Genomic DNA, 115,343 nt, shown 5'->3' with positions numbered 1-115,343 from the left:
CCTCGCCGCGCTTGCCCGCTTCCGCAACCATATGCGCCAGACGCGCAGGAAGGGCCAACGAACGCATGGCCTCGCCATCTGCAGTCAGACGCCCTGCTTCATCCAGGGCCCCAAGCCGCATGAGCAGCGCTTTGGCTTCTTTCAAGGCTGGTGCCGGCGGTTTGTCGAGCAGAGATAATGTTGCCGGATCGGTCACACCCCACACAGCCGCATCCAGCACAAGGCCCGACAAATCGGCTTCGAGAATTTCCGGTGGTGAAAAAGCGGGGAGCGACGCCGTCTGCCCCTGATGCCAGAGGCGAATGGCGATGCCCGGCTCGGTACGACCCGCACGTCCCGCACGTTGATCGGCGCTCGCACGCGAAGTCCGCACGGTTTCAAGACGCGTCAGGCCTGTTGCCGGTTCATATTTTGGTAGCCGCGCAAGACCTGAATCAATCACCACGCGCACGCCATCAATCGTGATAGAGGTTTCCGCAATCGAGGTCGCCAAAACGACCTTGCGGTGGCCTGCCGGTGCAGGCTTGATCGCCGCATCCTGATCGCGGCCTTCCATTGCACCGTAAAGCGGTGCCAAAATGATATTGGCAGGCAGAAACTTTTCCAGAATGCCTGACGTGCGCTCAATCTCGCCCTGCCCCGGCAGGAAGGCGAGGATGCTGCCGGTTTCATCTGCCAGCGAATCACGGATCGTACGCACCATCGCGTCCTCGACCCGTTCATCCGCCTTGCGATCGCGATGGCGAATATCGACGGGATAAGCGCGCCCCTCACTTTCGATCACCGGCGCATCGCCCAGAAGCGAAGCAACACGGGCACCATCAAGCGTTGCCGACATGACGAGTATCTTGAGGTCATCGCGCAGTGCCGCCTGCACATCCAGCGCCAGCGCCAGTCCAAAATCCGCATCGAGGCTGCGTTCGTGGAACTCATCAAACAGGACTGCGGCGACACCCTTGAGGTCTGGATCGTCCAGGATCATGCGCGCAAAGACGCCCTCGGTGACGACAAGGATCTTGGTTTTCCCTGATACCTTGCTTTCAAGGCGCATCCGGTAGCCGACCGTTTCGCCCGGTTCCTCGCCCAGGAGCTGCGCCATGCGGTGAGCGGCTGCCCGTGCCGCCAGACGACGCGGTTCAAGCAGCACGATCATGCCATCCTTGCGCCAATCCGCATTCAGCATATGAATAGGCACCAGTGTCGTCTTGCCCGCGCCCGGCGGCGCGACAAGGACTGCGCTCGCATGATGCGCCAATGCCTCATCCAGCTGAGGCAGAACTCGTGTCACAGGAAGATCAGGCAGGCTCGTCAAAACGTCTCCATCATTTCAGTTGAACGCTCTGGCGGTTTGCATGAGTGCAACCATCTTGTCCAGCCACAGTACCAATTGACATACTCCCCTATAGTATATAGTTTTTATGAAAATTGGGAGATTCCATGCCGCACTCACCGGAAGACAAAAAGCGCGCCTTGACGCGCCTGCGCCGTATTCGCGGACAGGCCGAAGCGCTGGAGCGTGCGGTGGAAGCTGGCACGGAATGCTCGGCATTGTTGCAGCAGATTGCGGCCTTGCGGGGTGCAGCCAATGGATTGATGGCGGAAGTGCTGGAAAGCCATTTTCGCGAGACATTCGGGCAGGCTCGTGAGACGATAGCGCGCAAAGCTGCGGCTGATCCCGATGCAGAGATCGATGAAATCATGCGGATTTTGCGTACCTATCTGAAATAGGGCGCACGGAAAGAGGATTGCAAAAATGAAGTCACGCGCAGCCGTTGCCTGGGAAGCGAAAAAGCCGCTCACTATCGAAACAGTCGAGATTGGCGGTCCACGCGCTGGCGAGGTATTGGTCGAAATCATGGCGACAGGCGTTTGCCATACAGATGCCTACACGCTTTCCGGTCTTGATTCAGAAGGCAAGTTCCCGGCCATTCTCGGCCATGAAGGTGCGGGCATTGTGCGCGAAGTGGGCGCGGGCGTGACGTCGGTCAAGCCGGGCGATCATGTGATCCCGCTTTACACGCCGGAATGCCGCCAGTGCAAAACATGCCTGTCGCAGCGCTCGAACCTCTGTACCTCTATCCGCGCCACGCAAGGTCAGGGCCTGATGCCGGACCGCACCACCCGCTTTTCCTGCGATGGCGGCGAAGTGTTCCATTATATGGGCTGCTCGACCTTCTCGAATTTCACCGTTCTGCCAGAAATCGCAGTCGCCAAGGTCCGCGAAGACGCACCTTTCGACAAGATCTGCTATATCGGCTGCGGCGTGACCACCGGCATTGGCGCAGTTATTTACACGGCTAAGGTTCGTCCGGGTTCCAATGTCGTTGTGTTCGGTCTTGGCGGCATTGGCCTCAATGTCATTCAGGGTGCGCGCATGGTTGGTGCGGATAAGATTATCGGCGTCGACATCAATCCATCCAAGGTAGAAATGGCGAAGAAATTCGGCATGACCGACTTCGTCAACCCGCGCGAAATCGGCAATGACAAGGTTGTGCAAGCCATTCAGGACCTGACCGACGGCGGCGCGGACTATTCCTTCGACGCAACCGGCAACACCGATGTCATGCGTCAGGCGCTGGAATGCTGCCATCGCGGCTGGGGTGAATCAATCATCATCGGGGTTGCGGAAGCAGGCAAGGAAATTGCCACACGTCCATTCCAGCTCGTCACCGGCCGCGTCTGGAAAGGCACCGCCTTCGGCGGCGCGCGCGGTCGCACCGACGTGCCAAAAATCGTTGACTGGTACATGGAAGGCAAGATCGACATCGATAGTCTGATCACGCACACGATGCCGCTTGATGAAATCAATACGGCTTTCGATCTGATGCATGAAGGCAAGTCCATCCGTTCGGTGATTGTTTACTGATGACTGAAAAGCTTTTCGTTTCCCATTGGGATGAAGTCGACAATCTAACTTCGCGCGCGCTTTATGCGATGCTGAAGCTGCGCGTGGATGTTTTCGTGGTGGAGCAGAAATGTCCCTATCCGGAAATCGACGGCAAGGATTTCGAGGCATTTCACTTGCGCATTCTCGACGGCGAGGAACTTGCAGCATCGCTGCGAGTTCTGCCACCTGAACAGGCTGGCAAGCCGGTGAAAATCGGGCGAGTCGTCGTGGCGCCGGATTATCGCGGTTACAAGCTCGGCCAGCGCCTCATGAAAGAGGCTGTGGAATTTGCACATGAACGATTCCCGAACATCGCGATCGAACTTGGCGGACAAAGCCATTTGCAGAAATTCTACGGGTCGTTCGGCTTTGTCGCGATTTCGGAAGAGTATCTCGAAGATGGTATACCGCATGTCGATATGCGGTTAGATCCAAAGGAAGTAGCAGCCTGATGTTTCTGCTCCGCCGCCATATGTCCTTTTATCTTGCAGCCATTGGCGGCGCGATGGCCTTCATTATCGCGTGGGCTCTCAAAACTCCGCTTGCCCCGGTCATCGGGGCAAATTGTTTCTTCATACTCTATCTGGCTCTCGTACTTTGCGCCTTGCCCAGACTGACGGCGCCCTATCTCAAAAAGCATGCGGCCACGGCAGATGAGCCGATGTGGATCATCTTCCTGGTGACATTTGCCACTGTTGTGGTTGCGGTGATATCTCTGTTCATCCTGATCAACCAGCACCCCAAAGCCGATCTATTTTCGCTGATTATAACACTGACTTCGGTGCCGCTTGGATGGTGCACGATTCACATGCTGACCGCGATCCACTACGCGCATATGTATTGGCAGCCACGCGAACCGGCGGGTGATGATACGGCTCACGCCAGCAGAAATCGGGGTGGCTTCAACTTCCCCGAGACATTGCAGCCCTCTGGCTGGGATTTCACCTATTACGCCTTCACCATTGGTATGACAGCACAAACTTCGGACACCAGTGTCACGACCACAGCGATGCGAAAAATGACGCTTCTGCACGGCATCGTATCATTCTTCTTCAATACTGTCCTTGTGGCTGCAACCGTCAATGTGGCTGTAGCACTTGGGAGTTAGGATTTCTTTATGGAAACGATCTCCACCGCAAAGAGTTTTGCCGGCACGCAGGGCGTCTATCGCCACAAGAGCAAGACCAATCAATGCGATATGACCTTTGCCGTCTTCCTGCCGCCGCAAGCTAAAGACGGTCCGGTGCCTGTACTCTGGTATCTTTCCGGCCTCACCTGCACCCATCAGAATGTGATGGACAAGGGCGAATATCGGCAAATGGCTGCAGAATTGGGAATTGCCGTTATTTGCCCGGATACGAGCCCGCGCGGTGATGACGTACCGGATGAGCCGGATAACTGGCAGTTCGGCAAAGGTGCAGGTTTCTACGTCGATGCCACGCAAGAGCCGTTTGCCAAAAACTATCAGATGTATAGCTATATCACGAAGGAATTGACCGATCTGGTGGCGGCAGAATTTCCGCTCGACATGTCGCAACAGGCGATCACCGGCCATTCGATGGGCGGCCATGGAGCGCTGACGATTGCGCTCAAGAACCCCGATCGTTTCAAGTCAGTATCCGCCTTTGCGCCTATAGTCCAGCCTTCGACGGCGGGATGGTCGAAGCCTGCATTGGAAAAATACCTGGGTGCCGAGGAACGTGCATGGCGTGCCTATGATGCGACGCTGCTCATTGAGGACGGCTATCGATTTCCAGAGTTTTTGGTTGATCAGGGCACTGCAGACGGCTTTCTCGACGAAGGCTTGCGTCCATGGCTTTTGGAAGAGACATGCAAGAAGGCTGGCATTCCTCTCACACTCAACATGCGTGAGGGCTATGACCATTCCTATTTCTTCATCTCGACCTTCATGGATGACCATCTCAAATGGCACGCTGAACGCCTTAAGAGCTAATCAGCGCTTCATCACTCTCATCGGCAGGCCACCCTGCGGCTGGGTGGTCAGCTTCTGTACCGGCCACGGCTTTGTCGTTTCAAGTACGTCGAAGCGGTGTTCGCGTAGCAAGATGGCAAGTGCAATCACCGCTTCCTGAAGCGCAAAACTTGCACCGATGCAGACGCGCGGACCTGCGCCAAAAGGCAGATATTGGAAACGGTCGATCAGGTCACGATTTTCAGGCCAGAAGCGTGACGGCTTGAAAGCATCCGGTTCCTGCCAGTAAAGCCTGTGGCGATGGATCACCCACGGCATCACCAGAACAGCAGTCCCCTTGGCAATTTTCAGATCGCCATAAGTGTCATCGACTGCTGCCTCGCGATTGATCGAAGGCGCAGGCGGATAAAGCCGCATCGCTTCCTCGAAGGTCGCACGCGTGAAAGGCAATTTCGCCAGCCACTCCTGCGGCGGCTGATCATCACCACCATTTGCAAAGAAAGCATCGATTTCCGCTTCCACCCGATCACGTTCCTGCGGGGCTTTGGCGAGCAGATAGAGCGTCCAGCCAAGCGCACGAGCAGTCGTTTCGTGGCCTGCGCCAATGAAGGTGATAATGTTATCTTCAATCTCTGAGCGCGTCAGGCCGTCCGGCCCTTCAGCGCGCAAAAGCAGCGTCAGGAAATCATTCGGGACATCCTCGCCCTTCTCCATACGCGCTTTGCGCATCTCAATCGTGCCGGAAACCAGCTCACGGAAAAAGCCAAGTGATTGCTGGCCACGTAAACGCGTGAAACGTGGCAGCCAGTCCGGCAGGCCCAGCAGATCAAAGGGATCGACGCGCCCCATGGTTTCAAACAGCTTGTCGATCTGTCGGGCGAAATCATTGGGGTCGCCAGCAATTTCACCGGAAAACAGCGTTTCGGCCAGAATATCGTAGGTGAGAAGCGTCATGTCATGGGCGACATCGGTGATGATGCCGCTCGTCTTGTATCGCTCCGCGAAATGACGTGAGCGCTCCCGCATGGTCTCAGCGAAACCGCCAATATGGCGCGGGGTAAAGACCGGCGCCATCGCCTTGCGTGAACGCTTCCAGACCTGCCCTTCGGCGGTCAGCAATCCATCGCACAGGATGGGACGCAACACGCGCTGGCGAATGGCGGCCATGGGGTAATTTGCAGCATTATCGACCAGCACATGGCGGATCAGGCCCGGATCATTGGCGATGATGGTTTTCATGCCGAACCAGCTGACTGAAATCCACGGCTCATTATAGGAAGGCTCGCCCCACAATTCGAGCGGATTTTTATAAACCACCCGCATCATCTCGAACCGCCCAACCGGCTTTTCACGCGGTCGCGGTGCGGGCGGAACGAAGGGATTTGCAGTGTCGGTCATCTTTGTTGCAACTTCCATCAAGCGTTCCTTGTTTATAAAATCGGGTTTATAAAATCAGGTCAAGAACGCCCCCGTTCAGAGAATATAAGCGCCAATTGTGGCGGTTCCTGACACCCCGCGCCAACCCAATTCTGTATAGGCTGCCAAATGAACGGAATCCCCGGTAAATTTGGCCCCAAAATTTGGAAAAGCAGCCATTAACGCCTATATTAAAGCCATGTTTGTCGAGTGATTCGACAGGGTATTTGATGCTGCAATTGCAGCAGTCTTTAGGGCCGCGTTCGCGGCGCATTTTCGAAAGATTTTCATGAGCGAGACTCCAGAGATGAATTCCGAAGCCCCCGCCGAATATGGCGCGGATTCCATTCGTGTGCTGAAAGGTCTGGACGCTGTTCGTAAGCGCCCTGGCATGTATATCGGTGACACGGATGACGGCTCCGGCCTGCATCACATGGTCTACGAAGTCGTGGACAACGCAATCGATGAAGCGCTTGCAGGCCACGCTACGCTTGTAACCGTGACGCTTAACGCCGACGGCTCCTGCACCGTGACCGATAACGGTCGCGGCATCCCGACCGATATCCATAAGGAAGAAGGTGTTTCGGCTGCCGAAGTCATCATGACCCAGCTTCATGCCGGCGGTAAGTTCGACCAGAATTCCTATAAGGTTTCCGGTGGTCTGCATGGCGTGGGCGTTTCGGTTGTGAACGCGCTGTCGATCTGGCTCAAGCTGAAGATCCGCCGCGCTGGCAAAATCCACGAAATGGCCTTCACCCATGGCGTAGCCGATGCTCCGCTTATCGTGACAGGCGATGCAGGCAGCGACACCGGCACCGAAGTCAGCTTCCTGCCGTCGCCCGATACGTTCACCATGATCGAGTTCGATTACGATACGCTGGAACGACGTCTGCGCGAACTGGCGTTTCTGAATTCAGGCGTTCGCATCAAGCTTGCCGATCGCCGTCATGCCGATATTCGCGAACAGGAACTCCACTATGACGGTGGCGTCATCGAGTTCGTAAAATATATCGACAAGGGTAAGAAGGCGCTTCTGGAAACACCGATTTATATCAAGAGCGAAAAAGACGGCATGACCGTTGAAGTCGCCATGTGGTGGAATGATTCCTATCATGAAAAGGTGCTGTGCTTCACCAACAACATTCCGCAGCGTGATGGCGGCACGCATCTGGCCGGTTTCCGTGGCGCCCTCACCCGTCAGGTAACGGGCTATGCGGATGCTTCCGGCATGACCAAGAAGGAAAAGGTGCAGCTCACCGGCGATGATTGCCGCGAAGGCCTGACCGCTGTGCTTTCCGTCAAGGTTCCCGATCCCAAGTTCTCGTCGCAGACCAAGGACAAGCTGGTCTCCTCGGAAGTTCGTCCGGTCGTGGAAAGCCTCGTCAATGAAGCGCTTTCAACATGGCTTGAAGAACATCCGGCTGGCGGCAAGACCATTGTCGAAAAGGTCATTCAGGCAGCTGCAGCCCGCGAAGCCGCCCGCAAGGCACGTGATATCACCCGCAAGAGCAATCTGAGTGTGACATCGCTTCCCGGCAAACTTGCCGATTGTCAGGAACGCGATCCTGCAAAATCAGAAATCTTCATCGTCGAGGGTGACTCTGCAGGTGGCTCCGCCAAGAGCGGTCGTTCACGCCAGAACCAGGCTATACTGCCGCTGCGTGGTAAGATCCTCAACGTGGAACGTGTCCGCTTTGACCGCATGATCTCTTCCGATCAGGTCGGCACGCTGATCACAGCGCTTGGCACTTCGATCGGTAAGGATGAGTCTCACGGCTTCAATCCTGACAAGCTGCGCTACCACAAGATCATCATCATGACGGATGCTGACGTCGACGGTGCACATATTCGTACGCTGCTGTTGACCTTCTTCTTCCGTCAGATGCCGGAACTGATCGAGCGTGGCCATATCTATATCGCGCAGCCGCCGCTCTATAAGGTGTCTCGCGGCAAATCCTCGCAATACATCAAAAACGAAGCTGCTTTCGAAGATTTCCTTATCGAGACCGGCCTTGAAGAAGCCGCCCTTGAAATGGCGAGCGGTGAAGTTCGCGCCGGACCGGACCTTCGTTCTGTGGTTGACGATGCACGCACGCTGCGTCAGCTTCTTTTAGGTCTTCATACACGCTATGATCGTCGCGTGGTTGAACAGGCCGCCATCGCCGGCCTGTTGCATCCGGATGCATCAAGAGACAATGCAACTGCGCAGCGTTCTGCCGATATTGTTGCAAAGCGTCTCGACATGATCTCGGAGGAAACCGAGCGTGGCTGGACCGCGCATGTAACGGAAGACGGCGGCTATCGCTTCGAGCGCATAGTGCGTGGCGTGAAGGATATTGCCATTCTTGACATGGCACTGCTCGGCTCTGCCGATGCTCGCCAAATCGACCGCGTAGCCGGACGCCTGTCGGAAGTTTTTGCAGAACCGCCTTTGCTTCGTCGCAAGGACAAGATTGAGACACTTTCCGGCCCGATGGCACTGCTTGATGCGATCTTTGCAACAGGTCGCAAGGGCTTGACGCTGCAGCGCTACAAAGGACTGGGCGAAATGAACGCCGAACAGCTTTGGGAAACCACGCTTGATCCAAATGTGCGTTCGCTGTTGCAGGTCAAGATCAATGACGCGACCGACGCAGATTCGCTGTTCTCACGCCTGATGGGTGATGAAGTTGAACCACGCCGCGAATTCATTCAGGAAAACGCTCTGAGTGTCGCCAATCTTGACGTTTAGAGTGCATCCCGAAAAGTGTGAAACGGTTTTCGGACAAAGATGCGCGTTAAAACAAATATTTAGAGCGCCGATCTGATCCAATCAGATCGGCGCTCTAAACCAGATTGACTTCAGAGATAACAAAGCCCCGGAAGATCAAATTCTTCTGGGGCTTTTTTTGTTTTTTGGAGTTTTGAAAAAAGAAAAAGCCCCCATGCGGGGGCTCTAACTTCTTAATTTAACGCGCATCTTTGTCCGAAAACCGTTTCACACTTTTCGAGATGCGCTCTAATTCATCAGCTTATTCGCCGCGACGCTTTTTGCTAGAACCACCGTCGCCGAATTTCTTGCCGTCCTTCTTGAAACCATCTTTCTTGAAGTCACCTTTAGGCTTCGACCAGCCACCTTTGCCGCCATCACGGAAGTCGCTGTTAAACTTGTCGCCGCGTGGCTTGAAGTTGCCCTTGCCTTCGCGTGGGGCTGCGTCGCCACCGGCGCCTGCAACGGCGGTGCGGATCACGAGACCCTTTTCGCCAGTGCCGCGTTCTTCAACAGAACGGCGGAAGTCTTCGGCCTTGGCTGCGGTGATTTCAAAGCGGGTTTCATTGTCGAAAATCTTGATCGAACCGACATCGCGCTTGGATACATCGCCTGCCTTGCAGATCAGCGGCAGCAGCCACTTTGGATCGGCGCGGTGCTTGCGACCGGCAGAAACCGAGAACCATACGCCGTCAAAACGTGCATTGCGGTCGAAACGTTCGCCCGGCTCACCACGATCAAAACGCTCGCCACGTTCCGGACGTTCGCCTTTTTCAAAGCGGTCTCTGGGCTTCTTACCGCCAACCGGATGCACCGGCGCATCGGAAACTTCTTCCGCTGCCGGATAAGAAGCGACTTCGCGGTTCAAAAATGCAGCTGCAATCTGTTCCGGCGTATAACGCTCGGTCAAAGCTTTCAGCAGATCCTGATATTCTTCTTCAACCGACTGGTTGAAAACATCTGCATTCAGAATGCGTTCGTTGGTTTTGGCCTGAACAGCAGCAATGCCCGGTGCCGGAACAGTCTGCGCATCAAGCTTTGCCATGTGCAGAAGACGCTCTGCAATACGGCGACGCGAGAACGGAACCACCAGAACGCATGTGCCCTTGCGGCCTGCGCGGCCCGTACGGCCCGAACGGTGCAGCATGGTTTCAGCATTGTTTGGCAGATCGGCATGGATAACCAGATCAAGGTTTGGCAGATCGATACCGCGTGCGGCAACGTCGGTTGCCACACAAACGCGGGCACGACCATCGCGCATGGCCTGAAGCGCATTGTTACGCTCGGCCTGGCTCAGTTCACCCGACAGCGCCACAACCGCAAAGCCACGATTGGAAAGACGGCTCGCCATGTGCTTAACTGCTTCACGGGTCGAACAGAAAATGATCGAGTTCTGTGAATCGTAATAAAGCAGCGTATTGATGATTGCGTGGTCACGCTCATGCGGCGGAACCGGCATGGCGAAATAATCAATATCGGCATGCTGACCAGCTTCGCCAGCCGCAGAAATGCGCAGCGCGTCTTTCTGGAAGCGCTTGGCAAGCTGGGCGATCGGCTTTGGTACGGTTGCCGAGAACATCAATGTGCGGCGGTCTTCCGGTGCTTCACCAAGAATGAATTCAAGGTCTTCGCGGAAGCCCAAATCGAGCATTTCATCGGCTTCATCGAGCACGACAACGCGCAGCTGCGACATATCAAGGGCATTACGCGTAATATGATCGCGCAGACGGCCCGGCGTGCCGACAACAATATGCGCTCCACGTTCAAGCACACGGCGCTCGGAACGAATATCCATACCGCCAACACAGGATGCAATGGTCGCACCCGTATCAGCATAGAGCCATTCCAGCTCGCGGCGAACCTGCAAGGCAAGTTCACGCGTCGGGGCAATGATCATGGCAAATGGTGTTTCCGGGCGGCCAAAACGCAGCTCATCACCAAGAATGGTCGAAGCCATGGCAAGGCCGAAAGCAACCGTCTTGCCGGAGCCTGTCTGTGCGGAAACGAGCAGATCGGCATCCAATGTTTCAGGAGCCAGAACGGCATTCTGAACAGCGGTGAGTGTATTGTAACCACGAGCGGCTAATGCTCCGGAAAGTGCCGGAGCGATTGTTTCAGGTAGGGACATGAATGACTTTCAAAAAAGCTTCACAAGCCGCAAACCCATTGGTCACAAACCCACTGGCGACTACCGAAGCAACAGAATTGCCGCCTACCTATAGCGTCAAACCGCTCAGGTCAACCGGTTGAGACCCTAATGGGCCTCATCCCAGTTATGCGCTGCACGCGCATCGACTTGTAACGGCACAGAAAGCGACACGGCCGGCATGGCTGCATTTTCCATCACATGACGCACGATAGGAATCGTCTTTTCTACTTCATTTTCAGGCACTTCGAAGATCAACTCGTCATGCACCTGCAACAACATACGGGCTGCAAGCTTTTCATCGGCCAGTGCAGTTTCCATGCGGATCATGGCACGACGGATAATATCTGCCGCCGCCCCCTGAATAGGGGCATTGATGGCCGCTCGTTCATTAAATGCACGCACCTGTGGGTTGGAAGCGCGAATGTCCGGATAATGCGCGCGGCGACCGAAAATGGTTTCGACATAGCCATGCTCACGCGCGAAAGCCTTGGTCGCCTCCATATAATCCTTGATGCCGGGGAAACGCTCGAAATAAGTGCGTATGTATTGTCCCGCTTCTTCGCGCGGAATAGACAGCTGATTGGCAAGACCAAAAGCCGAAATACCGTAGATGATACCGAAATTGATCGCCTTGGCGCGACGACGGACTTCGGAAGGCATGTCCTGGACGGGTACGCCAAACATTTCCGACGCGGTCATGGCATGAATGTCAATGCCGTCCGCAAAAGCCTGTTTCAATTGTGGAATATCGGCGACATGCGCCAGCACACGCAATTCAATCTGGCTGTAATCGGCAGACACCAGCTTGTTGCCGTGTTCTGCGATGAAGGCCGTGCGGATTTTGCGGCCTTCAGCGGTGCGCACCGGAATGTTCTGTAAGTTCGGATCAGACGAGGACAGACGGCCCGTTGAGGTGGACGCCATCGCATAAGACGTATGCACGCGCTTGGTCTGCGGATGAATATAACCCGGCAAAGCATCGGTATAGGTCGATTTGAGCTTGGTCAGCTGGCGCCAGTCGACAATCTTACGCGGCAAAGGCAGGCCTTCGGCAGCCAGATCTTCCAGCACCTGCGCAGAAGTGGACCATTGACCGGTCTTGGTCTTGGACGCACCCGGCAGGCCCATTTTCCCGAACAATATATCGCCAAGCTGTTTTGGCGAGCCGATATTGAATTTCTCTCCGGCCAGTTCGTAGATTTCATCCTCAAAACGGGCAGCAGACTGGGCAAGATCACCCGACAAACGCGAGAGAACCTGACGATCAACAGAAATGCCGCGTTCTTCCATGCGGGCAAGCACATCAACCAATGGGCGTTCAAGACGCTCATAAACCGATGCCAGGCCTTCTGCCGCCAGACGTGGTTTCAGCACCTGCCAGAGACGAAGCGTCACATCGGCATCTTCGGCGGCATAGGCTGTCGCGCGATCAATATCGACCATATCGAAGGTTACGGCGCTTTTGCCGCTGCCCGCCACGTCCTTATAGGCGATTGGCGTATGACCCAGCCAGCGTTCGGACAGCGGGTCCATGCCATGACCGCCCGTACCCGCGTCCAGCACATAGGAAATCAGCATCGTATCATCGAAGGACACAGTGTTGATGCCGTGACGACGCATGACCAGCCAGTCATATTTCATATTCTGCGCGATCTTGAGAACGGATTTGTCCTCAAGAACGCTCTTCAACGCAGCCAGCGCTTTATCGAGCGGTATCTGCCCTTCGACCATGCCGCCACCGAGCAGATCACCTGCGCCGGACTTATGCTGGAGCGGGATATAGGCTGCCTCGCCCGGCGCAAGCGCCAGCGAGAAGCCGATTAGCTCTGCCTGCATAGGGTCAAGCGAATTGGTTTCCGTATCGAAGGCAACGAGACCCGTCTCAACAGCTTTCGCGAGCCATTTGTTCAGCGTTTCAATGTCGCGAATGCAGATATAAGCACTCGTATCGATCTTTTGCGCCAAAGCATCGGATGCGCGCTTTTCTGCCAGCGCCTTCGGCGTATAGCCATCCGTTGGCTGCACCGTTTCGACAGAAGATTTCGTGGCCGTTTCTGACGATGTAGTGTCATCTGACTTTACTGGCACATCGACGTCAGGGCCATGGGCATCTGCACCCCATTCGGTCTCGATGTGGCAAGGTTCGACGGCGGATGCATCTGTATCGGTTGCTTCCGCCACACGACGCGTAAGCGACGTAAATTCCATGGCTTTCAGGAAGCTGATGAGTTTCGGGCCATTTTGCGGCTCAAGCACAAGACCTTCGAGATCAACATCCAGCGGCACATCGGTTTTAAGCGTCACCAGTTCTCGCGCGATTTTAGTCTGATCGGCAAAGGCGATGATGTTTTCGCGGCGCTTGTTTTGCTTGATCTCGGACGCACGGGCGAGCAGCGTATCGAGATCACCAAATTCTTCCAGCAATTGCGCAGCCGTTTTTGGCCCGATGCCGGGAATACCCGGAACATTATCGGTGCTGTCGCCGGTCAGCGATTGCAGATCGATCATCTTTTCCGGCGGCACACCCCATTTTTCGATCACTTCCGGGATCGAAATCTGCTTATCCTTCATGCCGTCATACATCGACACCTGTGGTGTCACGAGCTGCATGAGGTCCTTGTCAGACGATACAATGGTGACATCGGCACCGGCTTCCGCAGCAATCCGGGCATAGGTCGCGATCAGATCGTCCGCCTCAAAGCCTTCTTTTTCAATGCAAGGCAGATTGAACGCACGGGTTGCCTGACGGATCAGGCCAAATTGCGGGATCAGATCTTCCGGCGGAGCTGTGCGGTTGGCCTTATATTCAGGATAAATCTCTTTGCGGAAAGTCTGCGACGAATAGTCGAAAATGACCGCAAAATGCGTTGGCACCACGCCGACATCTGTATTCCGTGCATCTTTCAACAGCTTCCACAGCATGTTGCAGAAACCGGACACGGCTCCCACCGGCAAGCCATCCGTCTTGCGGGTTAGCGGTGGCAGGGCATGATAGGCACGGAAAATATAGCCCGAGCCGTCAATGAGGAAGAGATGATCGCCTTTTTTCATGCCATAGAATTAGAGGAAACCACGCACAAAGAAAACCGGCCTTGTGTCAGGAGAAACATGTGTCCACCGTTGGATCATCCACAGGCCAGCTTCAACACGTGGAGCTACTCCAGGTCTTCCTGTATGAACGCGCCGGAGACATGAATATCAATCATCTCGAGAAGACCCGGGCCGACATTGACATATTTGTGTGGAATGTTGGCTGCTCCAAACACAACGCTGCCTTCTTCGGCTTCAAATTGTTCCTCGCCAACCGTGAATAAGGCCCGGCCTTTACGCACAATGAAAATCTCATCATAAGGATGGCGATGCAGTCGTGGTCCTCGTCCAGCTTCTTCGGTTGCATAGAACATGACGGACGCACCCGCTCCGAACACATTTCCTTCAAACTCACCGTGCCACTTGCCTGACGTCTTCTCCCAGTCCTTTTTGCTGAGCATCGTGACTGTATCCATAAGTGCCTCTCCCCTCACAAGTTTTCAGGTTATCACAGATAACGGATTCCACCCGGTAAGGTAACGTTTATGTTACGAATTTGTAATCTTAAATGCCCTTGAATAGCCACAGTTGGAGGGCCAGATTACACCCATCGACAGTACGTCGGTCGCCGGTTTTCTGACCCGTCCCCCGTTGGATACCGGTTGCTGCGACAGCCTCATTCCCCTCTCCGGGCTGTCGTTTTTGAGTGTAGTGATATGGCCGTTGTGGTAACCCCCTCACCGCAACGGCCAATTCATTTTCTGCTCTCAGTTTTGCGTTCATATTGGGTTTCTTCTTCGGGTTGCTGGTTGTAGTGTGCCAGCAGTTTTACGACTCGTCAGGAAGTATCCATGTCCGCGCAATCACTCGATAAAGTCCTCAATTATCTCGACACCAATCTCGACAAAAGCATCGATCATCTGTTCGATCTTTTGCGGATCAAATCGATTTCGACCGATCCGGCTTACAAAGCCGATTGCCGCAAGGCTGCCGAATGGCTGGTTGAAGACCTGAAGTCGATTGGCTTCGATGCAAGTGTGCGCGACACACCGGGGCATCCAATGGTCGTCGCCCATCACGATGGCGCTACAACTGATGCACCGCATGTCCTGTTTTATGGTCATTATGATGTGCAGCCGGTTGATCCGCTCAATCTTTGGGAAAACGATCCGTTTGATCCTGCAATCAAAGACGTCGGCAATGGCCGCAAAATTCTGACTGGTCGCGGAACATCCGACGACAAGGGCCAGCTCATGACCTTTGTGGAAGCCTGTCGCGCTTACAAAGCCATTAACGGCAATCTGCCCGTGAAGGTGACATTGCTGTTTGAAGGCGAGGAAGAATCCGGCTCACCATCGCTGAAGCCGTTCCTCGATGCAAACAAGGAAGAGCTGAAGGCTGATGTAGCGCTTGTTTGCGACACCGCCATGTGGGATGCCGAAACGCCAGCGATCAGCGTTGGTCTGCGCGGACTTGTTGGCGAACAAATCGTCATTAAGGCTGCTGATCGCGATCTGCACTCCGGCTTCTTTGGTGGCGCTGCTGCAAACCCGATTCATATTCTCAGCAAAATCCTTGCCGACCTTCATGATGATACCGGCCGTGTTACAGTTCCCGGTTTCTATGAAGGTGTGGAAGAAACGCCGTCGCAGATTTTGCAATCATGGGAAAGCCTTGGCCGCACGGCCGAAAACTTCCTCGGCCCGATTGGTCTCTCAATCCCGTCGGGTGAAAAAGACCGCAGCGTTCTGGAACTGACCTGGGCACGCCCAACGGCTGAAGTAAACGGGATTATCGGCGGCTATACCGGCGAAGGTTTCAAGACCGTGATTGCTGCAGAAGCATCCGCCAAGGTTTCATTCCGCCTCGTGCACAAGCAGGATCCGGTTAAAATCCGTGAAGCTTTCCGCGCTTTTGTGCAGGAACGTCTGCCAGCCGATTGCTCGGTCGAGTTTCATCCACATGGCGGATCGCCCGCGATCCAGCTGCCATATGATTCCCCACTCGTTTCCAAAGCGAAGGACGCGCTTTCCGACGAATGGCCGAAACCAGCCGTATTGATCGCCATGGGCGGATCGATTCCGATTGTCGGCGACTTCGACAAATTCCTCGGTATGGAATCTTTGCTCGTCGGTTTTGGTCTTGAAGATGATCGCATTCATTCGCCCAACGAAAAATACGAGCTGAACTCCTTCCATAAGGGTCAGCGCTCATGGGCGCGCATTATGGCCGCTATCGCGGCCAAGTAGGGCGCGCATTATGGCCGCTACGGCGGCCAACTAAGGAAAACTATATGACGATCCGTTTTCACAAACACGATTTGCCCAATCTGGATAACTACCAGGTTGACGCAGTCGCTATCGACACCGAAACGCTGGGTCTGAACCCGCATCGCGACAGGCTTTGCGTCGTTCAGATCTCGCCCGGCGACGGCACAGCCGATGTGATCCAGATCGAAGCCGGACAGAAGAAAGCCCCCAACCTGGTCAAGCTTTTGAAAGATCGTTCGATCACCAAGATCTTTCACTATGGACGCTTCGATCTTGCGGTGCTGGCACATGCTTTTGGCACTATGCCACAGCCGGTCTTCTGCACGAAGATCGCATCGAAGCTCACCCGTACCTATACGGATCGCCACGGCTTGAAGGAAATCTGCAACGAGCTTCTCGATGTTTCGATTTCCAAACAGCAGCAATCATCTGATTGGGCCGCGGAAGTGCTTTCGCAAGCCCAACTCGATTACGCCGCTTCAGACGTGCTTTATCTGCATCGTCTGAAAGCAGTGTTCGAGAAGCGCCTGGAGCGTGATGGCCGCGCGAAACAGGCCGAAGCCTGCTTCAAATTCCTGCCAACCCGCTCGGAACTTGATCTGATGGGTTGGCCGGAGACGGATATTTTCGCTCATTCATAAAGCATCAGGCGGCGGCATGAGAGATAGCTCTCTCATGCCATTTTCTTTAACGCGCATCCTGCCCGAAAACCGTTTCACACTTTTCGGGATGCGCTTGAGCCGCCGTTTTCTTTTGCGGAGCGCGATCAATATAAGCCCATGCCGGACGACGGAACAGGAACTGTCCAAAACCAGTCCATTGAATAAGTCCGTAGAGAACGACCGGACCGATAACACCGCTTGCGGTCGTCAGCAGTGAAACCGTTCCGACATCCAGAAAGCCAACTTTCAAAAGAATTGTCCGGGCAATCGCCATCGGCAGGAAGAATGCCAGATAGACGACGATTGAATGCGCGCCGAGCCAGCCTAGCCCGCGATGCAGCCAGTTTTTACCCGAAAGCAAGCTCAGCAGCGATGATATTGAAATAATCGCCAATGCGCCAATCAACCCAAGCAAAAGCGACATGATCGGAAGATCGCTCACTGCTCCTCGTCCGTTCAAAAAATCACCAGCAGGCGCGATGAGAGAAGCGAGACTTTCTGGCACTGGCGTGAAGACCAGCTTATATTCGATGAGCCCCCAGACAAGCAGCCCAATCATTCCCACGACTGGACGCCGACGCAGCCAGTCGGCAATGCGGAATATCGAGGGTGCGAAGGCATAGCCTGCGAAAAAATAAACAAAACGCGAGCAAAACTCGTCGATCATCGTCCAGCCGGTATGGATCGGCAGAATTTCCAGAATGGCCAGCAAAGCAAAGGTCAGCCCGACCGGCACCCGCTTCAACAGGCGGGTCGCAATGAAAAAGACTGGCAGAATGTAGATGAACCAGAGCGTTCCGAAAGGCTCGATAAAGGCCATGAGATAGGCTTCGACAACACCGGCAAGGCCTGCTTCACTTCCAATTGCGGGTGCTTTGAACGCAAACTGGATCGTCAGCCATAAGATATAGAAATACAGAAAGTGCACGACCTTACGGTCGAGATAGCGCCGCCATGGCCTGTCAATGACGAGGCTGAGAAACAGACCGGAGATCAGGAAGAAGTCGGGCATACGGAAGGGCTTGGCGAAGGCCACCACATGATGCATCCACCCTTCAGAGCCTGCCGCCTTCTCCACCCCCAGCGTGGAATGCATCATGACAACAAAGATAATGCAGATACCCTTGGCAATATCGACCCAGTCGACCCGCTGTACAGCCCCAGTTGCCCCGCCCATTTTATTTCCTCCAAGCCCGATATCCGCACCCTATATCTCAATATCGATTGCAAAAACATCCTCGCAGAATGCAACCGTGGATTTTAAACATTTGGTAACCAATAACATCAGCTATCCAGACTAATCACGATTCCGTGTGCAACTTTTGCGACAATTACGCGACTGTGGCCGTCTTGCTACAGACTCTTTTCGCCAATCGCTTATATTAGGTGCAACAGATTTGGCATTCCCCGTTCTCCAAAGGAGATTTATTATGAAGCTCAAGTCTCTTCTTCTCGCATCCACTGTTGCTCTTCTTGCTGCCACAGGCGCAAAGGCCGCTGACGCTGTTGTTTACGAAGAACCAGCTCCGGTCATCGTCGCTCCGTCCTTCACCTGGAATGGCGCTTACCTCGGTGGCCAGATCGGTTACGGCTGGGGCAAGTCGCGCTTTGACGGCGGCCTCGACGTGAAGCCAGATGGCTTCCTCGGTGGCCTCTATGCAGGTTACAACTTCGACCTCGGTAACAGCGTTGTTCTGGGTATCGACGGTGACGTGACCTACAACAACCTCAAGGATAGCGCAGCGATCTATAACGATGCTGGTGTGGATACCGGCGTGGATATTGAAAGCAAGCTGCGTTGGTCGGGTGCGGTTCGTGCCCGTGCAGGTTACGCAGTTGACCGCTTCCTGCCTTACATTGCTGGTGGTGTTGCATTCGGTAGTGTCAAGAACACACTTGATGATGGTGTAGACAGCATTTCGCAGAGTAAGACCCTTACCGGCTGGACCGCTGGCGCAGGTGTTGACTACGCAGCAACTGACAACGTCATCGTTCGCCTTGAATACCGTTACACCGATTACGGTCATAAGGATTTCGATTTCGATACGTCAACTAGCACTCGCGACAAGTTCAAGACCAACGAAGTTCGTCTCGGCGTCGCATACAAGTTCTAATCTGATCCGATCAGATGAATTTTTGGGAAAGGCCCTGCTCTGCGGGGCCTTTTCTTTTGCACACCAACACCGTTATTTTTTGTGAATGCGGAGTTTACCCCCCTTTAAACTGCCGCATTTACCCTTCAGGCGATAAACGCCCTCGATATATGCGGGTTGATGAATTAAGCGGTTACAAAACCAGTAACCGATAAGCAGGCGGGCGGATCTAAAACAACATGGCATCGCGAGACGGCAGAAACGGACGTATCGAGCCTTCCTTCGGCAAGCAGCAGGAGCAGGAGCAGGAAGAGGACGTGTTTCGCGTCGATGAGGAGGAGCGCATGGCCCGTCCCCAACGTAAAAGCAAACCGACAAAAGATCGCGAACCGCGCAGTTCGCGTCGCGCGCCCAAAAAACGCGGCGGCTTTTTCGGGTTTGTTCGCCGTGCATTTTACTGGTGTCTCGTGCTCGGCCTTTGGGGCGGCATCGCTTTCGCGGGCATGCTCGTGTACTTCGCAGCCAAAATGCCGCCGACAACGGATTGGACCATTCCCGACCGTCCGCCAAATGTTCGTATCGTTGATGTGCAGGGCGGTCTCATCGCCAATCGCGGTACAACAGGCGGGGAAGCTGTCGGCTTGCACGAAATGTCGCCCTTCATTCCGCAAGCTGTCATGGCGATCGAAGACCGCCGTTTCATGTCGCATTTCGGTATTGATCCGATTGGTCTCGCCCGTGCAATTGTTACCAATGTGACCTCTGGCCGCGCCGTACAGGGTGGCTCGACACTCACACAGCAGCTTGCCAAAAACCTCTTCCTTTCGCCTGATCGCACGCTTGAGCGCAAGGTGCAGGAAGTGATGCTCGCCCTGTGGCTTGAGCATAAATATACCAAAGAGCAGATATTGGAGATGTATCTGAACCGTGTCTATCTCGGTTCCGGTGCCTATGGTGTCGATGCGGCTTCGCGACGCTATTTCGGAAAGTCTGCCAAGGACGTGAACCTCATGGAAGCGGCAACGCTTGCCGGCCTTCTGAAAGCCCCTTCGCGTCTTTCGCCTGCGCGCGATCCAGAGGCCGCAAGTGCCCGCGCCAAGCTGGTGCTGGGCGCTATGCGCGAAGAAGGCATGATCGATGACCGGCAGGTCGCCATCGCAGAAAGCGAGCCGCCAACACGCGCTGCGGCTTACTGGCAGGGTTCTGAAAACTATTTTGCCGACCGGGTGGTTGCCGAGATTCCCGCGCTTATTGGCGAAACGAAAACCGACATCACGGTTGAAACCACTGTCGATCTCAATCTGCAGCGTGCTGGCGAAGAAGCAATCAAGGACCAGATTTCGGCAAATGGCAAAAAGATGAATGTGAGTCAGGGTGCGCTCGTATCAATCGACGGTACGGGTGCTGTGCGCGCATTGGTGGGCGGCTATGATTATGCTGCCAGCCAGTTCGACCGCGTCACCGACGCCCGCCGTCAGCCCGCCTCATCCTTCAAGCCTTTTGTCTATCTGACAGCACTCGAACAAGGCCGTACGCCCGATTCTGTTCGCAACGATGCGCCTGTGCGGATCGGTAAATGGACGCCGAGCAATGACAACGGCAAGTATATGGGCGAAGTGACGCTGGCGACCGCCTTGTCTCACTCGCTTAATTCCGTTTCAGCGCAGCTGGTCATGGAAGTTGGTCCACAGACCGTGATTGACACCGCGCACCGCCTTGGCGTTCAGTCGAAGTTGGAACCCAACGCCTCGCTGGCACTCGGCACATCCGAAGTCTCATTGCTGGAATTGACCGACGCCTATGTGCCTTTTGCCAACGGTGGTTATCGTGCGCCGGTGTATTTCATTACCAGGATCACGGATTCTGACGGCAAGGTTCTGTACCAGAGAGAAGATGGCGTCGGCCCCCGCGTGATCGATGAACGCAATGTCGGCATGATAAATGCGATGCTTCGTCGTACGGTGGAAGATGGCACCGCAAAACGTGCGGCCTTTGGCTGGCCTGCAGCGGGCAAAACCGGCACCAGCCAGAATTTCCGCGATGCGTGGTTTATCGGCTATACGGCAAATCTCACAACCGGCGTCTGGTTCGGCAATGATGACGGCAAGGGTATGAAGCGTGTCTTCGGCTCCACGCTTCCAGTCGCCGCTTGGAAAACCTTCATGAAGGAAGCCCATAAGGGCGTACCAGTCGCCGAACTTCCCGGTCATTACGATATTCAGAATGTTGTCCCCGGCGGCAGCGACGGTATCGATCCAAACAATCCATATGAACCCGGCATAATTCCGCAAGGCGGCTATGGCGATCAGCCAATGGCGGGCAATGGTGATGATGGCTATTGGCCACCGGCTCCTGATTCCCCCGCCCGCAATACCGTTCAACAGGGTCAGCAATCCAGCGTGCCAGCCAACTATCCGGTGAATGACAATGGCGCACCAGTGCCACCCGGTAACGTTGGCGGTCCACCACCGCAGAACCGCGATTCCACGACCTTGCTCGATATCATCATGGGCAATACGCAGTAAGAGAGCGCATCCCAAAAGGTGCGTGTCAGATCAAACCTCTCGAAAAGCCGGTCTGATCGCTGATCGGTCCGGCCTCGCGATCAAGTGAAGCACCCCGCATTGCCCGCTGCTAATTCCCCTCGAAATCCTGAGCGGCTTAGTCTATTCAAGGATTGAGAGTGAGGTTTTCATGTCTACAGTTTCCCACACTGATACGTCCCGGTCTGATGCTCCCAAGGCAGATGCGGAACGTAAGACCCTTGTGCTGACAGGGGCAAGTCGCGGCATTGGCCATGCCACGGTCAAGCGTTTCTCGCGCGCCGGTTGGCGTGTCATTACCTGTTCCCGTCAGGATTTCGCCGAAAATTGTCCTTGGCCAGCGGGCCCGGAAGATCACATAAAGGTTGATCTGGCCGATCAGGAAGATATCGGCAAGGCGATTGCTGAAATTCGTCGCAGACTGGAAGCCGATGGCAGCAAGCTGCATGCACTCGTCAATAATGCGGGCATCTCGCCTAAAGCAGAAGGCGGTCGTCGCCTGAATTCAATTGAAACTCCAATGGCTGTGTGGCGCGATGTGTTTCAAGTGAACTTCATGGCGCCGATCATGCTGGCGCGCGGACTGTTCAAGGAACTGGAAGCAGCACAGGGTTCAGTGGTCAACGTGACATCCATCGCAGGCAGTCGCGTTCACCCCTTTGCAGGCACCGCTTATGCGACGTCAAAGGCTGCGCTGGCAGCCCTTACACGCGAAATGGCTTCTGATTTTGGCCCACATGGCATCCGAGTGAATGCCATTGCACCGGGCGAAATCGACACCGCAATCCTGTCGCCCGGTACAGACAAGCTGGTGGAACAATTGCCCATGCGGCGCCTCGGTAAAACCTCCGAAGTGGCCGAGACCATCTATTATCTCTGCTCCGAAGCTTCATCCTATGTGACCGGCTCGGAAATCCATATCAATGGTGGCCAGCACGTTTAGCCAATTTTCAAAAGCGCTGTGTTGAACAACACCGCGCTTTTGTGTTTATGTTCGTTATTTTCTAACCTTCAATCGATTTAGATTGGTTCCAATTAAGACAGAATCACCGGAACTTCTCTAACAGTTTGTTTTTACGCATTGTCCTGCGCAAAGCCGCTTCGCACTTTTGCTGGACATGCTCTAACGGCCGAGTTGACCCTATGATCCTATGCTGCGGTGAAGCCCTGATTGATATGTTGCCACGCGAAACGGCAGAAGGCGAAACAGCCTTTGTGCCCTTTGCTGGCGGCTCCGTGTTCAACACGGCCATCGCACTTGGCAGGTTGAGTGTTCCGACCGGATTTTTCTCAGGCCTGTCATCAGATTTCTTCGGTGAAGTGCTGCGCGACGCCTTGGCCCGTTCAAATGTCGATTATTCCTATTCGGCAATCTCCGATCGGCCAACGACGCTGGCATTTGTGCGGCTTGTGGACGGACAGGCCCGCTACGCTTTTTACGATGAAAACACGGCATTGCGGATGCTTTCGGAAAGCGACATACCGCTAATTGACGACGCAATAGATGCGCTGCTTTTTGGCTGCATCAGCCTGATTTCGGAACCATGCGGCAGCGTCTACGAAGCACTGATGACGCATGAAGCTTCAAAGCGCGTCATGTTTCTCGACCCGAACATTCGCGCCAGTTTCATCACCGACCGGGAAAAACACCTCGCCCGGATGAAGCGTATGATCGCACTCGCGGACATCGTGAAACTTTCAGATGAGGATCTCGACTGGTTCGGCGAAAAAGGCAACCACGACGAAATTGCAGCCGAATGGCTCAAGCTTGGACCCAAGCTGATCGTCATTACCAAAGGCGCCCATGGTGCCGATGCTTATACTGCAAAGGCAACTGTTCGCGTGCCCGGCGTGAAGGTGGATGTGGTGGATACCGTGGGGGCTGGTGATACGGTCAATGCCGGTATTCTCGCGAGCCTGCATGGTCAAGGATTACTGACCAAGGATGCAGTCGCCAATCTCGACGAAGACCAGATTCATGCAGCCGTGGCATTGGGCGTTCGCGCTGCAGCCATCACTGTTTCCCGTGCTGGTGCCAATCCGCCATGGGCGCATGAGATGAAGGATTGACGCACGACAAAGTCGTGACATGATGCGCGCATACGCATTTCCAGCAAAAGTGTAAAACGGTTTTGTGTCCGGAAATGTGCAGGCGAAAAGCATTTCCAGCAAAAGTGCGCAGCGGTTTTGCCGGAAATGTGCAAACGAAAGTTGGCGCATTATGAGCATCGAATTTCTGCTGACATCCTTCATCATTGTCGCGTCCCCCGGAACAGGAGTGCTGGTGACGCTTGCCGCAGGACTGTCCCGTGGTGCAAGGGCTTCAGTCATTGCCGCGCTCGGCTGCACGCTCGGCATCGTGCCGCATATGCTGGCAGCCATAACGGGGCTTGCGGCTCTGCTCCATGCCAGCGCACTTGCTTTCGAGATCATCAAATATGCAGGCGTCGCCTATCTACTCTATATGGCATGGATGACGCTCAAGGAGCACGGCACACTGAAAGTCGAGACCGATGACGCTCCGCGTTCGGACCGCGAGGTCATCTGGTCGGCAATCCTGGTCAATCTTTTGAACCCCAAACTATCGATATTCTTCTTTGCCTTCCTGCCGCAATTTGTGAATACGCAACAGGGCGGAACGGTTACCCGCATGGTGGAACTGTCCCTCGTCTTCATGGCGATGACATTCGTGGTGTTTGCTATCTACGGAGTTTTCGCCGCCGCCGTCCGTAACCAGATCATCTCGCGCCCCGCAGTCCTTGCATGGATGCGCCGTAGTTTTGCTGCCGCTTTCGTTGCGCTGGGAGCAAAACTTGCACTGACCGAACGATAGACCATGGCCCAGAATATTTATGATCGCGACGATTTCTTCACTGCCTATAGTCAGTTGCCGCGTTCAGTGTACGGATTGGATGGTGCGCCTGAGTGGCCTTATATCCGCTCGCTGCTGCCTGATTTATCCGGCAAAGACATCGCTGATCTCGGCTGCGGATTTGGATGGTTTTCCCGCTTTGCCCGCGAGCAGGACGCGGCTTCCGTCGTCGGATACGATCTGTCGGAAAACATGCTTGAACGTGCGCAGCACGACACTAAGGACAATGCGATCCGGTATGTGCAAGCTGATCTGGAAACATTGGAACTGCCAGAAGCACATTTCGATCTGGTCTATAGCTCGCTCGCCTTTCACTACATCCGCGACTTTACGCGTCTGCTCAACACGATCCATCGTGCGCTTCGTCCCGGTTCCCACTTCATCTTCACGATCGAACATCCGATTTTCATGGCACCGCTAAAGCCCGGTTGGATCGTGGATGAAAACCAAAACAAGCACTGGCCGGTCGATCATTATTCCGTCGAAGGCGAAAGGCGCACCGACTGGCTTGCGGATGGTGTCATTAAATACCACCGTCGCCTGAGCACGACTGTCAATGCTTTGCTTGAAACAGGCTTCGCCATCAACAATCTTGAAGAATGGCGTCCGACATCGGAGCAAGTTGAGGCTATGCCCGCATTGCGCGATGAGGTGGAACGTCCAATGCTTCTGATCGTATCAGCAGGCCGATAAGCGGGAACAAAGCAACATCGAGCTGTATTGCCCTCGCGTTGCCCTTGACCCGACGCATTTCGCGCTTTCTATAGAGGAAGGGCGGGAGAGAATCGAAAAATGGCGAAGGACAAATCATTGGACGTCTTGCGCATAGCAGCCTTCTCGCAAGGCAATCAGGGCGGCAATCCCGCCGGTGTACTGATTTCTGAAAAACACCCCTCAGCTGAGGAAATGCAGAAAATCGCTCATGATGTTGGCTTTTCGGAAACGGCATTTGCCATGCCGGAAGGAGACAGCTGGCGCGTGCGTTATTTCGCGCCCGAAATGGAAGTGCCCTTCTGCGGCCATGCCACAATAGCGCTCGGTGCTGCACTTGCCATGCGCGAAGGTGACGGACGTTTTGCATTAAAGCTCAACAATTCCGATATCAGTGTGGAGGGCCGCAAGGAGGGCGATCTGTTTTCAGCCAGCCTTCAATCGCCCGGAACGCGCAACCGCGCTGCATCTGAAATCGAGATTGAGCAGGCGCTTGCGCTGTTCAACTATGAGAAAGATGATCTGGCGCCGGGCATTCCACCTGCACTGATCCATGCAGGCGCAGATCATATCGTGTTGGCATTGCGCTCACGCGAGAAACTGGCGGCCATGCATTATGATCTTCCGCGCGGGCGGGTTCTGATGAAGCGACAAGGCTGGACCACGATCCTTCTGGTGCATTCAGAAACGCCACAACGCTTTCACAGCCGCAATCCTTTTGCCTCGGGCGGGGTTTATGAAGATCCTGCGACCGGCGCGTCTACAGCGGCCTTTGCTGCTTATCTGCGCGACTTGGGCTGGCCGCATGGCGGATCTATTGAAGTGTTTCAGGGCGAAGATATGGGCGTACCATCCCATCTGCGCGCTGAAATTGGTCATGTACGCGGCGAATCGATCCGCCTGTCCGGTACAGCGCGCCTGATGGAATAACGGAATACAACTCGTCAAACCTTGACGAGTTGCTCCACTCGCTCTTCATTGCCGAAGAACTTGAGATAACGTTCGACTTCCTTTGGATCGCCTGTTGCTTTCTGCGGATTGTCGGAAAGCTTTACTGCCGGGCGTCCATTGGCATCGATCACCTTGCAGACCAGCGATATGGCTTTGAGGCCATGGATTGTTGTCGGTGCGCATCCGGCAAAATCATTGGTAAGGTTCGTACCCCAACCAAAGCTCATGCGGACCCGGCCCTCAAAGTGGCGATAGGTTTCCTCAATCGTTTCGACATCGAGTGCATCAGAGAAGATCAGCAGTTTTTCGCGCGGGTCTTTGCCGCGAGACTTCCACCATTCGATGATACGTTCGCCGCCTTCGATCGGCGGGGCGCTGTCGGGACGGAAGCCGGTCCAGTCGGCAACCCAGTCCGGCGCACTGCGCAAGAATGCCGCCGTACCGAAAGCATCGGGCAGAACAATCAGAAGATTGCCGCCATAATAACGGTTCCAGTCCTGAAGCACCCGATAAGGTGCAGTGCGCAGCTCATCATCCGTATTGGCAAGCGCTGCCAATACCATCGGCAATTCATGCGCATTGGTGCCGAGCGCTTCAAGATCGTTATCCATCGCCAGAAGCACATTGCTGGTGCCGGTGAATGCTCCGCCGATACCTTCCTTCAGAGCTTCAACACACCAGCGCTGCCACAGGAATGAATGACGGCGACGGGTGCCGAAATCCGAAATCTTCAGGTCCGGCAATTCGCGAAGCCGCTCAACCTTGCTCCACATCTTGGCCTTTGCGCGGGCATAAAGCACATCAAGCGAGAACGGCCCGAGATTTTTCATCGCCGCGCGCGAACGCAACTCGTTGATGATGGCAAGTGCTGGAATTTCCCACATGGTGGTATGCGACCAGGGGCCATGGAAACGCAGCTCATACTGACCATCCTTGCGGCGCAGATCGTATTCTGGCAGTTGGAAGTCATGCAGCCAGTTGAGAAACTCCGGCTGGAAAATCTGCTTGCGGCCATAAAAACTGTTACCGGCCAGCCAGATCATCTCTTTCTTGGTAAAGCGCAGCGTGCGTGCATGATCGAGTTGCGCGCGCAATTCGCCTTCGTCGATCTCATCGGCAAGGCGCACGGACGTCGTGCGATTGATGAGCGCGAAGGTCGCATCCACCTTGGGGTAAAGTCCCCAGATCATCTGCAACATCAGAAGTTTGTAGAAATCCGTGTCCAGCAGGCTGCGAACAATCGGATCGAGCTTCCATGCGTGGTTAAAGACGCGCCGCGCGATATCGGTTTTGGCCATGACGGCCTCCATTGCATGAACTTAGAGCATTTCCACTTTTAGGTGAAACGCTGGAAATGCTCTCACTATTTTTACGCATGTCTCTACCCCAAAACCGGTTCCCACTTTTGGGAGACATGCAATTGCTTGCAACCAAACCAAATGCTTGGCAGCCAAAAGAAAGGCGGGTTTTCACCCGCCTTTTTAAATGTTTCATTCAGATTTGGGAAGCTCTACAATGATCTCATGTTCACCATCGAGCTTGATCGCAACCCCTTCATCGGGCTTGGTGATTTTACGTCCATTGAGCTTGATCGCCTTTGCCTTAGCACCTGTCACCACCTTGATATGGTAGACCGCATCGCCGAAGCGCAGGTCAGCTTCATAGCCGTCCCATTCAGGCGGCAATGCCGGATCAAGATGCAGGCGATCACCACGTTTTGTGACACCAAGAATGCCTTCTGTCGCCACGCGATAGAACCAGCCAGCGGAACCCGTGTACCAGGTCCAGCCGCCCTGTCCCCGACGCGGCTCGACCGAATAGATATCGGCTGCGATCACATATGGCTCAACGCGGTAGACATCTGGATTGCGTCCATGGTTGACCGGGCTGATGAGCGAGAACAGACGCCACGCTTCCGCGGCCTTGCCCATGCGAGCCAATGCCAGAATAGCCCATGTTGCACCATGCGTGTACTGACCGCCATTCTCACGAACGCCGGGCGGATAGCCCTTGATGTAACCCGGCTCCTGCACCGTCTTGTCAAAAGGCGGTGTGAACAGACGCAGCAATTCGCCCTGATCGTCGAGCAGATATTTCTTGAGCGAAGCCATTGCCTGTTCGGCACGCTTCGGATCGGCAACACCTGACAACACGCTCCATGATTGCGCGATAGCATCGATCTGGCATTCGTCGCTTTCCTTCGAACCCAGCGGTGCACCGTTGTCGAAGAAGCCACGGCGATACCATTCGCCATCCCAGCCATCGCGATCCAGTGCTTTGGTCAGGCTTTCGAGATGCTTTTCCCACGCGTTTGCTCGCTTCGTATCCTTGCGCGATTCAGCAATCGGGATGAACTGGCGTAGCGTGTAGGCAAGGAACCAGCCAAGCCACACACTTTCGCCTTCGCCCTTGACGCCGACAAGATTCATGCCGTCATTCCAGTCGCCGCCAAGGATCAGCGGCAGACCGTGCTTGCCGGTACGTTCGATCGCAAGATCGAGCGCCAATGCGCAATGCTCATAAAGGCTTTCAGTGTTCTTCGAGATTTGCGGCTCGTAGAACGCATCATGTTCACCCTCTTCGAGCTTGCGGCCTTCAAGGAATGGCAGCTTCTCGTCGAGAATCGCGCGATCACCCGTCGTTTCCACATAGAGCGATGTGCCGTAGCCAAGCCAGACCACATCGTCAGAGATCAGCGTGCGAACGCCTGCACCCGTTGCTGGCAGCCACCAATGCTGCACATCGCCTTCCGGGAACTGGCGCGAGGCCGCATTGAGGATCTGCGCACGAGCCAATGAAGGATCAATCAGCAGAAGCGACAGCGTATCCTGCAGCTGGTCACGGAAACCGAACGCGCCACTGGCCTGATAGAAGGCAGCACGCGCCCATATACGGCAGGCAATCGCCTGATATGGCAACCAGCCATTGATCAGCAGATCGAAGGCCGGATCAGGCGTTTTGACCTGTACGCGGCTGAACAGCCCTTCCCAATGCTTGGCCGCAGCATTCAGCTTGTCATCGAAGGAAGCCTTGCGGCTTTCTGCGACTAGCGCTTTTGCCTGCTGCTGATCGGCAGCATTGCCGAGCAGGAAGACCAATTCACGGCTTTCGCCCGGACCCACTTCAATATCGAGCGCAAGCGCTGCGCATGGATCGCGTCCTGCTTCTACCGTGCCCGAAAGCGCTTTGCCGGCAAGTACAACCTCTGGCCTGTCGACCGATCCTGTCGAACCGATGAACTCGCCACGATCAGCCGTGACCGATTGCGGCTTTTCGGTTGCCGCAAAGAACGCCACCTGACCGGACTTGTCCGGATGATACGGATTGCCTGCAAAGAGCGCACCGAGTTCTTCATCCTGCGATGGCACGATGAAAGGCACATTCTTGGCGCGGGCATTGCCCAGAACCCATTCCACATAACCATAGGCACGCAGCTTGCGCTTGGACCGGCCCTTATTGGTAATCGTCAGACGCGAAAGCCGAACCGGCTTTTCGGCATCCACAATGTGGGTGAGTTCCAGTGCCAGTTCGCCATGCTGTGCCGAGAACGTGGTGTAGCCATGGCTGTGGCGGGCTTCGTAGGTGACAGCTTCGTCGCGCAGCACATTCGCCGTTGGTGCAAAGCTGCGGCCCGTTTCACGATCAAGAACGTAGATCGCTTCGCCCGGACGGTTGGTGACCGGATCATTTGCCCACGGGGTAAGCTGATAATCACGGCTGTTGCCTGCCCAGGTAAAGGCTGAACCTTCTGCCGAAACATGGAACCCGAAATCCGGATTAGCGATCACGTTGATCCATGGATGCGGCGTGGTTGTGCGGTTGTTGATCCGCACGACGTAGCTGCCATCCTCGGCAAAACCGCCATAACCATTCCAGAACTGGAGATCGTCACCCGCTGGAGCCGGACGTGTCACTGGCTTTGGCTTGGCAACCAGACGACGTTCTTCCGTGCCGCGATCAAGCGCAACAGGTGCAAGCCCTGCTGCACCCAGCCCTTGCTGGGCCGTGACCGGTGTTTTGGCATCACTTCGTGCGGCCAGATCAACCGTGATTTCTTCGCTGCGGCGCAGCTGTTCGGCAAGCGAACCGTTCTGCGCATGCATGACGATCCGAGCAGACGCGAGAAGCGTGTTGTAGCTTTCCTCGCTCATCTGATCGCGACGAACTGCAAAGATATGCGGTTGACCGCCGCCACGAGCGCGGAAACCTTCCACGATCCAGTCGATGGCGCGTTGCGTATCCTGCGCATAGGAGAATGCGCGTTCGTTGACTGCAACGACGTCAACCGTCAGGCCCTTGCTGCGCCAATATTCCTGCGCGCGCAGCACGCCACGCAGCACATCAAGATCGGCTTCATTATCAATGCGAAGAGCAAAGATCGGATAATCGCCGGAGATCGACATCGGCCAGAGGTTGGATTGCTTGCCAAGGCCGCTTGCAATCGTTTCAGGCGGCTGACGCAAGGTGCGTTCCGGATAGAGCAGATAGGCTGCCACCTTCTGGTAGTCAGCAGCTTCCGCCGGCTTGATGCCGATATGGTAGAGCTGCACCTGCGAACTCGTCCATGACAGCGAATATTCGCGCGCAAAGGTCTCCGGATGACGATGCATCGCGACCGCATGTTCAACCGCATCGCGGCTTCCACCTGCAAAGGTCCAGAAGACGAGGCTCACCTTCTTATGCGCCGGAACGCGAACGCGGGTGCGTACCGATGCAATCGGATCAAGCACACAGCCCTGGCTTCCGGTGAATGTCGCACCTTCATCAAAGGCTGCGGCATCACGCAGCGAACGACCGCGACCGATGAAAGCGCGACGGTCGGTTTCGACTTCTGTCTCTCGGATCGAGCCCGACAAATCGGTCACGAAATGGGCTACATGAATATCCGGATCGGACGGCGCACGCTTGCGGCGTTTCGCATAGATGGTCGAGCCATTGTCAGCGATTTCGGTTTCGACAAACATCTTGGCGAATGCCGGATGTGCTGCATCGCTGTCGCTATCGGTCAGCACCAGTTCGGAATAAGACGTGACTTCAATCACGCGATCCCGCGCACTGGTGTTGATGATATCGAGCCTGCGGCCTTCACCATCAGATTCTGACGAAACGATCACTTCCATGACCGTCTTGATGTCACCGGCAGTCTTGTAGAACTCCGCCTTGTCTTCGGTGAAGACAGTCTTGGTTTCTTCCTCGGGGTTGCGTACCGGCTCGCCGGTCGCCGACCACCAGTATCCGCTTTCCATATCGCGCAGGAACAGGAACGTGCCCTGCAAATCCTCCGACGCATCGGCATGGAAACGGGTGATGTCCCAATTGTGCCAGCGACTATAGCCTGAGCCATTCGCCGTCACCATCAGCGCATATTGACCATTCGACATCATATGCGTTGTACGCGGGGCCTTGAACGGCACATCAATAATACGCATTGGCGCATCATCGAAACCGCCCGAATCCACACGCATCGGATTTTCCGTCTTCGCATAGATCATCGGAATTTCACGTGGTGCCTTTTCCTGCAACAGCAGTTCGGCTGCTTCAATCACCGGATCGGAATGGAAGCGTTCACGCATGCGGCCTTCGAAGATCACGTTGTTAACCGCAATGATCGACATGCCATGGTGGTGGGCATAGTAGTTTTTCACCACTGCACAGGTTTCACCTTCACGAACACGCGATGGGGTGAAGTCCACGGAATCGTGGAAACCATAACGGCCAAGCGCACCAAGCTTTTCCAATCGCTTCAGGTTGGCGACAGCCGCGGCAGGTTGATACTGCGAAGCCAGCAAGCTCGCATAAGGCGCGATAACCGCATTACGCGACAGGCCACGCTGAAGGCCGAGATTCGGCACACCAAAGTTCGAATATTGGTAGTTCATATGCGCGTCACGCGCATTGAATGCCGCTTCCGAAATACCCCAAGGCAGACCACGCGAAGTCGCGTAGTCGATCTGACGCTGCACAACGAGCTTGTTGGTCTGGTCAAGCAGCGAACCAAGCGGCTCCGACATAACCAGCGGCGGCATCAGATATTCGAACATCGAGCCGGACCAGGAGAGCAGAGCGCCCTTCCAGCCAACTGGAACCAGAAGACGGCCAAGCTTGAACCAATGCTCAACCGGCACGTCGCCCTTGGCAATGGCAAACAAGCTCGCAAGACGAGCTTCCGATGCCAGAAGATCGTAGCAGCTTTCGTCCAGTTCGTTTTCCTGCACGCGGAAACCGATCGACAGAAGACGACGTTCTTTCCGTTCAAGGAAACCGAACTGCATGTCAAAGGCCAGCTGGCGCGAACGGGATGCAAGATCACGCAGGCGTTCACGCAGCTCATCGGTGTTGTGCTCGCCCGTCGAATCGTCGGTGTGGGCCTTGCAGGTTTCAACGAGAATATAAGCCCACTCACGCGCTTCAGCACTTGCAGGTGTTTCGATCTCGCTGTCGAGTTCTTCCATCAGGCGCACAATATCGGTCGCAAAGAGCGACAGATTGATGGTGCGGAACGATGCCGTTTCCGGCTCTTCCTTGATGGTGCGCACTGCACGACGGAAATTGGCGATCCGTTCTTCCAGACGACGGCGCAATGGACGCAGGATACGGCGATCATCCGGGATGCGCGCAATCGTTTCCTCAAGCACGTCGTTGACGTCGAGAATGCCGTCGAGATCGGCCTGGAGATAGACCGATGGCGCTTCCGCCCATTCTTCCAGCGCGGAAGAAAGGGTGACAAGATGGCCCGCGAGATTGCCACTGTCCACAGCAGAGACGTAAAGCGGACGCATCGGCGTCAGCGTATTGGTCTCATACCAGTTGTAGAGATGGCCCTGATATTTCTCCATCTTCTCAAGCGTATTGACGGTGGCTTCGACGCGGTCCAGCGTTTCAGCAAAACCGATCCAGCCAAAATCACGCGCGGCAACCACCGAGAGAAGATAAACGCCGATATTGGTTGGTGACGTTCGCTGCGCAACAATCGGAGCTGGATCTTCCTGGAAGTTATCGGGTGGAAGATGGTTGTTTTCCTCATTCGCGAATTCGGCGAAGTAGCGCCAGGTACGGCGCGCATAACGGCGCAAATCCGACTTGTCAGAGGACAGCACTTCCAGCGTATCCTGCGGCTTGGCAGAACGGCTGACGAGCCAGGCAATCAGCGGTGACGCAAACCAGATCACGGCAAAGGGTGCAGCAATCATCGCTGCGTGGCTCTCAGCTGCCAGAGGCATGAAGATCGCAAGACCCGCAATAACAATGGCTGGCCACATCATCTGGAAGTAAAACAGCAGAGTGTCGGGCGCGGACTTGGCCTGTGCCGCCGTACGCCATTCGAGCAGGTTACGGCGTGATACGAACAGGCGATAAATCGTGCGCGCAATCGCATCAGCCATCAGGAACGCGGAATGCGCAATGAAGGTGGTGCGCAGCGCCACATCCGCCGTACCCAGTGCAATATCGGTCAGAACCGACTGCGCATGGCCTTTCAGCGAATAGTCCATATTTGACGGAATGAGGTTGGTGACGATGCCGAAGGTCGGCGCCACAAACATGCTGATGATCAGGAAGCCCTGCCAGACAGCAGCCGGTCCAATTGGCAGTACACTCCAGCCGATAATGGCTGCAAGCAGCCACAGGATCGGATTGAGCGAACGACGCAGATTATCGACCATTTTCCAACGCGTGATCGCGCTGACACCACGACCTGTCGAGAACAGCCATGGCAGAAGCTGCCAGTCGCCACGTGCCCAACGGTGATGACGCGACACGTCGACATTGTAGCCGGTCGGATAATCTTCAACGACTTCGACATCACTGACCAGCGCTGCGCGGGCATAGCCGCCTTCGAGCAGATCGTGGCTGAGAAGTGTGTTCTCTGGAACGCGATTTTTCAACGCAATTTCAAAGGCGTCGATATCGTAAAGACCCTTACCGGTGAAGGTGCCTTCACCCAAAAGATCCTGATAGGAATCAGAAACAGCAAAGACATAAGGATCAATGCCGCGATTGACCGAGAACACGCGCTGCAGGAATGAAGCTTCGTCGCCTGTCGTCAACGAAGGCGTCACACGAGGCTGCAAAATGCCATAACCGCGAACAACCTTACCGGTTTTCTCGTCGAAAACCGGACGGTTCAGCGGATGGCTGAGCTTGCCAACAAGGTTGGTGACCGATTCTGGCGTAAGTCGCGTATCGGCGTCCAGCGTCATGACGAATTTAACGTCTTTCGGCAGACGCTCGTCCGGCGGGAAATAGCTCGTATCCTGATCACCGCGCAGCAGCAGATTCAGCTCATGCAGCTTGCCACGCTTGCGCTCCCAGCCCATCCAGCAGCTCTGCTTTTCATTGAATAGGCGGCGACGGTGAAGCAGGAAGAAGCGCGGCTGTTCGCCGCCAGTATAATGCTCATTGAGCTTGGCAATTTCATCGCGCGCATATTCGTAGATTTCCATATCCGCAGGCGTGATTTCCTGCTTGGCATCCACCCAGTCGCTGACCAGCGCGAAATAAATCTCGCCGCGCGGATTGGTGAGATAATGGACCTCAAGATTGCGGATCTGCTCATCTATGGAATCACGCGAATTGATAAGCGTCGGCACGGCAACAAGCGTGCGCGCCTCAACTGGCAGGCCTTCCTTATATTCAAAGCCGATCAAGCGCGTCGGCTGCACAAACCAGGGCACCAGCGCATTGAACAGCGAATAAGACGCGTCCATTGCCGGGAAAATCGCGAGCAGCGTAAACAAAGTACGCAGGTCGGTCGAAAGACCTGCCCTGCTCATGCAATAATTGACCGTCAGCAGAATCAGAATCGTGAAAATGGCTGTTGGGATGAAGAAACCCAACAGGCCAAGATTACGATAGAAGCGCAGGGCTTTGACGCCGAATGGCGCCTTGTAGCCGCACATCTTTTCAAGCTCAGAGCGTCCCTCGCCCGAAAGATAATAGGCGATCGAGCCCTTACCTTCCGCGCCGTTGACATCTGCTGGTCCCGCGGACTTGCTGTCTTCTGCAAGTTTGAGTGCTGCCCAGGTGATGTCGATTTCGCTCATATTCGAAAAGCGAGCGAGCTTTTCAATCGTCACGCGATAGGCATTGCGCGAGCGAAAATCCAGAAGTTCAAAATCGCTGTGGTCGCGCAGAATTGCATCGACCTCGTTGACGGTTTCAAACCAGGTTTCCCAATCGATATCGTCAATTCTTTTGAGGCTGGTGATGACATTGCCCATCGTCACACCACCGGTGGACTGGCGGGCATGCTCTTCAACGATGGCGTCTTCGGGATTGCTGCCTTCCTGCTCGAGAATACGCTCCAGCCAGCTTGCGGCAGCGGATGTATCGGTCGAAGCGCTGCGCAGACGATACAGCAGATGCGTGGCAAATGTGCTGTCACGTGCTGCTTGCGCATATTGTGCCAGAACCGTTTCGAGCTCATCCTTATCTGTGGCAACGACGATGCGATCAGCAGCAGTATTGGCGAGATTGCGCATATTGCGCGCGCGATCAACGCGCAGCGCCAGACGACGCGCATTCTCAATGAGGAAATAGCGCACAGCCGATGGCAGCGCCCAGAGCTCACCAATCTTCAGCGGCGCGACAGTCTGAAAGCCCTGAACAAGCGCCGTCAGCGACTTGAGCGAGAAATTACTGTCGGTGTGAGCAACATAAAGCCATGCAAGCGCGAAAATACGCGGCATGTCCTGATATTTTTCAACGCGGGCCTCATAGGGCGGCAGCTGGCGGATGAACTTTCGCGGCAGATCGCGGCGTGTCTGCTGGACGGTCTTGTCGATCTGATAATGATTGTCGAGCAGCCACTGAGCGGCTGGCGTAATCGTCTCGCCAGCGCGAGAAGCCGCATCGGACGAGCGGTACGCATGCAGGATCAGCTTGCCATTTTCAGACAGGCGCTGATCGAACTCAAAAGCCTGATAGCCGGGCAAGTCCAGCTCTTCGCCACGTGCAACGGAGGCCGCGAGTTCGCGCAGCTCATCCTCGCTTTTGTAAAGAGCACGTATCGGAGAGGGTTGCTCGGGCGGAATCTGATCCGAAGTCTTGCGATCGGCAATGGACGAATTAGACGGCGAAGAAGACAATTCCGGCATGTGCCTTAACAGCCTTTCCGAAGGGAATAAGTTAAATGCGGCGGGTGGATACTGAATGCACTGAGAATTTTCATATCAGGGGAACGACAGTATCCGTATTCGGTTCCCTGAATGTCGATATCATTTGGCCAAAATGCGACGACGGGTTGTGCTGATATTCAAACCGTTTGAATCGCAACGCACAATTCTTTCCGAACATTAATGTTGCGTTATAAAATATGCGCCTTTTGCAACCCTAACATACTGAAAATAAGAATAATACTACTCTGCGTAATAGATTGCGAAAATGCCTCGGTCGCGTGCTTTGCCCCCAAAAGACAAAAAGACATCCGCATTTGTCAAACAACGCGGATGTCAGCTTGATAACTGCCTGTGAGGTCAGCCTAAATCACGAATGCGTTTCAGCCAGAACCGAAGGTTTTTCTACTGCATCTGGCGCATCATCATTTCCGAAAACCTGCCAATAGCGAGGACGGAAAGCGATGCGGCTTTTTTCCGAAGCCGGATGCTCCGCCGGTATCTCGATTTCGACACGCTCACGCGCACCGCCGATTTCAAGTTCCACACGGCGTTTACCGCCAGACCTGCGGCTTGCAATGACTGTACCGGCAATGCAGCCACCGCAACCGTCAAGCAATTCGACATCGTGGGGGCGGAAAAACAATCGTGCGTCACCATCGGCGACGCTATCGACTGTCAGACCAATATTGCGATCGGCCAGCCAAAGCTCACCCTTTTCTATGCGCACAGGAAGAGTGCTGGATTCACCAATGAAGCCATAAACGAAAGGCGAATTGGGCGTATCATAGACCTCATCAGGCGTACCGATCTGCTCGATACGGCCCTGGCTCATCACCACCACTCGATCTGCGAGTTCCAGCGCTTCATCCTGATCGTGGGTAACGAATACGGTCGTGTGTCCGGTCTTGTCGTGAATCTCGCGAAGCCAACGGCGCAGCTCCTTGCGAACCTGAGCATCAAGTGCTCCGAACGGTTCGTCGAGAAGCAGGACTTTCGGCTCGATAGCCATGGCGCGCGCAAGCGCCACGCGTTGACGCTGACCACCAGAAAGCTGCGACGGATAGCGGTTTTCAAGCCCTTTCAGCTGCACAAGATCGAGCAATTCAAGCGCGCGGCGCCTGATCTCGACTGTAGCAGGACGTGTACTGCTCGGGCGAACCTTCAGACCAAAACCGATATTCTCAGCAACCGTCATATGGCGAAACAGCGCATAGTGCTGGAATACGAAGCCGACATTACGCTCCTGCACACTCTTGTGCGAAGCATCCTCTTCACCAAAATAAACAGCGCCTTCGGTTGGTTTTTCCAACCCGGCAATCAGACGCAGCAAGGTTGTCTTGCCTGAACCCGATGGCCCAAGCAAAGCAATCAACTCGCTCGAGCGGATGTCCAGCGACACATTATGCAATGCCGGAAAGCGAGCAAACTCTTTACGCACACCGGCGACACGAACTTCCATTCCCAGTCCTTTCCCCTACCGCCAACTGCCAAAACAAAGCTTGGGCGGCTTATTCTCGTATATAAGTTAGTTGTTAATGACCGTTACTGCCAGCCAGTTCATCACCGTAACGCAGTTCAAGAAATGCTTTTAGTGCCAAGGTCACGAGAGCAAGAAGTGCCAGCAGTGAGGCGACGGCAAATGCTGCGACGAAATTGTACTCATTGTAGAGGATTTCGACATGCAGCGGCATTGTATTGGTAAGACCACGAATATGGCCCGACACCACAGAAACTGCGCCAAACTCGCCCATCGCCCGCGCATTACAGAGCAAAACGCCGTAGAGAAGCCCCCATTTGATGTTGGGCAAGGTGACATAACGGAAGGTTTGCCAGCCATTTGCCCCCAAAGAAATTGCGGCTTCTTCATCACCGCTTCCCTGTTCCTGCATCAGCGGAATGAGTTCGCGCGCCACAAATGGAAATGTCACAAAGAGTGTTGCCAGCACGATACCAGGCACCGCAAAGAGTATCTGGATATTATGGCTCGATAACCATGGTCCAAGCAGTCCATGACTTGCAAACAGCAACACAAAAACAAGACCGGAAATAACCGGCGATATCGAAAATGGCAGGTCAATCAAGGTTGTCAGAACGGCTTTACCTTTGAACTCGAACTTGGCAATTGCCCAAGCAGCGGCGACACCAAACACCAGATTGACGGGCACGGATATTGCCGCAACCAACAAGGTCAACCTGATTGCTGCCCAGGCATCCGGCTCAACAAGCGCAGTAAGATACTCTTCCGTTCCCTTACGGAAGGCTTCGACAAAAACTGCGACCACCGGCAGAATGAGGAAGAGCGCCAGAAACACCAGCGCTATGCCAATCAAAAGGAGCCGCGTCGGCAGACTTTCCGTCACGGCACTGCGCATCGAAGTTGTTATGTCATTCGCCATAGCCATACTTCTTTCTCGTCCAGGACTGGATCAGATTGATGAACAGCAACATGGCAAATGAAAGCGCCAGCATCACGGTCGCAAGCGCGGTCGCTCCGGCATAATCATATTCTTCAAGCCTGATGACGATCAGCAAGGGCGCGATTTCCGACACATAGGGTGTGTTGCCCGCGATGAAGATCACGGAACCATATTCACCAACCCCGCGTGCGAAAGCGAGTGCGAAGCCAGTGAGAATCGCTGGCTGCAAACTTGGCAGAAGCACCCGCCAGATTGTCTGGAAACGCGACGCGCCAAGGGTTGCTGCAGCTTCCTCAACCTCACGGCTGATTTCTTCCATAATGGGCTGCACTGTGCGTACCACGAATGGCAGGCCGATGAAGATCAACGCCACAACGATGCCTGCGCGCGAAAAAGCGATCCGAATATTAAATGGGGCCAGCAAGCTGCCGATCCAGCCATTGGGTGCATAGATTGAAGCGAGCGCAATACCGGCAACAGCCGTTGGAAGTGCAAACGGAATATCCACGATTGCATCAATGAACCGTCGCCCCGGAAAGCGATAGCGCACCAGCACCCAGGCCAGGATCACGCCAAACACAACGTTGACAAGCGCTGCAATGAAGGCTGTGCCAAAGCTGGTTTCAAGCGCTCTTATGGTGCGTTCATCGGTGACGATACGCCAAAAACCCGACAGCCCGACATCGGTCGAGCGCAGCACGAGAGCCGCAAGCGGAATAAGAATAAGAAGAGTCAAGTAGGCGACACTAAAACCGAGCGTCAGTCCGAAGCCCGGAATGACACTCGGTTTTCTGAAATGCCACCCTGCTCTGACCGGTGCAGGGCGCGAAGACATCAATATTTGTTCCCTTTTATTGATCTTTCGTGTGACTGCATCCTATCGGAATCAGACCACGAGTGGATTTACTTCGCAGGCTTGTAGATCTGGTCGAATGTACCGCCATCGCCGAAGTGATAAGGCTGCGCTTTGGCCCATCCGCCAAAGATTGGATCATCAATCGTCACAAGCTGCAATTGCGGAAACTCGCGCTTCTGGTCAGCAGGCACGACGTCCGGCTTGGATGGACGGTAAAAATGCTTGGATGCAAGCGCCTGACCTTCGGGCGAATAGAGATATTCGAGATAGGCCTCGGCAACCTTGCGGGTTCCGTTTTCATCGGCATTCTTATCGACCAGCGCCACGGGTGGTTCTGCGAGGATGGACTGAGGCGGAACCACAATGTCAAAAGCATCTTCACCGAATTCAGCGATCGAAAGATAGGCTTCGTTTTCCCAAGCCAGCAGCACATCGCCAAGCTGGCGTTGCACGAAGGTCGTGGTCGAACCGCGTGCACCTGTATCGAGCACCGGCACATGGCGGAACAATTCGCCGATATAATCCTTTATCTTGGCTTCATCGCCGCCATATTCCTTATAGGCCCACGCCCAGGCCGCCAGATAGTTCCAGCGTGCACCGCCCGAAGTTTTCGGGTTTGGCGTAATGACCTCGACGCCATCCTTTACCAGATCACCCCAATCCTTGATGGTCTTGGGATTGCCTTTACGCACAAGGAAAACAATCGTGGAGGTATAGGGTGAGGAATTATCCGGGAGGCGTTTGCGCCAATCCTTGTCGATTTTACCGGAATGTTCGACAATCGCGTCAATATCGCTTTCCAACGCAAGTGTCACGACATCAGCCTTGACGCCGTCAATGACGGAGCGTGCCTGCTTGCCCGAACCGCCATGGGAAACGCGGATGGTCAGATTTTCGCCAGTCTGATCCTTCCAGTGTTTTGCAAAGGCCGCGTTGTAATCCTTGTAAAGCTCGCGCGTCGGATCATAAGATACATTCAAAAGCGTCTGATCGGCAAAACTTGCCTGAACCGTCCCGGTCAGCGAAGCCACAGCGACCACTGCTGCCAAAGTGAGCGAAAATCTCGATATCTTCATGACCGCCTCCATGTTTCATTGGCCAAGACAGTATCAGAGCTCATTGAAGACAGGATGCCACAAGTCTGTCGTTATTTGAAACGACTTCGAAAAATCTACTCGCTTTGCGGGATAATTCGGGGATATTTTTTCCATCGGCATGTCGAAACATGCCAGCAATAGTATCATCAACTCATTGGGCCAGCGTGGGCACGGCAACCGGCACCGTTCCAGCGGCAGGCTGACCACTCGTGGCCTGCCCCAGTTCGAGCGGAGGCTGCTTCGGCTCGTTCCAGCCCATAAAATTGTAGAACGTATAGCGCCAGACGCCGATTTCCTCGTGAAGCGCCAGATCAGTCACCAGGAAATACAGGCCTGCCGAAGACATATTGGTTTGCGATCCGGTCAGATAACCGGCAGCGACCGGCTCGGGCTTCACGCCGAAATGCGCAAGATAAAGAAGATCGCGCTTCATCATCGGCGCAGCTTGCAACAGAACAACCTTCGTCGGTCTGATCTGGCGCAGGTTTGCCGCCGTGTTCCTGGCATTCTGCCAGCTGTTGCGGCTCTTTTCGTCAAGCAGGATGGAAGCCGGATCGACACCGGCCTTTTCCAACTGTTTGGCAATCGACGCGGCCTCGGAAACACCCGTTCCAGCCACATCGGCACCGCTGACGATAAATTTGCAGCTGAGACTCAGCTCGACACACTGACGGTTCATGGCAACCGCCGTCAAGATTGGCCCGTAAGAGAAGGCAAGCGGCTCGACCACATTCCGCCCCTGTACATCGACCGTCTGGGTTCCCATGCCGAAGATGATGAAGGCAATATTGTCTTCAAGCGGCGTCTGCAATTTCGATGAATAGGATGATTGCAGGCGGCTCATCAGATAATCGGGGAGAATTGCAGAAGCAATTGCGCTATATAAAACGGCACCAAAGCCTAATAATAAAAAGCCAGTCTTGCATCGTTTGAATTTCAACGAGAGTAATCCAACAATAACAAAGGCAATAATAATATTAATCGTCATACGGAAATCACCGGTATTCAATATGAATTCTTTTTAATTTCATCAATATAAACGGCTGTAAAAAGACCGAGCAATCCCAATAAATTCGGGAATGATCATTCTGCCCCTTAAAAGTGGGACCCGGGTTGGGATTGCGGGGGCAAATTTACTCCGGGTCCCGGCCGATCTAACGACCAGCAGAGTTATAACGGACGAAGATGGATTCGGTTCCCGTATAAAATTCAAATTTTAAGAGTTTTTTCGCTACGCATCGCCAAGCTGGTTACGGCAAACACAGTTTCATATTTCGAAATGAATTGTCGCTATATTAGAGCGCATCCCGAAAAGTATGAAACGGTTTTCGGGAAAGATGCGCATAAAAGCAAATGATTAGATCGCCGATCTGATCCAATCAGATCGAAACGCGCTCTAAAACGTGAGGATAGCTTTCACAGACTGACCCCAGCGAAGGCGACAGAGAGGTGATTATGCAAAAAAGTCTATTCAATGCGGGTATCGCATTCGTCATGGCTGTTCTCATGACAAGTCCCGGTCTGGCGCAGACGATAAATCGGGACTCTGTTATTCGCGTAGACTATGTCTGTGAACGCGGCGTTGTCGTTCCCGTCACCTATATTCATGCAGGCGAGGAGCCAGCTTTCGCTGTGCTTGACGCAGAAGGCAAATTGGTCGCGCTGCAATGGCACGACGCTCTCAAAAAATACGTCGCCATGGATGAACAGGACAGCTATCGCTGGGCTGAAAAAGACGGACAGGGCATTTTAAGCCATCTCGAAGCCGACGATTCAGCCAAAGAAGTGACACTGCTTTCAGCCTGTCGTGCTGATGATAGTGAACAATAGCGATCCCAACGATCAGGGGACAAGATAATGTTTGTCCCACTGTTCCTGTGGAACTTCATCGCCAATATCATAATGGAATGACACGACGTTGATGTGCTCATTGTCCGTCTTGCAGACGAAAGCAAGCTTATACCAATGCTCACGGCTGCGGAAGGCAGCACCGTCAGCCTGAATGCTATTCTTTCCCGCGACAGGATCGGTAAAAGCATAGGCTAGAACCTTGTCGACCGAAAACTTTCTCTCATCTCGGCTGATCCGCTCCATCGCCTCGACATCGCAGCGCTGCTCAAGACGCGTTGCAGGATCGAGTTTTTCAAGCTGCGCCTTTTCGAGTGCTGTCATGGCCATGGACGGTGCGCTCACAGAAACGACGACGGACAAAATGGCAAACGATAAAAGGTGAGCGCCGAAAGAATTCGACATCAAAGCAGATAAAAACTTCATGGGGTTTCGGCTAACTCGCTTCGTATGAATTTAAGAAAGAGGTTTAGTAGCATCTCTTTGCGTCGGCTTGTCGACCATCACGGCAATTTTATAAGCCTTCATCCCCACAAGATCGCTCCGTATAGTCAGGAAAAATTCTCTTCAAACAAAGTTCGATCACGACCCGCTTCTTTGGCAGCATAAAGAATCTTGTCGGCTCGCTCCACGGCTTGCCAGAGATCATCCTTGTGACGAAGCCTGACAACACCAAAGCTGCACGTAACGTTCACACTATCTGAAAGACGAGAAAACTCGTAGGTTGTGATGCTTTTCCGGATAGTCTCGACCAGCGCAAAGGCAGCATCCGACGTCATGTCATCGAGATAAAGAATAAACTCCTCACCACCCGTACGTGCCGTCAAATCACGGCTTCTTAGACAAGATCGCAAAACATCTGCAAATTCTTGCAGAACAGCGTCACCCGTTGCATGCCCATAAACATCGTTGATCGTTTTGAAATAATCGATGTCACAAGCCACGATCCAACCGGAAATATTGCTGCGCTCCATGTCCAGCATGCGTGTTTCCAACCCACGACGGTTGAGAAGTCCTGTAAGGGGATCGCTATCGCGCTCGTGAGCTAGTTCATCGAACCGATCAGCGCCCGCTGCTGCAAAAAGCACCAGCCCGGCAATGACCGCTGCGACCGCCGTTGAGAAAACCGTCCATTGCCAGAAAGGCGTGAAGGCAAAATCAACCGGCGTATCTTCACTGACAATGGAATGCGCCGTCAGCAATGTGCGCGGAAAAAACTGGACTGCCACAAGAACCAACATGCCGAAAATGAGCTTGTCGGCGGGAGAACCATAAACGAGGCTCCGCAGATACCAGACAATACCCAGCATCACACATGCGAGCCCGAGATTGAGTACATATACCCGACCGAGCAGGCTTGGATGGGGATAGAGAAAATAGATAATGCCGCCGAGGATCAGCACAAGGCTTGCAACACCGAACCAAAGCGGCAAACCAAGACCCGATCGACGCAGAATCCCATGCCCGCCGGCCAAAGTGCCAAGCACATAGATTGTGGCAGTCAGCATCGTGTTCTGGCCATCATCGACGGGTATGTCGACAAGCTGGGCGAGCATGGCCAAGCCAATGCAGAGAAAGCACAACGCGCACCATAAAAGATAGCGACGCAGCTTATCTACAGCCCAGACAACAACGAAGGCCAGTGAAAACAGGAGCAGAACGGCTGGTAGTACATAGAGCATATAATTCTTATCTTATTTTAACTGTCAGTGACTCTTATCGCCTCCCCTAATTAAAAACACAATTCAGTAAATTAGAATGGCAATAGAAACACAGACTATTCTGGTGAAACGCTCTTGATTTCACATATCCGCCCGTGCTTGAAACCTGCAAACGCAATCGGCGGTCTAGCCGTATGGCCAAGTTGACAATTAGCCAGTGGTCAGCCGGCGGCCAACGAGCGGTTTGCCGCGAAAGGAAGAGATATGAAGCCCGTTTTCCTGCAACTGCAATGTACGCCCGGCAAGACTTATGAGGTTGCGGACACGCTCTATCAGCGTGAAATCGTATCGGAGCTCTATTCGACCAGTGGCGAATATGATCTCCTTGCCAAAATCTATGTCGCGGAAGGTGACGATATCGGCAAATTCATCAACGAAAACGTGCTGAACATTCCAAATATCGTGCGTTCGCTGACGACCCTTACATTTACCGCGTTTTAGAATGAGTTTGATCTGGCCGAATCCGATCCGCCCGTCTCAACGCCTCAAATGGCTGCGCGGTAAAGATTTGATTCACCATTAGTCTATTATCCTGATCATTCAGGGAACCTCCCTGTGTCCTTGCGCATTGACTCTATGTTAGCCCGCCCAAATGGGCTTTACGAAAGATTAGATCGAAAGCGACACTGGAAAAGAAGATGGATAATCTTGAACATAGGCGCGTACTGGTCGTGGAGGACGAAATTTTTGTCGCCCTCGACGTGGCCGCCACTGTGGAAGATGCCAACGGAACGGTTGTCGGCCCCGTGGGAACCGTAAAGCAGGCCATAGACATTATAAATCGGCAGGATGTCGATGCAGCCATTCTCGACGTCAATCTGGCTGATGGTGATCTGGAACCCATTCTTGATAGGCTGAAAAGCAGAAACATTTTCGTGGTCATTCACACTGGCGGTGGACTGCCTGCTCATCTCGCGACACGCTATCCGGAGATGCCGATCTTTCAGAAGCCCGTTCCGCCTTATGTACTGACAAGGGCGCTGGCTTCGGCATTTACACCCAATATGGCTCAACGCGTCTGATGCGTCACAGCTTCCCCGATTTCGCAACCGTGCTGAAAGAAGCTGAAGCAGAGCGCGACAGCGCTGATCGTCCATCACGCCTGACTGATAGTCTCGCATCCGCAGTGTTTTCCGCCGGGTTCAGTCCAGCTTCAAACGGGACTTATCCGACGGAAAAAACAGTCCCACAGTTCGATTTTCAGGATTTTGAAACTGATCAGGGCAAGCTTGATCGCGAAATGCGCGAACTTGCAAAGCGCATGGAAAGCCAATCCCCAGCGTCCATTCGCAGAGAACTTAATCTGCGGCCCGAAATGAAACGGGCAGAGCTTCAACAGCTGCGCCGTCGGTTTGCGGCGCAAAACCATCCCGACCGGTTGCCGCAAGAATTTCGTTTGGCAGCAGAGCAGCGCATGAAGACAGCCAACGCACTGCTCGATAGCGCCATGGCTTCTGCAACAAATGAGCTTTAAGAAATTTCCTTACGTTTAAAGCTTTAAATCTTTTGCATTATAACAATAATATGCTAGATTGATCCTGTCGGTGCCTGCAATTGCTGTTGCACGCCTGAACTTTTCCGCTGAACGCAATGTCCATAAAGGATCGCGACCGGTGCAAGCGCTGGGGCAATTTGCGCTTTGCTCTGCGGAAATGGTTCTGCCATACCGGCATCACAGCTTAGTGCATCCCGAAAAGTGTGAAGCAGTTTTCGGATAAGATGTGCGTCAACAAAGTAGAATAGAGCGCATTTCGACCCTATTTAAAGGGCGAGGTTCACTCTGAAATAGTGCTAAAAGGTTTGAAAATGCCTCCTTATCGTTCGCGTACAACCACCCACGGTCGCAACATGGCCGGCGCGCGCGGCCTATGGCGCGCCACCGGCATGAAAGATGAGGATTTCGGCAAGCCGATTATTGCCGTGGTGAACTCGTTCACCCAGTTCGTGCCCGGTCATGTGCACCTCAAGGACCTCGGCCAGCTCGTCGCGCGCGAAATTGAAAGCGCTGGCGGCGTGGCAAAAGAATTCAACACCATTGCGGTCGATGACGGTATCGCCATGGGCCATGACGGCATGCTCTATTCGCTGCCGTCGCGTGAACTCATCGCCGACTCGGTCGAATATATGGTCAATGCCCATTGCGCCGATGCGATGGTCTGCATTTCCAATTGCGACAAGATCACTCCCGGTATGCTGATGGCAGCACTCCGCCTCAATATCCCGGTCGTGTTCGTTTCCGGCGGACCAATGGAAGCAGGCAAGGTCGTCTGGGACGATCAGGTCAAGAAGCTCGACCTCGTCGACGCGATGGTTGCAGCAGCCGATGACAGCTACACCGACGATCAGGTCAAGGCGATTGAGCGCTCCGCCTGTCCTACCTGTGGCTCGTGCTCTGGCATGTTCACCGCAAACTCTATGAACTGCCTCACCGAAGCTCTCGGCCTGTCGCTGCCGGGCAATGGCTCGACACTAGCAACCCATGCCGACCGCAAGCGCCTCTTCGTGGAAGCCGGTCATCTGGTCGTTGACCTCGCCCGCCGTTATTACGAGCAGGACGACGAAAGCGTGCTGCCGCGCTCGATTGCAAGCTTCCCGGCTTTTGAAAACGCCATGACACTCGACATAGCCATGGGCGGTTCGACCAATACGGTTCTGCATCTGCTTGCAGCCGCACAGGAAGCCGAGATCGACTTCACTATGGCCGACATCGACCGTCTGTCGCGCCGCGTGCCGGTGCTCTGCAAGGTCGCGCCTGCCAACAATACCGTTCACATGGAAGATGTGCACCGCGCAGGCGGCATCATGGGCATTCTCGGTCAGCTCGACAAGGCAGGCCTGATCAATACCGATCTGCCGACCGTGCACAGCGAAACGGTTGCCAAGGCGCTCGATCATTGGGACGTGACCCGCACCAACAGCGACATGGTGCACAAGTTCTATTCGGCTGCACCCGGTGGCGTGCCGACGCAGGTTGCCTTCTCTCAGGAACGACGCTTTGACAGCGTCGATACCGACCGTGAAAAAGGCGTCATCCGCTCCAAGGAACATGCCTTCAGTCAGGATGGCGGTCTGGCCGTGCTTTACGGCAATCTGGCCGAAGACGGCTGCATCGTGAAGACGGCTGGCGTGGACGACTCCATCCTGAAATTCTCCGGCCCTGCCCGCATCTTTGAAAGTCAGGATACCGCAGTACTCGGCATTCTGAATGGCAAGATCAAGGCTGGCGACATTGTGCTGATCCGCTATGAAGGTCCACGTGGCGGCCCTGGCATGCAGGAAATGCTCTATCCGACCAGCTATCTGAAGTCGAAGGGTCTGGGTAAGGCTTGCGCGCTGATCACTGACGGACGTTTCTCGGGCGGCTCTTCAGGCCTCTCGATTGGTCACGTTTCGCCGGAAGCAGCCGAAGGCGGCACGATCGGGCTGGTGCGCGAAGGCGATATCATCGATATCGACATTCCGAACCGCAAGATCCATCTGGCTGTTGATGATGCAACGCTGGCAGAACGCCGCGCCGAGCAGGATGCAGCGGGCTGGAAACCGCTTGAAGAGCGCAAGCGCAAGATTTCCACCGCGCTGAAGGCTTATGCTTCGATGGCAACCAGTGCTGCCAAGGGTGCGGTCCGGAAGTTGCCGGATTGATTTCATAAGAAAATATTTTACTAAGGGCTCTCCGGAGCCCTTTTATTTTATCAGGAGATTGGAAGCCATGAATTTGAGAGCCATATTTTGTGCATCTATAGCTACTTCTTTATTGTCTATTGCACCGGCGCAAAGCCAAGAACTAACCAAGCAAGATTATCTAGCGCTTCCTGCTAAATCCCTAAAGAATTTTCAATGCGCTATCCTCATCCAAAACATCGGAAATATTGTAAAACCAGCGGCCTCTTCATACCTTCTGTCATCCAGTTTTACACAAAAAGCTTACGATCTAGGCAAGCAATATTATGAGGCTCTGGAAACCAACAAGATTAGCGTCATGGATCTCACGCTAGATATGCCTTCAGAGTTTAAGCTGGACACAACTACGATCATGGCGCGAGATCAACAGGAAGTAATCGCGTTCAAACTTGGACGTATCTCGATCAAAGCAACGGCTGACATTCTTTATAAGGTCGGAGCTGTGAATAATGAGGGTGAAGTAGACACCGCCAAGTTCAAAAAGAAATCTCCCGAACTTCTTGATGAATATTGCGATTTCGAGGGATTGAACATGCCTGCTCCAATGCTCGAAAAGCTGCAACATGACCTCAGATCATCGGTTCAGGAATAAGCTCAACTATTACTGAAGCGCCCTCTCCACCGCAGGCATCAGATCATTTTTTACAGACTCCGGCGTAAACGGCCCGACATGCTTGTAGACGATCTTGCCGTTCTGATCGACGAGGAAGGTTTCCGGCACGCCGTAGACGCCCCATTCAATGGCTGAGCGCCCGGCGCGGTCAGCACCAACGGCTGCAAAGGGATTGCCGAGATCGCCAAGGAAGCGGCGCGCATTTTCCGGCTGATCCTTGTAATTGAGGCCAACCACACGGATGCGTTCGTCCTTGGCGATTTCCATCAAGAGCGGATGCTCCTGACGACAGGGAACGCACCACGACCCCCAGACATTCACCAGTGTCAGCTTGCCCTTAAACTCTTCGCTGTTGAGGCCGGGCACAGGCGCGCCATCGCGCATCAGGCCTTCGACGGGCGGTAGATTCGTCTGCGGTGCCTGCTTGCCGATCAGCGCGGAAGGGATCGTCGTATTGTCCTTGCCCGACAGAAGCTGGACTGCAAATACCGCTGCCAGTCCGACGAAAATCGCCAGCGGCAGCAGGGCAACCCATGTGGAGCGCTTTTTTGGCGCGGTTGGCTTCTCGGTCGTTTCGGTCATTGTGCTTTACCGGGGGCTTTTGCAGAACGACGGCGCACGCCCTGCGCCTCAAGCCGCTTCAATTCGCTTTTCTGGATACGCTGATCGATCAATATCCAGCCGATGGTGATGGCAAGTGCCCCGGCGGCGAGGCCATAGGACGTTACAACAAAAGCCACGTGGCTCATCATACCGCCTCCCCCTGGGTTTCAGCCCGTTCTCTTTTCATACGGCTGCGATCTGCATTGCGGGCTGCGAGCTTTTTCATCATAGCCACGCGGCGGCGCCAGATTTCATTGCGCATGGCCATCATGTGCAGAGTGAGAAACAGCAGCGTGAAGCCAATGGCCATCACGAAAAGCGGGCGCAGCATGGATGCGTCGATGGTCGGGCCGTCCATGCGGAACACCGAAGCTGGCTGGTGCAGCGTGTTCCACCAGTCGACCGAGAATTTGATGATCGGAATATTGATGAAGCCGACCAGCGTGAGCACGGCCACTGGTTTGGCGCTCTTGGTGGGATCATCCATGGCACGCGATAACGCAATAATGCCGAGATACATGAGAAACAGCACAAAGACCGAAGTTAGCCGCGCATCCCACACCCACCACGTGCCCCACATCGGCTTGCCCCAGAGCGAACCGGTGGCGAGCGCAAGCGCAGTGAAAACAGCACCCAGGGGAGCAGCTGCGCGGATCGAGACATCGGCCAGCGGATGTCGCCAGACCAGCGTGCCCAGCGCCGAAACAGCCATGATCGAGTAGCACATCATGGAAAGCCATGCGAAAGGCACATGGATATACATGATGCGGACCGTCATGCCCTGCTGGTAGTCCTCCGGCGACAGGAAGAAGACCATATAGAGGCCGATGGCCAGAAACAGCGCAGACAGAAGCCCAAGCCATGGCAAGACCTTGCCCGCAAAGGCGAGGAAGCGCGTGGGATTGGCCAGATCGAGCCAGCTTGTGGTTCTCATCGTATCATTCGTCATGGCTTATACTTATACCTGACGCGTTATGCCGTTCAATTGACCGTAATCAACTGCGACATTCCGCCGAGCATTATCTTGTAGGATCAAAGCAGAACGGTGCTTAATCGGCCGAGCTTTTTAAGGAGGCTGCAGCTGCCAGCGGCCCCAGAATCGCAAAAAACAAAGTAAGTGCGCTCAGAATAAGGAATGGCGCAAAAAAGGGAGCCACGGCATCGGTCGCACCATAGGAGGCGGAAACGCCAAAAATCAGCACTGGGATGGTCAATGGCAGCACGATCACCGAAACAAGCAGACCGCCACGCGGCAAGGCTACAGCCAATGCTGCACCAACAGCTCCGATAAAGGCAATTGCCGGAGTGCCGACCAGAAGCGTGAGTGCAGTCGCAGCGGTCGCCGTTGCATCCATGTTCATAAATAGCCCCAACATGGGTGACGCAATCACCAGCGGCAATACGCTCGCCACCCAATGGGCAAGACATTTTACAAAGACTGTGAAGGCCAGCATATGGCGGTCTGCGCCAATCAGCAGGAGATCGAGCGAACCGTCCTCGCGGTCGGCCTGAAACAGTCGGTCGAGGCCAAGAAGTGTTGCCAGCAATGCGCCGATCCACAGCATGGCCGGGCCGATGCGCGACAGCAGATTGAGATCAGGACCGACACCGAACGGCATCACCGAAATCACCGCCAGAAAGAACAATATGCCAATCAATGCGCCGCCACCGGCGCGAAAACTCAGGCGCAAATCTCGCAGGAACAGTGCCAGCATCACACGACCTCGGGAGAGAAGCTTGCCATGTCGAGCGAACGCACACCAATATTTCTTTCCAATGCAGTTTCGGACGGGAAACCGGCTTCTGCTTTCCCTGAAACTGCGTCTAAGCCCAACGGAATATGCGTTGCGGCAATCACCATACCGCCCTCATGCATATGGTCGCGCATCAATTCTGCAAAGCGCGCCTCAGATGCCTTGTCGAGACCAGCGGTCGGCTCATCGACAATCCAGAGTGGACGATGGCTGACCAGAAGTTTGGCGATGGAAACACGGCGCTTCTGCCCCGTCGACAGATAACCGAACGGCAAATGCTCAACGCCCGGCAGATCGACGGCCTCCAGCGCCTTGTCAATATCGAGGCGTGGCTCGCCATTGAAGTTTTGCCAGAACAGCAAGTTCTCGCGCACGCTCAAGGCAGGCTTCATTGCATTCTGGTGACCGAGATAGTGGCAAGAGGCGCGAACGGGAAGCGAGACTCCCTCTTCAAACAACTCGACTGTGCCGTCTTCCGGCGCAAGAAGACCACATATGATTCGCAGCATCGTTGATTTTCCGGAGCCGTTCGGACCTGTCACCACCAGCGCTTGGCCGGAAGACAATTCGAAGGAAAGGGCAGAGAAAATCGTCTCGCCGCCGCGCTCGCCCGCCAGATTTTCGGCCACAAGCCGCATTTTCTCTCCTTAGAGCGCCACGCGCCCTGCTGGGCGCACAAAGGTCGCTCTAACAGTTGAAACTTGCTGCATAATTTTACCTTAAACTGATAAGAGTTTAAGAAATTATGCAGTAGGCACGTCCAGCAAGGGCCAAACGCGGGTATCGCAACATTTCGCCGCAAGGGAGCAAATTCACGATATTCTGTCTGGAATCGTTTTAGGAAACTCTCTATATGAGGGCTACCATGCCAGCGGTCGGTGTGGAAACGAATTTTGGCCGATCTCAAAGACTTGGCGCTTGTAGGAGCACAGGTTTCGGGACGGACAGCGGAAATGACTGCACCCGCACCTTTAGCGCGTCCTTGAAACGCAGCGGAGGCGTTCGTCCTGGTTTTCCGGCCAGTAGCATGAAGGACGAACGCAGTGTCACACATTGACAGCTTTAAATGCCGCAAAACCCTTACCGTCGCGGGTAAGGAATATGTTTATTACAGCCTGACCGAAGCCGAAAAGAACGGCCTCGAAGGCATCTCCAAGCTCCCGTTCTCCATGAAGGTTCTGCTCGAGAACCTGCTCCGCTTCGAAGATGACCGCTCTGTCAAGAAGTCGGACATCGAAGCTGTTGCCAAGTGGCTGAACGACCGCGGTTCCGCAGGCGCGGAAATCGCCTACCGCCCGGCCCGCGTGCTGATGCAGGACTTCACCGGCGTTCCTGCCGTCGTTGACCTTGCAGCCATGCGCGACGGCCTCAAGGCTCTTGGCGGCGATCCGGAAAAGATCAACCCGCTCGTTCCCGTCGACCTCGTCATCGACCACTCGGTCATCGTCGACGAATTCGGCAATCCAAGCGCGTTCAAGGCCAATGTGGACCTCGAATATCAGCGCAATGGCGAACGCTACCGCTTCCTCAAGTGGGGCCAGCAGGCATTCAAGAACTTCCGCGTCGTTCCTCCGGGCACCGGCATCTGCCATCAGGTGAACCTCGAATATCTGGCCCAGGCTGTCTGGACCAAGGAAGAAGACGGCGAAACCGTTGCCTATCCCGACACCTGCGTCGGCACCGACAGCCACACCACCATGGTCAACGGCCTTGGCGTTCTGGGTTGGGGTGTTGGCGGCATCGAAGCTGAAGCTGCCATGCTCGGCCAGCCGGTTTCCATGCTTCTGCCGGAAGTCGTTGGCTTCCGTCTGACCGGCAAGATCAAGGAAGGCGTGACCGCGACCGACCTCGTTCTCACCGTCACGCAGATGCTGCGCAAGAAGGGCGTTGTCGGCAAGTTCGTCGAGTTCTTCGGCGAAGGCCTCAAAAACATGACGCTGGCCGACCGCGCAACCATCGCCAATATGGGCCCGGAATATGGCGCGACCTGTGGTTTCTTCCCGGTTGACCGCGAAACGCTCAACTACATGAACACGACCGGCCGCGACGAGCATCGCATCGAACTCGTTGAAGCTTATTGCCGTGCACAGGGCATGTGGCGCGACAAGGGTGCAGCCGATCCGGTCTTCACCGACATTCTCGAACTCGACATGAGCGACGTCGTTCCGTCGATGGCCGGTCCGAAGCGTCCGGAAGGCCGCATCGCACTGGAAAACATCGCTTCCGGTTTCGCCACCTCGCTCGAAAACGAGTACAAGAAGACCACCGGCCAGACCGCGCGTTATGCCGTTGAAGGCGAAGACTATGATCTCGGTCATGGCGATGTGGCGATTGCCGCCATCACGTCGTGCACCAACACCTCGAACCCGAGCGTGCTGATCGCGGCTGGCCTTCTGGCCCGCAACGCCGTTGCCAAGGGCCTCAAGACCAAGCCTTGGGTCAAGACGTCGCTTGCTCCCGGTTCCCAGGTCGTTGCCGCCTATCTCGAATCCGCTGGCCTCCAGAAGGATCTCGATGCGCTCGGCTTCAACCTCGTTGGCTTCGGCTGCACGACCTGCATCGGCAATTCCGGTCCGCTGCCTGCCCCGATCTCCAAGACGATCAACGAAAAGGGCCTGATCGCGGCTGCCGTTCTGTCCGGCAACCGTAACTTCGAAGGCCGCGTTTCGCCGGACGTTCAGGCAAACTATCTGGCTTCGCCGCCACTCGTCGTCGCCCACGCTCTTGCCGGTACGGTCACCAAGGACCTGACCAAAGAGCCGCTCGGCGAAGATCGGGACGGAAACCCGGTATTCCTGCGCGACATCTGGCCTTCCTCTCAGGAAATCCAGGAATTCATCGCCAAGAACGTCACCCGCAAGATTTTCTCGGAGAAATATGCGGATGTGTTCAAGGGCGACGAAAACTGGCAGGCCGTTCAGGTTCCTGCGGGCCAGACCTATGCATGGGACGACAACTCGACCTATGTGCAGAACCCGCCTTACTTCGTCGGCATGGGCAAGTCGGCTGGCACGATCGGCGACGTCAAGGGTGCCCGCATTCTGGGTCTCTTCGGTGACAAGATCACGACCGACCACATTTCGCCTGCCGGTTCCATCAAGGCACAGTCGCCTGCTGGCAAGTACCTCATCGACCATGGTGTCGGCGTGGCTGACTTCAACCAGTACGGCACGCGTCGCGGCAACCATGAAGTGATGATGCGCGGCACCTTCGCAAACATCCGTATCCGCAACCACATGCTGGGCGAAAACGGACGTGAAGGCGGCTACACCATCCATTATCCGTCGAAGGAAGAAACCTCGATCTACGACGCAGCCATGGAGTACAAGGCAGAAGGTGTGCCACTCGTCGTCTTCGCAGGCGTCGAATATGGCAACGGTTCTTCGCGTGACTGGGCTGCCAAGGGCACCAACCTGCTCGGCGTCAAGGCCGTAATCGCGCAGTCGTTCGAGCGTATCCACCGTTCCAACCTCGTCGGCATGGGCATTGTGCCTTTCGTCTTCGAGGAAGGTACCAGCTGGCAGACGCTTGGCCTCAAGGGCGACGAAATCGTCTCCATCGAAGGTCTCGCCGATGTGCGTCCGCGTCAGAAGGTCGAAGCTTCCATCACCTATGCCGATGGTACGGTGAAGAAGGTTCCGCTCATCTGCCGCATCGATACGCTGGACGAGCTCGACTACATGAAGAACGGCGGCATCCTGCAGACCGTTCTGCGTGACCTCGCCGCTTAATCGGCACGCGCTTGAAATTCAGAAGCCGCCGGAGAAATCCGGCGGCTTTTTCAATCTCCGAACCGGTTTACTGCCCCGAACGGATCATCTCACGAATTTTTACCGCTTTTTCGAAGTGATCAAGGGTATGGGTCTTAATCCACCACTCGGCAGCTTCCATGAGAAGCTCCGGTTCCGTGTTTTTGTTGGCAAAGAACGCATAGAACGAGATACCGACCGTATCGCCCTTCTTCGCGATCTTTTCATCGCAGATGGCGATGGCCTTTTCTCTCAAACTTTGTCTCATTCACAATTTGCCTTTTATTAAAGCGCGACGCTGCACATATACCCGGAAAGGCCTGCTTCCGCCTATAGGAGGCATATCTTAGTGAGATAAAAGAAACACACTGTCTGCAAATCTCACTGCAACGTGAATTCCTATTGATCGCAGTAATTCCTACATAATAGATGTCGGCGTCAATTATTGTAGGATGAACCAAAGTGACCTTCCATTACCCCTTCCAAGGGACACATACATGGCTTACCGGCGACTGTGTTCCCGGCTTGCGCGGTGTTTGTGCTGCATTGGGGCTGGCATTCACCGGTTGTCTAACAATACACGGCGTAGCGAGAGCTCAGGATAGCAGTACGCGAACGTCCGTTCTCGAGCTCTATACCAGTCAGGGCTGTGCCTCGTGCCCGCAGGCTGACAGGAACTTGGCAAAATATGCCGACGACGCCAATGTTCTGGCGCTGTCATTTCACGTTAATTACTGGGATTACATGGGCTGGCGGGACACGCTTGCCTCGCAGGACAATACAGACCGCCAGAACGCCTATCGCAATTCGTTCAATGCCAAGATGGTCTATACGCCTCAGGCTATCGTCAATGGTGCTTCGGAAATGAATGGCAGCGACGCTGAGGTCGTGAAGCAGCATCTTGATGCCAGTAAGCTCAATGTGCCAGTTTCGATCAGGAAACTGGGCGATGGGCGTTTGTCGATAGAGATTGCGGCTGGCGAAAAGCCAACGAAACCCGTGCATGTCGTTATGTTCTACCTACGCGATTCGGTTACCATTCCGATCGACAAGGGTGAGAATGCCGGGCAGTCAGTTACCTATCGTAATACGGTGACGGACACCAATACGATTGGCATGTGGGATGGTCGGGCTTTGAAAATCGAACTGCCAGCTTCCGAATTGACCCGCAAGGATGTGACCGGCTGTGCCGTGGTCTTGCAGCAAAGCAATGGTGATAAAGCGCTAGGTCCAATTCTTGGCGCCGCGATATTCAAACAGAAAGTTCAGCTCGGGCTTTAGAAGCATGGGAGCCAAAAGTGGGAGCTGGCTTTGCCTGGCTCGCTCTCAGCATGCGAGCGCAACAACAACTAGAGCATTTCCTGTTTTTCTTGAATCATTGGAAATGCTCTATCTCTTTGTTTTTTCGCATTACCCGACGCAAAACCGCTTCGCACTTTTGCTGGAAATGCTCTAGGCTTCGCAAGAGCTGTTTACTTATCATTTGCGGAAATGTTGCATCTGTCTGAGTGGCTAGGCCAATGAAGGTTGGTTCGGCTCGGGCAGTCCTTTGGGCGGGGGGCTTGGGGTCGGACATACCCGAACCGAACCGTCTCAGGCAACATGGTGATGCTGACGTCATAATCAGGCCGGAATGCGAAGTTGACAAGGCCAAAATGTGGCCAACGATCACCATTGAGAACAGCTTTTCTCTTTTCGTGAACAGCTAATATACAACTAATTGGGGGTCTATTCTTGTGGGGCAATTCATAGAAAACCGCCAGCACCAGCGCTTGATCTTGCAATCGTTTTACAAAAGCATCACCTTACTGTCATGAGCTGATTTGATCGGTGTTCCCGTATTTCCTTTACAATAGCTCCTGACGGCGAAAGGAAGAAAATGGACATACCAAGCGCTGCGAATGAAGATAAGTCTTCGCATTCGCCTTCTCATCCATCGGCGACGCCCAAAATTGTTCCTTTAGCGCAATCACGTCCGCCTTCTCCCACCGTCAGTTTTGACAGACACGAACTTGGTAAAATCCTGAATATTTATGGTCGTATGGTCGCCACAGGTGCGTGGCGCGACTATGCGATTGATCATCTGGCCGATAGAGCGGTGTTCTCGATCTTCCGGCGGGCCAGCGAGGTTCCGCTGTTCCGCGTGGAAAAGAACCCCAAGCTCGCGCAGAAACAGGGGGCCTATTCTGTGATTGCTGCAAGCGGGCTCATTTTGAAACGCGGGCACGAACTGGAGCGTGTGCTCCGTGTTTTCGATAAAAGCCTCAAGCTGGTCGATAATTGATTAGGGTCTGTGGGGAATTAGGTTTTGGGCGTGGCGTGAGACGGATTTTGTTTCTGAACAGGAGAACAGGACGGCGTGGAGTGTATCTCCACAAGGGCTGTTCGACGCATTCATAGAGAAAATCCGCCACGTCCTAAAGGGATATGGTGAAAATGGCCCAGCTTCGCGTCGCAAAGCCTCGATGGAGAACCACTCCACCTTCGGCTTTGCTCCTAAACCTGTGCTATTTTCATCCATACCACGCTTCAAAACTAATTCCCCACAGGCCCTAGAGCACATCCCGAAAAGTGTGAAACGGTTTTCGGACAAAGATGCGCGTTAAAAGAAATATTTAGAGCGCCGATCTGATCCAATCAGATTGGCGCTCTAAGTGAGGGGCACTTCACCCGGATCGGCTGTGCAGCCACCGTTGAGCGGCAATTGCATGAGGACCGTATCGAGCCAGCGTCCATGCTTGAAGCCTGAACCCTGAATACGTCCGCTATGGGTGAAGCCGAGGCTCTCATGCAGCTTCAACGAGCCGATGTTGTGCTCGCCATCACCAACCACTGCAAGCAATTGTCTGAAGCCCAACGCGGTCGCACGCTTGATAAGCTCGCCAAGCAGAAGCTTGCCAACGCCCTTCCCCTTGGCATCCGGCGCGATATAGATCGAATCTTCTGCAAGCCAGCGATAGGCAGGCCGAGTACGGAAGTAGCTGATATAGGCGTATCCCAACACCAGCCCATTCTCTTCCGCGACAAGAATTGGAAATCCTTGTTCGACAAACGCATCGAAGCGAGTTTTCATCGCTTCAACGGTAGGCGGTTCGATGTCATACGAACCGGAACCGTTCAACACAGCCTCTGTGTAAATTGCGGTGATGGCATCGATATCGGTGGGTTGAAAATCGCGGATATGGGGCATGTCATAAGCCAGAGGTCGGGTTCAGATTACGCCTTCAACATGCCCCGAAGTCGCGCGATTGAAAAGCAAAAAGGGCAGCGTCTCCGCTGCCCTTTTTTATTCTCAGTTCGGACTGATTAGTCACGGTTACCCATGAACTGCAGCAGGAACATGAACATGTTGATGAAGTCGAGATAGAGACGCAGTGCGCCCATCACGATCTTGCGGCCCTGCGTGTCCGAAGCATCGCCTTCGTAGTACATTTCCTTGATCGACTGTGTGTCGTAGGCGGTGAGGCCTGCGAAGATCAGAACACCAATCACCGAGATTGCGAACTGCAGCGCGGTGGAACCAAGGAAGATGTTGACCACAGAGGCGATGATCAGGCCGAACAGGCCCATCATCAGGAACGAACCCATTGCGGAAAGATCACGCTTGGTCGTGTAACCATAAAGCGAGAGCGCGCCGAAGGAAGCGGCCGTTACGAAGAAGGTACGCACGACGCTCTGGCCGGTATAGACCAAGAAGATCGACGACAACGACAGACCGACGAGAGCTGCATAACCCCAGAATACGGCGTTCGCGGTCGAAACCGACAGACGTTCGATACGGAAACTCAGGAAAAACACTGCTGCGAGCGGTGCAAGCATGACCACCCAGCGCAGCGGAGACGTGTAAAGGGCTGCACCAAGTGCGGTGAGCATCTTGCCGTTCGACATCTGTGCAACAGCAGCGGACGGATCCGTTGTGGTTGCAAGCGAAGAAACGGCCAAGGCAGCAAGGCCGGTAACAACCAGACCAATTGCCATCATGTTGTAGACGCCCAGCATATAGCTGCGGAGGCCCTGATCGATGTCGGCACCAACGCGAGCGCCACCTACCGGCCTCTGCTGTGCCTGAATATTGCGAAAGTCAGCCATGACTTAAATCCTCTTGCCTTGTCCCGTCCGGTGTCGAGGTCAGGCTCTTTTCGAGCCGCTCCCAGGCGCCGCTGGCGGGACCCCAGCATGCCTGCGTTTATTATGGGCATTTCAGAGCTGCCCTACAAGTACTACCTGTAAAAAATCGTGATGAGACAGCTTGAAAAGCGAAACATATTCTCCATGCTATCCAACCATTTAGCCGGAATTTAGCCCAATTCTGATCCAAACATTACAAATGGTTCATATGGTTCGGAGCACAGCTGCAGGTTTCTGACCCAACACCCGCCATGTTCCAGCAAGACCGAAACCGACGGTGAGGACCAGTGCAACAGCGACTGTCATCAGAGCAACATCCGGCAGGAACTGTGCTTTGAGCTTCATCACTTCCACCACCACATACCAACCGGCAGCACTTCCTGCGACCAGCGCAAACATGGCTGTTGCAAGCCCGAGCAGCATATATTCGACAATATAGGCGGCAATGAGCGTACCCCGCGTGGCGCCCAGCGTTTTGAGCACAACGGCATCGTGAACACGGGCACGATTGCCCGCAGCCAAGGCCCCACCAAGCACCAGCACCGAAGCCGCAAGCGCTATGGATGCAGCCGCACGAATTGCAGTTGCAAGCTGGCTGATCAAATTGTTGGCGACATCAAGCGCGTCCGTCACGCTGACAGTGGTGACCGCTGGCCAAGTTTTCGTAACCTGTCGCAGAACATCCGGCGCCAAATTCTTCTGCCCATCAGGAATGGTCAGCGTCGCAAGCCATGTGGCAGGTGCACCGGCAAAGGTGTTCGGCGAGAAAACCATGACGAAATTCATCGCCAGCGTTTCCCATTGCAATTGCCGGAAGCTCGCTATCTTAGCATTGATATTGCGACCAAGCACATTGACCGTGACCGTATCGCCAAGCTTCAGGCCCAGTTCTTTGCCTTCACGTTCTGCAAAAGACACCAATGGCTCGCCGCTATAATCCGCTGGCCACCAAGCACCCTCTGTAAGCGTCGAGTTTTCAGGAACCTTGTCTGCAAAGGTGATACCGCGGTCGCCGCGCAACACCCATGCAGCTTCCGGCGGAATGGTCATGTCGCGTATATTGGTGCCGTTAAAGGCCACAATACGCCCACGCAGCATCGGACCGGAGGTGAGTTTACCATCCGGTACGATACCGCTCACAAGCTTGGTGAAATCGCCAATATCCTTGTTCTGGATATCGACAAAAAAGAAATCGGGCGCCTGCGCCGGAATATTTTCTGTAACCTGGCGACGCAGATTGCCGTCAATCAGTGCAATTGCCACCATCAGTGTAAGACCGAGACCGAGCGAAAGAACCACCGAAGGCGTCAACGCGCCGGGACGATGAATATTGCCGACCGCAAGGCGAACAGCCGTTGAACGTACGCGCGGTGCGCGGCGGGCAAGCCAACGAATACCGTCGGCAACCAGCCGCAGAACACCAAAGGCAGCAATCGACGAGACGATGAAGATCGCCGCAATCCGCCTGTCATAAGCGACATAAAGTGCAAGACCCGCCAAAGCCGCAATCAGCAGCACGGCGAGACTGAGATAAAGGAATGGTGGCAGACCACGCTGCTCAAAACCCTGCTCGCGGAAAAGGGCTGTGGCCGGAATATTACGCGCGCGGCCCAGCGGTATGATTGCAAAGGCCAGCGTTGTGATCAGACCGAAGACAGCGGCAAGCGCAAGTGCATCCGGGAAAAACCCGCCGCCACCTGCGACAGGCAAATAATTGGCGAGCGCTGCCGCCGCCGCAAAGGGCATGATTGCCGCCAGAACCAGTCCGACAGCGATGCCGATGAGGCCGATCACCATGATCTGCACCAGATAGACCAGCACGGCAAAACGCGCAGGCGCACCCAATGACTTGAAGGTCGCAATCACGCCGCGCTTGCCGTCGAGATAGGCACGAACGGCATTGGCTACCCCGACACCACCAACGATCAAAGCAGTCAATCCGACCAGCGTAAGAAACTGCGAGAAACGCTCGATATTGGCGCTCAGTGCTGGTGCGGCATTGGCGCGCGAACGAATATTCCAGCCTGCATCCGGAAAATCGACACCTGCCCGCTCACGCAGTTGGGCGATTGCCGCATCCGACGAGCCATCCGGCAACGCGACCTTATAGATATGATCGACCAGACTTCCTGGCTGAATGAGACCGGAAGCACGAAGACCATCCATCGAGACCAGAAAGCGCGGCGCGAAATTAAAGCCCGACGACAGAAGATCAGGTTCGCTTTCAATCAGTGCCCGCAATTCAAATGTTGAAGAGCCAAGCAGCACTTTCGCACCTAGCGACAAGCCCATTCGATTGAGAAAATCCTGACTGACCGCAGCTCCATAGACGCCATCTTGTTCTTTAGTCATATCCGCAAGCGACTGCTGAGGTTGTACTTTCAGCTCACCATAAAGCGGATAGGCGGCATCTACTGCCTTAACTTCCACGAGCGATTGATCGGTGCCATCCGGTATGCGCGCCATGGAACGCATGGTGGCACTTTCAGCAAAGCGGCCTTGCTGCTCGATAAAGGCACGCTCATCTGCGCTTGCCTCTCGTTGATTAAGCGCAAAGCTCAGGTCACCGCCAAGAATGCTCTGACCTTCCGAAGCGATGCCTGTACTGACAGAACGCGCGACGGAATTCACACCGCCAATGGCTGCAACGCCCAGTGCGATACAGGCGAGGAAAATATAAAACCCGGACAAGCCACCGCGCATTTCGCGCAATGCAAAACGCAGCGCCAGAGAAAAGGATTTCGTAAAACTCATACGCCAGCCGCCGCTTTTTCGAGGATGACAGCATCCGCGTGAGACACCTCAATACGTCCCGAACGCACTGGAATCTCATGATCGCAGCGTGCAGCCAGAGAAGGATCATGCGTAACCAGCACCATGGTCAGACCGTTTTCGCGTTGCTTGGAAAACAGCAGATCGGCAATCTGGCGACCTGTGGCTGTATCGAGATTTCCTGTCGGCTCATCCGCAATCAGGATTTTCGGGCTTGGCGCAAGCGCGCGGGCAATTGCCACGCGCTGCTGCTCACCACCTGAAAGCTCTGAAGGATAATGCGTGAGGCGTTCGCCGAGGCCGACAGCGATCAGCTCCCGTTCGGCCACTTCAAAGGCGTCCTTGCGCCCTGCAAGTTCCAGAGGCACGGCAACATTTTCCAGTGCTGTCATATTGGGTATGAGGTGGAAAGACTGGAACACGATCCCGATATTGGCGCCGCGAAAAGCTGCCGCCTGATCCTCGGTCATTTTGCTGATTGTCTCGCCTGCGATCTTCACACTTCCGTTATCGACGTGCTCGAGACCCGCCAGAACCATCAAAAGCGTGGACTTGCCCGAACCCGATGGTCCCACAATGCCGACAGACCGTCCCTGGGCGATTGAAAGTGAAACGCCCTTGAGGACATGGACCGATGAGGCTGCATGTCCAAGCGTCAGATGAACGTTCTCAAGCTCGATAATCGGGGCAAAAATCGGGGGAGTCACCTGTTCCGTCACGCGTTTTTCTTCCTATATGAATATTGAAGAGCCAAAGCGCGCCACAAAATTGAACTTGTTTTGCGCCAGAAATTGAAGAGAAGTCCGAGGAGAAGTTCTTCGGGTGATTTTCCTACCTTGTTGCTAGATATGGGTTGCTGACAATGCGTTTCAAACTCTCGATCCCGGCATGGCTGTCGATTTTTGCGATAGTTGGATCTTTTCTTGCCGCAAGCTTGCCTGCCGCAAATGCGCAGGAGGAGCCGACAGGGCTCGAAGATGCACTGCCAACCGAACAGCTCGCACAGGTAAAAATTGTCGGCTTCGGTGATAGTTTGATGGCGGGATATCTTCTGCCTTCCAATGCCGCCTTTCCCCAGCAGCTTGAAAAAGCGCTCGACGATAAGGGTTATGAAGTCAGTATCGAAAATGCAGGCGTATCCGGCGACACCACCACCGGTGGTCTTGCCCGCATCGACTGGTCAATCCCCGACGGCACTGATCTGGTGATCCTTGAACTTGGTGCCAATGATGCGTTGCGGGGAATTTCACCTGACATTACCGAGAAAAATCTCGATGAAATGCTGTCGCGTCTCAAGACACGCGGCATCTCCGTTATCCTCGCGGGCATGATGGCGCCACCCAACATGGGCAAGGATTACGCCGACAAATTCAATCCGATCTACCCCAGACTCGCCCAGAAATATGGCGTGCCGCTTTATCCGTTTTTCCTCGATGGCGTTGCCACACAGAAAGGACTGTTGCTGCAAGATGGCATGCATCCCAATGAGAAAGGGGTTGAAACCATGGTTGCAAAGTTTTTGCCCATAATCGAGAAAAACCTGAAAGACACACAAAAGACGGGGACATCCGGCGGCTGACACAATCGGGAGGCATAAACAGCTTGCTCAAAACAACGAAGAATGATTCGCTGAGAGTTGCATCGGTGAGGGAAAAAGATTCGTTTTTTTGATGATCGATGTACAGGCACTCTAACTCAGAGCGTCCTCCAGTGGCTTCGGCCACACGACGCTCTGGCGCAGAACGATTCGAGGAGGATGCTTTATGCCGCGTCTCTTTACTGCCCTCGAAATCCCGCGCGACGCCGCGCTTTCGCTCTCGTTATTGCGAGGCGGCCTCCCCGGCGCACGCTGGATTGATGTCGAAAACTACCACATAACTCTGCGTTTTATCGGAGATGTGGAAGGCCATGTGGCCGACGAGGTTGCCAATGCACTTGATCGCGTGCGGCGCCCCGAATTCATGCTCAACCTGTCGGGTGTTGATGCTTTCGGTTCCAAGAAGCCGCACAGCATTTATGCGGGGGTATCCCCCTCGCCTGAACTCAATGCATTGCAAGGCGAGATCGAACGCATTTGCCAACGGCTCGGCATTCCTGCCGATCCGCGCAAATTTACACCCCATGTGACTTTGGCGCGATTGAGAAATCCACGTATTGAAGATGTCGTGCATTATCTCTCATCACGCGGCAATTTTTCGACTCTGCCCTTCAAAGTGGGACGCTTTGTGTTGATGTCTTCACGCGATTCAGTAGGGGGTGGACCTTATATCGTTGAAGAAGCCTGGCCTTTGATGGCGGCCTCCCGCCAAAACTGGTCAGCCAACGCATGGGAAGACGCCAGAACCATCCGGTAAACCTCTTCGAAATCCCCGATCTGGCCATAATAAGGATCGGGGATTTCAACCGGCTTTCCTTCGGCGATCTCGGTGAAAAGTCCGATGTGGGCGCTTGCGTTTGCAGGCTGTCGCTGGCTGATCATCCGCATATTGTAGTGATCCATCCCCATAATGAGATCAAAGCGCGTGAAATCACCGGCGGTCAGCTGACGGCAGCGTTGTGCCGAGATATCGAGGCCATGGCGTGCGGCAACCCAAATCGAACGATCATCGGGTTCCTCACCGGTGTGATAGCCATTTGTGCCTGCCGAATCGATCAGCACATGATCAATTCGGCGCTGTTTCAACACAGCGCCCATCACGCCTTCGGCAAGTGGTGAACGGCAGATATTGCCTGCACAGACGAAAAGAATGCTGGTCGGGGCTGAATGGGTCACGGAACTCTCGCGGCTATGATAAGCTGATATGAAAGACCCAACATAGGCAAAAGACGATGGCACGCAACAGGCTGACAGAAGACGAACTCAAAGAAGCGCTCACTGACCTTGAAGGCTGGCAGAAAGTCGAAGGGCGCGAAGCGATCCAAAAAACTTTCAAGTTCAAGGATTTCAATGCGGCTTTCGGCTTCATGACGCGCGCAGCACTTCACGCCGAAAAGCTCGACCACCACCCGGAATGGTTCAATGTCTATAATCGTGTCGATGTTACACTTTCGACCCACAGCGAAAACGGTATCACGGAACTTGATATCAAGCTTGCGCGCAAGATGAATGCATTGGCTTGAATCTATTCAAACCTTTGAAATATAAACAATAATAACCTTTTTCTGGAAATTGAAGCTGCCATCGCGATTTCTGCATGAGTAAGGCAACACCTTCGCCAGATCGATTTTTTCGTTCCAGTTTTGCCCCAAAGCACCACCATTCACGCTTCTGATAAAAACGTCACCAATGGCAATAGCCGAATGGAATATGTGCCCGGCTCTGACATCATAGAAGCCGATTGCTCGCCCATAGGGCAGAGCTGAATAGCCGTTCCACAGCTCTCCGGCTTTGAAATTCAGCAAAGGAATCCAGTTCTGTCCGGACGTACCGCGCAATGTGTGCTCGGAAATACCCGCGCCCAGCAAGAACCGCATATAGGCGGTAATGTCGTAGCAAATCCCATCCTTCACATCGACATTGACCTGATCGCCAATATCCTGCGCCGTGGCCAGCTGATGACCGCGATAGAACTGACTTGATCGGTCGGTGCGTACAAAGTTTTCGCCATAGCCGGTTAAATGCATCATAAACCTCCACTTAATCAGATCAGGCAGATCAGACAGACCGAGAAGCCGCCCCGATTTGGCTGAGAGCTATATTCTTGTGATTTGGGAGGCTTGGTGTAGCTGATGGTTCTCTCAGGGGAGACCACAGCTCCCAATCTTGAAAAGCAGTCACAATATTCCCATCTGCGATATCGTCATGTCGTAGATAATGTCGTGGACAACGGGCTGACAGGAGTTTGAGCGAAAGATGGATCGCGTCAAGATTGATGAAATCCTCGAACCCGGTGACGAAGGCGACTTCAACAATCGCAGCGAGCGGGTGAAAAAGGGGTTCTGGAAGACGGCACGTCGTGCCGGTCGCATGGTCCCGTTCATGGATGAGGTCGTGGCTGCCTATTATTGTGCGCTCGATCAGAACACACCAACGCGCGTGCGCATGACGCTGATGGCAGCACTTGCCTATTTCGTTCTGCCTTTCGATGTCATCCCCGATATGCTGGTCGGCATCGGGTTTACCGATGACATTGCAGTGCTTATGGCTGCTTTGACTGCTGTTCGCACACATATAACGCCCGCCCATAGAATAGCAGCCCGTGAAGCTCTTCGTGACGAGGAAGAGACAGCTTAAAGCCGCCTCTCCCCTTCACGGCTTTGTTACGGGTCGACATCACGATCATCGTGCATTGATGCAGTATGACAAACTCTTGCCGCTTTCTTTTGGATGAAGTTGGCAACGGGATTGCGGGGACTGAGGTCTGCTCGTTCAAGTTTTCTTTCAAAACTTCACCGTTTGGTAACCCAGATTAAGGCACATTAAGGGTAACCAAACGGGACGGCGTGTTGAACGACGACATCCCGATATTCGACTTTGAAGCAAACGAAAGAGAACCGGTAAAAAACCATGCTTGGAAAATCGATCGTCGCGGCTTCGGTGTTCACGATTGCAATGGCGGGCTCGGCTCTCGCTCAGACACCGACCCAGATTAAGCAGTTCGACGCCTGGGGCGCATATAGCTATCAGTCAGGCAATGGCAAGGTTTGCTATGTCCTGTCCGTTCCGACGCAGAAAGCGCCAGCCAATGTTGATCACGGCGATAACTTCTTCCTCGTGAGCCAGAAGCCCGGACAGAATATCAGCTTTGAACCACAGTTCATGGCTGGCTATGAGCTGAACACCAATGCGAATGCCAAGGTCATTGTCACCATTGGAAATCGCAACTTCACCATGTTCGTCAACGGTAAATCCGGCTGGATGGAAAACGCCGCCGAAGAGCCACAGCTGATTGCAGCAATGCGCGGCGGCTCGGACATGAAGGTGCAGGCACAATCCAAGCGCGGCACCAAGACCAATTATACCTATTCGCTCAAGGGCATTTCGGCAGCACTCGCAGCCATTCAGAAGTGCAAATAAGCCAATCGGTTCAAATTAGACTTATAGGCCGGGGCTTCGCTCCGGCTTTTCTTTTTTGTTCCGAATAGATCATCCTGCATAACAGCCAAGCCATACTGCGGGATGACGGATCGAATATTGTGTGCTATGAGCGCGCGCAAAGGGCTCGCATAATCAAATGAACGAGCCCATATATCCATGCAATCGCTAAAGCATGTCGCGTTCAATCAGATTCGGGCGACACGCTTTAAGCTTTTGTTTTTACGCATGTCTTTATCCCGAAACCGGTTCCCACTTTCGGGAGACATGCTCTAGATTTACCGGCACGCTTTATGCGGCGTCCTCAACAGTTGAAAACAGATGTCCATTTCGTTCGACTTAACCATTGATGATACGCGCGACCAGCTTGCCCGCCATGTGCGCGCAAATATGGAGCAGAAGCCGTCGCTCATAGGCATGTCGCGTGAGGAAATGGCTGATGAGCTGATCAAGATCGGCGTGACGCCGAAGCAGGTCAAGATGCGCATTGCGCAGCTCTGGCACTGGCTTTACGTGCGCGGCGTTTCCGACTTTGCCGATATGCGCAATATTTCCAAGGATCTGCGCGCTCTTCTGGCGCAGCATTTCACCATTGCGCGTCCGGAAGTGGTTGAAGAACAAATCTCGCAGGACGGCACGCGCAAGTGGCTGTTCCGTTTTCCACCACGCGGTGCCGGACGCCCCGTCGAAATCGAATGCGTCTATATTCCTGAGGAAGGTCGCGGCACGCTCTGCATTTCCAGCCAGGTTGGCTGCACGCTTACCTGTTCCTTCTGCCACACCGGCACGCAGAAGCTGGTGCGCAATCTCACCTCAGAAGAAATTCTGGCGCAGTTGATGACTGCCCGTGATCGCCTCGGTGATTTCCCGGAAACCGACACACCGGACGGTGCTATCGTTCCTGCGGAAGGCCGCAAGGTCACCAATATCGTCATGATGGGGATGGGCGAGCCGCTTTATAACTTCGAGGAAGTGAAGAAGGCTCTCCTGATTGCATCCGATGGCGATGGTCTGGCGCTTTCCAAGCGTCGTATCACGCTTTCGACCTCCGGCGTTGTGCCGGAGATTTACCGCACTGGCGAAGAAATCGGCGTCATGCTGGCGATCTCGCTGCATGCTGTGCGCGACGAGCTGCGCGATCTTCTGGTGCCAATCAACAAGAAATACCCACTGGAGCAGCTTATCAAGGCGTGCCGCGAATATCCGGGTCTGTCGAATGCCAAGCGCATCACATTTGAATATGTGATGCTGAAAGATATCAATGACAGTATGGAAGACGCCAAGCTGCTGGTTAAGCTTCTGAAGGGCATTCCGGCCAAGATCAATCTGATCCCGTTCAACCCATGGCCCGGCACCAACTACCAGTGCTCGGACTGGGAACATATCGAACGCTTTGCCGATTATGTGAATGCGGCAGGCTACGCCTCACCGATCCGCACACCACGCGGCCGCGACATTCTAGCCGCCTGCGGTCAGTTGAAGTCGGAATCGGAACGTATGCGCAAGACCGAGCGTCTGGCGCTTGAAGCTATGATGATCGCCGGACACGGTGAATAATTCACGGAGACTAAGCGCGTTTGACCGATACGTTTGATTATATCACGCGTTTTGTTGTTATTGTTTTCGGCTATTGCGTAGCTGTTCTGGCCGCTGGGTTCTTTCTGGCGGCCATTCTATACAGCCAGATCGATGTTCTCGGCTATGCGCTGTCAGACCCGTTCTTTCAGGACGTTTTCACTGAAATCCGCGATGCCTGGGATATGACCGGCTTTTACGCAACGGTTCTCGTTGGCGGCCCCGTGCTTGCCGTTATGGCAGGTGGTTTCAGCTTTTTCCCAGCGCTTGTGCTGATTATCGTCAGCGAAGCCAGAGGCTGGAAATCTTCATTGCCCTATTGCATTGGCGGTCTGGTGATCGGGTTGCTGGCAATGGGAACAGGATCACTTTTCTCGATCCATGATCAGCAATTAGCTGCTGGCATAGCCCTCATGACTGGTGCCTTTGCCTGCTCGGGTATCGTTGGCGGCTTCGTCTACTGGCTGATTGCCGGGCGTAATGCCGGGCGTTTTTTAGCCCGCCCGGCTGAGTAATTTTACTTTGCCTGTGCGGTGATGATCTTCAGCGCAAAAGCTGAGAACACTCCGGCAAAAAGCCAATCCACAATCCGTGTGACCGTTGGGTTCTTCTTGAGAAGGCCCGCAAACCTGTCCGCTGCGACCACCATAGGAATGGTGAAAGGCAGCGACAGCGGTATAAACGACAGCCCAAGGAAGAACAGTTTTCCCATGGCGTGCGGATCATGTGCGGAAACAAACTGCGGCAGGAAGGTCATGTTAAACAGAATGATCTTCGGGTTGAGCAGGTTGATACCAAGTCCCGTCAACCAGTTCTGGAACAGCGTGTGCTTCTTGCCGCCATTCTTTTCCGGCGAGAACGCCGATCCCTTGCGGATCGCCTGTACGGCAAGCCAGACCAGATAGACTGCACCCACCACTTTGAGCGCCGTGAAGGCTGCAGGCGAAGCGAGGATAAGCGCAGAAAGCCCCAACGCCACCATGCTCGTATGCACGACAATGCCCGTGCTTGCGCCTGCCATACAGGCAAAACCAGCCGCCTTCCCTTCAGAAAGCGCACGACCGACAAAAAGCGTCATATCCGGGCCGGGGGTGATGGATAAAATTGCAGTAGCGATCACGAACTGGACGAAGATGGTCCATTCGGGAATGAAGGTCAGGTTTGTCAGAAAAGACATCGAAAGGTACTCCGAGAATTCGCGGCAAGCTACAGCATCGGCCCAAAAATCCAAACAGATTTTTGGAAAGCACGATGCGTAGGTTCAAAATTCAGAGCGTCCTTTGTGCGCTCGAGGAACGCACGGCGCTCTGGCGCGAATTCAATCGCGCCGCCATAGGATTCTTTTAGCCGTCTCAGCGTCCCTTGTTTATGCGTAGGCAACCCATCCGCGATAGGTGAAAGATGCATAGAAAAGGCTCAGATCCTTGAAGCCCGCACCGCGCATCAGCGCCTCATCCTGTCGCTGCGTAAGAATATGCAAACGCTCATTGATCGCGGTACCGGCTTTTACTGCACTTGCCATATCGACACCGGAATCATTCAAAAAGGCAGAATAGCGCGACAGCCACAAAGCTCGCTCATCAGCACTGCCCTGTTCAAAACTGAAATGTGCCATGATAAATGGTGTGCCGGGTTTCATACGGCGGTGGATGTCCAAAAGAGTTTGTTTGCGCGTTTCCTCATCCAGAAAATGCATGGTCAGCAAACAGACTGCTCCATCGAATAGCCCGAGAGCTGCGCTATCGATATAACCTTCATGGAAGTTCACACGCGCTGCATTGGTGCCAAGGTTTTGTCGCGCCAATTGAAGCATTTCTGCGGAAGGGTCGACACCTTCAAAGGTCCAATGCGGGTGATTTTCAGCAAAGAGCTTGAGTTCAAGACCGCCGCCCGCACCCAACACCAGAATGCTTGCAGTATCGGATGCGTGTTCGGCAAGCAGCAAACGCGTCATGCGCTGCATATCCCGAAAGCCCGGCACAGCTTTCGGCGGCCCCTCTGCGTAACGTGCTACGACCTGCGGATCGGTAAATGGATTGTCAGACTTAATCATGTAACTTTTATAGTTACAAATCAAAGTGACAGTCAAGACTGTCCATAATGGCAGATGACGCTTTCTTTTCGCTGACAAAGTGCCATCCGGCTTGCGCGCCGCTTAGCAACTGATAAAAGAACTGCAACATCCTGTTCTACGGCCCTTTGGGCCACAATCGCATCTCAGACGGAAGTGAACTATGAGCAAGCTGAAAGACGTTAAAAAGGTCGTTCTCGCCTATTCGGGCGGTCTCGACACCTCGATCATCCTGAAATGGTTGCAGACTGAGCTTAACGCAGAAGTCGTCACCTTTACCGCCGATCTCGGCCAGGGCGAAGAGCTTGAACCAGCACGCAAGAAGGCGGAAATGCTGGGCATCAAGGAAATCTTCGTTGAGGATGTGCGCGAAGAATTCGTGCGCGATTTCGTCTTCCCGATGTTCCGCGCCAATGCCGTCTATGAAGGTGTCTATCTGCTCGGCACCTCGATTGCCCGCCCGCTGATCTCCAAGCACCTGATCGAAATCGCCAAGAAGACTGGTGCCGACGCCATCGCGCACGGCGCGACCGGCAAGGGCAACGACCAGGTTCGCTTCGAGCTTTCGGCCTATGCGCTGAACCCGGACATCAAAATCATCGCCCCATGGCGCGACTGGTCGTTCAAGAGCCGCACGCATCTGCTCGAATTTGCTGAACAGCACCAGATTCCGGTTGCGAAAGACAAGAAGGGCGAAGCGCCGTTCTCCGTCGACGCCAACCTGCTGCACTCTTCGTCTGAAGGCAAGGTTCTGGAAGATCCAGCGGTCGAAGCCCCTGAATATGTGCATATGCGCACGATTTCGCCAGAAACCGCCCCGGATACACCAACCATCATCAAGATTGGCTTTGAAAAGGGTGATGCGGTTTCGATCAATGGCGAACGTCTGTCGCCAGCAACGCTGCTTGCCAAGCTCAACGACTATGGCCGCGACAACGGCATCGGTCGTCTCGACCTCGTGGAAAACCGCTTCGTCGGCATGAAATCGCGTGGCGTGTACGAAACGCCGGGCGGCACGATCCTGCTGGCTGCACACCGCGCCATCGAATCGATCACGCTCGACCGCGGTGCAGCGCATCTCAAGGATGAGCTGATGCCACGTTATGCAGAGCTGATCTATTACGGCTTCTGGTTCTCGCCGGAACGCGAAATGCTGCAGGCTGCTATCGACCTCAGCCAGCGTCATGTCGAAGGTGAAGTCACGCTCAAGCTCTATAAGGGCAATGTGATCGTAACTGGCCGTGAATCGGACAAGTCGCTCTATTCCGACAAGCTCGTGACGTTTGAAGACGATCAGGGCGCATATGATCAGAAAGACGCAGCAGGCTTCATCAAGCTCAATGCACTGCGCCTGCGCACGCTTGCTGCGCGCGACCGTCGCTAAGCAGTTTTAAATGACAAAACAAAAGCCTCCGGTATTGCCGGAGGCTTTTTTCGTTTTTCTATGTTGATTTGATACCAGCAAGCATCTTTTCCTCACCGGGGCGCAAGGTCAGCACCCGCACGCCATTCGCGGTGACTGCGACCGTATGCTCGAACTGCGCTGACAATTTGCCATCACGCGTCACCACCGTCCAGCCGTCCTTTTCTGTCTTCACCTTGGCCGTTCCCTGATTGAGCATCGGTTCGATGGTGAACACCATGCCTTCGCGCAGACGCACGCCAGTGCCGGGCTTGCCGAAATGTAGAACCTGCGGTTCCTCATGCATCTCGCGACCGATACCATGGCCGCAATATTCCCGCACGATGCTGTAATCATGCCGCTTGGCGTGGCGCTCTATGGCATAGCCAATATCGCCTAAAGTCGCGCCGGGACGCACGGCGGCAATCCCCTTCCACAGCGCCTCATAGGTCACACGAACCAGCCGCGAGGCGAAGGGAGCGACCTCGCCGACCATATAAGTCTTGCTGGAATCGGCGATATAGCCGTCCTTTTCCAGCGTGATATCGAAGTTGATGATCTCGCCGTTTTCAATGATCTCGTCATCCGACGGCATGCCGTGGCAGACGACTTCGTTCTTCGAGCTGTTCAGCACATAGGGATAGTCATATTGCCCCTTGCTGGCTGGCCGCGCCTGCAATTCGCGGGTAATATAATCCTCGACCAGATCGTTAACCTGCATCGTGGTCATGCCCGCCAGCGGCGTACGGTCGAGAAGCGCAAAAACAGAGGCAAGCAGCGCGCCGGATGTCGCCATTTTCTCCACTTCGGCAGGGGTTTTGGTCATGACGACTGCACAGTAAGAACGGGCAGAACCGGCAGCTCGACCTGCGCTGCGCGCAACTGCATCTGCACGATCTCGTTGAACGACAGGTCGGGATGGGCTTGTGCCAGCATGCCGATCTTCATCCAGTATTCAGCCTGCGCATTGATCGAACGGCACATGACGTCACTCGCCTTGCGCAGTTCCTCATGCAGTTCATCGCCGATTTTCACGATACCCATAGCATTGTCCAGACCATATAGTTCATATACGGATCATATATAAACCGTATATACCCATCGATCAAGCTCTCTACTGTTCCTGCTCAAGCAATCAAAGCCACTTGCATTTAGTATGGCGCCATACTATAAGTCACCGTATGGAAATAATCGAGCAAAAGCACCACGCCCTTCTGGGCGAAATGGAACGCCGGCACAGCCCGTCCACCGACGCGCTGAAAACCTGCTTTGAAGTCTTGTCGCTTGCTGCGGCCATTGACCGTGATTGCTCCAACCGGCTGGCTCCGCACAAGCTTTCGGAGGGCAAGTTCGTCCTGCTGTTTCTGCTGCACAATGCGCCCGACGGCCTCTCGCCGCACGAGCTTTCAGAACGCGCAGGTGTCACGCGCGCCACCATCACCGGCCTGCTGGACGGGCTGGAGCGCGATGGTTTCCTCAAGCGTCACGCGGATAGCGAGGACCGCCGCAAACTGACTGTCCGGCTGACATCTGAAGGGGGGCTGCTGGCGCAACAGCTTTTCGAACAACATACCGCATGGATTGCAAGCCTGATGAGCGATCTCTCGTCAGGAGAACAGCAGCTTCTCAGCACCTTGCTGCGCCGCATCTGGAGCCGCACCGATGCCGGTCGCTCTTTCAAGATCAATGAAACCCTAAGGGATATGACATGACCTATTACCTCGCCGAGCTTTATTCCCCGAAATCGAGCTGGCACGCGCTTGATGCTGAAGGCAGGCAGGCATTTTTTGAGAAAGTCGGCGCGGGTATGGGCGGGCTTGCCGCGCTCGGTATCGAGGCCTTGGCATTGGGTTCCATCGACGCGACAAAGTCTTTTGCGCCCAGCCAGAGTTTCTTCGCCATCTGGCGTTTCCCGGATGAAGCAGCTCTCGACATGCTGATTGCCGGAATCACGGCCACCGGCTGGCATGATTATTTCGACACGATTAATGCGGCTGGTGCTGGCACCGACCTTCCCGGCCATCTGGCACAGTTGGCAGGTGTGCCTTTCAGGGAAGCCGCCTAATCCAAAACCGCTATCGCGATGATAGAGCGTATCCCGAAAAGTGTGAAACGCCTACGCAAGGAAATCAGTCCACTGGACTGATTTCTAATCCCGCTTGACTCTTGCCTCGCTCGATTCAATACTAGAACATATAGAGAACAAAAGATGGAATCTAGACGTGAGCGGCATCGACATCGCGGCGCTGCGGCGCATGGTTACGACCATTGAAGGCAACGATCCGCAAGGTAGTTTTGCAAATCAGGGACAAACGGGCTTCGGGCGCGCGCGCAGTTTCACGCTCGGCCTTGCCGGGGCGGATGCTGCCTTTCCGCATGGTCTGGCAGGCGATGCGCTGCATGAGGTTTTTGCCGAAAACCCCGGCGCGCATATGGCCGCGACCGGCTTTGCGCTGGCCTTTACCGCCCGTGCGGCAGAACGTGTAGCAGACCCCCGACGCCCGATTATCTGGATCGAGGAAGAAAGCGCTGCAAGTGAATATGGTGGGCTTTATCCGCCGGGACTTCATGCCTTCGGGATCAATCCGTCGCGACTTCTGATCGTGCGCTGCCCCACGGCACAGGATGTCCTGAAGGCGGCAAACGATGCTCTGGAAGCCGGAAGCGGCGGCAAGGCCTCGCATCTTGTTTCCGGCGTCGTCGCCTCGGTGACAGGCCAGCCAAAATGCCTCGACCTGACCGCGTCGCGTCGTCTGCTTCTGGCAACCGAAACCGCACAGCTGCCCGTCATCCTGCTCCGGAGCCACCGGACAGGCGTGCAGAGCGCTGCCGTCAGCCGCTGGCGGGTGGCGCCCGCGCCGTCCCGTTCAAGCGGAGCGAACGCACCCGGCAAGCCTGTCTTTTCGGCGGTTCTGGAACGCAATCGCCACGGCACATGCGGGCAATGGATCATGGAATGGAACAATGAAACCCTTGAATTTGATGCAAGAGAACGGGATGGCAGAACGTCTGTTTCTCGCCCTCTGGTTTCCGTTTCTGCCGACCGACCGGCTTCGCAGCAGCACTCCGCCTGACGGCAAACCGCATCTGCCTTTGGTTGTGACCGAGCGTACGGCCAATGCGCTGCGCCTGACAGCGGTGGATGCCGGAGCGGCAAAGCTCGGCCTTTTTCCCGGCATGGCGCTGACGGATGCGCGCGCGCGCGTGGAAAGGCTTGAAGTGGCAGCGGCAGCACCGGAACATGATGCGGCATTGCTCAAGCGTCTTGCCCATTGGTGCGAGCGTTACACGCCGCTTGTCGCCTTCGATGAGCCGCATGGGCTGATGCTCGACATAACCGGCTGCGCGCATCTTTTTGGCGGGCTCGACGCCATGCGTGCCGATGCAATCCGGCGTCTGGAACGGGCCGGGCTTGGCGTACAGGCGGCGATTGCCGATAACAGTTTTGCCGCGCGACTTCTGGCGCGGGGAACGAAGGGCGGTGTCTTCAGCAGAGCAGAGGCCGACCGGCTGCTTCCCCGCCTGCCGCTCTCCGCGCTTGAACTGGCGCAAGCTGCCGAAACCGGCCTTAAACGCGCCGGATTGAAACGCATCGGCGATGTGATGGGGCTTCCGCGCGCCGCACTCACCGCCCGCTTCGGCACCGACCTTGCCACCAGGCTCGACCGACTGGCGCGGCAGGAGCGCGCGCCGATTTCCCCCTTGCGCATCATGCCTCTCAGCACCGTCGAGCGCCGCCTGTCAGAGCCAGTTACCGCAATGGAACTGGTCGAACGCATCTTGCAGGAACTGGCGCAGGAGCTTTTTACGCAGCTTGAACCGGAGGGAAAAGGCGCGCTTCTGATTGAGGCCTCTTTCTTCCGTGTCGATGGCGAAGTGCGTCATATCCACATCGAAACCGGCCAGCCCTTGCGCAGCGACAAGGTTTTCCTGCGCCTTGCGCGTGAAAGGCTCAACGCCTTGACCGACCCGCTCGACGCCGGTTTCGGCTTCGACATGATCCGGCTGGCAGCGCTGCGCAGTGCGGCAATCGCCCAGCGCCAGACGGGGCTCGACCAGCATGAGGAAGATGAAGCGGGGTTTAGTCAGCTTGTCGACCGGCTTTCGGCGCGGCTTGGACAGAACCGCGTTCTCGTTTCCTTTTCGCGCAACACGCATATTCCTGAACGGGCCTTCGGCCTGCGCCCTGCCCTGCACTCGGATGGCAAAGGCGAAGCCGATTACGAAAGCACAGCAGCGCTTCCCCCAGCACTTCCCAACGACCCGCCAGCGCGCCCCATAAAACTGTTTCGCCCGCCGCAGTTGATCGAAAGCGTGGCGGAAGTGCCCGACAGTCCGCCTTCGTTTTTCCTGTGGCGGCGGGTGCGCCATCATGTGCGCCTTGCCGAAGGGCCGGAAAGGATCGAACCGGAATGGTGGCTCGCAATCGGTCACACGGTTCCCGAGCTGCGCGATTATTACCGGGTGGAAGACGAGAACGGCCAGCGCTTCTGGATTTTCCGCGAAGGCCTTTATGACGGTGCCAATCATCCGCGCTGGTTTTTACACGGACTGTTTGCGTGATGGCTCATTATTTCGAAATGGCTGCTGCCAGCAATTTCTCCTTCCTTTGCGGCGCTTCGCATCCGCAGGAACTGGTAGCGCGTGCGCATGAGCTTGGTCTGTCCGGTATCGGCATTGCCGACCGCAACACGCTGGCCGGTGTGGTGCGGGCACATGCGGCATGGAAGGATTTTCGCGACAAGAGCGATTTCCGGCTTTTCATCGGCTGTCGCCTGTCCTTCACCGACGGCACGCCGGATATGGTCGTCTATCCGCGTGATCGCGCTGCCTATGGGCAATTGTGCCGCCTGCTGACGGAGGGCAAGGCACGCGCCGCCATCAAGGGTGAATGCCATCTCGAATGGAGCGACCTGCTGTTTCGCGCCCGACAGTTCCAGATCGCGGTCTTTCCGCCTGAAGATGACAGACCGGATTTTGTCGCGCGCCTGACCGAGATTGCGCAAGCTGCCCCCGGCTCGGTCTGGCTGATGCTCGCCATGCCGCATCAGGGCCATGACGGACGCCGGGCCGAACGCATCGCCCGTTTTGCAGCCGAAGCCAACGTGCCGTTGCTCGCCACCAATGACGTGCTCTATCATCATCCCGACCGCCGCGCACTTCAGGATGTGCTGACGGCAACCCGCCACCACACAACTGTTTTCGCAGCCGGGCAGCTTCTTGAAAAGAATGCCGAACGCCATCTGAAACCGCCCAAGGAAATGCTGCGGCTGTTCCGCGACTACGCTGAAGCAGTCGAGGCTACCGCCGATTTCGTCGCGCCCATCACCTTCCAGCTTGACGAGCTGAAATATGATTATCCCGACGAGCCGGTGCCGCCCGGCAAGACGCCGCAACAACATCTGCATGATCTCACCTGGGAAGGTGCCGCCCGTCATTACGGCGCTAACAGCATCCCGCCGAAGGTGCAGGCGCTGATCCACAAGGAACTGGCGCTGATCGAAAAGCTGCAATATGCGGCTTACTTTCTCACGGTTTATGACATTGTGAGCTATGCCCGCGGAGAAGGCATTCTGTGTCAGGGGCGCGGTTCGGCGGCCAATTCCGTCGTCTGCTTCTGCCTTGGCGTCACCGGCGTGGACCCGACACAGGTTGACCTCCTGTTCGAGCGCTTTCTTTCGGTGGAGCGAAAGGAGCCGCCGGATATCGACGTCGATTTCGAGCATGAGCGGCGCGAAGAGGTGATGCAATATGTCTATGACCGCTACACCAGAGATCGCGCGGCCATTGTCGCAACCGTCATCAGCTATCGGTCCCGCAGCGCCATTCGCGATGTCGGCAAGGCGCTGGGCCTGACTGAGGATGTGACGGCAGCACTCGCCAATACGGTCTGGGGCATATCCGGCGGCGGCATCGACAAGCAGCATATCAGGCAGGCGGGTCTCGACCCCGACAACCCCATTATCCGACGCGCGGTGGAACTGGCCATCACGCTGATCGGCTTTCCGCGCCACCTGTCGCAGCATGTCGGCGGTTTCGTTCTGACCCGTGATCGACTGGACGAGACCGTGCCCATCGGCCCGGCAGCGATGGAAGACCGCTCCTTCATCGAATGGGACAAGGACGATATCGACGAGGTGGGGCTGATGAAGGTCGATGTGCTGTCGCTTGGCATGCTCACCTGCATCCGCAAGGCTTTCGACCTCATTCACCAGCACAAGCCACAGCTTTATGGCGGCGAAAAGCTGACGCTGGCCAATCTGCCCCGCGAAGACAAGCGCGTCTACGACATGCTGTGCAAGGGAGATTCGCTCGGCGTGTTTCAGGTGGAAAGCCGCGCTCAGATGAACATGCTGCCGCGCCTGCAACCGCGTGAGTTCTATGATCTCGTCATCGAGGTCGCCATTGTGCGGCCCGGCCCCATTCAGGGCGACATGGTCCATCCCTATCTGCGGCGGCGAAACGGACAGGAACCCTGCACCTTGCCATCGCCATCGCCGGAACATGGACCGCCCGACGAATTGCTACAAATTCTCGGCAAGACCAAGGGCGTGCCACTGTTTCAGGAACAGGCGATGCGTATTGCCATGGAGGCTGCAAAATTCACACCGGATGAGGCCAACCAGTTGCGCCGCGCCATGGCCACTTTCCGCAAGATGGGCACCATTCATACGATGGAAACAAAGATGATCGAAGGCATGGTCAATCGTGGCTACGACCGGACCTTTGCCGAAAACTGCTTCAACCAGATCAAGGGATTCGGCGAATATGGCTTTCCCGAAAGTCATGCGGCAAGCTTTGCGCATCTGGTCTATATTTCCGCGTGGATCAAGTGCCACCATCCGGAAGTGTTCGCCGCCGCACTTCTCAATTCCCAGCCCATGGGTTTTTATGCGCCCGCCCAGATCGTGCGCGATGCCCGCGAACATGGTGTGACGGTGCTGCCCGTCGATGTGAACTTCAGCCAATGGGATAATATTCTGGAGGAAACACCCGATGTTCACCTAGCGCTCCGGCTGGGTTTCCGCCAGATCGACGGGTTTTCCAAACGGGACACCGAACTCCTGATTGCCGACCGACAGGAGCCTTACCGTACCATCGAGGACATGCATCGACGGCTCCGGCTCGACCGGCGCGCCTTCACGCTTTTGGCCGATGCCGATGCCTTCGGCTCACTCGATATCGACCGCCGCGCAGCACTGTGGGCCGTGCGCCGTCTGCCCAATGACGAAACGCTGCCGCTGTTTCGCGCCGCCGCAACCAACGAGCTGGCGGAGGAACCGCGCACAAAGCTTCCTGAAATGGCCGCTTCCGAACATGTGATTGCCGATTACGAGACGACGCGGCTCTCGCTGAAAGGGCATCCGCTGCAATATCTGCGCGAGGGTCTGGCGGCGGAAGGCGTTTCAACCTGTCATGCGGTGCAGCAAGGTGCCGATGGACGCCGCATGAAAGTGGCGGGCGTCGTCACCGTGCGCCAGCGCCCCGGCAGCGCCAAGGGCGTGGTGTTTCTCACCATCGAGGATGAAACCGGCATAGCCAATATTGTCGTCTGGCCGAAGATCATGAAAGCATTTCGCCGCGAAGTGATGGGTGCGCGGCTGATCCATATCGAAGGTCGCCTCCAGCGCAGCCCCGAAGGGGTCGTGCATCTGGTGGCGTCAAGGCTGCAGGACCGTTCGACAGCACTGATCGAAATGAGCGGACGCGAAGCGCAGCGTCTCGTCGCTCCATCCCAGACAGCGCATCATCCGCGAAATGTTAAAATCATGCCGAACTCGCGAGACTTTCATTAGCCTTACGTCCCGACAAAAAACACCGCACAATAATGCAGCGCCGCGCCCACCACGACAAAGCCGTGCCAGATGGCATTCTGAAATCGCAGGCGCTCCCATACATGGAAGATCACACCCAGCGAATAGACCATGCCACCGGCTGCAATCAGCCAGAAAACGGCTGGCGGCAGCGATTGCACCATGGTGTCGTAGACCATGACGCCGCTCCAGCCGAGCGCCAGATAAAGCAGGATCGACAGCCGGTCGAAACGCCCAGGCATGAATAGTTTCAGCATGATGCCGACGAAAGCCACGCTCCAGACGAAGAGAAGCAGCGGCACGGCGCGATCGCCCATATGCACCGCAAAGGGCGTATAAGTTCCAGCGATCAGCAGATAGATCGCCGAATGATCGAAGCGTCGCAGAAACCATTTGGTGGGAGATACAGGCCAGATATTATAAACTGCAGAAATTCCAAGTGCGGCAAGCAAGCTCGCGAGATAGACACCCGATGAGATTGACGTGGTAGTCGACATGTTCGGCAGGAAATAAATAAGCATCGCGATAGCACCTGCAAACGCAAGTGCCACGCCCAGCACATGGACAACACCATCTGCCCAAAGTTCGGCTCTGTCATATTTCCATTTGATTGGATACGGCAGTCTTACATCCATCACGCACACCCACATCTTCATATCAGTACAGCAAACTGGCATCGCTTTGCAGCGTCAAGATGACAGTTGGTTGATATGAAGTTTACTGTGCTGCCGGTGCGTAGGACGCCTGAATGGGAGCGACACCGGGAAGCGGTGCTGCAGCACCTTCCGGCAAAGTCGTCGGTTCTGCCGGGATTGCTGCTGCGTCGCGGGTCGGACCGCTGCGCTTCCAGCTGCCGTCAAGGCCGGTTTCCTGCAACAGTCCCTTGCGCTTGGCATCATAATAATAGCCGCGGGCATAATAGCGAACTGCCTGGCTTTCATCTCCGCCTGCGACCTTATAGGCACCGGACAGATAGCGGACAGCATATTTCAGGTTCGTCTCGGCATCGAGAAGACCCTTGGCGTTGCCCTTGTAACCCATGCCACGCGCCGTCGGATGGCTGATCTGCATCAGACCCCAATAGGGTCCGTTGCGAGCACCCGGATTGAACCGGCTTTCGCGATGCACGACCCGGCGCACAAGGCGCTCCGGCACATCATAGGCAACCGAATATTTGGTGATGAGATCATCAAGACCATCCGGTGCATGGTCCGGTGTCTCAAAAGCCATGTTGGTAGCAAGGGACGCCGGCGAAGCAGCGGCCTGTGCGCCAGCAAAGGCCAGCATCGGCTCGGATTGTCCACGGACACCCGGAATTGGCACAACCGATGGAAGTACTGGATTTTCCAGCGATGCGACGGTTTCCGTGCCAGTAGCGGTAGCGGCATCCGCAACTGCGGTAGCGCCAACAGCAGGATTTGCTGCGTCGCCCGTCACTGTCGTTGCTGCCGTTGTCGTCGAAGTCTCACTTGGTGTGATCAGCGCTGTTTTAACAGGCTTGCCGTCATTGGTCGTGTTGCACGCGCTCAAAGCGACGGCGCAACCAAGGAGAAGAACGCCTTTAAAGACCGGATGGGAAAATGCTCTGGAAGTAAATTGAAAACGCATGTCCGATTGATCCTTAGGAATCGAAATCTTGTTCGATACGTTTTTCGAGTTCAACCAGATCGGCTGGCAGAGGCATGCCCGTTGCTTTGAGCGCGTTAAGCTTTTCACGAACTGTCTCGCGAATCTCATGAACGTCCTGCGGCTGGTTAACCATCTGCTCAAACAGCAGTGCAATTTCCGCCTTGATGTCCTCGAATGCCATAAGACCCTCTTGGCTTGAGCGGGTCCGTTTTGCGGCCCGGTTCAGTCAATATTCTTTCAATCGATAACCGTCATCTACCATGCAAAATACGCAAAGCGAAAGCCCAGAACGTCACGGGCGCGTCAAAATCAATATTTCACTCGGTAACAGAACACTCCGAACCCTCACAGAATTCGCGGTAGCATCGTATCTATCGCATTGAATTCGTGTGCAAAAATCCCAAAATCATCCAAACCGAGATCACCATCGGGATCGAACAGATAAATGCTCATCCACACGAGCGCGCATGTCAGCAAGATCGCCAATATTGTCAAAAGCAGAAGGCGGCGACCGAGAGTGGCCTTCTGGCCAGCTCCCTCGGGTGGGATCTTATTCATATTCAATCGTCATTCGTAGCGTTCAAATCTTCAGGCGGTGTACCATGTTCTGACGGTGCTGCAAGATATCCTTGCTGCACGAGTGATCTACGCAAAATATGGATGATAGCCTCGGTCTGGTTCAGGCCGGGATGCTTTTCGTTGATAAAGCGCTCAAGAGCATCATGTATGTCAACGGGGAGATAAATGCTCATTATTCCTCCTTCGGAAGCTTCTTTATACGCAATCTTTTTCTGGCTTTTTCTGGCCATTTTTGGAGAGGATTTCGTCAGACAACTTTCACCGAAATCGTGCCGACGCCATCCACATTTCCCTGCAGCAGGTCTCCTCGCTTTACAGCTCCCACGCCGGCCGGTGTGCCGGTATAGATAAGATCACCCGGCTGCAGAACAAAGAGAGATGAAAGATATGCGATGGTTTCCGGCACTTTCCAGATCATCTGATTAAGATCACCCGCCTGACGCTGCTCCCCATTGATTTTCAGCGTGATTGCCGCTGATTGCGGATGGCCGATTTCAGACACTGGTACGATGGCCGAGCAAGGTGCTGAATGTTCGAAGGCTTTCGCTACTTCCCAAGGGCGACCGGCCTTTTTAGCCACGGTCTGCAAATCACGTCGCGTCATATCGATACCAACCGCATAGCCATAGATATGATCAAGCGCAGTCTCGACCGGGATATCGCTGCCGCCTGTCTTAAGCGCGACAACCAGCTCGATCTCATGATGCACGTCTTCCGTCTTTGGAGGATAGGGAAAATCGCTACCATTGATGACAAGATTGTCGGGGTTTTTCTGGAAGAAAAATGGCGGGTTACGCGTCGGATCACCACCCATTTCGATAGCGTGATCGGCATAATTCTGTCCGACGCAATAAATGCGATGCACGGGAAAACGCGCTTCTTTTCCCTTAACCGGCACGAACGGTTGCGGAGAGGGCACGAAAACATAATTTGTCATGAAAGGCTGATCCCGTCAGAATATAACTGCTGTTCACATCATGCAGACAGGAATCACCTGCTGCAAGTCTTGGACGTGCAATTTTCCGTCATGGTTTATGCCGTTATGACAACGTAGTTTGCATTTCGTGACGTCGAAACCACAAGCTCGGCATTCGGAATATCGTTGGAAAATGCGCGCTCACGCGCGGCATCTTGTGTGTGTCCATGATCAAGCCAACGCTGGATAAGACGACGCTCCAGCTCCGCAAAAGGCACGTCCAGAAAGATCGTCATATCAAAGAATGATGCAAGACCTGTCCAGGGTTCCTGATCGAGCAGAAGGTAATTGCCTTCAACCAGCAGAATTCGATGCTCGGCACGTACGATTGCAGCACCAGCACGCGCCAGATCCAGCGTGCGATCAAAGGCAGGAATGACAATATCCCCTGTTGCATTTTTCAAACGCTCCAGCAGCGCTGCAAAGCCCGCACAATCAAAGGTCGGCGGCGAGCCTTTGCGGCTGCGCAACCCACACTCGTCAAGGATCGCATTGTCGAGATGAAACCCATCCATAGGCACGACAACGGCAGGCCCAGCACCACCTTTATTGATCGCGTCCCGCAGATATTCCGAGATGGTTGACTTGCCTGCACCGGGAGGTCCAGCAATCGCAACGATCAAACGACCATCCATATTCGAAAGCTGCGAAAGGATCTCTTCAGGCAGGCTTTCTGCTGGGCAAGGCTTCATATGAGGGCACCTGAAATGAAAAATAGAAGTGTTTCTGTAAAACAGCACACAGTTTGTTATTTTCAAACAATAAGTTTGATCTATCTTGTCTTGCAATGACCGCAAAGACTGATCACTTGCTAATTCAAATTATTGAATCGAATGGGAAAATTATGACTGTCAAAACAGTTGCCACCACGCCCTTTCAGGATCAGCAGCCCGGCACCTCCGGTCTGCGCAAGAAAGTCCCGGTTTTCCAGCAGCCCAATTATGCTGAAAACTTTATCCAGTCGGTTTTCGATGTACTGGAAGGATTTGCAGGCAAGACCCTCGTGGTGGGTGGCGATGGGCGCTTTTACAATCGCGAAGTGATCCAGAAAGTGATCAAGATCGCCGCTGCCAATGGCTTTGATCGCATCATGGTCGGTCAGGGTGGCATTCTTTCCACCCCTGCTGCTTCCAATATGATCCGCAAATACAAGGCTTTCGGCGGCCTCATTCTTTCAGCCAGCCACAATCCCGGTGGTCCAACCGAAGATTTCGGCATCAAATACAATATCGGCAATGGTGGCCCCGCTCCTGAAAAGATCACCGAAGCGATCTTCGCGCGCTCAAAGGTGATCGATCAGTACAAAATCATCGAGGCGGCCGATGTTGACCTAAACACGCTCGGAACCGCAAAGATTGGTGAAACCGAAATCGTGGTCTTTGATCCGGTCACAGATTACGCCGAACTGATGGAAAGCCTGTTCGACTTTGATGCCATCCGCGCCATGATCAAGGGCGGGTTTGCACTGAAATTCGACGCCATGCATGCCGTGACCGGCCCTTACGCCAGGGAAATTTTCGAACATCGCCTTGGTGCACCGGAAGGCAGCGTGATGAACTTCGTGCCGCTGCCTGATTTCGGGGGCCATCACCCCGACCCGAACCTCGTCTATGCTAAAGAGCTTTACGATCTGCTGATGTCGGATAATGCACCGGATTTCGGCGCGGCGTCAGACGGTGATGGCGACCGCAATCTCATTATCGGGCGGGGCATTTTCGTGACCCCTTCCGATTCGCTCGCCATGCTTGCCGCTAATGCGCATCTGGCACCGGGCTATAAGGACGGCATCAAGGGCATCGCCCGTTCGATGCCGACCAGCGCCGCAGCGGACCGCGTTGCAGAAAAGCTTGGCATCGGCATCTATGAAACACCGACCGGCTGGAAATTCTTCGGCAACCTGCTCGATCATGGCAAGGTTACAATCTGCGGTGAGGAAAGCTCCGGCACCGGCTCAGATCATGTGCGTGAAAAGGACGGGCTGTGGGCGGTTCTGCTCTGGCTCAACATTCTGGCCGTGCGCAAGGAAAGCGTGAAGGATATCATCGAGGAACATTGGGCGCGCTTTGGCCGCAACTATTACACCCGCCACGATTATGAAGCGGTTGATTCCGACATTGCGAAGAAGCTCGTTGCTGATCTGCGCGGCAAGCTTGAACTTTTGCCGGGCACAAGCGTCAATGGTCTTAAAATTGAAAAGGCTGATGATTTTGCCTATCATGATCCAATCGATCATTCGGTGAGCGAACATCAGGGCATCCGTATCTATTTCGAAGGCGGAGCACGCGTGGTGTTACGTCTTTCAGGCACCGGCACATCAGGCGCGACCATCCGCATCTATATCGAGCGCTATGAAGCAGATACAGCCAAGCACAATCTCGATACGCAGGAAACTCTAGCAACGCTGATTGATGCTGCCGAGCAAATTTCTGAGGTGAAAAAGCGCAGCGGACGAACTGAGCCAAGCGTAATCACATAATTAAAAGGGCCCTCACGGGCCCTTTTCTTTGGGGATTAATCAAACACAATTGCCGGAGCTGGCTTTCCAGCCCCCTTGCCTGCCTTCATGTTTTCCCAAACCTTGGCGGCAATATCACGATAGATTTTCGCATGTTCGCTGTTAGGCTCCACGACCGTAATCGGTGTGCCGTTGTCGGAATGCGCGCGCACATCCATATGCAGCGGTACTTCGCCAAGGAACGGCACATTGAGACGTTCCGCTTCCTTACGTGCGCCGCCATGGCCGAAAATATCGTAGCGTGCGCCAGTATCAGGCGCGATGAAATAGCTCATATTCTCGACAATGCCCAAAAGCGGCACATCAACCTTGCGGAACATGGCCAGTCCCTTGCGTGCATCGATCAGCGCCAGATCCTGCGGCGTTGAAACAACGACGGCACCGGCCAGCGGTACCTGCTGCGCCATGGTGAGCTGCGCATCACCCGTGCCGGGAGGCATATCAACAACCAGAACGTCAAGATTGCCCCATGCCACTTCGCGCAACATCTGTGTCAGTGCCGACATAACCATCGGGCCGCGCCAGATCATCGGCGTATCTTCATCCACCATGAAGCCCATCGACATCACCTTGATGCCGTAGTTTTCCATTGGTTTCAAAATGCGGCCTTCTACAGTTTCCGGACGACCGGAAAGACCAAGCAGGCGCGGCATAGACGGACCATAAATATCGGCATCGAGAATACCGACCTTCAGACCATTCGCAGCCATTCCGAGTGCCAGATTGACGGCAGTCGTGGACTTGCCCACGCCCCCCTTACCGGATGCAACAGCTATGATCGCGCCGACACCTGGAATACCGGGCTTGGCCGCCGGGCGCGGCTGTGGCGGATGACGATGCTGCTCTGACGCTGGAGCCGGGCGTGGCTGAGGTTTGGGCGGAGGTGGCGCATCATCGCTTGTGCGCCCCCCCTTCTTTTCCGCAGTCAGTGTGACCAGCGCACCGGACACGCCGGGAATTTCCTTGACTGCTTTTTCCGCAGCCAATCGCATCGGCTCAAGCGCATTTGCGCGATCGGCTGGAACCGTGATGGAAAAGAAGACCTTGCCGTCGGCAATGAAAATATCCGACACCAGACCGAGCGACACGACATCGCTTTCGAAATCTGGCCCTGTCACGACCTTCAGCCGTTCCAGAACCTGCTCACGCGTTACGCCTGACATTATCCCACCTCGTCTGCGGCAAGCTTCACGCTTGCCCGCTTTGCATGTCTTGAGATAATCCAGTTTTAGCCAAAAGGCCAATAGAACCAAGCAAAGAGTTTTTGAGAGACAGGTGACATAATGGCTAAAGCCATCCACACGATGATACGCGTTCTTGATGAGGGAAAGTCCGTTTCCTTCTACGACCAGGCTTTTGGTCTGAAGATCGCCGAGCGTATCGATTTCGAGAGCTTTACGCTTGTCTATCTGCGCAACGCGGAAGCTGACTTTGAGGTCGAGTTGACCATCAACAAAGGGCGCACCGAACCTTACAGTCTCGGCGATGGCTATGGCCATCTGGCTTTCGTGGTCGATGATCTTGATGCGGAACATGCCCGTTTCAGTGAACTGGGCTTTAAGGTCGGCAAGCTGGTGGATTTCAAGAATGGCGACGTGCTAGTCGCGCGTTTCTTTTTCGTCGAAGACCCGGATGGCTACAAGATCGAAGTCATTCAGCGTGGCGGACGCTATCAATAAGTTTTTTGGGCGAGCGGTTTATCAAATTGCTGCTCGCCTTCTCATAAACCAGCTTCTATTTGACGCTTGGCAAAGACGGTTGGCTTGGAATAGATAAGGTCAATCCTGAAGGAGCACTTGGATTGAATAGGCGCACAGTCCAGTTACAGGCAACATTGGCAATACGCATTCTAAGCGTATTGGCGTTGATGCTTGTCGCTTTCGGACACAAGCCGGTCGCGCTCGCTTCTCCAGAACGATTGCTGCTTGCACAATATGTCTTGCCTGATGGCAGCTATCCGGTGCTTTGCATCACTGATCATGCGATTGATCATGACAGCCATGACGGCGACCAGCATGTGCACAACAACAATATTTGCGATGCCTGCCGCATTTCATCGGCATTCCTTTGCCCAACACCTGCACCATCAACAGGGGCCACAATCAATATTGCAACGGCTGATATTATCACGCCGTCAGAACCAATTCTGAGGCTGCAGACCTATCCGCCTCAAGCGCCGCCGCAAGCGCCACCTTTCGCCTGAAATCAATCTTTTCCTGCACGCACTTAGAAAAGCTGCGTCCCGACACATGATTATTCAGGTTTTTTACAATGAAAAATGCTCGTCTTTTGACATCCGCCATTTCGCTTTTTGCCCTTTGCGCTTCCGCAGGCATGGCTAATGCACACTCCTCGCTTGATCAGAGCGAAGCCACGGCAGGAAGCCGCTATAAGGCTGTGGTTCGCATTCCACATGGTTGCGACGGCAAAGCCACAACCTCAGTGAAAATTGAACTGCCAGAAGGTTTCGTTTCAGCTCAGCCACAGGCAAAAGCCGGTTGGAAAATTGAAACTGCCAAGGGTGATTACGCACAGAGCTACAAAGTCCATGGCAAGGACGTAACCTCCGGTGTGAAGCAGGTCACATGGAGCGAAGGCGAGCTGCCAAGCGACTTCTATGATGAATTTGTCGTGGTCGGCCAGCTTGCCAAGTTCGACAAGGACACGACCCTCTCCTTCCCGGTCACGCAGTTCTGCGGCACAGATGATTCTGTCGCGTGGATCGAAATTGCCGCAGAAGGCCAGAACCCGCACGATCTCGAACATCCGGCACCGCAGCTTCGCGTGATGGCTGCGTCAGGCACCGATGAACATGCGGGCCACGGCGGACATGGTGACCATGCCATGGCCCCGACCAAAATCGGCGATCTCAGCATCAGCGGTCCATCGATCCGCGCTATGGTTCCCGGTGCAAAGGTTGCAGGTGGTTTCCTCACCATCAAGAACGACGGCAAGGATGCAGACAAGCTGGTCAGCGTTAGCACAACCGGCGTCAAGCGCGTTGAAATCCATGAAATGAGCATGGAAAATCAGGTCATGAAGATGCGCAAGCTCGACGGCGGATTGGATATTCCGGCAGGCGAAACCGTGGAACTGAAATCAGGCGGCTATCATCTGATGTTCATCCAGCCCGACCAGCCTTACAAGGAAGGTGACAAGGTTTCCGCGACGCTTGAATTCGAAAAGGCTGGCAAGGTCGATCTCGAATTCCCTGTGACGCCACAGAGCGGCAAGTCCGACGATCATTCAAAACATTGATTTAAAGAGCACAAGGGCGATAACGCGCCTCTCTCCGTGCTTTATGCGCCCGTTTGCCGCAACCGCTACCCAGTTGTAGCGGTTGCGTTCTTCGTTTATTGCTATAAACATGAATTTAATAGTCTAGAATAATTCTACACTGTTGAAATAATTCACTTTTCTAAAAGATGAGTAATTGACTCCAGATCAATTAGCAGCTTTTATGCACCAGAGTTATTTTGTGCAGCCTTTGATGTCTGGGCCTTGAACCCGTTCGATTGGAGGACCTTATGATCGGTCTCAGTGAGTGCCGGTCCGCAAGTGTGGATGGATTGCCTTGGCAACTTCATCTTTTGCCGACCGGATATTGCAATGCGCGAGGGGAAACAGAACGTCTCGCGAAGCATAAACAGCAAAGTTGTGCATCAGTTCGTCCCGCTGAATGGAGGCGAACATGAATATGCGCATTTCGGAGCTGAACGGCGCCAACAGCGTGGGCTACTATGATCGCCTGCCGGAAAAACTGGTGCTTGAAGGCTATCGCCGCTGGACTGCCGGTTTTGAAACCGGATCAATCATTCCCTGGGAAATGACCTGGGGCCTCTATTCGGAAGTGCTCGGAGCCTCTGAAGCAAAGCGTGCAATCGCCGAGCTTTCTCAGTTTATTCGTGTACTGCGCCATTGTGCAAGCTGTCAGCTGCGCGCATTTCCATTCGATTCGCACCACGTGTGCCGTGAGGAATGTCTCACGCTGGGCCTGATTTCGGGTCTCCAGAATCAGGATGGATTGCTGCTCGAAACCTGCCTCGAGGCAATCGCCTGCAAACGGCGTTGCGACGATGTGGCAGATGCAGCCCGCAATTTTGCCGACACATTGGCCGATTTCGGACAGACTTTGTTGCCAATACCGATTCATGCCATCGACATTGCTTTGAACATAACCCGTCGCGCGACCTTTCACTGATCTCAGGAACGCTGCGTAGGAAACCACTTTGATTTAGGCCGCTAATTGCGGCGCGAGGAGAACAAAATGCAAGCCAGAACCGAACGACGCCTCGGCTTTGTTGCAGCCATTGCTCTGACGACAGCAGCCTTTGCCATGCCGGCAATATCCACCCAGATGGCGCAGGATATGACCGTGCCCAAATCGCAAACACTCCATGCTTCGGTCGACAGCATGAAGATTGAGCTTTCGCGCCTCGTCGCTTTTGCCGATACGGCCGCCAAGATTGGTCGTTACGAATAATCGTCGCGAACGGAGTATCCGAATAGCCGGGCAATACGACCTCCAGTCAGCCCGGAAAACTTTAGAGCGCGCGCATTTTCTGAATGCGCGCGCTCTGATTATTTGCTCTTTGCACATCTTATCCGAAAACCGCTTCACACTTTTCGGGATGCGCTTTACAGCGGTTCCAGTTCAGACTGAATCGTTGGAGCCGCTGTAACTATTTGTTTTTTCGCATTATCCTACGCAAAACCGCTTCGCACTTTTTGCTGGAAATGCTTTGAGTCTTTAGCGAGATGAAACACCGATCATCCAACGATGATCGGTGCCTTTCCCTGAACACGATTATAGAGATCGATGATGTCCTGATTCATCAGGCGAATACAGCCAGACGACATCGACTGACCGATCGACCACCATTCAGGCGACCCATGGATGCGGTAGCCCGTGTCGCGGCCATTCTGGAAGATATAAAGCGCACGCGCACCAAGCGGGTTTTGCGGACCCGGCTCCTGACCATTGCGGTATTTTTCCAAATCTGGCCTGCGCTGGATCATTTCCGGCGGAGGAGTCCAGCGCGGCCATTGCTTCTTATACTGGACATTGGCACGGCCCTGCCATTCAAAGCCCGCCTTGCCGATGCCGACGCCATAGCGCAGCGCTTCACCGCCCGGAAGGACGTAGTACAGGAAGTGATCTTTCGTGCTGACCACAATCGTTCCCGGCGCTTCGCCTGTTGGATCCGGCACGATCTGGCGACGAAACTCTTTCGGCACTTTCTGATATGGAATAGCCGGGAGAGCATAGGGCCCTTCCTGCACCGAAGCATACATGACATCCGGCGTCGTGATGTTCTTGTCAACGCTGATTTGCGGACGTATCGGCGTAATGCCGCCCGTCGACATCGGATCAATGTTCATCTGAAAGGCAGACATGTCCATGGTTTGCGAACAGCCTGCGACACCGCCAAGCATGGCAGCGCCGGTGCCCAGCAGAAAATGACGGCGGCTTAATTTCTCACTCAACTTAGACATACAAATCGTCCAACTCGAAACAATCGGCAAAATGCCCTTTTATCATCTCGACAATTTGCGTCCTTATGGTTGAAGAAGCGTTAAATCACTCGCGCAAACGTTAAGAAAAATGGTTACTGAGACATCGATAAAATAAAGGCCGGGTATCGACCCGGCCTTTTTGATCAGGCTTTGCTGATCGTTCAATAGTCTTTTTCGTAGAAAATACCGCCACTGGAATCGCCTTCCGATCCCAGAGCACCCTTCACCTTGAGGTTTCGGGAAATGTCGAGATTGACTGTGCCCTTGGTCGAGCCACCGGAGCCAGCTTCTACGCCGAGATAGATATTATCGCGAATATATCGACCGGCACGCACAGCGGTTTCGCCGTTGCTGTCGGTCACCACATCAATATCATCAAGGCCCGTTCCCTGACGCAGTTTGCCCATCAGCGAATTGTTGGAACCACCGGCAAGTTCGGCTGCAGCGGCTGCAAGCTGTGCAATCTGGAAGGCCGACAATTCACCAATTGAACGCTTGAAGATCAGATGCGCAAGCACTTCATCCTGTGGCAGTTCCGGCGAGGACGAGAAGACGATATTGAGATTATCAACCGTGCCGGTAACCGTCACAATCGCCGTAATATCGCCGCCTTCGCTGCGCGCAACGAAGTTGAGCTGCGGATTGAGATCACCCACCAGTGTTACATGGCCTTCGTCAAAGGTAATGCGCTGGCCAAGGATGCCGATGCGACCGCGGATCAGGTCGAACGAACCCACCGGCTGGATGCCGGTCACTGGACCGGTAAGCCGCACACGCCCACCCAATTCCGTATCGAGGCCACGACCGCGCACAAAGATCTGGTTTGGCGCGCTCACAACAACATCGAGACGCGGAACCGTTGGACGCGCGGTTGGTGTCGGCACCTTGCTGCGGCGCGTTTCGACCTTGGCACGATCAAGTGTTGCCTGAACATTCTTTGGCGTATTGATATGGCGAACAGGAACGTATGACGCGCCGCCGCCCAGATTTTCCGGAACCGTAATCTCGGCACGATCCACATCGATACGGCCTGAAATCAGCGGATCGCGCATCAGCGGGCCGACAATCGAAATGCCACCATTGACGGTTGCCACCACCAGCTTGCCGTCAGCATAGCGCGCACGATCCAGCTTGATATTGATATTGGCGGGAAAATTGGCCGCCGCATTGGTCGAAATCGTCCCGGTCGCAGAAATCGCACCGCCGCTGCCAAAGGCTGCATTGACCTGACGAAGCGTGATAGTTTCACCCTCCATGGCGCCCATAACATTGATATTGTTGAGGCGAACATTGGTTTCAGGGTCGATGAACTGCGCNGATATTGATATTGGCGGAAAAATTGGCCGCCGCATTGGTCGAAATCGTACCGGTCGCAGAAATCGCACCGCCGCTGCCAAAGGCTGCATTGACCTGACGAAGCGTGATAGTTTCACCCTCCATGGCGCCCATAACATTGATATTGTTGAGGCGAACATTGGTTTCAGGGTCGATGAACTGCGCGCCCGAAGTCGAGAACATGCCGCGTAGCTGTGGCTTATCAAAGCCACCTGAAACATTTGCTGTCAGCGAAAGCGTACCGCTTGCCTGCGCACCGCGATCCGCAAGGAAGCGATTGGCGAGCGCCAGAGGCAGGCTGCCCGAAACATTCACACCAAGTCCCTGCCCCGAGAACGGCACCTTGCCATTGGCCGTGACATTGAGCCCCTGCGGACCGTCGACGGTCAGCGAGGAAATATCGACTGCCTTGGCCGCATAGTTACCAGCAGCCTGCAGGCTCAAAGGTGCAAGGCCATTATCGCGCAGAGGCTTTGCCGCCAGTCCTGTGCCACGCAGATTGAAGCTTGCAGCAGGATTGGTCAAAGGTCCGGTGACACGCGCTGTACCCGTGACATTACCCGCAAGGTCCTGCCCTTTCACAGCGCCATTCAGTGCAGTCAGTGGCAGATTGGTGAGATTGATATCGACCGCCATATCGCCCTGTCCGAGCGGAACACCACCCTTTGCGGTCACATCAATGCCGCCACCACCAGTGACGTGAGCATCCACATTCAGACGATTATTATCCGAGCTACCCTTGGCATCAGCATTGAGCGGGGCGATGCCCTGATTTTTCAGCTCAGCCGCAGTTACGCCGCGCGCAGCAATATCGAATGCCGCATTCGGCTTTTCACGCGTGCCTGTGACGCGGGCCGTACCATTGATCGTACCGCCAAGGCCAAGCTCCGGCTTGAAAGTATTGGCAAGAGCCAGTGGTAGATTGGAAAGGGCTACCGAGAGATCAAGACGCTCTCCGATCGCACCATTGACCTTGACCTGTCCGTCACCCGTATTGATGATGATATCGCCAAACGAGATGTCGCTGCCCTTCATGGCAATGGTTGCAGGTGCAGCAAGCGTTGCTGACAGTGCGCCTTGTTTCACATCGGCTGATGTCAGTCCGAGTTCAAAGCCGCCGTCCTTGGGTTCAAGTGAACCAGCAGCATTTGCGACTGTCCCAATCTTGAGCTTGGTGCTTGCCGTAAAGTCGGTCTTTGTTCCTGTTGCATTGGCCTTGGCATTGAAATTATCGATACCAAAAGTGCCAACCAGAATATCGCGTGCACTCGCTGCACCATCGACAACCGGTACGCCCAACAGGTCCTGTGCGGTGAGTGCGATGTCGGCAGACGCAATATGGTTGCCATTGATCTTCAGGCCATTGGCCTTGGCGTTTACCGTTGCATTCTGTCGCTCGCCATTCGCATCAAGTGTGATGTCAGCATTTGCAGCGCCCGTTGCTTCAGCTAAGAAAAGGGCGGCAGCCGTCGAAATATCCGGCGCATCCACATTCAGCTGACCAGCCAGCAGACCTTTGGCATTCTGCGTGACATTGCCTGAAAGATGCGTGCCGCCTGCATTGAATACAAGGTTGGTCAGACGCTTCTCGTCATTGACGATATCGATCAATGATCCGAGATCAATCTTCTCGCCATTGAGGGATGCGCTGCCTGCGAGCTTGCCCGAAAGCGATGCACCCGTCGTTGCATTACCGTCCAGAAGCGCATTGAAATCCAGAGCCCCATCGGCGAGCTTGCGATCCGCAAGTGTTCCTTGTGGTGCATCAGCACGAAGGGCCAAGGCGATCAGTTTGTCATCGCCACGCGCGCTCCCCTTGATCGTCATGCGACCGGAAGCTTTGTCAGACAGAAGCTTGAGATCAGACAGCATGACGCCAAAATCGAAATCAGCCTTATCGGATGCAAAAGAGCCATTGGCTGTGATTTCGCTCAGCTCATTGCCGATGCGGAAATTGCGCGCGGAAAACCCTTGTGCGTTACGTCCCAGCGCCCCGCTCAGATCGACATTGCCGTCGAGAATATTATCGACCGCTTCCGTGCCCGTGCGCATGTTCTGCGCGGTTCCATCGAGATCAAGCTGGAAGGCACCGCTGACGGGGCTGACCGTGCCAGTTGCTTTTACGTCGATGCTACCTGCCAGATTGCGATCCGCCAGCGCCCCATAAGGCGCAAGGCTTGCGACCTTGGCGAGAATATCGCCATTGAATGCAAAGTCAGCAATATTGCCCTGAAGCTCAAGGCTCAAGCCGTTGCCTTCAATGCTGGCCTTTGCGAGTTCGACAGCAGTACCGGCACGCCAGCCACCCGCAATCGTCAGGTCGATTTTTTCGCCCAGCGCTTCAGCAACTTTCGCGTCGACCGCATTGATACCGCTGACGCCACCCTTGACATCAAAGGTTACACGGCGATTGGCTGCATCGTTGAGGTTTTCAGCAACGCCGCCCATGTCGAGTGCGATGCTCGATGCAGAAACAGTCGCATTCTTGAATCCAGCAATCGCGAGCTTTCCGGTCCAATCATTGGTTGGGCGGTCGCCGTAGGAAACCTGCAACGTGGCATTATTGATAGTTGTTTCACCGCCCTTGACCGGCAAAAGTATCTGGTCTTTGCTATCATCCTGAATATTCGCATCAACGCGCAGCTTGTTCAGAAAGCCGTCGCTGCCCGATTCTGCAGAGGCCTTCACCTTCAATGCAGCGGTCGTCAGCGCCAGATCGTCAAGGCGGAAACCACCGCCATCTTTCAGCAGGCCATTCGCGGAAAGGGCCGTTTCAGCGCCAAAAAAGTCACGAAATGCCGGAGGGACCAGAACCGCGATAGGTCCATCGACACGAGTTGCAAAGACGCGGCCATCGGCTTGACGTACCAGTGTGAAGCCACCTGTCAGCGTGCGGTTGCCATTGGTATCAAGTGCCAAATCAATTTTGAGGTCGTCAAGCGTTCCCTTGCCGGTTAAAGTGAGATCAACCGGCGGGCGTCCATCGATATTGAGCAGATTGGCGACGATGCCATTGGCAGGCTCTGCGACTTTGAGATCAAGGTCAAGCTTCTGATCAGCATTGGCATAGGCTGCCCTGAGCGCGAAATTGCCACCCGGCCCATCGAGACGCTTGATATCAAACGATGAATTCAGCGATCCGCTGGCGAGCGACAGATTGCCGTTCAGCGATACTTCCGATTGCAGCCCGAAAATATCCTGACCAAAGCGCAGGTGAGCTACATCGAGACTATCGATATTGACCGACAGCGGCAGCTCCGGCAGGCTGAAACTCGAAGATTCAGGCGATGGCAGGCTGTTGTCCGGCAATGGTTTGCGGATGATGTCGATACGTTCGGCCACCAGTGACTGAATGCTCAGACGACCGGTGAACAATGCTGTACGGCTCCAGTTGAGCTTGGCATTCTCAATACGCAGCCACACACCTTCGCGGTCTGCAATGGTGATCGCCCCAACACTTGCTTCAGACGACAGAAGACCACTTAAGCCTGAAAACTGGATACGGCGGTTTGGCGCGGAAAGTTTGCTCTCCACAAAAGAAATAAAATACGACTTTTCCTCTTCCGCCTGCTCCTGCGCGACCACAGGAATGGCAAAGAGAATGAAGGCTAAGAGTGCAAGAAATCTGGTCAAAACGCCTGTCCTATGCCTACGTAGAATGCATAGCTCGGATCGCCCGAGCGGCGGTTAAGTGGAAGTGCGACGTCAAGACGAATAGGTCCAAGCCCCGTCAGGTAGCGCAGACCCAAGCCCGCGCCGATACGCATTTCTTCCGAAAAATCTGGATAGGACTGCTCGCCCACATAGCCTGCATCGACGAAGCCCACCACACCGATGGAATCGGTCACGCGTGTACGCACTTCGCCCGATGCCTCGACCAGTGAGCGGCCACCGATAATATCGCCGGTCGATGTTTCAACACCGACACCACGATAGGAATAGCCACGGATGGAACCGCCGCCGCCAGCAAGGAAGAGCTGATTGGGTGGAAGATCTTCGATCTCCGCACCAACGATAGAACCGACCTTCACGCGGCCTGCAAGGATCACACGGTTCGTTGCGCCAAAGCCGTAATAGGCGCGACCTTCCGCGGTGAAACGGGTCGCGAAATTGCCGCGCTGGAACTCGTAAAATGGCTGAACATTGCCTTCGAGATAGACGCCGGAGCTTGGATCAGGTTTGTTGTTGCGGCCATCATAAAGAAGATTGCCTTCAAGCCCGCCTGTCGTGAAATCACGCGTTCCGAAATAATCGTCATCGAAGCGGCCATGGCTTGCCTTGGCGTAAAGCGCACCCGAAAGCTCGTCGCTGAAAATCTGCGTAAAGCCAGTCTTCGCGTTAATCGAGGTTTCGGTATAGGCGTCAAGCACTTCGCGCTTGGCATCGAGCGCTGCCACGAAATCCGTATCCGGCGTATAAACGCCCGGCTTCGTGAAACTTGTGCCAACAGTATAGGTGAAGTTGGCCGGATTAAACGAGTTGTCCTGCGATCCGCCGACACCGCTGATTTTGGCATCGAAGCGCAGACGCTCGCCTTTACCGAACAGGTTGCGATGCATCCAGTATCCGGTCACACCAAAGCCATCAAGCGTCGAATATTCAGCACCAAAGCCAAACCGGCGTGGCTTACGTTCCTGAACATTGAGCGTCATTGGCAGACTGCCATCGGGCTCGATCTTCTCGGCTTCTTCAAAATTCATTGCACGGAAAACCTCCATGCGTCCAAGGCGCTTTTTCGCCTTCTCGATATCGTCGGGATCGTATTCCTGTCCCGGCTTCAATCCTGTCATCCAGGCAACGAATTGCGGGTCCATACGCGCAGTACCAACCACGCTTACAGGGCCGTAATGTGCCTTGCGGCCCGGATCGAGCGATACATCGGCCGCAAGCGTGTTACCATCGTGATCAGCGACGATATCTTCGCCAGTCACCTTAGCTTTCGCATAGCCTTGCTGACGCCAAGCTTCGACCGCCAGACGTTCCGCTTTCAGGATCGTACCTGAACGAGCTACCTGACCGGGTGCAAAACCAGCTTCTTCCGGCAACGGCACTTTATCGCGCTTGTCGACAGGCGGGGGAGCAATATTGGAAATAGCGGTGCGCGAAAACAAAAACTGCGGCCCCGGATCGACGGAAATATCGATCTTGGCATTGTCGGGAATATCGGCATCAACCGGAATGTCATTGGCTTCACGACCATCGACCTTGATAGAGATCGTGCCGCCGTATCGGCCTTCGCCATATAGCGCTGACAGGATGCGACGGTAGTCGCCACGCGCCTTGGCAAGCAACCCAGCCGAGCCCGAAGCGGGCTTATCCGCATCTGAAACGAGGCCGGAAGCGCCCTCAATCACAGATTTCACATCTGCATCACTGCCATCGGCATTCTTCCGACTGCCTGTCGCTTCTACATTTACTGAATAATGCTTGGGATCGGAGATGACCGCATCGGCATCATCCGTCTTGTCCTTGCCCCAAAGCCGGACACCAAAAATCTCGAACGCCAATGCAGGCGACACTGTCATCGAAGCAAATTGTACCGCCAGCGCGAACACAATGAGACTTCTTCCCTGTATCGTCCTGTTACTCCAAGTCATACACGTTACTGTCCGGTTTCTATTTCATGACCGCTCGGGTAGCGCTTCGTCCTCCCCAATCCCAGGACGTTTCAGGGATTACCATAGAGTAGTGGGAAGGCCAAGCTTCAACCCAAATGCGCTATGACATTTCAGGCCTGGACGAGTTTTTATCTAAGAAAAACCGAATATAAGCGACGGTCCAACTAGAATCTCAAAACACTTCCAAAGCCCAAAGGTCAGCTGTTTCTTATTTTGAATAGATTGAGTCAATGGACAGTTAATGGGGAGCGTTAATGTTGAGACAGTTGATGTTGGCAGGGCTCAGATAACAAAATGATTGCGGCCCGCTGGAGGGAGGGGAGTCCAGCGAGCCGCGGATCAGGTCATCAGGAGGGGAGGATAACGACCTGATATCAAGCAATTTAGGTGATATTCCTAACGTCCGGCGTGCATAGGCCGCATGTTTCCAAAATGCATGCCTCCGCCGCCGAAATCGCCACCGAAACCACGGCCGCCGAATGCAGGGCGGTTAAATCCGCCGAAGTGACCTGGACCAGATGTGAAATGTGGTCCCACGCCCAGGCCAGGCGCCCAGTTTCCACGTCCTCCGTTTGGCCATCCTCTACCACCCCATTGCGGACCGTGCCCCCAACGCGGGTTCCAACCATTGCGCCCACCGCCACGATTGGATTGGCAGTTGCGACCGATACAGCCGTTGACATAATTCGGGCCACCACGCCAACCGGGGCCACCCCAGCCTGGTCCCCAATAGCCACCGCCCGATGCCCAGCCTAAACCGAGACCAAGTCCGAAACCGGGGCCCCAACCGTTATCATAACCGTCATTGCTGACGATAACGGTGGTATTGGGTGGGGCGGCATATGTGCTGTTATACGAACCAAAGCGGACATAACGTGCAGAGACGAAACCAACACTGTTACCGTTATAAATCTGACACCAGCCATTGCGGCAGGAACCGGCATTGACCGCTATACCTGCGGGAAGTGTTGCAAGCCGTCCGTAATTTGCACCGGGTCCGGAGCGAACGTTTACTGAGGCGGATACATAAGCGGTAGCAGCAGAAGCAATTGCGGGAGTGAATAGCGTAGCGGCTACAATTGCCATACCAGTGACACGTCTTTTTACAAGAAAATCCTTAAATAAAGACATCAAAAATTCTCCAAAATACAGAGTAAATAGAGACGCATTAATTATCAAACATAAAACATACTATAACAATATTGCTCACATTGCAAACAATTCAACCAATAATGGTAAATTTATGACTTAAATTATATTCATATATACTTAACAATACAAGCGAATCACGCCGTTATTATAAACAATTGATTAAATTTTTATATTTTTTACTTTTTGGAATCCTGCCGTTGACTGCATCACTCTTCAGGGATCTGTGAGAGACTTTTTCTGCTCGCAATGACCAGCCGTCGTCCGCAGACAACACCTGATTGTAGACAACCTTGCCAGGATCAGTTCGTCTGTCGACAGCACATCCAGCACACGTCGTATCGATACGGAATGCCCCTTTCTAAAGCGAAACGTCTTATCGCTACCGGAAGATCAGGCGAAGCTTTAGCATTGAAATTGGCAACGATATGGAGGCAACATGACTTAGAGCGCGCATCTTACACAAAAACCGCCTCGCACTTTTTGGGATGCGCTGAAATTATTCGCTTTGCGCACATCTTATCCAAAAACCGCTTCACACTTTTTGGGATGCGCTTCAAAAATGAAGGCGCCCCGGAGGGAACCGGGGCGCCACGCGGCTTTTAAGGGGGAGAGGAGGAAAAAAGCCGCAAAACCGGGCCGTCAAGCCTGGTATCTGGCATCAAAAGGCCGACCAAAAAGCCGGCCTTCTGAAATGCACTTATGGCAGATTACGCGCATCGTCCGGCGTCATATACATCGGCATCATATTGGTATCGAGGTGATGCATGACCCAGATGGAGCCAGCAAGCACGATCGCAAGAATGATGACCGTGAAGATGAGTGCCAAGATGTTCCAGCCATTTTCTGACTTCGGATCAAGATGCAGGAAGTAAACCAGATGCACCACGATCTGAACAGCAGCCATACCGATAACGATTGCTGCAGTCGTTGCTGGCGTAAAGTAACCGTTCATCGCCAGCATGAACGGAACGATGGTGAGAATGATCGCCAGAGTCAGACCAATCAGGTAGGACTTCAGGCTGCCATGTGCGGCTTGATCGTGTGTTTCGTGTCCAGAGCTCATCACAGTACACCCAGCAAATAGACAAGGGTAAAGACGCCAATCCAGATGATGTCCAGGAAGTGCCAGAAGAGGCTCAAGCACATCACGCGCGTCCGGTTCTTTTCAGTCAGGCCATCACGCAGAAGCTGGGCCGAAAGCACCAGAATCCAGACCAGACCCGAAGTAATGTGGAGACCGTGCGTTCCAACCAGCGCAAAAAATGCCGAAAGGAATGCCGAGCGATCCGGACCTGCACCTTCAACGATCAGGTGATGGAATTCATAGATTTCCATGACCAGAAACGCTGCGCCGAGCAGGAAGGTAACGCCCAACCAGAACAGAACGCCTGCACGGTTATTCCTGAACATTGAAAGCGTCGCCAGACCATAGGTCAGCGAGGAGGCCAGCAGGATCATGGTTTCGGTTAACACGAACTGCAGGTCGAAGAGTTCACGGCCGGTTGGACCGCCCGCGAACTGATGCGCCAGAACGGCATAGGTTGCAAACAATCCCGAGAAGAGCACGCAGTCGCTCATCAGGTAGATCCAGAAGCCGACCAGTGTGGTCGACCCTGCATCATGATGATCTTCGTGAGCGGGATGCTCGTTCCCACCCTTGAAAGGGCCGGTGGTAGTAATAGTCGCGCTCATGGATCAGGCCTCCTGAGCATTCAGTTGCCGAGTATGTGCGTCTTCGACGCGCTGTACTTCATCGGCCGAGACATAGAAGTCTCTGTCATTGTTGAAGGAGTGGGCGATAGCAACGGCGAAGACTGCGATAAACGATGCAATTGCCAGCCACCAGATATGCCACACCATTGCAAAACCGAATGGAATGCACAGGATACCGATGATGAAGCCAGTGCCGGTGTTCTTCGGCATATGAATGCGGGCGAACTTTTCGGTACGACGAACATAACCGTTCTGCTTCATATCCCACCAGCTGTCATGGTCACGCACATGCGGAACTTCAGCGAAGTTGTAGAATGGCGGAGGCGACGAAATCGACCACTCGAGTGTACGTCCGGTACCCCAGGAGTCGCCATCAACGACGCGTAGTTTTTCACGATCGCGAATGGAGATCATGATCTGAAGCACCTGGAAGACGATACCAAGCAGGATGATTGCAACGCCGACAGCGGCAATGATCAGATAGATATGCCATGCCGGGTTTTCAGTGTGGTTCAGACGACGGGTCATGCCCATGAGACCGAGCACGTAGAGCGGCATGAAGGCCATGATAAAGCCAACAAGCCAGCACCAGAACGCCTTCTTGCCAAGGCCTTCATGCAGCTTGAAGCCAAAAGCCTTTGGCCACCAGTAGATGAGACCGGCAAAGCAGCCGAACAGAACGCCCGAGATGATCACATTATGGAAGTGGGCGATCAGGAATACGGAATTGTGCAGCACGAAATCCGCAGGCGGAACAGCAAGCAGAACGCCCGTCATACCACCTACAACGAAGGTGCACATGAAGCCGATGGTCCACATGACCGGCGTTTCCATGCGGACGCGCCCCTTATACATGGTGAAGAGCCAGTTGAAGACTTTCGCGCCTGTCGGGATCGAGATGATCATGGTCGCAACGCCGAAGAAGGCGTTTACGCTTGCACCGCCACCCATGGTGAAGAAGTGGTGCACCCAGACGAGGAACGACAGAATGGTAATGGCAACGGTCGCATACACCATCGACGCATAGCCAAACAGACGCTTGCCGGAGAAGGTCGCGATGATTTCAGAGAAAACGCCGAAGCAAGGCAGAACCAGAATATAGACTTCCGGGTGACCCCAGATCCAGATGAGGTTGATATACATCATCGGATTACCGCCACCATCATTGGTGAAGAAGTGGAAATCCAGATAACGATCAAGCGACAGCAGGGCGAGCGTCACGGTCAGGATCGGGAACGCAGCCACGATCAGAACGTTCGAGCAAAGTGCGGTCCAGGTGAAAACCGGAACCTGCATCATACCCATGCCGGGCGCACGCATCTTGATGATGGTGGTGATCAGGTTCACGCCCGAAAGCAGCGTACCCATACCAGAAATCTGCAAGGCCCAGATATAATAATCCACCCCGACATCCGGACTGAACTCCTTGCCGGAAAGCGGCGGGTAAGCCAGCCAGCCGGTCTTGGCGAATTCACCGATACCGAGCGAAAGATTGATCAGGATCGCACCGGCAACCGTCAGCCAGAAACTCAGTGAGTTGAGGTATGGGAATGCCACGTCACGCGCACCAATCTGAAGCGGCACGGCGAAGTTCATCAGACCAACGATGAAAGGCATTGCCACGAAGAAGATCATGATCACGCCATGGGCGGTGAAGATCTGATCGTAGTGATGTGGCGGCAGAAAGCCTTCATTTGCACCAGAAGCCAGAGCCTGCTGGGCACGCATCATGACAGCGTCCGAGAAGCCGCGGAACAGCATCACGAAAGCCAGAATAATGTACATAATGCCGATGCGTTTATGATCGACAGAGGTCAGCCAGTCGTTCCAAAGAACGCCCCATTTTTTATAGTAGGTAATGGCTGCGAGAATAGCGAGCGCCCCACCAGCTATCGCGGTCAATGTGACCATGATGATAGGCTCGTGATAGGGGATCGCTTCGAGCGTAAGTTTTCCGAACATTTCTATTCTTACTTCGATTGGAGTGCGATCAGCAGCTTAGCCCCGGATAGAGCATCGGGGCTAAGCTGCATCGGCAAATCAGTTTTCAAGCTGCGAAAGACGCTGCGGCTGGATGGCGCAAATGATGTCATTTGCCCACAGGCTGAAATCGACAGGCGATGACTTGCGCAGATTTGCGCGCGCTGCCTGAGCCATCTGGGCCTGATGCATCTGATCATCGAGGCAAACAGACTTGCCGTCCCAGCAACGGTTCACGATGTTATGAAACAGCGCTTTGTCATTGTAGGCAAAGTACTGAACCGGAGCCTTTTCGCTCGGTTGAACCAGCGAAGCATAACGCTCACGCGACAGTTCCTGACCCGAAGCCTTGGCATCAGCAATCCACTTGTCAAAGCCTGCCTGATCCAGCGAATGCGCCTTAAAACGCATCTGGGCAAAGCCCTGACCGCTATAATTAGCGGAAATGCCGTCAAACACACCTTCATGATCAGCAATCAGGTGCAGCTTGGTCTGCATGCTTGGCATGGAATAGACCTGGCTACCGAGTTGCGGAATGAAGAAGGAGTTCATGATGTTGCTGGAAGTCAGCTTGAAATTGACCGGCGTACCGACTGGCATCGCCATTTCATTGACCGATGCAACACCCAGATCAGGGTAGATGAACAGCCACTTCCAATCGAGCGCGACAACTTCAACATTGATCGGCTTCACGTCGGATTCCAGCGGACGATAAGGATCAAGCTTATGCGTGCTGATCCATGTCACTGTGCCGAGAACCACAATGATGGCGCACGGAATGAGCCAGACCGCAGCTTCAATCTTGGTAGAATGATGCCAGTCAGGCTTGTACTCTGCCTTGTCGTTGGTGGAGCGGTACTTCCAGGCGAAGTACAGGGTCATAAAGATGACCGGCAGCACGACAAGGAGCATCAGTCCAGTCGCAAAAAACATGAGATCGCGTTCTGCCACACCGACCTCTCCCTTCGGAGAGAGCAGGACCTGGTTCTCGCAGCCGGCGAGAATCGCCGTGAGGGCCAAGACGGCGAACGAAACGATCGTCCGGGGGGTGCCGTGTTTCATTTGTCTTTCCATCCTGCGCGCAGAGCTTTCGCTCTGGTGCATTCGTCATTTCCTAGATTTCGGTAAATTCTGAAAATTTCAAAAGTACCGTTATAACGAATAATTCCGTTTGTCACGCGTCAGACCAAAAATGTATTGGATAGAAATGTCGCGGCTGCATACGCAATGTGAGTCATAATCGCCCCACCCGGAATCAAATTGGATAAAACCAATTCCCGTCGGCGGTTCCCTACAAGTTCATCTCCAAATTTACAAGACGATATTCAACGTTAAACTGAAAGTGATTAAACCCTACTCGAAATTCATATCTATAGAATTCCTCAAGCTTAAATAATACTAATAGAAGTTATTCAAATTCACGAAGATACACAAGATCAACATGAAACAGCTTCAACATTGCATATATCACAGCAACGCCAACAACTCTATGCATTTCGCTTCACGTTAGACTCTGGAGCGCGTATCAATCTGATTGAATCAGATCGGCACTCTAATGTTTTATTTAAACGCGCATCTTTTCCGAAAACCATTTCACACTTTTTGGGATGCGCTCAGATCAATTCCAGTTCGCGTTTTGATGCTATAGGTTAGACTTGCAGGAATACGATCTCACGGAACGCTTATGATTTTTGGTAACTGGCCGATTGAAGAAACTGAAGGGACAATGCTTGCTTATGCAATTGCCGCAGGCGCCCACAGCTTCCGAAAAGGCACATTGCTCACATCCGATCATATTGAGATATTGGAACAGCAAGGCATCACACATGTTTTCGCGGCTCGTCTTGAAGACGATGACATTGGCGAAGATGAAGCGGCCCTAGCTATCGGAACGCTGCTGATTTCAAACAATATAGAGCCGGGTAAACCTGTTACCGGCCGTATAAATCTCTTTGCCCGTCACGACGGCCTGTTCCATGCCAAAGCAACTGCCATCGACAAGATCAACCTACTCGATTCACGCATCTCGGTGGCAACCTTGCGCAATGATTGCCGCGTTAAAGCCGGGCAGATGGTGGCGACGGTTAAAATCATTCCCTTTGCCGTTCCCGCAACGCTGATCGAAAGTCTGCACACATTGCAAGGCGGGCAGGACATTCTTGACGTCAGATCATTCAAGGCGACGAAGATTGGGATCATACAATCCCAATTACCCACCATACGCGACAGTGTGCTCGACAAAACCACCAACCTGATCACCAAGCGCGTGGAGCGCAATCAAGGCTCAGTCATAGAGGAGCGTCGCGTTGCTCATGAACAGGACGCAATAGCAAAAGCAATCGATGAACTTGTACAGTCCTGCGATGTGGTCCTGATCGTCAGCGCCTCTTCAATCGCGGACGAAGCCGATATCGTTCCGCACTCCATCGTGGCGGTCGGCGGGGAGATTTTACGCATCGGCATACCAGTTGACCCGGGCAATCTTCTTGTTCTGGCAAAGTGCTACACAAAATATATTGTTGTCGCTCCCGGATCGGCGCGCAGTGCGCGTGAGAACAGCCTCGACTGGGTTCTGGATCGCCTGATGGCTGGCCTGGAACTTACGGCAAATGATCTCGGAAAAATGGGGGTTGGAGGACTTCTGCTTTAAAAACTATAGTCGAACACAAGAATGCCTTCGATACCATTCTCGGCAAGTTCGACAAGCCTTGTTCCGACAACTACGTGATCGGGGTGAGGAAGATAAGCATCGCGCGCCGCTGCATCTGCAAAATCGACGACAAACCCGTGCCGGAATCCCTTTTCCAGGGCTTCTGGACTGACATTGTCACCTGTGCTGACGGCAACAATGCCTTCGATTTTCTCACGCAGTGCAACAACCTGATCGAGTACATCCGCAATATCATCGGACGCGACATCAGACCTGAACCGAATAAGAACGATGTGTCGTATCATTCATTGCCTCCCTATGAAATGTCGCACCACATTATGATGCATCATGGAAACTGTGAAACGATTTCAGAAATATATGCACGAAATCAAAGACCATAGGCGCGAAGGCAGTTTCAAGCGAAAGTCGCACCACTTTTCCTGAAACAGCCAATTGGCTCAAGCCCCCATTGAGTGCCATCAAAAAAGGGGTGCCTTCAAAAACGAAAAAGGCCGGGCTGAACCCGACCTTCCGCTTCCATTCTGGGTGCGCCAGTACATCCGTGGTCACACTACCGAATGAATTCCCGATACACGACGAGATTTAGCACCTCTCCGTTTCAGGATTATGACAACCTCAGACAATCCGTCCGGTTGTCCAAGCTCAACTCGGAGCCGCAAACAAACGGGCTGACGGCTCAGCTCTCGAACAGTTGCTTTATTTCGGGTATTTATCCCGAAAACCGTCTCACACTTTTCGGGATACACCTGAATAACAATATCCGATCAAGCAGCCATTGGCTCGTGCGTCGGTTCCTGATGATTGTATTCCCAAACCTCGATCAGGCACTGCCGCATCAAATCCAGATCAACCGGACCAATCCGACTTAGTACAAGATCAAGCTCGTCAGGCTCCACACCTCTGTTGAGAAGCTCAACGATTGCCTCGGTCAGAACTCTTTTGTCGTCAAATCTATAGCGCTGCATAAAACCTGCTCCGCTAATTGCCCCATTTTGATACAGATAGACTAAACCAGTATGGTTAACCGAAGCTTACCTTTTGATAGCGATGGCGAGCAAAATTCCCCACGCTTGTTGGTTCATTTTCATTTTGATTAGCGACACCAAATCTAAAAATCCCCCATTCAATAAATTCAAAATATATTCATAAAACAACAATATTGCGCCTTAAATTTACTATATATACCACATAATCCAAGCAAAAATCGAATACTCCCTTCATTTAATCTCGTGCTTTTAAATGAAAACACTAAAATTCTTAAAAAACACGCGATGCGGCCTTTGAGTTGCATGAAACTACCCCGCCTCATCATCCTTATCGGGGCGGGGTTCCTCGGCGGATATCTCGTTACAATTCAGTATAAAGGCAACGTCCATACGATCATCCCGGGACGAGCCTATCGCTCCAATCAGCCTGATCCCGTACGCATCGCATCCCTGCAGAAGCTTTATGGCATCAAGACCATCATCAATCTGCGTTGCCCCGAACCGGGCTCGAAATGGTATGATGAAGAGATCGCAGCCGCAAAGACGCTTGGCATCAAGCATGCGGATTTCGAAATGTCGTCGAGACAGGAGTTAAGCCCCACACAGGCCAGACAGCTGATCGCCCTGATGCAGAATGCGGAAAAGCCGGTTCTCATCCATTGCAAGTCCGGTTCGGACCGCACCGGCTTGGCTGCGGCGCTCTATGTCGCTGCAATCGCCAAAGGCAACGAGCGCAAGGCTGAAGGGCAGATGTCGATTGCCTACGGTCATTTCGGCTTTCCGCTTAGCCCGACCTATGCAATGGAAAAGACATTCGAAGCGATAGAACCGGAACTCGGCTTTCCCGGCTCCTGATAGCTTACCACTCCCTAAATGCAAAACGCCGGGGATAAACCCCGGCGTTTCTTTTGGTTTCAAAGCCAAGCTTATTCGAGGCCGACGATCTTGCCATCCGACCACTTGAAAACATCGAAGCTTGGCGAAGACAAATCGCCCGTTTCGCCGTAGGTCAGCTTGCCGATAACCGTTTCGATTGGCTGGCCGTCACGAAGGGTCTTCGCAACCGCTGCAGAATCATCAGTCGTACCAGCGCGTTCGATACCGCTCGCGAGAACCTGAACAGCGGCATAAGCATTCATGGTGAATGCTTCGACCGGAATCTTCTTGGCGGTCAACGCATCGACAGCTTCCTTAGAAGCCGGGTTCTTTGTCGCATCAACAGCGTTGGTGAAGAGCGTGCCTTCAGCATTGGTGCCGCCGATTGCCCAATATTCGGTATTGGACAGACCTTCACCGCCGAGGATGAGCGCCTTGAGACCCGCATCGTGCAGCTGACGGGACAGAAGACCGCCTTCACCATGATAGCCACCGAAGTAAACGATTTCAGTGCCAGCGGCTTTCAGCTTGGAGACGAGCGCGCTGAAGTCCTTGTCGCCTGGCGTAACGGAATCATATTGAACTTCGGTGATGCCACCCTTGTTGATCGCAGCCTTGAAGGAATCAGCCAGTCCCTTACCGTAAGCGCCCTTATCGTGGACGATTGCGACCTTCTTGTCCTTGAAGTTCTTCAGGAAGTAGCTGGCCATGACGTCAGCCTGCTGGTCATCGCGACCGCAAGTGCGGAACACGTTTTCCAGACCGCGTGCGGTCAGATCCGGGCCGGTCGCGGTTGGGGTAACCATCACAACGCCGTTTTCCGAGAAAACGTCGGAAACAGGAATTGCAACGCCGGTCGTGACCGGGCCAACAACGAACTTGATGCCGTCGCCAACGATCTGGTTGGCAGCGGAAACACCCTGCTTCGGTTCACCGGCGTCGTCAGCGAATTTCAGAACGATCTTTTCGCCCTTGATGCCGCCCTTCGCATTGATGACTTCAACGGCGGTTTCCGCACCCTTCTTGACCTGATCGCCATAAGCAGCGACCGGACCGGTAAGCGGCGCAACAACGCCAATCGTGATATCTGCATAAGCGGCACCCGCAAAGCCGAGTGTTGCGGCAAAAGCCACGCTGGAAAGCAGTTTCAGGTTCATTCTTTTTCTCCTTTGGTGAGGTCTCGTTTTTCCCGATGACCTCAGACAACCCATGCCGGTCAAATCTCAGCGCGTCTGCGCTGCCGAATTACCGAGCCCTCCCTTTTTTCATCGTACGATCTCAAAGGGTCAATCCAAAAGCACGCCGCCCCACTCATCGAAGAGGCCAGAGCCATAATATTATCCGAAATTGCATCTACCCTTTCGGAATCATGCTCCGGAACGGGAGCGAGCTTTCATGATGTAATAAGAATGCATTTCCGGCTTCCGATTGCAAGGGGCCAAGTGCCCGCAACTACAACGAAAATCGGCTCCTCCCAAATGTTCAGTTCCCTCCCTTCCATGATGGTGATTTCTTCGCAAAAAAGGCCGCGATTCCCTCCGCGGCCTCTGGCGTTTCCCATGTATCGGCAAGACGGGTCAGCGTCATTTCGATGACGGCCTCGTCTATCGGCGCGCCCAGCGCATGAACCAACCTCTTGGAGGCGGCAACCGCTGCGGGCGCGGTGGCAAAATAGGGTTTGATCTCCACCTCCACCGCCGCATCAAGACGTTCCGCCTCGACCACGTCATGCACCAGCCCGATCCGCCGTGCTTCCTCGGCATCGAACAGCCGCGCCGAAGTGAATGTACGCAGCGCATTCGCCTGCCCGATGCGCGCCACCACATAGGGGCTGATGGTGGCCGGTATCAGGCCGAGCTTCGTCTCCGTCAGCCCGAAGCGTGCGCCGGAAACGCTGATCGCAGCATCGCAAACGCTGATAAGGCCGACACCACCCCCATAGGCCTGTCCGTTGATGCGCCCGATCAGCGGCTTTGGCAGATCGCGCAACGCTTTCAGCATGAGGGCGAGCTTGCGCGCTTCCTCGATGCGCTGCGCGCGCGTGGCTTTCACCTGTTCCTGCATCCATCCCAGATCACCGCCTGCACAAAAACTGGTGCCATTGCCGGTCAGGACCACGAGGCGCACGGCGTCATTATCCGCCAGATGCAGCGTCGCCGTCAGAAGCTCATCGATCATCCGACCGGATAGCGCATTGTGCTGCTCCGGACGGTTGAGCGTCAGTGTCGCGACACCGCGTTGATCTATCGCAATCTGGATCGTCTCAAACACCTTCATGCGGCTTTGTCCTGACGCAGCGCCTGCGCGAACAAGGCCGCTGATCTGAGCTTATCCAGATTGAGGCCGGTTTCAAAACCCAATCCATGCAGCATTTCGACGACGGAAACCGTATCGACATTGCCCTTGGCGCCCGGCGCGAAAGGACAGCCGCCGAGACCTCCGACCGAAGCATCGAACACGCGCAAGCCCTTCTCCAGACTGACGCGGATATTGTCGAGGGCCCGCCCGCCCGTGTCGTGATAATGGCCGGCAAGGCTGTGCGCAGGCGCAATGGCCAGCACGGCATCCAGCATGGCTGCAACCTTGTCCGGCGTGCCACGCCCGATCGTATCGCCGAGGCTTACTTCGTGACAGCCGAGCGAGAAGAGCTGTTCGGTCACATCGGCAACCGCTTGCGGGGCCACCGGCCCGTCATAGGGGCATTCCACGACGCAGCTCACATAGCCGCGAATGGCCAGACCATCATTGATCGCAGCACCGATGACCGGCGACAGCCGCTCGATGCTTTCAGCGATCGTGCAATTGATATTGGCTTTCGAAAAGCCTTCCGAGGCGGAAATGAAAACCGCAATCTCGTCAACATTTGCAGCGGCGGCAGCTTCATAGCCCTTCATGTTGGGCACCAGCACCGAATAGCGCACGCCATCAGCACGGCGAATCCCGGCCATAACCTCTGCGGCATCCGCCAGTTGCGGCACCCATTTCGGGCTAACGAAACTCGTTGCCTCGATGCGGGCATAGCCGCAATCGGACAGGCGGTCGATCAGCGCGATCTTGTCCGCTGTCGGCACAAACCGCTTTTCATTTTGCAGGCCATCACGCGCAGCCATTTCAACGATTTCTACGTGTTCAGCCATGTTCTTCCTCCCGAGCGGGATGTCGCAAGCCGCTCAATATCCCGCTCTGTTTTTTGTTTGAGTATGATCTTCTCCGAAAACCGGTTCCCACTTTTCGGGATCATACTCCAGCTCCACAAGAAGAATGCCTTCATTGACCTGATCGCCCGCTACAACAGTTACGGAGGCAACCTTGCCGTCGCGCGGCGCGGTCAGTGACAGTTCCATCTTCATCGCTTCCATCGTCACCAGCGGATCGCCCTTGGCGACGCTTGCCCCCTCCACGACGGAAACCAACGCTACCCGCCCCGGCATCGGTGACAGGATGCGGCTTTCGCTCGAAGCATCCTCTTCCTCGCCGACAGACTGCACATGATGAAATATGGTGTCGCGGCCATAAAGTTGCACCGTCACATCATGTCCGATGCGCACAACGGACGCCTCCAAAACACGGCCATCGACAGCAAAGCGAACCAGCCCGTTTTCATGGGAACGGATTTCGATGGTGCCGAAAGCAAAGCCGAAATGTCTGTCACCTTTGGACGTGAAGCTGACCGTGTGGCGCTCGTCATGATGATCGATAAGGGCCGAGCGCGATGCCTCACCCCAAAGCCGGAACCCGCGCAGGCTCGACCATGGATCATCCTTTGCTGGCGCATCCAGAAGATCGAGCGCGCCGAGTGCAGCCAGCGCAAATGCGATGTCCGAAGGCTGCTCATCGGCGAACAGTGTCGCCGTCTCGCGTGCAATCAGGCCGGTATCGACATCACCGATGCGGAAAGCTTCGAGGTTGCAAAGCGCCGACAAAAATTGGCGATTGGTGACGAGGCCGGCAATCCGGGTCTTGTTCAGGCTCGCATCAAGCCGGTTTAGTGCCTCATCGCGCGTTGCACCATGAGCGATGATCTTGGCGATCATCGGATCGTAGAACGGCGTGATCGTATCGCCGGTTCGCACACCGGAATCGACACGCGTATTTTCAGGCGGCGCGAACAAAGCAAGCTTGCCGGTTGCAGGCAGAAAATCCCGCGCCGGATCTTCCGCATAAAGCCTCGCCTCGAAAGCCCAGCCGTTTATGGAAAGTTCGTCCTGTCGTTTCGGAAGCAGATCGCCGGAAGCCACACGCAATTGCCATTCGACCAGATCGAGGCCGGTGATCGCTTCCGTAACCGGATGCTCCACCTGCAGGCGGGTGTTCATTTCCATGAAGAAGAAGCGGTCCGGCCGCAGCCCTTCCGAAACATCGGCGATGAACTCCACCGTGCCCGCGCCGGAATAGCCAATGGCCAAAGCCGCCTTCACCGCCGCCTCGCCCATGGCGGCACGCATTTCCGGGGTCATGCCGGGCGCAGGTGCTTCCTCGATCACCTTCTGGTGGCGGCGTTGCAGCGAACAATCGCGCTCGAACAGATGCACGGCATTGCCATGATTATCGCCGAAGACCTGCACCTCGATATGGCGCGGCTTGGTCATGTATTTTTCGACCAGCACGGCGCTATCGCCGAAAGAGGCTTCCGCCTCGCGGCGCGCGCTGTCCAGCGCCGCTGCAAAATCCGCCGACTGATGGACGCGGCGCATGCCCTTGCCGCCACCGCCTGCCCGCGCCTTGATGAGCACGGGATAGGTGATGCGATCAGCCTCGCTTTTGAGGAATGCGCCATCCTGATTGTCGCCGTGATAACCCGGAACGACAGGCACGCCTGCCTTTTCCATCAGCGCCTTGGCGGCATCCTTCAGTCCCATGGCGCGAATGGCTTTGGCCGATGGACCGATGAAGACAAGCCCGGCGGCTTCGACCGCATCCACAAAACCGGCATTTTCGGAGAGAAACCCATAACCCGGATGGATAGCCTCTGCGCCAGTTTCCTTCGCAGCCTTGATGATAGCCTCGACATTCAGATAGCTTTGCGCAGAAATGGCAGGGCCGACGCGCACCGCCTCGTCGGCCATCTCGACATGCAGCGCATTGGCGTCGGCATCGGAATAGATCGCGACGGTAGCAATACCCATTTCGCGTGCCGTACGAATGACCCGGCAGGCAATTTCTCCGCGATTGGCAATCAGTATCTTTTTGAACATCTGACGGCCCTTTTACATTCTAAACAAACCAAAACGCGTCGGCTCGACCGGTGCGTTCAGCGTGGCGGAAAGCGACAGGCCAAGCACTTCGCGGCTCTTGCGCGGATCGACAATTCCGTCATCCCAAAGTCGGGCAGAGGCATAAAGCGGATGACTCTGGCGCTCGAACATTTCGAGCGTCGGGCGCTTGAACTCCGCTTCCTCATCCGCCGACCACGTGCCGCCGGTGCGCTCGATCCCGTCGCGCTTGACGGTTGCCAGCACGCCTGCCGCCTGTTCGCCGCCCATCACCGCGATGCGGCTGTTCGGCCAGGTCCACAGGAAACGCGGCGAATAGGCCCGCCCCGCCATGCCGTAATTGCCCGCACCATAGGAAGCGCCGATCAGCATGGTGATCTTGGGTACATTGGCCGTCGCCACCGCCGTCACCAGCTTGGCGCCGTGTTTCGCGATGCCTTCGGCTTCATATTTGCGCCCGACCATGAAGCCGGTGATGTTCTGCAAAAACACCAGCGGAATGTTGCGCTGGCAGCACAGCTCAATGAAATGCGCGCCCTTCAAGGCCGCTTCGGAAAACAGCACACCATTATTGGCGATGATCCCGACCGGCATGCCATAGACGCTGGCAAAACCGCAGACCAAAGTGGTGCCGTAGCGCGCTTTGAACTCATCGAAGTCCGAACCGTCGACCAGCCGCGTGATAACCTCGCGCACATCATAGGGAATGCGCGTATCGGCGGAAACGACGCCCAAAATTTCTTCGGGATCGTAAAGCGGAGCAGCACCATCGCCTCTTGGGATAAACTCACGCTTCTCGCTGTTGAGATTGGCGGCAATGGCGCGCGCAATCTGCAATGCATGGGCGTCGTCGTTGGCAAGATGATCAGCCACGCCGGAAAGCCGCGTGTGCACATCGCCGCCACCGAGGTCTTCCGCGCTCACCACTTCGCCGGTTGCGGCCTTCACCAGCGGTGGACCGGCCAGAAAGATCGTGCCCTGATTGCGCACGATCACCGTCTCGTCGCTCATGGCGGGCACATAGGCACCGCCTGCCGTGCACGACCCCATGACCACGGCGACCTGCGGAATGCCTGCCGCCGACATCTGCGCCTGATTGTAGAAGATGCGCCCGAAATGGTCGCGATCGGGGAAAACCTCGTCCTGATTGGGTAGGTTCGCGCCACCGGAATCGACCAGATAAATGCAGGGCAGACGGTTCTCGCCCGCGATCTCCTGCGCGCGCAGATGCTTCTTCACTGTGACCGGATAATAGGTGCCGCCTTTCACGGTCGCATCGTTGCAGACGATCATGCAGTCGCGACCCGATACGCGTCCGATGCCGGTGATGATCCCGCCCGAAGGCGCCGCACCGCCATACATGCCATGCGCTGCCGTCAGCCCCACTTCCAGAAAAGGTGAACCCGGATCGAGCAATTGCGCCACGCGTTCACGCGGAAGCAGTTTGCCACGCGCGACATGGCGCTCACGCGCTTTCTCGCCGCCGCCATCAATCGCAATGCGTGAGGCTTCCGCCGCCACGTCGATCGCCGCCAGCATCGCCTTGCGGTTGGCCTCGAAACTGGCGCTGCGTGTGGAGATTTCAGATTTCAGAACCGCCATCAACGGGTCTCCTGAAAGAGTTCCCGTCCGATCAGCATGCGCCGGATTTCCGACGTGCCCGCACCGATCTCATAGAGCTTCGCATCGCGCAAAAGACGCCCAGTCGGATAATCATTGATATAGCCATTGCCGCCGAGAGACTGGATCGCCTGCAGCGCCATCTGCGTCGCATTTTCAGCCGTGTAGAGAATGCAGCCCGCCGCATCCTTGCGTGACGTCTCGCCCCGGTCGCAGGCCGCCGCCACCGCATAGGTGTAGGCGCGCGAGGCATTGAAGATCACATACATGTCGGCAAGCTTGCCCTGCATCAGCTGGAACTCGCCAATCGGTTGATCGAACTGCTTGCGCTCATGCACATAGGGCACCACGACATCGAGACAGGCCGCCATGATGCCGAGCGGACCACCCGCCAGCACCACGCGTTCATAGTCGAGACCGGACATCAGCACATTGACGCCCTTACCTTCTGCCCCGAGCAGGTTTTCGGCAGGCACTTCACAATCCTCAAACACCAGTTCGCAGGTGTTGGAACCGCGCATGCCAAGCTTGTCGAGCTTCTGCGCGGTCGAAAACCCCTTGAAACCTTTTTCGACGATGAAGGCGCTGATGCCGCGCGGGCCTGCTGCCGGATCGGTCTTGGCATAAACCACCAGCACATCGGCATCCGGGCCATTGGTGATCCACATCTTGTTTCCGTTGAGAACGTAACGGTCGCCGCGTTTCTCGGCGGCAAGTTTCATTGAAACGACATCGGAACCCGCGCCCGGCTCCGACATGGCGAGCGCGCCGACATGCTCGCCGGAAATGAGCCTGGGCAGATATCTCGCGCGCTGCTCGGCAGAACCGTTTCGCTTGATCTGGTTGACGCAGAGATTGGAATGCGCGCCATAGCTGAGGCCGACGGAAGCGGAAGCGCGGCTGATTTCTTCCATCGCAATGCAATGGGCGAGATAGCCCATGCCAGCGCCGCCATATTCTTCGGGTGCCGTAATGCCGAGTACGCCAAGCTCACCCAGTTCACGCCAGAGATGCATGGGAAATGCATTGTTGCGGTCGGTTTCAGCGGCCAGCGGCGCAATGCGGCTTTCCGCAAAACGGCGCACCGTATCGCGAAGGGCTTCGATCTCCTCGCCAAGACCGAAATTCATGCCCGATGCAAACATACTCGTCCTCCACAAGTTCTGCCCGGCAACCACCGCTTTCGCGATGGGCTATGTTCAGGCCAGAGTGTCCCGTGGCGACCAATTAGGCAATGGCTTTGCGTGGTGTTCTGTGGCTATTTATTACCGGATAACGAAATTTTGTTGCGTCCGTTACCCGGCAACCAAATCAATCCTCATGAAGCGCGGCAATATCGCGATAAAGCTCCAGCGCTTCGGGGTTTGCCAGCGCCTCGCGATTCTTCACATCGCGCCCATGCACTATATCGCGCACGGCAAGCTCCACGATCTTTCCCGACTTGGT

The 115,343-nt window shown here is 54.7% G+C and carries 101 protein-coding genes and 2 pseudogenes (2 of these 103 running past the window's edge); 45 read left to right on the top strand and 58 right to left on the bottom strand.

Translation table 11 applies throughout. The annotated features are described in order from the left end of the window. A protein-coding gene (gene hrpB / locus CEV33_RS15445; protein WP_094541303.1) for an ATP-dependent helicase HrpB crosses the window boundary here: on the bottom strand, positions 1-1,312 show its 5' portion. It extends 1,145 nt beyond the left edge of the window; the window shows 1,312 of its 2,457 coding nt (coding positions 1-1,312); it begins with the start codon at positions 1,310-1,312; its stop codon lies beyond the left edge, outside the window. Positions 1,313-1,437: 125 nt separating this feature from the next. Between hrpB and CEV33_RS15440 the strand changes: the two genes are divergently transcribed. The 5 genes from CEV33_RS15440 to fghA are packed head-to-tail and all read left to right on the top strand — an operon-like array spanning position 1,438 to position 4,841. Then, complete coding sequence (locus CEV33_RS15440; RefSeq protein WP_094541302.1) at positions 1,438-1,728, top strand: metal/formaldehyde-sensitive transcriptional repressor; 291 nt, start codon at positions 1,438-1,440, stop codon at positions 1,726-1,728. Between the two features lie 25 nt (positions 1,729-1,753). Beyond that, entirely contained in the window at positions 1,754-2,866 is a 1,113-nt protein-coding gene (locus CEV33_RS15435; RefSeq protein WP_094541301.1) for an S-(hydroxymethyl)glutathione dehydrogenase/class III alcohol dehydrogenase, read from the top strand. Continuing rightward, positions 2,866-3,339 carry a GNAT family N-acetyltransferase gene (locus CEV33_RS15430; RefSeq protein ID WP_094541300.1) on the top strand — a complete coding sequence of 158 codons (474 nt, stop codon included), beginning with the start codon at positions 2,866-2,868 and terminating at the stop codon, positions 3,337-3,339. The genes CEV33_RS15435 and CEV33_RS15430 overlap by 1 nt, the downstream gene beginning before the upstream one ends. Further along, positions 3,339-3,995, top strand: a complete 657-nt coding sequence (locus CEV33_RS15425; protein ID WP_094541299.1) for a DUF1345 domain-containing protein — start codon at positions 3,339-3,341, stop codon at positions 3,993-3,995. Before CEV33_RS15430 ends, CEV33_RS15425 begins: the two co-directional genes overlap by 1 nt. Positions 3,996-4,004: 9 nt before the next feature. Further along, entirely contained in the window at positions 4,005-4,841 is an 837-nt protein-coding gene (gene fghA / locus CEV33_RS15420) for an S-formylglutathione hydrolase (protein WP_094541298.1), read from the top strand. Here fghA and CEV33_RS15415 read toward each other — a convergent pair whose 3' ends face one another. Next, positions 4,842-6,236, bottom strand: a complete 1,395-nt coding sequence (locus tag CEV33_RS15415) for a cytochrome P450 (protein WP_094541297.1) — start codon at positions 6,234-6,236, stop codon at positions 4,842-4,844. A gap of 289 nt (positions 6,237-6,525) precedes the next feature. Between CEV33_RS15415 and gyrB the strand changes: the two genes are divergently transcribed. Then, positions 6,526-8,967: a DNA topoisomerase (ATP-hydrolyzing) subunit B gene (gene gyrB, locus CEV33_RS15410; protein WP_094541296.1), complete on the top strand. Its 2,442-nt coding sequence runs from the start codon at positions 6,526-6,528 to the stop codon at positions 8,965-8,967. Positions 8,968-9,247: 280 nt separating this feature from the next. Here the strand turns inward: gyrB and CEV33_RS15405 are convergent, their stop codons facing one another. From CEV33_RS15405 to CEV33_RS15395, 3 genes are all read right to left on the bottom strand, one after another. Beyond that, on the bottom strand, positions 9,248-11,113 hold the full coding sequence (locus CEV33_RS15405) for a DEAD/DEAH box helicase (protein ID WP_094541295.1): 1,866 nt from the start codon (positions 11,111-11,113) through the stop codon (positions 9,248-9,250). A gap of 126 nt (positions 11,114-11,239) precedes the next feature. Further along, positions 11,240-14,185: a DNA polymerase I gene (gene polA, locus CEV33_RS15400; RefSeq protein ID WP_094541294.1), complete on the bottom strand. Its 2,946-nt coding sequence runs from the start codon at positions 14,183-14,185 to the stop codon at positions 11,240-11,242. A 104-nt stretch (positions 14,186-14,289) separates the two neighbouring features. Further along, positions 14,290-14,640 (bottom strand): cupin domain-containing protein, encoded by a 351-nt coding sequence (locus CEV33_RS15395; RefSeq protein ID WP_094541293.1) that lies wholly within the window; start codon positions 14,638-14,640, stop codon positions 14,290-14,292. A 375-nt stretch (positions 14,641-15,015) separates the two neighbouring features. Here CEV33_RS15395 and CEV33_RS15385 point away from each other — a divergent pair, with 375 nt between their 5' ends. Next, complete coding sequence (locus CEV33_RS15385) at positions 15,016-16,413, top strand: dipeptidase (protein WP_094541292.1); 1,398 nt, start codon at positions 15,016-15,018, stop codon at positions 16,411-16,413. 44 nt (positions 16,414-16,457) lie between these two features. Further along, positions 16,458-17,075 carry a ribonuclease D gene (locus CEV33_RS15380; protein ID WP_094541291.1) on the top strand — a complete coding sequence of 206 codons (618 nt, stop codon included), beginning with the start codon at positions 16,458-16,460 and terminating at the stop codon, positions 17,073-17,075. A gap of 46 nt (positions 17,076-17,121) precedes the next feature. On the opposite strand, the gene CEV33_RS15375 is transcribed toward CEV33_RS15380, so the two are convergent. Then, complete coding sequence (locus CEV33_RS15375; protein WP_094541290.1) at positions 17,122-18,273, bottom strand: acyltransferase family protein; 1,152 nt, start codon at positions 18,271-18,273, stop codon at positions 17,122-17,124. Positions 18,274-18,526: 253 nt separating this feature from the next. Between CEV33_RS15375 and CEV33_RS15370 the strand changes: the two genes are divergently transcribed. From CEV33_RS15370 to CEV33_RS15340, 7 genes are all read left to right on the top strand, one after another. Then, positions 18,527-19,210 (top strand): outer membrane protein, encoded by a 684-nt coding sequence (locus CEV33_RS15370; RefSeq protein ID WP_094541289.1) that lies wholly within the window; start codon positions 18,527-18,529, stop codon positions 19,208-19,210. Between the two features lie 218 nt (positions 19,211-19,428). Then, positions 19,429-21,714 (top strand): transglycosylase domain-containing protein, encoded by a 2,286-nt coding sequence (locus CEV33_RS15365; RefSeq protein WP_094541288.1) that lies wholly within the window; start codon positions 19,429-19,431, stop codon positions 21,712-21,714. Between the two features lie 169 nt (positions 21,715-21,883). Further along, positions 21,884-22,675, top strand: a complete 792-nt coding sequence (locus CEV33_RS15360) for an SDR family NAD(P)-dependent oxidoreductase (protein ID WP_094541287.1) — start codon at positions 21,884-21,886, stop codon at positions 22,673-22,675. Between the two features lie 200 nt (positions 22,676-22,875). Then, complete coding sequence (locus CEV33_RS15355; protein ID WP_094541286.1) at positions 22,876-23,802, top strand: carbohydrate kinase family protein; 927 nt, start codon at positions 22,876-22,878, stop codon at positions 23,800-23,802. 151 nt (positions 23,803-23,953) lie between these two features. Further along, positions 23,954-24,565: a LysE family translocator gene (locus CEV33_RS15350; protein WP_094541285.1), complete on the top strand. Its 612-nt coding sequence runs from the start codon at positions 23,954-23,956 to the stop codon at positions 24,563-24,565. Positions 24,566-24,568: 3 nt separating this feature from the next. After that, a complete protein-coding gene (locus CEV33_RS15345) occupies positions 24,569-25,297 on the top strand; it encodes a class I SAM-dependent methyltransferase (protein WP_094541284.1) in 729 nt (242 codons plus the stop codon). A gap of 117 nt (positions 25,298-25,414) precedes the next feature. Next, positions 25,415-26,245, top strand: coding sequence for a PhzF family phenazine biosynthesis protein (locus tag CEV33_RS15340; protein ID WP_024898206.1), 831 nt, complete (start codon positions 25,415-25,417; stop codon positions 26,243-26,245). Between the two features lie 14 nt (positions 26,246-26,259). Here the strand turns inward: CEV33_RS15340 and pncB are convergent, their stop codons facing one another. From pncB to CEV33_RS15305, 7 genes are all read right to left on the bottom strand, one after another. Next, positions 26,260-27,564 (bottom strand): nicotinate phosphoribosyltransferase, encoded by a 1,305-nt coding sequence (gene pncB / locus CEV33_RS15335; RefSeq protein WP_094541743.1) that lies wholly within the window; start codon positions 27,562-27,564, stop codon positions 26,260-26,262. A gap of 192 nt (positions 27,565-27,756) precedes the next feature. Beyond that, positions 27,757-36,360, bottom strand: coding sequence for a GH36-type glycosyl hydrolase domain-containing protein (locus CEV33_RS15330; RefSeq protein ID WP_094541283.1), 8,604 nt, complete (start codon positions 36,358-36,360; stop codon positions 27,757-27,759). A gap of 388 nt (positions 36,361-36,748) precedes the next feature. Beyond that, the gene (locus CEV33_RS15325) at positions 36,749-37,840 is read right to left on the bottom strand and encodes a sulfate/molybdate ABC transporter ATP-binding protein (protein ID WP_094541282.1); all 1,092 of its coding nucleotides are present in this window, start codon (positions 37,838-37,840) and stop codon (positions 36,749-36,751) included. 73 nt (positions 37,841-37,913) lie between these two features. Continuing rightward, the gene (cysW, locus tag CEV33_RS15320; protein ID WP_094541742.1) at positions 37,914-38,777 is read right to left on the bottom strand and encodes a sulfate ABC transporter permease subunit CysW; all 864 of its coding nucleotides are present in this window, start codon (positions 38,775-38,777) and stop codon (positions 37,914-37,916) included. Next, positions 38,767-39,633: a sulfate ABC transporter permease subunit CysT gene (gene cysT / locus CEV33_RS15315; RefSeq protein ID WP_094541281.1), complete on the bottom strand. Its 867-nt coding sequence runs from the start codon at positions 39,631-39,633 to the stop codon at positions 38,767-38,769. Before cysT ends, cysW begins: the two co-directional genes overlap by 11 nt. Before the next feature lie 68 nt (positions 39,634-39,701). After that, on the bottom strand, positions 39,702-40,730 hold the full coding sequence (locus CEV33_RS15310) for a sulfate ABC transporter substrate-binding protein (protein WP_094541280.1): 1,029 nt from the start codon (positions 40,728-40,730) through the stop codon (positions 39,702-39,704). A 172-nt stretch (positions 40,731-40,902) separates the two neighbouring features. After that, positions 40,903-41,739, bottom strand: coding sequence for a YdcF family protein (locus CEV33_RS15305; protein ID WP_094541741.1), 837 nt, complete (start codon positions 41,737-41,739; stop codon positions 40,903-40,905). A gap of 467 nt (positions 41,740-42,206) precedes the next feature. Between CEV33_RS15305 and CEV33_RS15300 the strand changes: the two genes are divergently transcribed. Then, on the top strand, positions 42,207-42,581 hold the full coding sequence (locus CEV33_RS15300; RefSeq protein WP_328588571.1) for a lysozyme inhibitor: 375 nt from the start codon (positions 42,207-42,209) through the stop codon (positions 42,579-42,581). A gap of 12 nt (positions 42,582-42,593) precedes the next feature. On the opposite strand, the gene CEV33_RS15295 is transcribed toward CEV33_RS15300, so the two are convergent. Both CEV33_RS15295 and CEV33_RS15290 read right to left on the bottom strand, forming a co-directional pair. Continuing rightward, the gene (locus tag CEV33_RS15295) at positions 42,594-43,025 is read right to left on the bottom strand and encodes a DUF930 domain-containing protein (protein ID WP_374816295.1); all 432 of its coding nucleotides are present in this window, start codon (positions 43,023-43,025) and stop codon (positions 42,594-42,596) included. 125 nt (positions 43,026-43,150) lie between these two features. Next, positions 43,151-44,281, bottom strand: coding sequence for a GGDEF domain-containing protein (locus CEV33_RS15290; RefSeq protein WP_094541279.1), 1,131 nt, complete (start codon positions 44,279-44,281; stop codon positions 43,151-43,153). A 243-nt stretch (positions 44,282-44,524) separates the two neighbouring features. Here CEV33_RS15290 and CEV33_RS15285 point away from each other — a divergent pair, with 243 nt between their 5' ends. The 5 genes from CEV33_RS15285 (at position 44,525) to CEV33_RS15265 (ending at position 48,593) form a co-directional block, all read left to right on the top strand. Continuing rightward, a complete protein-coding gene (locus CEV33_RS15285; protein ID WP_094541278.1) occupies positions 44,525-44,761 on the top strand; it encodes an Lrp/AsnC ligand binding domain-containing protein in 237 nt (78 codons plus the stop codon). 197 nt (positions 44,762-44,958) lie between these two features. Further along, a complete protein-coding gene (locus CEV33_RS15280) occupies positions 44,959-45,342 on the top strand; it encodes a response regulator (protein WP_094541277.1) in 384 nt (127 codons plus the stop codon). Beyond that, positions 45,342-45,794 (top strand): hypothetical protein, encoded by a 453-nt coding sequence (locus CEV33_RS24700; RefSeq protein WP_094541276.1) that lies wholly within the window; start codon positions 45,342-45,344, stop codon positions 45,792-45,794. The genes CEV33_RS15280 and CEV33_RS24700 overlap by 1 nt, the downstream gene beginning before the upstream one ends. Before the next feature lie 332 nt (positions 45,795-46,126). Then, positions 46,127-47,962 (top strand): dihydroxy-acid dehydratase, encoded by a 1,836-nt coding sequence (gene ilvD, locus CEV33_RS15270; RefSeq protein WP_094541275.1) that lies wholly within the window; start codon positions 46,127-46,129, stop codon positions 47,960-47,962. A gap of 67 nt (positions 47,963-48,029) precedes the next feature. Next, on the top strand, positions 48,030-48,593 hold the full coding sequence (locus CEV33_RS15265; RefSeq protein WP_094541274.1) for a hypothetical protein: 564 nt from the start codon (positions 48,030-48,032) through the stop codon (positions 48,591-48,593). A 9-nt stretch (positions 48,594-48,602) separates the two neighbouring features. Here CEV33_RS15265 and CEV33_RS15260 read toward each other — a convergent pair whose 3' ends face one another. The 5 genes from CEV33_RS15260 to ccmA all read right to left on the bottom strand — a co-directional run bounded on the left by CEV33_RS15260 (position 48,603) and on the right by ccmA (position 51,609). Continuing rightward, positions 48,603-49,196 (bottom strand): DsbE family thiol:disulfide interchange protein, encoded by a 594-nt coding sequence (locus CEV33_RS15260; RefSeq protein WP_094541273.1) that lies wholly within the window; start codon positions 49,194-49,196, stop codon positions 48,603-48,605. After that, positions 49,193-49,366, bottom strand: coding sequence for a heme exporter protein CcmD (ccmD, locus tag CEV33_RS15255; protein ID WP_094541272.1), 174 nt, complete (start codon positions 49,364-49,366; stop codon positions 49,193-49,195). Before ccmD ends, CEV33_RS15260 begins: the two co-directional genes overlap by 4 nt. After that, positions 49,363-50,166, bottom strand: coding sequence for a heme ABC transporter permease (locus tag CEV33_RS15250; protein ID WP_094541271.1), 804 nt, complete (start codon positions 50,164-50,166; stop codon positions 49,363-49,365). The genes ccmD and CEV33_RS15250 overlap by 4 nt, the downstream gene beginning before the upstream one ends. Positions 50,167-50,266: 100 nt before the next feature. Continuing rightward, positions 50,267-50,932, bottom strand: a complete 666-nt coding sequence (ccmB, locus tag CEV33_RS15245) for a heme exporter protein CcmB (RefSeq protein ID WP_094541270.1) — start codon at positions 50,930-50,932, stop codon at positions 50,267-50,269. Next, entirely contained in the window at positions 50,932-51,609 is a 678-nt protein-coding gene (gene ccmA / locus CEV33_RS15240) for a heme ABC exporter ATP-binding protein CcmA (protein WP_094541269.1), read from the bottom strand. The genes ccmB and ccmA overlap by 1 nt, the downstream gene beginning before the upstream one ends. A gap of 405 nt (positions 51,610-52,014) precedes the next feature. On the opposite strand from ccmA, the gene acnA reads away from it, so the two are divergent. After that, positions 52,015-54,702 carry an aconitate hydratase AcnA gene (gene acnA, locus CEV33_RS15230; RefSeq protein WP_094541268.1) on the top strand — a complete coding sequence of 896 codons (2,688 nt, stop codon included), beginning with the start codon at positions 52,015-52,017 and terminating at the stop codon, positions 54,700-54,702. 67 nt (positions 54,703-54,769) lie between these two features. Here acnA and CEV33_RS15225 read toward each other — a convergent pair whose 3' ends face one another. Beyond that, the gene (locus CEV33_RS15225) at positions 54,770-54,988 is read right to left on the bottom strand and encodes a DUF6500 family protein (RefSeq protein ID WP_094541267.1); all 219 of its coding nucleotides are present in this window, start codon (positions 54,986-54,988) and stop codon (positions 54,770-54,772) included. Between the two features lie 278 nt (positions 54,989-55,266). On the opposite strand from CEV33_RS15225, the gene CEV33_RS15220 reads away from it, so the two are divergent. Together CEV33_RS15220 and CEV33_RS15210 are read left to right on the top strand one after the other, a co-directional pair. Then, entirely contained in the window at positions 55,267-56,001 is a 735-nt protein-coding gene (locus CEV33_RS15220) for a DUF1223 domain-containing protein (protein ID WP_094541739.1), read from the top strand. A gap of 598 nt (positions 56,002-56,599) precedes the next feature. Continuing rightward, positions 56,600-57,004, top strand: a complete 405-nt coding sequence (locus CEV33_RS15210; RefSeq protein WP_094541265.1) for a DUF2794 domain-containing protein — start codon at positions 56,600-56,602, stop codon at positions 57,002-57,004. A 366-nt stretch (positions 57,005-57,370) separates the two neighbouring features. Here the strand turns inward: CEV33_RS15210 and CEV33_RS15205 are convergent, their stop codons facing one another. From CEV33_RS15205 to CEV33_RS15190, 4 genes are all read right to left on the bottom strand, one after another. Next, the gene (locus CEV33_RS15205; RefSeq protein WP_094541264.1) at positions 57,371-57,910 is read right to left on the bottom strand and encodes a GNAT family N-acetyltransferase; all 540 of its coding nucleotides are present in this window, start codon (positions 57,908-57,910) and stop codon (positions 57,371-57,373) included. 116 nt (positions 57,911-58,026) lie between these two features. Then, positions 58,027-58,809 carry a Bax inhibitor-1/YccA family protein gene (locus CEV33_RS15200; protein ID WP_094541263.1) on the bottom strand — a complete coding sequence of 261 codons (783 nt, stop codon included), beginning with the start codon at positions 58,807-58,809 and terminating at the stop codon, positions 58,027-58,029. 243 nt (positions 58,810-59,052) lie between these two features. Beyond that, a complete protein-coding gene (locus CEV33_RS15195) occupies positions 59,053-61,602 on the bottom strand; it encodes an ABC transporter permease (RefSeq protein ID WP_094541262.1) in 2,550 nt (849 codons plus the stop codon). Next, positions 61,599-62,327, bottom strand: coding sequence for an ABC transporter ATP-binding protein (locus CEV33_RS15190; protein ID WP_094541738.1), 729 nt, complete (start codon positions 62,325-62,327; stop codon positions 61,599-61,601). The genes CEV33_RS15195 and CEV33_RS15190 overlap by 4 nt, the downstream gene beginning before the upstream one ends. A gap of 155 nt (positions 62,328-62,482) precedes the next feature. Between CEV33_RS15190 and CEV33_RS15185 the strand changes: the two genes are divergently transcribed. Both CEV33_RS15185 and thpR read left to right on the top strand, forming a co-directional pair. Continuing rightward, positions 62,483-63,199 carry an arylesterase gene (locus CEV33_RS15185; RefSeq protein WP_094541261.1) on the top strand — a complete coding sequence of 239 codons (717 nt, stop codon included), beginning with the start codon at positions 62,483-62,485 and terminating at the stop codon, positions 63,197-63,199. A gap of 184 nt (positions 63,200-63,383) precedes the next feature. Then, a complete protein-coding gene (gene thpR / locus CEV33_RS15180) occupies positions 63,384-63,974 on the top strand; it encodes an RNA 2',3'-cyclic phosphodiesterase (RefSeq protein WP_094541260.1) in 591 nt (196 codons plus the stop codon). On the opposite strand, the gene CEV33_RS15175 is transcribed toward thpR, so the two are convergent. Beyond that, a complete protein-coding gene (locus CEV33_RS15175; protein WP_094541259.1) occupies positions 63,884-64,393 on the bottom strand; it encodes a low molecular weight protein-tyrosine-phosphatase in 510 nt (169 codons plus the stop codon). The two genes, thpR and CEV33_RS15175, sit on opposite strands and share 91 nt — an antisense overlap. Positions 64,394-64,449: 56 nt before the next feature. Between CEV33_RS15175 and CEV33_RS15170 the strand changes: the two genes are divergently transcribed. Continuing rightward, positions 64,450-64,740 (top strand): 4a-hydroxytetrahydrobiopterin dehydratase, encoded by a 291-nt coding sequence (locus CEV33_RS15170; protein ID WP_094541258.1) that lies wholly within the window; start codon positions 64,450-64,452, stop codon positions 64,738-64,740. A gap of 6 nt (positions 64,741-64,746) precedes the next feature. Here CEV33_RS15170 and CEV33_RS15165 read toward each other — a convergent pair whose 3' ends face one another. Further along, positions 64,747-65,247: a hypothetical protein gene (locus CEV33_RS15165; protein ID WP_235818432.1), complete on the bottom strand. Its 501-nt coding sequence runs from the start codon at positions 65,245-65,247 to the stop codon at positions 64,747-64,749. A gap of 226 nt (positions 65,248-65,473) precedes the next feature. On the opposite strand from CEV33_RS15165, the gene CEV33_RS15160 reads away from it, so the two are divergent. The 4 genes from CEV33_RS15160 (at position 65,474) to CEV33_RS15145 (ending at position 68,745) form a co-directional block, all read left to right on the top strand. Next, the gene (locus tag CEV33_RS15160) at positions 65,474-65,854 is read left to right on the top strand and encodes a YkvA family protein (protein WP_094541256.1); all 381 of its coding nucleotides are present in this window, start codon (positions 65,474-65,476) and stop codon (positions 65,852-65,854) included. Positions 65,855-66,127: 273 nt separating this feature from the next. Beyond that, entirely contained in the window at positions 66,128-66,637 is a 510-nt protein-coding gene (locus tag CEV33_RS15155) for an invasion associated locus B family protein (protein ID WP_094541255.1), read from the top strand. Positions 66,638-66,976: 339 nt separating this feature from the next. Then, on the top strand, positions 66,977-68,212 hold the full coding sequence (gene rlmN / locus CEV33_RS15150) for a 23S rRNA (adenine(2503)-C(2))-methyltransferase RlmN (protein WP_094541254.1): 1,236 nt from the start codon (positions 66,977-66,979) through the stop codon (positions 68,210-68,212). A 20-nt stretch (positions 68,213-68,232) separates the two neighbouring features. After that, positions 68,233-68,745: a hypothetical protein gene (locus tag CEV33_RS15145; RefSeq protein WP_094541253.1), complete on the top strand. Its 513-nt coding sequence runs from the start codon at positions 68,233-68,235 to the stop codon at positions 68,743-68,745. Between the two features lie 2 nt (positions 68,746-68,747). Here the strand turns inward: CEV33_RS15145 and CEV33_RS15140 are convergent, their stop codons facing one another. Together CEV33_RS15140 and CEV33_RS15135 are read right to left on the bottom strand one after the other, a co-directional pair. Continuing rightward, positions 68,748-69,407 carry a LysE family translocator gene (locus CEV33_RS15140; protein ID WP_094541252.1) on the bottom strand — a complete coding sequence of 220 codons (660 nt, stop codon included), beginning with the start codon at positions 69,405-69,407 and terminating at the stop codon, positions 68,748-68,750. 189 nt (positions 69,408-69,596) lie between these two features. Further along, the gene (locus CEV33_RS15135) at positions 69,597-70,283 is read right to left on the bottom strand and encodes a class I SAM-dependent methyltransferase (protein WP_094541251.1); all 687 of its coding nucleotides are present in this window, start codon (positions 70,281-70,283) and stop codon (positions 69,597-69,599) included. Between the two features lie 181 nt (positions 70,284-70,464). Between CEV33_RS15135 and CEV33_RS15130 the strand changes: the two genes are divergently transcribed. After that, positions 70,465-71,685 carry an argininosuccinate synthase gene (locus CEV33_RS15130; RefSeq protein WP_094541250.1) on the top strand — a complete coding sequence of 407 codons (1,221 nt, stop codon included), beginning with the start codon at positions 70,465-70,467 and terminating at the stop codon, positions 71,683-71,685. Positions 71,686-71,743: 58 nt separating this feature from the next. Here the strand turns inward: CEV33_RS15130 and map are convergent, their stop codons facing one another. After that, on the bottom strand, positions 71,744-72,529 hold the full coding sequence (gene map, locus CEV33_RS15125; RefSeq protein ID WP_094541249.1) for a type I methionyl aminopeptidase: 786 nt from the start codon (positions 72,527-72,529) through the stop codon (positions 71,744-71,746). Further along, complete coding sequence (locus tag CEV33_RS15120; RefSeq protein ID WP_011982312.1) at positions 72,526-72,747, bottom strand: ParD-like family protein; 222 nt, start codon at positions 72,745-72,747, stop codon at positions 72,526-72,528. Before CEV33_RS15120 ends, map begins: the two co-directional genes overlap by 4 nt. Before the next feature lie 137 nt (positions 72,748-72,884). On the opposite strand from CEV33_RS15120, the gene CEV33_RS15115 reads away from it, so the two are divergent. The 5 genes from CEV33_RS15115 to CEV33_RS15095 all read left to right on the top strand — a co-directional run bounded on the left by CEV33_RS15115 (position 72,885) and on the right by CEV33_RS15095 (position 79,499). After that, complete coding sequence (locus CEV33_RS15115; RefSeq protein ID WP_094541248.1) at positions 72,885-73,415, top strand: MarR family winged helix-turn-helix transcriptional regulator; 531 nt, start codon at positions 72,885-72,887, stop codon at positions 73,413-73,415. After that, positions 73,412-73,768, top strand: coding sequence for a DUF6616 family protein (locus tag CEV33_RS15110; protein ID WP_094541247.1), 357 nt, complete (start codon positions 73,412-73,414; stop codon positions 73,766-73,768). Before CEV33_RS15115 ends, CEV33_RS15110 begins: the two co-directional genes overlap by 4 nt. 157 nt (positions 73,769-73,925) lie before the next feature. Beyond that, positions 73,926-74,777, top strand: a complete 852-nt coding sequence (locus CEV33_RS15105) for an ImuA family protein (protein ID WP_094541246.1) — start codon at positions 73,926-73,928, stop codon at positions 74,775-74,777. Continuing rightward, the gene (locus CEV33_RS15100; RefSeq protein ID WP_094541737.1) at positions 74,713-76,266 is read left to right on the top strand and encodes a Y-family DNA polymerase; all 1,554 of its coding nucleotides are present in this window, start codon (positions 74,713-74,715) and stop codon (positions 76,264-76,266) included. Before CEV33_RS15105 ends, CEV33_RS15100 begins: the two co-directional genes overlap by 65 nt. After that, complete coding sequence (locus tag CEV33_RS15095) at positions 76,266-79,499, top strand: error-prone DNA polymerase (protein ID WP_094541245.1); 3,234 nt, start codon at positions 76,266-76,268, stop codon at positions 79,497-79,499. The genes CEV33_RS15100 and CEV33_RS15095 overlap by 1 nt, the downstream gene beginning before the upstream one ends. A gap of 2 nt (positions 79,500-79,501) precedes the next feature. On the opposite strand, the gene trhA is transcribed toward CEV33_RS15095, so the two are convergent. The 7 genes from trhA to CEV33_RS15060 all read right to left on the bottom strand — a co-directional run bounded on the left by trhA (position 79,502) and on the right by CEV33_RS15060 (position 83,393). Continuing rightward, positions 79,502-80,152, bottom strand: a complete 651-nt coding sequence (trhA, locus tag CEV33_RS15090) for a PAQR family membrane homeostasis protein TrhA (protein ID WP_094541244.1) — start codon at positions 80,150-80,152, stop codon at positions 79,502-79,504. Positions 80,153-80,234: 82 nt separating this feature from the next. Further along, a complete protein-coding gene (locus tag CEV33_RS15085) occupies positions 80,235-81,125 on the bottom strand; it encodes a lytic transglycosylase domain-containing protein (RefSeq protein ID WP_094541243.1) in 891 nt (296 codons plus the stop codon). A 13-nt stretch (positions 81,126-81,138) separates the two neighbouring features. Then, complete coding sequence (locus tag CEV33_RS15080; protein WP_024898257.1) at positions 81,139-81,327, bottom strand: hypothetical protein; 189 nt, start codon at positions 81,325-81,327, stop codon at positions 81,139-81,141. A 164-nt stretch (positions 81,328-81,491) separates the two neighbouring features. After that, on the bottom strand, positions 81,492-81,704 hold the full coding sequence (locus tag CEV33_RS15075; protein ID WP_094541242.1) for a hypothetical protein: 213 nt from the start codon (positions 81,702-81,704) through the stop codon (positions 81,492-81,494). Positions 81,705-81,706: 2 nt separating this feature from the next. Then, complete coding sequence (locus CEV33_RS15070; protein WP_094541241.1) at positions 81,707-81,898, bottom strand: hypothetical protein; 192 nt, start codon at positions 81,896-81,898, stop codon at positions 81,707-81,709. A gap of 74 nt (positions 81,899-81,972) precedes the next feature. Beyond that, a complete protein-coding gene (locus tag CEV33_RS15065) occupies positions 81,973-82,662 on the bottom strand; it encodes a fumarylacetoacetate hydrolase family protein (protein WP_094541240.1) in 690 nt (229 codons plus the stop codon). 95 nt (positions 82,663-82,757) lie between these two features. Then, complete coding sequence (locus CEV33_RS15060; protein WP_094541239.1) at positions 82,758-83,393, bottom strand: nucleoside/nucleotide kinase family protein; 636 nt, start codon at positions 83,391-83,393, stop codon at positions 82,758-82,760. Positions 83,394-83,545: 152 nt separating this feature from the next. Between CEV33_RS15060 and CEV33_RS15055 the strand changes: the two genes are divergently transcribed. After that, entirely contained in the window at positions 83,546-85,177 is a 1,632-nt protein-coding gene (locus CEV33_RS15055; RefSeq protein WP_094541238.1) for an alpha-D-glucose phosphate-specific phosphoglucomutase, read from the top strand. A gap of 35 nt (positions 85,178-85,212) precedes the next feature. On the opposite strand, the gene apbC is transcribed toward CEV33_RS15055, so the two are convergent. Next, positions 85,213-86,379, bottom strand: coding sequence for an iron-sulfur cluster carrier protein ApbC (gene apbC, locus CEV33_RS15050; protein ID WP_094541237.1), 1,167 nt, complete (start codon positions 86,377-86,379; stop codon positions 85,213-85,215). A gap of 120 nt (positions 86,380-86,499) precedes the next feature. Between apbC and CEV33_RS15045 the strand changes: the two genes are divergently transcribed. The 5 genes from CEV33_RS15045 to CEV33_RS15025 all read left to right on the top strand — a co-directional run bounded on the left by CEV33_RS15045 (position 86,500) and on the right by CEV33_RS15025 (position 89,699). Continuing rightward, positions 86,500-86,895, top strand: a complete 396-nt coding sequence (locus CEV33_RS15045; RefSeq protein ID WP_094541236.1) for a VOC family protein — start codon at positions 86,500-86,502, stop codon at positions 86,893-86,895. Between the two features lie 188 nt (positions 86,896-87,083). Next, a complete protein-coding gene (locus tag CEV33_RS15040; protein WP_235818444.1) occupies positions 87,084-87,419 on the top strand; it encodes a hypothetical protein in 336 nt (111 codons plus the stop codon). A 68-nt stretch (positions 87,420-87,487) separates the two neighbouring features. Further along, positions 87,488-88,474 carry a DUF1775 domain-containing protein gene (locus tag CEV33_RS15035; RefSeq protein ID WP_094541235.1) on the top strand — a complete coding sequence of 329 codons (987 nt, stop codon included), beginning with the start codon at positions 87,488-87,490 and terminating at the stop codon, positions 88,472-88,474. A 433-nt stretch (positions 88,475-88,907) separates the two neighbouring features. Beyond that, positions 88,908-89,417 carry a hypothetical protein gene (locus CEV33_RS15030; RefSeq protein WP_208620206.1) on the top strand — a complete coding sequence of 170 codons (510 nt, stop codon included), beginning with the start codon at positions 88,908-88,910 and terminating at the stop codon, positions 89,415-89,417. Between the two features lie 66 nt (positions 89,418-89,483). Continuing rightward, complete coding sequence (locus CEV33_RS15025; RefSeq protein ID WP_094541234.1) at positions 89,484-89,699, top strand: hypothetical protein; 216 nt, start codon at positions 89,484-89,486, stop codon at positions 89,697-89,699. A gap of 287 nt (positions 89,700-89,986) precedes the next feature. On the opposite strand, the gene CEV33_RS15020 is transcribed toward CEV33_RS15025, so the two are convergent. The 9 genes and pseudogenes from CEV33_RS15020 to cyoA all read right to left on the bottom strand — a co-directional run bounded on the left by CEV33_RS15020 (position 89,987) and on the right by cyoA (position 103,593). After that, positions 89,987-90,712: a L,D-transpeptidase gene (locus CEV33_RS15020; RefSeq protein ID WP_094541233.1), complete on the bottom strand. Its 726-nt coding sequence runs from the start codon at positions 90,710-90,712 to the stop codon at positions 89,987-89,989. A gap of 182 nt (positions 90,713-90,894) precedes the next feature. Continuing rightward, positions 90,895-91,941: pseudogene (locus CEV33_RS15015) on the bottom strand (translocation/assembly module TamB domain-containing protein); the annotation flags it as partial. Between the two features lie 151 nt (positions 91,942-92,092). Further along, positions 92,093-95,647, bottom strand: a pseudogene (locus CEV33_RS15010) (translocation/assembly module TamB domain-containing protein); the annotation flags it as partial. Positions 95,648-95,697: 50 nt separating this feature from the next. Continuing rightward, entirely contained in the window at positions 95,698-97,665 is a 1,968-nt protein-coding gene (locus CEV33_RS15005; protein WP_445433017.1) for an autotransporter assembly complex protein TamA, read from the bottom strand. A gap of 417 nt (positions 97,666-98,082) precedes the next feature. Further along, positions 98,083-98,817, bottom strand: a complete 735-nt coding sequence (locus tag CEV33_RS15000) for an SH3 domain-containing protein (RefSeq protein WP_094541231.1) — start codon at positions 98,815-98,817, stop codon at positions 98,083-98,085. Positions 98,818-99,535: 718 nt separating this feature from the next. Then, positions 99,536-99,901 (bottom strand): cytochrome o ubiquinol oxidase subunit IV, encoded by a 366-nt coding sequence (gene cyoD / locus CEV33_RS14995; protein ID WP_094541230.1) that lies wholly within the window; start codon positions 99,899-99,901, stop codon positions 99,536-99,538. Further along, the gene (gene cyoC, locus CEV33_RS14990; protein ID WP_094541229.1) at positions 99,901-100,530 is read right to left on the bottom strand and encodes a cytochrome o ubiquinol oxidase subunit III; all 630 of its coding nucleotides are present in this window, start codon (positions 100,528-100,530) and stop codon (positions 99,901-99,903) included. The genes cyoD and cyoC overlap by 1 nt, the downstream gene beginning before the upstream one ends. 3 nt (positions 100,531-100,533) lie before the next feature. Further along, entirely contained in the window at positions 100,534-102,513 is a 1,980-nt protein-coding gene (cyoB, locus tag CEV33_RS14985) for a cytochrome o ubiquinol oxidase subunit I (protein WP_094541228.1), read from the bottom strand. A 78-nt stretch (positions 102,514-102,591) separates the two neighbouring features. Further along, on the bottom strand, positions 102,592-103,593 hold the full coding sequence (gene cyoA, locus CEV33_RS14980; protein ID WP_094541227.1) for a ubiquinol oxidase subunit II: 1,002 nt from the start codon (positions 103,591-103,593) through the stop codon (positions 102,592-102,594). A 622-nt stretch (positions 103,594-104,215) separates the two neighbouring features. On the opposite strand from cyoA, the gene CEV33_RS14975 reads away from it, so the two are divergent. Beyond that, a complete protein-coding gene (locus CEV33_RS14975; RefSeq protein ID WP_094541226.1) occupies positions 104,216-105,181 on the top strand; it encodes a molybdopterin-binding protein in 966 nt (321 codons plus the stop codon). Here CEV33_RS14975 and CEV33_RS14970 read toward each other — a convergent pair. The 3 genes from CEV33_RS14970 to CEV33_RS14960 all read right to left on the bottom strand — a co-directional run bounded on the left by CEV33_RS14970 (position 105,178) and on the right by CEV33_RS14960 (position 106,167). After that, positions 105,178-105,486, bottom strand: coding sequence for a Dabb family protein (locus tag CEV33_RS14970; protein WP_094541225.1), 309 nt, complete (start codon positions 105,484-105,486; stop codon positions 105,178-105,180). The two genes, CEV33_RS14975 and CEV33_RS14970, sit on opposite strands and share 4 nt — an antisense overlap. 31 nt (positions 105,487-105,517) lie before the next feature. Continuing rightward, a complete protein-coding gene (locus CEV33_RS14965; protein WP_094541224.1) occupies positions 105,518-105,751 on the bottom strand; it encodes a hypothetical protein in 234 nt (77 codons plus the stop codon). Between the two features lie 215 nt (positions 105,752-105,966). Further along, a complete protein-coding gene (locus CEV33_RS14960) occupies positions 105,967-106,167 on the bottom strand; it encodes a hypothetical protein (protein WP_024898280.1) in 201 nt (66 codons plus the stop codon). Between the two features lie 324 nt (positions 106,168-106,491). Here CEV33_RS14960 and CEV33_RS14955 point away from each other — a divergent pair, with 324 nt between their 5' ends. Continuing rightward, entirely contained in the window at positions 106,492-107,043 is a 552-nt protein-coding gene (locus CEV33_RS14955) for a tyrosine-protein phosphatase (RefSeq protein WP_208620205.1), read from the top strand. A gap of 71 nt (positions 107,044-107,114) precedes the next feature. On the opposite strand, the gene CEV33_RS14950 is transcribed toward CEV33_RS14955, so the two are convergent. The 7 genes from CEV33_RS14950 to CEV33_RS14920 form a co-directional block, all read right to left on the bottom strand. Beyond that, complete coding sequence (locus CEV33_RS14950; RefSeq protein WP_094541222.1) at positions 107,115-108,221, bottom strand: ABC transporter substrate-binding protein; 1,107 nt, start codon at positions 108,219-108,221, stop codon at positions 107,115-107,117. Between the two features lie 325 nt (positions 108,222-108,546). Continuing rightward, positions 108,547-109,341, bottom strand: coding sequence for a crotonase/enoyl-CoA hydratase family protein (locus tag CEV33_RS14945; protein ID WP_094541221.1), 795 nt, complete (start codon positions 109,339-109,341; stop codon positions 108,547-108,549). After that, on the bottom strand, positions 109,338-110,201 hold the full coding sequence (locus tag CEV33_RS14940) for a hydroxymethylglutaryl-CoA lyase (protein ID WP_094541220.1): 864 nt from the start codon (positions 110,199-110,201) through the stop codon (positions 109,338-109,340). The genes CEV33_RS14945 and CEV33_RS14940 overlap by 4 nt, the downstream gene beginning before the upstream one ends. 33 nt (positions 110,202-110,234) lie before the next feature. Next, positions 110,235-112,259 (bottom strand): acetyl/propionyl/methylcrotonyl-CoA carboxylase subunit alpha, encoded by a 2,025-nt coding sequence (locus CEV33_RS14935; RefSeq protein WP_374816926.1) that lies wholly within the window; start codon positions 112,257-112,259, stop codon positions 110,235-110,237. A 12-nt stretch (positions 112,260-112,271) separates the two neighbouring features. After that, positions 112,272-113,879: a carboxyl transferase domain-containing protein gene (locus CEV33_RS14930; protein WP_094541219.1), complete on the bottom strand. Its 1,608-nt coding sequence runs from the start codon at positions 113,877-113,879 to the stop codon at positions 112,272-112,274. After that, on the bottom strand, positions 113,879-115,027 hold the full coding sequence (locus CEV33_RS14925) for an isovaleryl-CoA dehydrogenase (protein WP_208620214.1): 1,149 nt from the start codon (positions 115,025-115,027) through the stop codon (positions 113,879-113,881). Before CEV33_RS14925 ends, CEV33_RS14930 begins: the two co-directional genes overlap by 1 nt. A 181-nt stretch (positions 115,028-115,208) precedes the next feature. Beyond that, a protein-coding gene (locus tag CEV33_RS14920; protein ID WP_094541217.1) for an acetoacetate--CoA ligase crosses the window boundary here: on the bottom strand, positions 115,209-115,343 show its 3' portion. The gene runs 1,854 nt beyond the window's last position; only the last 135 of its 1,989 coding nucleotides appear in the window; its start codon lies off the right edge, out of view; the stop codon is at positions 115,209-115,211.

This window comes from Brucella grignonensis, from assembly GCF_002252505.1.
GTDB lineage: Bacteria > Pseudomonadota > Alphaproteobacteria > Rhizobiales > Rhizobiaceae > Brucella > Brucella grignonensis.
Note: the sequence above shows the minus strand (reverse complement) of the source record. Positions and strands in the feature narration are given on the sequence as shown.

Excerpts from the sequence above, each read along its gene's own strand:
- CEV33_RS15440 (WP_094541302.1), top strand. The coding sequence starts at position 1,438 with ATGCCGCACTCACCGGAAGACAAAAAGCGCGCCTTGACGCGCCTGCGC.
- CEV33_RS15435 (WP_094541301.1), top strand. The coding sequence starts at position 1,754 with ATGAAGTCACGCGCAGCCGTTGCCTGGGAAGCGAAAAAGCCGCTCACT.
- CEV33_RS15430 (WP_094541300.1), top strand. The coding sequence starts at position 2,866 with ATGACTGAAAAGCTTTTCGTTTCCCATTGGGATGAAGTCGACAATCTA.
- CEV33_RS15425 (WP_094541299.1), top strand. The coding sequence starts at position 3,339 with ATGTTTCTGCTCCGCCGCCATATGTCCTTTTATCTTGCAGCCATTGGC.
- fghA (WP_094541298.1), top strand. The coding sequence starts at position 4,005 with ATGGAAACGATCTCCACCGCAAAGAGTTTTGCCGGCACGCAGGGCGTC.
- CEV33_RS15415 (WP_094541297.1), bottom strand. The coding sequence starts at position 6,236 with ATGGAAGTTGCAACAAAGATGACCGACACTGCAAATCCCTTCGTTCCG.
- gyrB (WP_094541296.1), top strand. The coding sequence starts at position 6,526 with ATGAGCGAGACTCCAGAGATGAATTCCGAAGCCCCCGCCGAATATGGC.
- CEV33_RS15405 (WP_094541295.1), bottom strand. The coding sequence starts at position 11,113 with ATGTCCCTACCTGAAACAATCGCTCCGGCACTTTCCGGAGCATTAGCC.
- polA (WP_094541294.1), bottom strand. The coding sequence starts at position 14,185 with ATGAAAAAAGGCGATCATCTCTTCCTCATTGACGGCTCGGGCTATATT.
- CEV33_RS15395 (WP_094541293.1), bottom strand. The coding sequence starts at position 14,640 with ATGGATACAGTCACGATGCTCAGCAAAAAGGACTGGGAGAAGACGTCA.
- CEV33_RS15385 (WP_094541292.1), top strand. The coding sequence starts at position 15,016 with ATGTCCGCGCAATCACTCGATAAAGTCCTCAATTATCTCGACACCAAT.
- CEV33_RS15380 (WP_094541291.1), top strand. The coding sequence starts at position 16,458 with ATGACGATCCGTTTTCACAAACACGATTTGCCCAATCTGGATAACTAC.
- CEV33_RS15375 (WP_094541290.1), bottom strand. The coding sequence starts at position 18,273 with ATGGGCGGGGCAACTGGGGCTGTACAGCGGGTCGACTGGGTCGATATT.
- CEV33_RS15370 (WP_094541289.1), top strand. The coding sequence starts at position 18,527 with ATGAAGCTCAAGTCTCTTCTTCTCGCATCCACTGTTGCTCTTCTTGCT.
- CEV33_RS15365 (WP_094541288.1), top strand. The coding sequence starts at position 19,429 with ATGGCATCGCGAGACGGCAGAAACGGACGTATCGAGCCTTCCTTCGGC.
- CEV33_RS15360 (WP_094541287.1), top strand. The coding sequence starts at position 21,884 with ATGTCTACAGTTTCCCACACTGATACGTCCCGGTCTGATGCTCCCAAG.
- CEV33_RS15355 (WP_094541286.1), top strand. The coding sequence starts at position 22,876 with ATGATCCTATGCTGCGGTGAAGCCCTGATTGATATGTTGCCACGCGAA.
- CEV33_RS15350 (WP_094541285.1), top strand. The coding sequence starts at position 23,954 with ATGAGCATCGAATTTCTGCTGACATCCTTCATCATTGTCGCGTCCCCC.
- CEV33_RS15345 (WP_094541284.1), top strand. The coding sequence starts at position 24,569 with ATGGCCCAGAATATTTATGATCGCGACGATTTCTTCACTGCCTATAGT.
- pncB (WP_094541743.1), bottom strand. The coding sequence starts at position 27,564 with ATGGCCAAAACCGATATCGCGCGGCGCGTCTTTAACCACGCATGGAAG.
- CEV33_RS15330 (WP_094541283.1), bottom strand. The coding sequence starts at position 36,360 with ATGCCGGAATTGTCTTCTTCGCCGTCTAATTCGTCCATTGCCGATCGC.
- CEV33_RS15325 (WP_094541282.1), bottom strand. The coding sequence starts at position 37,840 with ATGGAAGTTCGTGTCGCCGGTGTGCGTAAAGAGTTTGCTCGCTTTCCG.
- cysW (WP_094541742.1), bottom strand. The coding sequence starts at position 38,777 with ATGGCGAATGACATAACAACTTCGATGCGCAGTGCCGTGACGGAAAGT.
- cysT (WP_094541281.1), bottom strand. The coding sequence starts at position 39,633 with ATGTCTTCGCGCCCTGCACCGGTCAGAGCAGGGTGGCATTTCAGAAAA.
- CEV33_RS15310 (WP_094541280.1), bottom strand. The coding sequence starts at position 40,730 with ATGAAGATATCGAGATTTTCGCTCACTTTGGCAGCAGTGGTCGCTGTG.
- CEV33_RS15305 (WP_094541741.1), bottom strand. The coding sequence starts at position 41,739 with ATGACGATTAATATTATTATTGCCTTTGTTATTGTTGGATTACTCTCG.
- CEV33_RS15300 (WP_328588571.1), top strand. The coding sequence starts at position 42,207 with ATGCAAAAAAGTCTATTCAATGCGGGTATCGCATTCGTCATGGCTGTT.
- CEV33_RS15295 (WP_374816295.1), bottom strand. The coding sequence starts at position 43,025 with ATGAAGTTTTTATCTGCTTTGATGTCGAATTCTTTCGGCGCTCACCTT.
- CEV33_RS15290 (WP_094541279.1), bottom strand. The coding sequence starts at position 44,281 with ATGCTCTATGTACTACCAGCCGTTCTGCTCCTGTTTTCACTGGCCTTC.
- CEV33_RS15285 (WP_094541278.1), top strand. The coding sequence starts at position 44,525 with ATGAAGCCCGTTTTCCTGCAACTGCAATGTACGCCCGGCAAGACTTAT.
- CEV33_RS15280 (WP_094541277.1), top strand. The coding sequence starts at position 44,959 with ATGGATAATCTTGAACATAGGCGCGTACTGGTCGTGGAGGACGAAATT.
- CEV33_RS24700 (WP_094541276.1), top strand. The coding sequence starts at position 45,342 with ATGCGTCACAGCTTCCCCGATTTCGCAACCGTGCTGAAAGAAGCTGAA.
- ilvD (WP_094541275.1), top strand. The coding sequence starts at position 46,127 with ATGCCTCCTTATCGTTCGCGTACAACCACCCACGGTCGCAACATGGCC.
- CEV33_RS15265 (WP_094541274.1), top strand. The coding sequence starts at position 48,030 with ATGAATTTGAGAGCCATATTTTGTGCATCTATAGCTACTTCTTTATTG.
- CEV33_RS15260 (WP_094541273.1), bottom strand. The coding sequence starts at position 49,196 with ATGACCGAAACGACCGAGAAGCCAACCGCGCCAAAAAAGCGCTCCACA.
- ccmD (WP_094541272.1), bottom strand. The coding sequence starts at position 49,366 with ATGATGAGCCACGTGGCTTTTGTTGTAACGTCCTATGGCCTCGCCGCC.
- CEV33_RS15250 (WP_094541271.1), bottom strand. The coding sequence starts at position 50,166 with ATGACGAATGATACGATGAGAACCACAAGCTGGCTCGATCTGGCCAAT.
- ccmB (WP_094541270.1), bottom strand. The coding sequence starts at position 50,932 with ATGCTGGCACTGTTCCTGCGAGATTTGCGCCTGAGTTTTCGCGCCGGT.
- ccmA (WP_094541269.1), bottom strand. The coding sequence starts at position 51,609 with ATGCGGCTTGTGGCCGAAAATCTGGCGGGCGAGCGCGGCGGCGAGACG.
- CEV33_RS15225 (WP_094541267.1), bottom strand. The coding sequence starts at position 54,988 with ATGAGACAAAGTTTGAGAGAAAAGGCCATCGCCATCTGCGATGAAAAG.
- CEV33_RS15210 (WP_094541265.1), top strand. The coding sequence starts at position 56,600 with ATGGACATACCAAGCGCTGCGAATGAAGATAAGTCTTCGCATTCGCCT.
- CEV33_RS15205 (WP_094541264.1), bottom strand. The coding sequence starts at position 57,910 with ATGCCCCATATCCGCGATTTTCAACCCACCGATATCGATGCCATCACC.
- CEV33_RS15200 (WP_094541263.1), bottom strand. The coding sequence starts at position 58,809 with ATGGCTGACTTTCGCAATATTCAGGCACAGCAGAGGCCGGTAGGTGGC.
- CEV33_RS15195 (WP_094541262.1), bottom strand. The coding sequence starts at position 61,602 with ATGAGTTTTACGAAATCCTTTTCTCTGGCGCTGCGTTTTGCATTGCGC.
- CEV33_RS15185 (WP_094541261.1), top strand. The coding sequence starts at position 62,483 with ATGCGTTTCAAACTCTCGATCCCGGCATGGCTGTCGATTTTTGCGATA.
- thpR (WP_094541260.1), top strand. The coding sequence starts at position 63,384 with ATGCCGCGTCTCTTTACTGCCCTCGAAATCCCGCGCGACGCCGCGCTT.
- CEV33_RS15170 (WP_094541258.1), top strand. The coding sequence starts at position 64,450 with ATGGCACGCAACAGGCTGACAGAAGACGAACTCAAAGAAGCGCTCACT.
- CEV33_RS15165 (WP_235818432.1), bottom strand. The coding sequence starts at position 65,247 with ATGATGCATTTAACCGGCTATGGCGAAAACTTTGTACGCACCGACCGA.
- CEV33_RS15160 (WP_094541256.1), top strand. The coding sequence starts at position 65,474 with ATGGATCGCGTCAAGATTGATGAAATCCTCGAACCCGGTGACGAAGGC.
- CEV33_RS15155 (WP_094541255.1), top strand. The coding sequence starts at position 66,128 with ATGCTTGGAAAATCGATCGTCGCGGCTTCGGTGTTCACGATTGCAATG.
- rlmN (WP_094541254.1), top strand. The coding sequence starts at position 66,977 with ATGTCCATTTCGTTCGACTTAACCATTGATGATACGCGCGACCAGCTT.
- CEV33_RS15140 (WP_094541252.1), bottom strand. The coding sequence starts at position 69,407 with ATGTCTTTTCTGACAAACCTGACCTTCATTCCCGAATGGACCATCTTC.
- CEV33_RS15135 (WP_094541251.1), bottom strand. The coding sequence starts at position 70,283 with ATGATTAAGTCTGACAATCCATTTACCGATCCGCAGGTCGTAGCACGT.
- CEV33_RS15130 (WP_094541250.1), top strand. The coding sequence starts at position 70,465 with ATGAGCAAGCTGAAAGACGTTAAAAAGGTCGTTCTCGCCTATTCGGGC.
- map (WP_094541249.1), bottom strand. The coding sequence starts at position 72,529 with ATGACCAAAACCCCTGCCGAAGTGGAGAAAATGGCGACATCCGGCGCG.
- CEV33_RS15120 (WP_011982312.1), bottom strand. The coding sequence starts at position 72,747 with ATGGGTATCGTGAAAATCGGCGATGAACTGCATGAGGAACTGCGCAAG.
- CEV33_RS15115 (WP_094541248.1), top strand. The coding sequence starts at position 72,885 with ATGGAAATAATCGAGCAAAAGCACCACGCCCTTCTGGGCGAAATGGAA.
- CEV33_RS15110 (WP_094541247.1), top strand. The coding sequence starts at position 73,412 with ATGACCTATTACCTCGCCGAGCTTTATTCCCCGAAATCGAGCTGGCAC.
- CEV33_RS15095 (WP_094541245.1), top strand. The coding sequence starts at position 76,266 with ATGGCTCATTATTTCGAAATGGCTGCTGCCAGCAATTTCTCCTTCCTT.
- trhA (WP_094541244.1), bottom strand. The coding sequence starts at position 80,152 with ATGGATGTAAGACTGCCGTATCCAATCAAATGGAAATATGACAGAGCC.
- CEV33_RS15085 (WP_094541243.1), bottom strand. The coding sequence starts at position 81,125 with ATGCGTTTTCAATTTACTTCCAGAGCATTTTCCCATCCGGTCTTTAAA.
- CEV33_RS15080 (WP_024898257.1), bottom strand. The coding sequence starts at position 81,327 with ATGGCATTCGAGGACATCAAGGCGGAAATTGCACTGCTGTTTGAGCAG.
- CEV33_RS15075 (WP_094541242.1), bottom strand. The coding sequence starts at position 81,704 with ATGAATAAGATCCCACCCGAGGGAGCTGGCCAGAAGGCCACTCTCGGT.
- CEV33_RS15070 (WP_094541241.1), bottom strand. The coding sequence starts at position 81,898 with ATGAGCATTTATCTCCCCGTTGACATACATGATGCTCTTGAGCGCTTT.
- CEV33_RS15065 (WP_094541240.1), bottom strand. The coding sequence starts at position 82,662 with ATGACAAATTATGTTTTCGTGCCCTCTCCGCAACCGTTCGTGCCGGTT.
- CEV33_RS15060 (WP_094541239.1), bottom strand. The coding sequence starts at position 83,393 with ATGAAGCCTTGCCCAGCAGAAAGCCTGCCTGAAGAGATCCTTTCGCAG.
- CEV33_RS15055 (WP_094541238.1), top strand. The coding sequence starts at position 83,546 with ATGACTGTCAAAACAGTTGCCACCACGCCCTTTCAGGATCAGCAGCCC.
- apbC (WP_094541237.1), bottom strand. The coding sequence starts at position 86,379 with ATGTCAGGCGTAACGCGTGAGCAGGTTCTGGAACGGCTGAAGGTCGTG.
- CEV33_RS15045 (WP_094541236.1), top strand. The coding sequence starts at position 86,500 with ATGGCTAAAGCCATCCACACGATGATACGCGTTCTTGATGAGGGAAAG.
- CEV33_RS15040 (WP_235818444.1), top strand. The coding sequence starts at position 87,084 with ATGCTTGTCGCTTTCGGACACAAGCCGGTCGCGCTCGCTTCTCCAGAA.
- CEV33_RS15035 (WP_094541235.1), top strand. The coding sequence starts at position 87,488 with ATGAAAAATGCTCGTCTTTTGACATCCGCCATTTCGCTTTTTGCCCTT.
- CEV33_RS15030 (WP_208620206.1), top strand. The coding sequence starts at position 88,908 with ATGAATATGCGCATTTCGGAGCTGAACGGCGCCAACAGCGTGGGCTAC.
- CEV33_RS15025 (WP_094541234.1), top strand. The coding sequence starts at position 89,484 with ATGCAAGCCAGAACCGAACGACGCCTCGGCTTTGTTGCAGCCATTGCT.
- CEV33_RS15020 (WP_094541233.1), bottom strand. The coding sequence starts at position 90,712 with ATGTCTAAGTTGAGTGAGAAATTAAGCCGCCGTCATTTTCTGCTGGGC.
- CEV33_RS15005 (WP_445433017.1), bottom strand. The coding sequence starts at position 97,665 with ATGACTTGGAGTAACAGGACGATACAGGGAAGAAGTCTCATTGTGTTC.
- CEV33_RS15000 (WP_094541231.1), bottom strand. The coding sequence starts at position 98,817 with ATGTCTTTATTTAAGGATTTTCTTGTAAAAAGACGTGTCACTGGTATG.
- cyoD (WP_094541230.1), bottom strand. The coding sequence starts at position 99,901 with ATGAGCTCTGGACACGAAACACACGATCAAGCCGCACATGGCAGCCTG.
- cyoC (WP_094541229.1), bottom strand. The coding sequence starts at position 100,530 with ATGAGCGCGACTATTACTACCACCGGCCCTTTCAAGGGTGGGAACGAG.
- cyoB (WP_094541228.1), bottom strand. The coding sequence starts at position 102,513 with ATGTTCGGAAAACTTACGCTCGAAGCGATCCCCTATCACGAGCCTATC.
- cyoA (WP_094541227.1), bottom strand. The coding sequence starts at position 103,593 with ATGAAACACGGCACCCCCCGGACGATCGTTTCGTTCGCCGTCTTGGCC.
- CEV33_RS14975 (WP_094541226.1), top strand. The coding sequence starts at position 104,216 with ATGATTTTTGGTAACTGGCCGATTGAAGAAACTGAAGGGACAATGCTT.
- CEV33_RS14970 (WP_094541225.1), bottom strand. The coding sequence starts at position 105,486 with ATGATACGACACATCGTTCTTATTCGGTTCAGGTCTGATGTCGCGTCC.
- CEV33_RS14960 (WP_024898280.1), bottom strand. The coding sequence starts at position 106,167 with ATGCAGCGCTATAGATTTGACGACAAAAGAGTTCTGACCGAGGCAATC.
- CEV33_RS14955 (WP_208620205.1), top strand. The coding sequence starts at position 106,492 with ATGAAACTACCCCGCCTCATCATCCTTATCGGGGCGGGGTTCCTCGGC.
- CEV33_RS14950 (WP_094541222.1), bottom strand. The coding sequence starts at position 108,221 with ATGAACCTGAAACTGCTTTCCAGCGTGGCTTTTGCCGCAACACTCGGC.
- CEV33_RS14945 (WP_094541221.1), bottom strand. The coding sequence starts at position 109,341 with ATGAAGGTGTTTGAGACGATCCAGATTGCGATAGATCAACGCGGTGTC.
- CEV33_RS14940 (WP_094541220.1), bottom strand. The coding sequence starts at position 110,201 with ATGGCTGAACACGTAGAAATCGTTGAAATGGCTGCGCGTGATGGCCTG.
- CEV33_RS14935 (WP_374816926.1), bottom strand. The coding sequence starts at position 112,259 with ATGTTCAAAAAGATACTGATTGCCAATCGCGGAGAAATTGCCTGCCGG.
- CEV33_RS14930 (WP_094541219.1), bottom strand. The coding sequence starts at position 113,879 with ATGGCGGTTCTGAAATCTGAAATCTCCACACGCAGCGCCAGTTTCGAG.
- CEV33_RS14925 (WP_208620214.1), bottom strand. The coding sequence starts at position 115,027 with ATGAATTTCGGTCTTGGCGAGGAGATCGAAGCCCTTCGCGATACGGTG.